Origin of the sequence: Paenibacillus glycanilyticus NBRC 16618, assembly GCF_004000805.1 — a bacterium.
In the GTDB taxonomy this organism is placed as follows: Bacteria; Bacillota; Bacilli; order Paenibacillales; family Paenibacillaceae; genus Pristimantibacillus; species Pristimantibacillus glycanilyticus.
Genome location: NZ_BILY01000002.1, coordinates 115343 through 230685 on the forward strand (window position 1 = coordinate 115343; position 115343 = coordinate 230685).

A 115343-nucleotide genomic window follows, 5' to 3' on the forward strand; every position below is an offset into this window, starting at 1 on the left:
CACCATGTTTATGATTCTGGTGCTGCTGATGCTTGGTTATTCGTCAAGCTCACCGCTTATTCACCGCATGGTGTCCGGCATCCGTTCCGTCATGTGCGCCAACAGCCATGTGCAGATCGCGTCCTCTGAAGTATGGGATACCGCCATGCTTGTTCATGCCCTGCGCAAGGCCGGAGTAAACCCTACCTCAACCGCGCTTGAGAACGCCGGTGCCTACCTCCGCCAAAGACAGCAGACCCAGCTTGGGGACTGGGCAATCCGTAATCCCGGCACGCCTGCCGGCGGCTGGGGCTTCTCCAACGTAAACACCCTTTATCCGGATGTGGACGATACCACCGCCGCCCTTCGCGCCATCGAGCCCTACAGCTCCCGTACGCCGGAGCTGCAAGCGGACTGGCAACGGGGCTTGAACTGGGTGCTCACCATGCGCAACGATAACGGCGGCTGGCCTGCGTTTGAGCGGCAGGGCTCGCGGCTGCCGATTGCTTTTTTTAATTTCGAAGGTGCCAAGGATATCGCGGTTGACCCTTCCACAGTCGACCTGACTTCGCGTACGCTGCAGTTTCTTGGGCAAGAGCTTGGCATGAACGCCGGCAACAGCTGGATTGAATCCACGCTGCGCTGGGTCCTGTCCCAGCAGGAAAGCAACGGCAGCTGGTACGGGCGCTGGGGCATCACTTATGTGCATGGTACAAGTGCCGCTATTCAAGGGCTGACGGCCGTAGGCATCGCGGAGGATCATCCGGCTATCAAGAAGGGAGTCGATTGGCTGCTTCAGGTCCAAAATGAAGACGGCGGCTGGGGCGAATCCTGTATCAGCGATAAAGTCCGGCGTTACGTTCCCTTAAACTTCAGCACGCCATCCCAGACGGCATGGGCGCTGGATGGGCTGACCGCTGCTTTGCCTAAGCCTACTCCCGCTCTGGAACGCGGCGTGGAAGCTCTCCTGCAGTCCCTTGACCGCCATGACTGGACGTATACGTATCCAACCGGCGGAGCGCTTCCCGGCAGCGTCTATGCCCATTATGCCAGCAACAACTATATTTGGCCGCTTCTTGCCCTCAGCAATATTTGGCTCAAGTACAGTTAATGTTTCTTGCATGAAGGCTCCCTTATCCGTAAGGGGGCCTTCGTTCTTGCTCTTGTCTCCTACGATAACGCATGAGCATCGGCTTCCGCAACCTCCACCTTCGGAGTTTCCATGCGTTGCAATATAAGACCAAGTCAAGGTAATCTAATGGATAGTGCATCTTGCTGGAGCTGATGCTTTACATGACTAGAAGGAGGTAGCATATGCCACAGCTTGTATTTCGCGGGGTACCCGCGGATCGGCTGACGACGGTTAGCCTGGCGCTGGCCGAAGATCTGGCCTCCATTTGCGAATGCGGCACGGATAATTTCACGATGGAATGCCTTCATGCGACGGCCGTCTTTGGCGGTCTTGCGGAAGGACAATCGTATCCGTTCGTTGAGGTAGGCTGGTTCGAGCGCGGACAAGCGGTCCGCGACCGGTTCGCCCAAGCCGTTACCGCGCATCTGGCCCTAATTGGCATCGCTGAAGTAGAGGTCGCTTTCCGTACGTACCGGGAAGACAGCTATTACATAAACGGCAAGCCGTGCAGCTAGGCCTTTTCAACAACAAAGGAGCCATTGGATCCATTCCGGATCCAATGGCTCCTTATTATGTTAAGACACGGCTTTATGGTCATTATCCGTTGCTTTGCTTTTGCAGGCTTTACAGATCCCGTGAAAATCAAGGCGATGGTCCAATACCTTGAATCCGAATTCCTTCGCAATCCGATTCTCCATCGGCAGCAGCCAGTCATCCATGATCTCCTCGACCGTACCGCATTCGGTACAAATCAGATGATGATGGTGATGCTCCTGATCGTTGCTCCGCAGATCGTAACGCGTTGCGCCGTCGCCGAAGTTTACTTTCTCGACGATGTGCAGCTCGCTCAGCAGCTCGAGGGAACGATAGACCGTTGCCAGACCGATATCCGGGTTGCTGCGCTTCAACAGCATGTAAACATCCTCCGCGCTCAAATGGTCCTTCTCGTTCTCCAGCAATACGCGAACGGTCGCTGCGCGCTGCGGTGTTAATTTGTAGCCTTTTGTTCTTAACTGACGGTTGATCGTTTCCATTTGTTCTTCGATCATGATAAAGCTCACCCGCCTTTCCTTGTGTTTCAATATCCGTTGTTGTACTTCAAGCTTATTTAGAATGATTATAATTTAGAATAATTATAATCTTAACATAGTTATCATTATTACACAATGACATCTAAAAATTCACAGTGACCATCGATTAATCAGCTCGATATCCGCAAATTTGCCTTCCGCGAACTCCTTGTCGCCAAAAATGCCGCTGATGCGATTGAACCCGGATTTCGTCCAGAAGCGAAGTCCTGCCCAATTGCGGAGAGAGACATTAACCCTGACTTCGGAATAACCAAGCAGACCAATCTCCAGCAGAAAATGCTTCATGACTTCCTGGCCGTAGCCTTGATTCTGGAAATCACCGCTGATGCACATCATGGCCAGATACAGCGAATCCGGATGAGGGTAGCTATGATACACGCTGAGGAAGCCAACGATTTCCTCCGTTGTTTTCAGCCTGATGGACTGAATCCGGAACCGCTCCTTCACGCCGCCTTCCGGCAGTATGCCTTCATGATAGGAAAGCTCGATATAATGAGGATCTTGCTCTTTCCCATCCCACAAGGCGACCGGCGCGCTTGCCGTATACAACTCCTGCACAAGACCAATTTCGGATGACTGCAAATCTTCACAACTAAAAGTCGGGGTACTCCAAGAGGAAGGGATAAGGTTCATATATGTATCACCCGTTATGTTTGTAATAATTACGCCGGTTCTACAGTTTCGACATAACTCGCCGCATTCCTTCTTTCCTCGCCCTTATTCTCCGGATACAGTCTTTACCATTCTCGTATAGCGGTGTCCGCTAATCAAAAGCTCGCCGTCTGCCCTGTAGCCCATTTTTTCATAAAGCAGCCTTGCCTGGCCATTGTATTCCTCAACGATTAACGAAACCAGAGAATAGCCTTGCTTCACAGCCTCCTGCTCGAAAGCAGCCATCAGCGCCTTGGCAATGCCTTGCTTGCGGAATGAAGAATGGACGGCAATGGAGTCCAGGTAAAACTCGCCAGGACGCGTTTCCGTCAGGATCGCGTAATCCGCGATACCGGTTACCCGCTTCACGCGCTCGATTAACGGCTGATCCAGTTGCTCCGCGCGATCCCCGGAATAGCATACCAATATACCCGCAATTACGCCGTCTCTTTTGTCTACGATCACATTCCGGTAGCTGACACGGTTCCCCTCTTCGATATAAAATTCGGCCAATATCCGCATCGCTTCCGCTTCATCCTCCACTCCCGCAAGGGAGCAGGCGATGTTGCCGATAGCTTCATGCAGCAGCGGCATTACTTGCTCCACGTCTTCCTTGCCTGCCGGTCCAATCATGATGTCTTCATTCCTCTCCAAATATTAATAATTTCGGTTTTAACGTACGAACACCCATTCTATCATGCTATAATCGACAACAGGTGATTATAGACAATGAACAATGCAACAAATTCCAACAATAAGATCTATTACAAACGCCCGTACGGCGTTGTTAATAAAAATTATACACCGGCCGCCCCTGCTTCCGCGGATACAAGCGAGCAGCTGGTCCCTCCTTCCGACAAGGACGCCTTCTATTTCCGCGCTTTGGAGAGCCAAGGGATTCGGTTGAACCAGAGGCAGATCTCTGCGGTGCGCCATATCGATGGCCCCATTCTGACACTGGCCGGCGCAGGCTCGGGCAAAACCTCCGTCCTCGTCTGCCGGACCGGATACATGCTGTCCGTCCGCGGCATCCCGCCCCAGCAGCTTCTGCTTATGACCTTCTCCAAAAAAGCAGCCGACGAAATGAAGCAACGAATCAGCCAGCTGCCGAATATCGGACAAGGAGCCGCAGCCAAGATTGAAGCCCGAACCTTCCATTCGTTTTGTCTTCTTATGCTGCGCAGGCGCGGCTACAAGCAAAATATTCTGGGCGAAGCCGGACGCAAGCAGATTTACTTCAAACGGCTGCTGCGCGAACGCAATTTGCATGAGACGTACCAGCCGGAGACGCTTATAACCCTGCTGTCGTCTTATAAAATGCAGATGATTGCCGTTCCGGACCTTCCCGAGAAAACGGAAGAGGACCGGCAGCTTAAGCTTATCTTTACCAGTTATGAAGAATGGAAACGCCAATTGGACTTAATCGATTACGATGACATGCTGCTCGAAGCGTACCAGCTGCTCAAGCAGGACGAGAACCTGCTCGCCATGCTGCAGAACCGGTTCCGCTATGTCATGATCGATGAATTCCAGGACACCAATACGATTCAGTACGAGATCATCAAGCTTCTCGTTCAGCCGCACCGGAATCTGATGGTGGTGGGCGATGACGATCAGACGATCTACTCCTTTAACGGAGCGCGCAACGATTATATCCTGAACTTCGAGAAGCAGTTCCCCGGCGCCAAAAACATTATTCTCGACGTCAATTACCGCTCCGGCTCCGGCATCGTTGGCCTAGGCAACGCCGTTATCCGCCATAATAAGCAGCGGCGCAGCAAAACCTTGCTGACGGCAAAGCCCCATGGCCTTCCGCCCGTGTATGCGAGACCCGGCAACAGCGACGACGAAGCGGATCTGATCGTGAATACGCTGCTTCAGCAGAAGGAGAAAAAAGGCCGCTCGTTCCGCGATTTTGCGATCCTATTCCGGACTGCCAGCAGCAGCCGGGCGATATTTGATCAACTGGTTATCCGCCAGGTCCCGTTTATCGACTACGGCAGCGGCGAATCGCTGTACGAGCAATGGGTCATTAAGCCGGTTATCGCCCATCTTCGCTTGTCCGTCGACCGCCGCAACTTTGACGCGATGGAAGCGATGCTTGCCACGATGTATGTCCGGCCGGATCAGGCGATGGCGTTTATATGGAATGAGGATAAGAAGCAGGCTAAGAAATGGCCGCTTATCCATCTAACCCGGTATCCTGAGATTAAGTCTTTCCATCAGGATAAAATAAAAGAACGGATCAAGCTGATCCGTTCCCTGGAGAAGCTGAAGCCGGAGGCGGCGATCCGCCGGCTTCGCATGGAATTCTACGATCAATTTATTGAAGCTAACAAAAACGGACCGGCCTTAACCGAGCATAAGGATTCCCTGAAGGAAATGCTGGACGAGCTGGAGGCTTCAGCCAAACGGTTTGACGGCATAACGGCTTTCCTTGCTTTTATCGACGAGATTGCGTCGAAACATGAAGAGATGAAACGGATGAAGCTGGACAGCAGCAATGCCGACGCGGTCAATTTTATGACCATTCACAAGTCCAAGGGGCTGGAGTTTCCGGTCGTCTTTGTGTGCGGCGTATCCGAAGGGATACTGCCGCATAGCTCGGCGATTACCGCGGAGAAGAACAGCGACCGAAGCGCTATTCAGGCTGGCGATAATGTCGGGGAAGCTGCGATGGAAGAGGAACGGCGGCTCGCCTATGTAGCCGTCACAAGGGCGGAAGAGGAGCTGTATATCAGCTCCCCCGCTTATTACCGCGGCAAGCCCGCGGCGGTATCGTCTTTCATTATTCATGCTTATAGTTAATGCTTCGGGGCTGCGATCTCAACCCGTAGCCGATCCCCTTCCTTCTGTACCGAAAGAGGCAACGCCGACAGCTTGACGAATACTTGGTCATTATATTGGAACAAGCGGCTTCCATGACTATAACGGGGGTCGCAAATGAGCAGGACAAGCGCCGATTCCGGGAAGGTGAACCGGTACTCCGTTTCGGACTGCTCGATATAAGGAATAAAGGCTTTTACCCGCAAATAGGATTCCCCTTGAAGCTCCAGCAGCGGATATTCGGTCTCATTAAAGGGATGAATCGACAAGGTCGTTGAGGTCACTTTGACCGGCGGGGTTCGTCTAAGTATTTTATGAATCTGCTCATTTTTGAGCGGCAGACCTAAGGCCAGATGGTACATTCCTTGCTGCAGCCTGACGAGCTCGGCTAGCGAGACAAGCACAAAACCGGCGGCGGCGAACATCCCGCCCTCTCCGATTTGTCCCGAAAAGGAAATCAGAAGACCGAATAATATAGCCGCATATCCCAAAATACGTTGTGCGATAAACATTCCATTCCTCCATCTTGTAACCATAAAAAAACGGGACCTGTCAGTTATGCTGCCAGGTCCCGTTTTCTCATGATGTCTATTATTCTGCCGGAGCTACAAACGTACGCTGCGCGAATTCCGCGTCCAGCATGTAGAAGGCGTTGCTGTCCTTATCAATGCGCTTCAGCTTCTGGATAATGTTATCGAACAATGCTTCTTCTTCAACCTGCTCATCGATGAACCATTTCAGGAAGTACATCGTTGCGTGCTCGCGGTCATTAAGCGCAAGATCCGCCAGGTTGTAGAAGCGCTTCGTATTTTGCTGTTCATGCGCGTAGCCATGCTGGAAGGCGTCAAGCATGGACTCGTATTCGTTCTTAGGCTCGCCAAGCGCGGAAAGCGTAGCGCGGCGTCCGCGGTCATTCAGGAATTTGTATATTTTCATACCATGGAAACGCTCTTCCTCAGCTTGGATAATGAAGAAGTTCGCGAATCCATCGAGACTTTCGCCGGAGCAATAGGCTGCCATTGCAAGATACACATGCGCCGAATAAAATTCAAAATTCATCTGCTCATTAAGCGCTTCCGCTAATTTATCATTCATCGCTTATGCACCTCTTTTTCGTGTTTGGTTTTATTCTAACATAAACAGAAAGGACGGCAAAAGCCGTCCCATGCAAAATTATCCAAAATATTTGGTTACCCGATCAATTTCTTCAATTCCTTATACAACTGGTCCGGGCTCGAAGCGCAGATGCTTCTGGATTTAATCATCGCAAAGCTCTCGCGTTTGCACGTTCTGCAGTTGCCAAGACAGTCCTTCTTCTTCATCTTTATGTCCGGATACTTGTTCTTCATCGCCTTGTAAACAGGCTTGGTTCCGTTCTTTAAATTCCGGGTGCAATATTTGATCTTCTTCATGCCGGCTCACCTCGCTGCGCAACGGTGTAATACTTTCCTCTATGAATGATAATAATTATCATTCCCGTTGTCAATAGCGAATTCGGCGGACTTATTTACTGTTCAAAATTTCGATCCCTTTGTGAAGCTGCGTATCCTCTTCCTTCAGCTTGTCGCTTAATAACTCGAGTATCCGGTAACCCGTCATGTCGTTAAACGTGCCGGTTGCCCCCAGCTTATTATCCTTCTGGAAGCGGCTTAACGCATCAGCGGTCTGCTCGTTAAACAAGCCGATATCTCCAACCGGCGCGTATCCGAGCTCCTGCAGCATCAGCTGGAGCGTCTTGACGTTGTCCCCGAAGCTTCCGGTCTTAAGCTCCGTTCCGAACGGAAGCTGGCTGAGGCTTGCGAAGGCCGGCAGAGCTACCGTTACATCCGGTGTTACGCCCTGCTTATGGATCCAGGTGCCCCCCGGCGTTTTCCATTGGGCTTCCGTCAGGCTAAGCACCGATTTGTCCTTGAACTGCTGGAAGGTCTGCACGATGCCTTTGCCGAAGGTTTTCTCCCCAACCACCGTTGCGCCCGCGGATTCCTTGAGCGCTGCCGTCAGCACCTCGCTGGCGCTTGCGGATTGACCGTTCACCAGGACAACGATCGGAATCGTCCATGGCTTCTCCTGCTTCGAGCGGTAAGTAACCGTATTCGTGTGATTTTTGTAGACAACCTCCAGAATGACTTTATCCTTAGGCACTAGCATATTCGCAATCTGGATCGTGGATTGCAGCAGGCCGCCCGGATTGGAACGAAGATCAAGCAGCAGCTTCTTCATCCCTTCCTTTTGCAGCTTCCCGATTTCGGTCTTGAACTCGTCATCCGTCTTCTCCCCGAACTTCGTGATCGTTACGTGCCCGATGCCGCCGCTGAGCATTTCCGACGTTACCGTATGTACCGCAATCGCTTCCCTAGTCAGCTCCACCTCGATCGGCTTCGCAACGTCTCCCCGTTGAAGGGACAGCTTCACCTTCGTACCGGCATCTCCTCGCAGAACGGTAATGACATCATCGTACTCTTTGCCTTTAATCGAGGTCCCGTTCACGCCAACGATCTCATCCCCCGCGTGAACGCCTTCGCGCTCTGCCGGCGCTCCTTCCGTCACGCTGGCCACGATAAACTTGCCGTCCGCTTCCTGAAGGGTAATGCCCACTCCGGAGAATTCTCCTTCGTAGCCTTGCGTATAAGCGCTGCCCTGCTCCTTGACCAAATATCTGGAGTAAGGATCGCCCAGCGAAGCAAGCATGCCTTGGGAGGCGCCGTTAATGAGATCCTCCGACTTCGCGCCGTTTAAGTATTTATCCATAATGGTGTTGTAGGACACCGTAAAATTACGGAACGCAGGCTCCTTCAGCATCGGATACCTCACTTCCATCCAGAGCCAGCCAAGAATAAATCCGATAATCGTAAATAGTAATGCGCCAATAACCGCAAACGTTATAATCCGCTGCTTCGCTGCCTCATTCGAGATTTCTTTCACTATGGGTCACTCCTGACTATGACTGATGTTCTGTATTCTAATGTAGCTTATTTGGGGTACGCTGAGCAAATGGGCGGGGTAATCCGTTGGGGTATAGGGTTGAAGCCGGCTATATTTTTCGCTACAATCAACCTAGCTTTTGTTGGACGAATAGAGACAGGAGAGAGAGACATGTACAAATTAATTGCAATCGATGTCGATGATACGCTTCTTAATGACGAGTTAATCGTGACCGAAGGCACGAAAAAGGCGATGGAGGAAGCCATTGCGTTAGGCGTAACCGTTACCCTGGCCACGGGACGGATGTATGCTTCGGCCAAAAAAATCGCGGATCAGATCCAGTTGAACGTTCCGATTATTACTTATCAGGGCTCGCTTGTGAAGACGCTCCTGGATGGGAAAGTGCTCTACGAGCGCTGCGTGCCGCAGGATGCGGCGAAGGAGCTGTACGCGATCACCGAGCAGCGAGGCCTCCATTTGCAGCTGTATGCGGACGATATTTTATACGTGAAGGAAGCCAACGAGAAAGCGGTCAACTATTCCACGCTGACGAATATCCCGTATGTCGTAGCCGAGGATTTCGAAGCTTTGCTCGACAAGCCTAACAATAAAATGCTTATCATCGATGATCCGGCCTATCTGGATCAGCTCGCCGAAGAGTTAAAGCCTATTATTGGCGACCGGGTCCATATTACGAAATCCAAGCCTCATTACCTCGAGTTTATGCACAAGGAAGGCACAAAAGGCCATGCGCTTCGGTTTATGGCCGAGCATTTGGGCTGCGGAGTCGAGCAGACCATCGCGATTGGCGATGCGTGGAATGACCACGAAATGATTGAAGCAGCCGGTCTTGGCGTCGCAATGGGCAACGCCACGCCTAAGCTAAAGGAAATCGCGGATTATATTACGCTGACGAATAACGAAGAAGGCGTTCGTCACGTCATTGAGAAATTCGTCCTGCAGCCAGCCGCCGAATAAAACAAAGAAAAACTCCACGGGGAAGCGGCGCTTCCACCATGGAGTTTTTTGTTGCGTTTTAAATTCCCGCAAGCACCTGATACCAGATGCCTTTTTTCGAATAGAGATTCTGACGGACTTCCTTCCAGCCGCCCAGATAGGAAATATCGAACAGCCCTTCCGGTACGACATACTTATCCTTAGACTCTTCGGCTACCTTATCATCGACCGAACGGAAGCCGTATTTGACGAACGTACGCTGCGCTTCCTCGCTTTGCAGATACGAGATAAACGCTTCGGCTACTTTGCGCGAACCGTGTTTATCGACGTTTTTATCCACGACGGCAGCCGGGTTCTCGATCAGGATCGTGTTCTTCGGAACAACGATGTCATACTTAACGCCATTCATTATGCGGCCAAGCAGTTCATTCTCGTAAGTAACGATAACATCGCCAACGCCGTATTCGAAAGCCGCCATGGAAGCGCGCCCGCTCTTATCGAGAGACTCCACGTTCTTATGAATCGACTCCAAATATTTTTTGGCAAAAGCCGGATCCTTTGTCCCCGTCTCTTCCTCCGACTTCTTGAGCCCTGCTCCGTAGATCGCGTTGATATCCCATTGCGCGCCGCCGGATGTCTTTGGATTCGGATAGAGAACCTTTACGCCTTTGCGGGTGAGATCATCCCAGTCCTTAATGCCTTTGGGGTTGCCTTCTCTGGTCCCGAGGACAACAATCGATCTCGTAATCAAGCCTTTATTCGGCTGCGACTTCCAATCATGCGTAATGAAGCCTGCGTCCGAGATTTTATCCAGATCGCCTTCCATCGCCAGAATCGCGACATCCGCCTCGAAGCCTCCGGCTATGGCGCGTGCCTGCGTCCCCGAAGCTTCATACGATTCCTGGAATACAACCTTCTGACCTGTCTTCTCTTTCCAATAGGCCTGGAATTGCGGCAAAATCTCGCTGAACGCATCCTTCACTACGGAGTAGGCACCGATGACAAGCGTTACATCACCGTCTTGTGCGGTAGACTCGGCGGGCTGCTTCGTCTCCTCCTTGCCGCAGCCTGCTGTTATAATCAGCAGTACGGCCAGGAGCAGTACGGCAATCCGCCGGCTTGCTCTTCGATTTATATTCATGTTCGTATACAACTCTTTCTACTAAGATGAGTACTTAGATATGAATCGGCATGGGGTCAACCTTCAGGCTGTTTTCCATAATCCAGCTGTCGTTATCGTTGAAGAGGTACGCGCGATGGACAAGCACGCTAACCTGCTCGCCAGGCTGCAGCACTTCCTTCTCCAGCGAACGGTACGTAATAAGCTTTACGTTGTCCACGAGCAGCTCGACCATCCACTCGCTGCCGCGGAAATGCAGGGCTTTCACCGTTGCGTTTACGGACGCGGACTGCAGGCGAATCTCGCCCGGCTTGCCAATCTCGATATATTCGGGACGGATGAGAGCTTTTGTTCCCGGGAAGGACAATGCGGCGTCAAAGCCTTTTAGGACTTTAACGTCCTCCACGATCGTCGATTCACCAATAAAGCTTGCGACAAACGGCGTTTGCGGATTTTTGTAAATTTCCCAAGGCGTGCCCTTCTGCTCCAGCTTGCCTTTGCCGATGATCATGATCTCGTCCGCGACTTCAATCGCTTCGTCCTGGTCATGGGTGACAAAGATGGAAGTGATGCCTACGCGCTCGATCATTTCTTTCAGCCAAGTCCGCAGCTCGGTACGAATTTTGGCGTCAATAGCGGCAAACGGCTCGTCAAGCAGCAGCAGCTGCGGCTCGGGAGCAAGGGCGCGGGCGAAAGCGACGCGCTGCCGTTGTCCGCCGGACAGCTGATGCACGTAACGGTGCTCGAAGCCCTTGAGACCCGTCAGCTCAACCAGCGTAGATACGCGCTCGCGGATTTGCTCTTTGGACTGCTTTTTTACCTTCAGCCCAAAAGCAATGTTGTCATATACGGTCATATGCTTGAACAAAGCATAGTTCTGGAATACGAAGCCGATTCCGCGCTCCTGCGGGGGCAGATCGTTAACCCGCTTTCCATGGAACAGAATATCCCCGGAAGTTGGCGTTTCAAGGCCAGCCAGCATACGAAGAATCGACGTTTTGCCGCCGCCGCTTGGACCAAGAAGCCCGATCAGATGACCTTTTTCAATCTCGAAGCTGACGTCCTGCACGGCGTGGAAATCGCCAAAGCTCTTGCTCAAGTTACGAACTTCAATATGCATGGCTTAATGCACTTCCTTTCGTTTTTTCGCCCATTCCATTAATAGGAGAAGGCCTACGGAGAATACGGCAAGCACAAGGGCTACGCCGTTTGCTTCTACAACGTTAAAATTCTCGACATCCTGATACACGAGCGTGGTAGCCGTCTGCGTCTTGTTCATAATATTGCCCGATACGACAAGCACCGCTCCAAACTCGCCTAGCGTTCTTGCCACCGTCAGTACAACGCCGTAAATAACGCCCCAGCGGATAGACGGCCAAGTCACCTTCCAGAATGTATACCACGAGTACGCGCCTAGAGTAGAGGCCGCTTCCTCCTGCTGGGCGCCAATCTCCTGAAGCACCGGCAGCACCTCGCGCACCATCAGCGGGAACGTCACGAACAGGGAAGCAAGAATCATCCCCGGCAGGGCGTAAACGACTTTAAAGCCTGTATCCTCGAAAAATGAACCGATTACGGTATTAGGACCTAATAAAAGAACAATCATCAAACCGCCGATAACGGGCGATACGGCAAACGGCAAATCCACGATGCTGTTGAGCAGCCGCTTCATGCGGGGTCCGATCCAATGGGCGCGAACCAGATAAAGCGCCAGCATAACGCCAAACACGGTGTTAATAGCCGTTACAACGACTACGATAATAGCCGTCATCTGCAAAGCATGAAGCGATTGCTTGCGGGTTAACCCTTCAACAAAGCCGCTCCAGCCGTCCGCCCACGAGCCCGTGAAGATCTCGATAAGCGGAATAATCAGCAATAAGGTAAAAACGATATAAGTAAGACCAATCCACGTTCGTCTAATTGTCATTTCCCCGGCCTCCTCGATTGAATCAGGTTGACCGTCCATAAAATGATAAACGAAAGCGTCAGCAGCAATACCGAAACCGCTGCAGCCCCTTGCGGATTGTCACTCTCAATTTCTCCAAAAATATAAACGGCGGCAATCAGCGTCTTGCCCGGGATATTGCCCGCTACCAGTACAACGGCCCCGAACTCCGCTAATGCTCTTGAGAAAGCCAGCATCGCACCGCTGATTACTCCCGGCAGCATGGAAGGATAGATGACGCTAAAAAAGGTACGGAATTTGCTTGCGCCCATCGTATAGGCGGCTTCTTCTTCCGATTTGTCGATCTCCTCGAGCAGCGGTTGAACCGCCCGGATCACAAACGGAAAAGTTACAAAGACCATGGCGATCACAATCGCCGGCTGATGGAATACAATCGTAAAGCCCATCTTCGAAGCCAGCTCGCCAACAAAGCTCCCTGGGCCAAGCAAAAGCAAAATCATAAGCCCGGTTACGGCTGTCGGAAGAGCAAACGGCAGGTCAACCAAGCTGTTCAAAATCCTTCTTCCAGGAAAACGGTAACGGATTAGTACCCATCCGATCATCGAACCCAGCAGCACGTTAATGACGGTTGCGATAAGCGCCAGCTTAATGGTCAGCAGCACGGCCTTCCATGCCAGGGGATCCGATATACTCTCCCAGAAGGGAACAAAACCTCTGGATACCGACTGCGTATAAATTCCGATAATGGGAAGTACAATTAAAACAATAAAGTAGAGCATAATCGCGCTCCGAAATCCGAAGCTCCACCACTTGCTGCGAAACATGACATTCATGCTGCTTATGACCTCCAAACCACCGGTTCGAACCGTAGGTGTTTGCTAAACCTTAATCAATAGTAAATACACAATTCCTATTAGATCACTTGGTATTCTAAATTTAGCAGAGAACAACTGGTCTAGTCAATCCCATATTTACATTTTATGCGTAATTGGACTGTCCATTTTTGCTGTAATAACATTCCTTAGAAAATAGCAAAAAGCCGCCTGCTGTCTTTTAGCCAAGACAACGGGCGGCTTTTCTTATTCGCCTTCGATATAATAAAGCTCTTCGCCTTCCGTAATGACGGCTTGTCCTTGCGTCAAATCGGTTATCCAAGCCACAAAAGCGTCGGCCTCCGATACGACGGGAAGGCATTTCACCGTAACGCGATCCGTAAATTCAGTGCCGCCAAGACGAGTGCCCCGGCCGTGGAGCTCATTCTCCACTTTGCCGTACCACATATAGTCCACGTCAACAAAAACTTCCCGGTGCAGCACCTTCACGATTTCGCCGGCTGCTTCGATGCCCGCTACCGCGCCGTCCGTATAAGCACGGACCAGACCGCCGGCACCAAGCATAATCCCGCCGAAATAACGGGTAACCACAACCGCAACGTTTTTTAAACCTTTATGCTTGATGACCTCAAGGATTGGCTTGCCGGCCGTCCCGCTAGGTTCACCGTCATCGGAGGCTTTCTGATGCTGATCGCGTTCCCCGACTACATAAGCCGAGCAGTTATGGGTGGCAGCCCGATGAAGCCGTTTGATCTCATCGATGAACGAAACGGCTTCCTCTTCCGTCTCCACCGGCTTTGCGTAGCCGATAAAACGGGACTTCTTGATAACGACCTCTTCGCTGCCCGGACCTCTAACCGTAGAATAACGCTCCAGCATTACAGACGAGCTTCGAGCTCAGCCTTTTCTTTCTCGTAGCCTGGTTTGCCAAGCAGCGCGAACATATTGCGTTTGTACGCCTCTACGCCCGGTTGGTCGAACGGATTCACGCCCGACAGGTAGCCGCTGATGCCGCAGGCTTTCTCGAAGAAGTAAACCATGTAACCAAACGTATAAGGCGTCATGTCGGCGATGTTCACGATAAAGTTAGGTACTTGTCCGTCCGTATGAGCCAGAAGCGTACCTTGGAATGCTTTTTTGTTAACGAAGTCCATCGTTTTGCCTGTCAGGAAGTTCAATCCGTCGAGGTCAGCAGGATCGTTGCCAATGGTGATGTGCTCGGCAACCTCGTTTACTTGGATAACCGTTTCAAAGATATTGCGATTGCCCTCTTGGATGAATTGGCCCATCGAGTGCAGGTCTGTCGAAAAATCGACGGATGCCGGATAGATGCCTTTGTAATCTTTGCCTTCGCTTTCGCCGAAGAGCTGCTTCCACCACTCGGATACAAAGTGCAGGTTAGGCTCGTAGTTCACGAGGATTTCCGTTACTTTGCCTTTGCGGTAGAGCGCGTTGCGCGCTGCAGCGTATTGATAAGCCTCGTTTTCCGCGAGGTTCGGGTTGCTGTATTCCTTCGATGCGTCTGCCGCGCCTTGCATCATGGCGTCGATGTCGACACCTGCAACGGCGATTGGCAGAAGTCCTACCGCTGTCAGAACGGAATAACGGCCGCCGACATCGTCAGGGATAACAAACGACTCGTAGCCTTCTTCGCTCGCCAGCTTCTTCAGGGCGCCTTTTGCTTGGTCCGTTGTTGCGTATATACGCTTGCGTGCTGCTTCTTTGCCGTATTTGCTCTCGAGAGCTTCGCGGAAGATACGGAACGCGATAGCCGGCTCGGTAGTTGTGCCGGATTTGGAGATCACGTTGATCGACCAATCGCGGCCATCCAGCAATTGAAGCAGATGCGTCACGTAAGTCGAGCTGATGTTGTTGCCCGCGAACAGAACTTGCGGAGTTTTGCGCTGTTCTTTTGTTTGCAGGTTGTAGAAGGAGTTCGAAAGCATTTCGATTGCTGCGCGCGCGCCAAGGTAAGAACCGCCGATGCCGATAACAACCAGCACTTCGGAATCGGATTTGATTTTCTCCGCGGATTGCTTGATGCGGGCGAATTCTTCTTTGTCATAATTGTTAGGCAGGTCAATCCAACCGAGGTAGTCGGAGCCTGCGCCAGTACCATTATGTAATTGTTCGTGGGCGATACGAACTTGTTCCGACAAATTGTCGATTTCATGTTGTCCAATAAAGCCAAGGGCTTTAGTGTAATCGAATTTTACCGTTTTACTCATGAAAGAAAGGCCTCCCTGATACTGTTTTTCAATTACCTGTCTTACTTAGCCTTTAGAATATCGGATTTAGATTTGAAAAACAAGCAACAAACCATGAAAAAGGTATGAAGATTATCTATAATGATTAGTAAAAGCTTTTATGGCTTGATGCATTATGGAGCTAACCAAGCGAGAACGGCCGCGTCTGCCTTCGACAGCCGGGCAAGTTTCATTCCGCTCGAATCTAAGCTATGATAGAAGATAAAAGTGATTAATACTTAGAACTTAAAGATACACTGGAGGGAACTGTACATGAAAAAAATCGGATTTATCGGTCTTGGCGTGATGGGTTACGGCATGGCTGCGAACCTGCTTCGCAGCGGCTTTGAGGTTAAAGTGTACAACCGGACAGCCGGCAAAGCCGGCGAGCTTATCGCTTGCGGGGCAAACGAAGCCGCAACACCGGCCGACGCTGTGCGCGAAGCCGAAATCGTGATCACGATGATCAGCAACGACGCGGCGATCCGCGAAGTTTATTATGGGGAAAACGGGATTTTTGACGCAGTCCGTCCGGGCACCATCCTGATTGACAGCAGCACGATTTCTCCATCCCTCGCTCTAGAGCTTACGGAAACAGCAGAGTCGAAAGGCGCATCTTTCCTTGATGCTCCGGTTACGGGCAGCAAGCCGGCGGCTGAAGGCGGCACGTTGACCTTTATGGTTGGCGGTCCCGAGAAGACCCTGAAAGAGGTCGAGACGGTTCTGACCGCTATGGGCCGCAAGGTGATCTACATGGGCGCTAACGGCAGCGGCGCAACCGCAAAGCTTGCGCATAACACCATCGTTGGCATCAATATGGCAGCCCTGGCTGAAGGCATGGCGATCGCGGCAAGCGGCGGCATCAATGGCAGCGCGTTCCTCGAGCTTGTCCAATCGGGCGGCGCAGCAAGCCGTACAGCCGAGCTGAAGGGCGAGAAAGTGCTTGCCAGCGATTATGATGTCCAATTCTCCCTCGCGCTTATGCTGAAGGATCTCCGCCTCTCCTCCGTGCTGTCGGATGGCCTGAAGGTGCCTACGCCAATGCTGGAAGCGGCAAAAAGCCTATTCCAAATCGGAGACTCCATGGGTCTCGGCGAGCTCGACATGAGCAGCGTGACGCAAGCCTACGAGCAATGGATCGGCCGTAAGATCGGCGATAAGCAGTAATAAAAAAGTGTAATTAATTATGGCCATGCAGTTCCTTGCATGGCCACTTTTTTAATCCCTTCTTGCCTTTGAAATGAACAGGTTAATGGCAAACGGAGCATTTTAATGATTCTGTAGAAGCAGTGTTTATGCTTGCGAAGCAGCTTTCTTGCAGAAAGCTTTCAAGCGTTCGCTTTTGTGAAGGGATTCCAACCATACCTCGTTGATTCAAAGGAATCCCTGAGCAATGGCGATCGGAAGAACATTGCACAGTTTGCTGTTTAACCTAAATACAAAGGGGCCGTCCCATTCGTCATATTTATGACGAATGGGACGGCCCCTTTTTCAACCAATGCTATTCGTAGATGTAAGAGCAGCAGTAGTCGGATACAGCCGCTACTTGAAGCTTGAACTTCGTGTTGGCCGGAACGGTGAACTCACCTTTGCCTTGAATGTGTACCCACTCTGTTTCGCCAGGGAGCAGCACCTTCAGGTCGCCAGCCAAAATTTCCATAATCTCAATGCAGTCCGTGCCGAACTCGTAGTCGCCAGGAAGCATAATGCCAAGCGTTTTTTTCGTGCCGTCCGCGAACAGAACAGCGCGGCTAGTTACTTTGCCGTCAAAGTAAACATTAGCTTCTTTGACAACCGTTACGTTTTCAAATTGCGACATTGAATGGTTAGCTCCTCTACGCCAAATAGCTTATTAAATTACAGTACCGATTTCACTTTGCTTACTACGTTCTCAACAGTGAAGCCGTACTCTTTGATTACGCGGTCGCCAGGTGCGGATGCGCCAAAGCGATCGATACCGATAACCACGCCTTTGTCGCCAACGAAACGATCCCAACCGAACGGATGAGCCATTTCGACAGCAACGCGAGCTTTAACTTCAGGCAGGATAACGGAATCTTTGTATGCTTGATCTTGTTTATCGAACAGATCCCAGCTTGGCATGCTGATTACGCGAACTTGGATGCCCTCTTCAGCGAGTGCTTTTTGAGCCGCAACAGCCAGTTGAACCTCGGATCCTGTAGCGATGATCTGAGCCTGTGCTGCACCGTTTGCAGCATCGGATACCACATACGCGCCACGCTTCAGGTTCTCGCGAACGCCTTCAACCGTACCTTCCAGTACAGGCAGGTTTTGACGAGTCAGAACAAGCGCTACCGGATTGCTTTGGTTCTCAACGGCATAAGCCCAAGCTGCGGAAGTTTCGTTTGCGTCAGCAGGACGAATAACCGTCAAGTCAGGAATGATGCGGATCGAAGCCAGCTGCTCGATTGGTTCATGCGTAGGACCGTCTTCGCCAACGGCGATCGAGTCATGCGTCAGAACATAAGTAACCGGTTGTTTCATGATAGCTGCCAGACGAATTGCCGGACGCAGGTAGTCGGTAAATACGAAGAACGTACCGCCGAATACTTTCATGCCGCCATGCAGGCTCATGCCGTTCATAGCTGCAGCCATACCGAACTCACGAACGCCGTAGTAGATGTTGCGGCCGTCGTAGCTGCCCGGTTTGAATTGTGCCAAGCCTTTCAGGTGAGTCATTGTCGAGCTCTCAAGGTCAGCGGAACCGCCAGCCAGAGCAGGTACGTTGTGAACAAGACCGTTCAGAGCGTTACCCGAAGCTACGCGAGTCGAGAGCGGCTTGTCTTCCGTCGTGTATTTAGGCAGGTCTTTATCCCAGCCTTCAGGCAATTGACCGGAAGTCGCCAGCTCGAATTGAGCTGCAAGCTCTGGGTATGCTTTTTTGTAAGCTTCAAACTGCTCGTTCCAAGCAGCGTTTGCTTTCTCGCCGTTCTGCTTCACTTCAGCAAAGTGAGCGCGAACTTCGTCCGGAACATGGAATTGATGCTCTTCGTTCCAGCCGTAGAATTGTTTAGTCAGCTTAGTCTCGTCAGCACCCAGCGGGGAACCGTGAGGACCCGCATGTCCGCCTTTGCCGCCTTTGTTAGGGCTGCCGTAGCCGATAACGGTTTTAACTTCGATCAAAGTCGGTTTGCCTGTTTCCGCTTGCGCTTCAGCGATTGCTTTAGTCAAAGCGTTCAGGTCGTTGCCGTCTTCAACGCGAAGAACTTGCCAGCCATAGCCTTCGAAACGTTTTTGAACGCTCTCGGAGTACGACAGGTCAAGCGCGCCGTCAAGGGAGATATCGTTCGAATCGTATAGAACAACCAATTTGCCAAGCTTCAGGTGGCCTGCGAAGGAAGCCGCTTCATGGGAGATGCCTTCCATCAAGTCGCCGTCGCCGCAAATGGAGTATGTGAAGTGGTTAACAACATCAAAGCCTTCTTTGTTGTAAGTAGCAGCCAGATGAGCTTCTGCCATCGCCATACCTACAGCCATAGCAACGCCTTGTCCAAGCGGACCGGTTGTTGCGTCAACGCCAGCCGTGTGGCCGAATTCCGGGTGACCCGGAGTCAGGGAGCCCCATTGACGGAAGTTTTGCAGCTCTTCCAGAGGAAGATCGTAACCGCTCAGGTGGAGCAGGCTGTAAAGCAGCATCGAACCGTGTCCTGCGGACAGAACGAAACGGTCGCGGTTAATCCAAGTCGGGTTCGACGGATTATGCGTCATGTTTTTCGCGAACAGTTGGTAGCCCATTGGAGCTGCGCCCATTGGCATGCCTGGGTGTCCGGATTTTGCTTTCTCGATGGAGTCGATTGCCAGCGTACGGATCGTGTCGATCGACAGCTGTTCAATCGATTTTTGTGTAACTGTCATTTCTTACTTCCTCCTAATTCCTGTTTAAAATTGCTCTGTCTCTCTCTATATATCTGGATATAGCGCGAGTTGTAGCGCAAAGGCTTTGAATATTGTACCATTCCGAAAACCCGTTTGCCATCCTTAAAATGGAGAAAGGCTAGAGCATTTATTGGATTAATTGAAAACGACCGTTTTGTTCTGATGCACAATAATTCGGTCTTCGGTATGCCATTTCACGGCACGCGCGAGAACAACCCGTTCGATTGTGCGCCCGATTCGTTTCAATTCCTCTACATTGTCGCGGTGGCTGACGCGCTGAACGTCTTGTTCGATAATCGGACCGCCGTCGAGTTCCTCCGTTACATAATGTGCCGTTGCGCCGATGATTTTAACACCACGATTATAAGCTTGCGCATAAGGCTTGCCGCCAACAAAGGCCGGAAGGAAGGAATGGTGGATATTGATAATGCGGTTCGGGAACTGCTCGATGAATTTCGGCGAGATGATCTGCATGTAACGGGCAAGAACAATCAGATCGGCCTTGTCCGCAACGATCTCCATCTGCTTGCGCTCCGCTTCCGCCTTGGTATCCGCAGTAACCGGAATATGGTGGTAAGGAATGCCGAACGACTCGACCATGTCCTTCATATCCGGGTGGTTGCTCACGACCATCGCAATATCCGCGTCCAGATCGCCCGCTTTCCACTGCCACAGAAGCTCCATCAGGCAATGGTCTTCCTTGGAAACAAAGATCGCAAGACGTTTCTTGCGGCTCGCGCGGAACGTATGCCATTTCATATCGAAGCGGTCCGCCACGCGGGCGAAATCTTCAACAAGAATCGGAAGCTCCTTGTCCATATCGTTCAAATCGAATTCAAAGCGGATAAAGAACATGCCGCCTTCCGGATCCATCGTGTATTGGTCCGATTGTACAATGTTCGCACCATGCTCGTACAAGAAATGCGAAACCGCCGCCACGATACCCGGTCTGTCCGGGCATGAGATCAGCATGCGCGCGCGTCCGCTGCGCGACTCAGTAGTAGATGAAGACATAAACGTTAAAACTTCCTTCCTTTTGCAATGGTTATCTTAAAGCATTGTTATACCGTTTTAAGCAATTGCTTTCCGGCAAACCATGCCGTAATCCGTTTGTTGATTTGTTCTTCGGTCAAATCGCCCGGAAGCGCGTCGCTTTCGGCCAGAAGATCGAACAGGCGCTCCATTGGCTCGCGCGGATCCGCTTTTTTCGCCTTGGCATCGTTCTTCAGAACGTCCCAGGTCGATAATACGAACTGGCGAGGATCAATTTCCTGCTTGCCATAGAAGTGATGCAGACGTTCTACATGGTCGAAGAACGACTCGCCAAAGCGCTCCATCGCATCGCCGCGGAGCAGCGCGATTTCCGCTTCGTACATCGGGAACTGCTTCTTGTCATCCTTGCCGATCCATGGCGTTTCCAAAATAAACGGACGGCCCGCCAGAGCTTCGTGATGAACGATTCTATGAATCGCCTCATGTCCAAGCCAGCCGGCACCTACGGGAGCATGTCGGTCTTTGCCCGCGCCTACCGGGTTTTTGCTGTCATTGACATGGACAACCGCAACGCGGTCAAGTCCAACGGTCTGGTCGAATTTTTGCAGCACGCCGTCCAGATCATTGATAAGATCGTAACCCGCATCGTGCATGTGGCAGGTATCCATGCATACCGTCAAACGGTCGTTATTCTGCACTTTATCGATAATTTGAGCAAGCTCATCGAAGCTGCGGCCGATCTCCGTACCTTTGCCGGCCATCGTCTCGAGAGCGATGTTAACGTTCGTATCTTTTGTGCCTTCCAATACTTCGTTCAAGCCTTCGGCAATGCGGGCGATGCCGTACTCGGCATCCTTGTCCGTATAGGCGCCCGGATGCAGAACGATATTGCGCACTCCGATATAATCGGTGCGGCGGATTTCCTCCTGAAGGAAGCGGACGGCAAGCTCAAAGGTGTCGTCCTTATAGGAGCCCAGGTTAATGATGTAAGGCGCATGCACGACAATCTCGTTGATGCCTGCCTGTTCCATCATTTGTTTGCCTTCTTCAATATATAAAGTTTCGATTGGCTTTCTCCGTGTATTCTGCGGTGCGCCGGTATAAATCATAAACGAGCTGGAACCGTAGGATACGGCTTCTTTGGCCGCGGTAAGCAGCCCCTTGTCCGAAAATGATACATGGGAACCGATTTTCAACATCTTTTAAACGCCCCTTTCGGTTGATCAACCCTTATTTTACAAGGAATGTCGAAATAAATCTAGGAATACGGTATAATTCTTCCTGAGGTGAAGGTACAGTATGAAATCAGCTCCCGATTGGTTTATGTTTTTCATCATTTTCTGGGCGGTCGTAATGGTCGGCGCTATGGCCATCGGCGGTTTCTTCATGTTCCGCAAGTTTTTGAAGGTGCTGCCTCAGCGAGACGGCAAGTCTAAGCTGGACTGGCAAAACTACTGGGTCGAACGGAGCCGCAGCATGTGGACCGACGAATCAAAAGGATTTCTGGACGAGCTTGTCTCTCCCGTTCCGTCCGCATTCCGAGATATCGCCAAGCATTCCATTGCCGCGAAAATCGGTCAGGTCGCCATTGACAACGGAGCTTCGGAAGTAACGCGGGATCACTGCATCGAAGGATACATACGCGCAACGCCTAAGCGTGACTATCGAAGCCTTGTTTCTTTCCTGGAACGCAAGGGAATCGACTACGATCCCTATCGGCATTTGCTCAATAAATAAACAAAAGAGCAACGGGCTGCTTCAGTACAGGGCAGCCCATTGTTTAATCCTTATGAATAGTGTTTACAAATCTATTGGAACCTTAAACCGATTATTTCGTTATAAAACATATAAACAGCTTGTACACGGCTGTTTGTATGTTCATTTTTCAGCTAATGCTTTCAGGAGGTGCTTCTATGACAACTATGAAAACGAAAAAGAAGAGCAGCTTAATCGCGGCAAGCGCCGTATTGCTCGCGGTGATGATGACCGCATCGGCATGCGGTTCGGACAAAGCCAATTCAAACGGCAATGAACAAGGCTCGTCGGTTGAACAACCGGCCAACGCTTCTCCGGAGAACACAAGCAATAATACAACTGACAATAATACGGGAAATAGCCAGTCCGAAGGGCAAAACAACGGAGTGGCGGATACGGGAACGGCTTCGCCGGATACGGATGCAAGCGCAGCGCCCGATGACAGCGCCGTTAAGACAAACGAAGGCGTCTTTGTCGGACAAGCCGACACAACCTCGGTTGAAATCGACCTGCACGATGGACCGATGGTGCTTCAATTTACGGACGATCTGACGGACAAGATTAACAGCATACCGCCGGACACAAAGGTACAGTTCGACTATACCGAAAAGGTCAGCGGCGATGTAACGCAATATTTCCTGAAGAAGCTCGAAGTCAAATCCTAATGAAGGACGGATGAACAATGCGCGTTGCGGTAACGGGAGGAACCGGCTTTGTTGGCCGGGCGCTGGTGAAGGCACTGCTTGAACGGGGCGATGAAGTTACTGTCGTATCCAGGAAAGGAACGGCTTCCGCTTCACCTCGGAATGCTAAGCTCCATCATATGACATGGGACGAGCTTGCCGCATCGCCTCAGCGGCTGGAGGGCACGGATATGATCGTAAATCTGGCCGGCGAAAGCATTAACCAGCGTTGGACCGAAGCTTCCAAGCAGCGTGTTCTTCAATCCCGGATAGTTGCCGCAGCGCGTATTGCCAAGCTTGTAACCGAACTGAATACCAAGCCGGAGGCCGTGATTAACGCCTCCGGCATTTCTGCATACGGCAACTCGTTAACGGCTACGTTTACGGAAGACAGTCCGATGAAGGTAACCGACTTTTTGTCCGGCGTTGTGGAGCAGTGGGAGAAAGCTGCTGATTCCATCCCCGTAAAAAGACTGGTTAAGCTGCGGGTAGGCGTCGTGCTTAACCGGACCGGCGGCGCGTTCCCCTTGATGAGTCTGCCTCACCGGCTATTCGCCGGGGGGCGGCTTGGAAGCGGTTCGCAATGGCTGTCGTGGATTCATCTGGAGGATCTGGTCCGGCTGATTTTGTTCTGCATGGATCACCGTGAAATTGAGGGGCCTGTAAATGCCTCGGCTCCCGAACCGGTTACGAACGACCGATTCGGACGCGCGTTAGGGAAGGCTTTTGGACGTCCGCATTGGCTGCCAACACCAGCCTTTCTGTTAAAGGCCGTACTCGGAGAAATGTCCTCCCTGCTTCTCGAAGGGCAACGCGCCTTGCCTCGCAAAGCCTTGGAAAACGGCTTTGCGTTCAAATACCCGACGATCGAAAGCGCAATGAAGGAAATAAGCCAAACATAAAATAAAAGCAGAACAAGCCGAAGACGAGAGGTTAACCTCTCGTCTTCAGTTCGTATTTGGGCCCGTTGCTGCCGGCCAGCTGAATAACATCCCCCGCGCTAAACGGATAGGACTTATACGGAATCATAACCTCGCCGTTCAACACGCTTCCGTTTCGCGATCCCAAATCCTTCGCGAGGTAAGCTCCGCCGTCCCGTGCAAGCTCCAGATGAAGCCTGGAAATGCCATGGGCTTCTTCCTCATAGCTAACCTGCTCTCCTAACCGGCCTATCGTAAACGTCTCATCCTGCCACTCGATCCAGGAACTGCCGCCTGCCCACTCCCGGTATAAGGCCTGACCTTTCGGTCCGGCAGGGTCCATGTCCTTCTCTGCCAGCAGTACCGTCGCTTCCGCCATTGCCGGTTGGCTGCGAAGATCAGCCGTATTGCCTGCATGGGGGTGGAGTTCCGCTTCCTTTCGAATCACCGGTACCATCTCTTCATGCTCAATATCCTCATACCGCGGCCACATGCCTAGCGGCCGGGATTCCGGAACAAAATCCTCTTCTCCATCTCCGTCCCCTTCCTTGGCAAGCAGTCCGGCCGGAAGCCTGCGCGACCAAACCATATAAAGAGCGGCTATTCCCATAAAGGTTAAGCCTAGACATATATAGAGGCTGCTTCGGGAATGCGAGGATAAATAAATATATTTCCATACGCAAGCAACGGCTATGGCCACAACAGCTGCCGTTACCCATAATTTTTTTCTTGCCGCATCGGAATCCTGATCCTCCATCTCCACAAGCGGAATGTCTTGAGCGGTTGGCGCAGATGCCGCTTTTGCCGCTGGCTTTAAACCAGCAGCTCGCGGCTTTGCTTCGCAACTTGCCTTTGGAACGATATCGTCTGCTTCACTGTCAGCTAAAGCAACTGCCGGAAAAACGACGGGAATACGCTCCGGAGCCTGCTTCGGGCCTGCTTGGATAAAAGCATCCCCAATTAATCCGAGAAGAACGGATCTTAGCTCGGATAGAGGCCATTTGCTGCCGTTAAGCGTCTGCAAGATACGTTGGAGGCCCACTCCGTCAATATCCCGAATATACGCGGTCCACCTGACTACAAGAGAAAGCAGATCCCCTGCGCCTGATCCGCTGTCACGCAATCCGTCCTTTAAAGGCAGATAAGCAACGCAAATATCGTTCAACTGTTCGCCTACAAACAAATATTGGTCATCAAGCAGACAGCCTTCGGGACGCAGCATATAATGCTTGCACTCCTCGAATGCTTCTACGACGCCAAGCAAAAGCGTATAAAATTGCTCCATCGAAAGCGGCTGGACCTGCAGGCGGTGCAGCAGCATTTTTCGCCCTGCCAGGGCATAACGGAAGGTGACGCACCCGTCGATCTCCAGCCATTCGACTGGCAAGAGATGCGGAATTTTGCCCGACTGCAGCATCTGCAGTTCAAGCTCATCCAATTCATCCCGCACAATGCCATCCTTCCGGTCGACAATCATTTCATGCCCTCGGTTCATGGAAAAATCTATTCTGAACGGCTGCCTCACGAATACTCCTCCTTTCGATTAACCCGATATCATCCATAAAGTTAAAGCTCCCGGGGCCACCGCCAGCATAAACGGAAAGGTCCGTCCATTTTTCGCCCATGCCAGCCACGAAGAAGCATTCGGCCGTCCTCCGAAACGAAGGGAAAAGAACGTATACATGCCCGACGTCATTTTTCTGGCAAACGGTCTATGGAAAACTAGCAGGACTAGTCCCACCAGCCCCGCGTACAAGATGGCGTACATCATAAGCTGGAGCACGGCCAATGCGCCAAGCCAAGCTCCCAGTGCAGCAAACAGCTTAACATCACCCGCGCCGATTCCTTTTGCCAAATGAAGAATCAGCAGCGGAACAAATCCTGCCGCCGCACCGTAGACGGCGATAAAAAGTCCGTGACCCCCACCGGCGAACAAGGCATAGACACATCCTCCTGCCAGAAAAGGAACCGTAAGCAGATTAGGAATAGTCATCGATTTCAAATCGGTATACAATGCGGCAAGCAAGAGCAGTCCTGCAGCCAAAAGCTGTATCGTCATGACGGAGAGTCCTCCTTCTTTGTTACGTTAAAATGCATCGACACCGTTTCTCCAGACGCCGAGGTTGCGGTTAATTCCCAGGTTCCCGGAGTCGTATTGCCGGACACCAGCCATGTCCATTGCACATAACCGTTTGCATCTGCCGTTGCGCTGCCAAGATGCTTTGCCGTGCTTGTGCCGCTTTTATAATTGACCGTAAGCGAGGCTGACGCACCCGGAGAGGTTAATGCTATAACGGTTGCTTTGTTCCCGGGATGCAGCGGAACCGGCTGAATGGAAACGATCTGGATAGGCGTTACGTCAGCAGCGGCGGTTTCTTCCTTCGCAGGCGCCGCATCGCTGACCCAAACCCGTTCGGATGCCTGCTCTCGCAATACGATCTTTCTGTTTAAGAACGGCAAAGATAAAGGAAACTCGTATTCCGCTTCAATCGTCAAATATGGCACCTGTTTTTCCTTCAGATCCGGCAAGGACAGATGGGATAGGCCCAAGCGCTCCTTTTCCAGCACCGCTTCATCCGCGAATTGCCGAAGCAGCGGCTCGACGGCGGTCCTCCCCAGCTCGGTAGTCGCCGCATCCGTGACCGGCTGCCAGTTTCCTTCAAGAGCCGCCGAAGCTAACGCGTCTGCGGGAGCCGGCAGCCACCCTGCCGCCTCCTTCGCTATTGCTCCTCCCCAATCGGGCAGCTTCAGACCGATAAAACCAAGATCGGGAATGGAAGAGGAAGCTTTTTGAAAGGTTAGGTCGGCTGGGCGAATATGCGTCGCGATCTGCCGGACCGTCTGGGACGCTGCAGATTGAAGGGCCATTTGCACGGCGCATAAGCGGATCATCGTAATGAACAGCAGCAGGATCATCAGGAGCAGCGGCATGACAAGCGCCGCCTCAAGCACCATGCTGCCGTTCTCGCCGCCCCCGGCTTTTCCACGCCGCCTAATAAGACCAGCCAATCGTTTGAACGGTTTCATACTTGCCGCCAACAACCTTTCCTTGCAAGGATCCAAAATGCTGGACGATGTCCATCACGCCCGGTAAAAACCACAGCCTGGCAGAGGCCTTTATTTCTCCCGTTAAAGCAGTCGGAACCTTGGACAAAGTAACCCCGTCGTTATGTTCAATAACGGCAATCATCCTGGCTAAAGCGGAAGGCCGGTTGGCTCCCCCGTGGACCAGCATGAACAACCGCAGGTAATCCGTGTAGGCAACATCCACGTTTATATATTTGGATAACGGAGCCGCTCCGCGTTCGGTAAAAGCGGCCATATCCTCCATTGTTTTTTCCAGGCCGTATGCAACCGAACATGACAAGATCAGGAGGGGATGGGCGGCGGCCCGGCAGGCAGACAACCCTTCCATCGTCCGGATCGCCATTCTAACTCCGATTAATTCGCCATAAGCGGCGGCCAAATTCGCCGTTGGACTATGAAACCCGTAAATGACATATTCCGCTTCCTGATTGCTGAATGCGACGGCATGGGCAAGCTCGTTCGTATCGCCGCTTGTAAGCAATGCCCTCAGATTTTGCGGCGCAAAGGAAGCAAAATGCGAAACCGTATATTCCGATAAATAGACGGAGTCTCTGGTTTGCTCCAGCATATCGGCAATGCCGCCAAACAAACCGCTCATGGCGGATGCCGCTTCCTCCGCCTCCTCATGCGCATCCTGCGCGAGGGCAAGCCCTTCCGCTTCGGCGCCGGCAGCTTCCTGATTGAATAAAAGATTGTTCTTATATCGCTTTTCGATATCCTGAATGACTTGAAGATGTTCCTCGCTCTGGGGAACCGATGTCATTCCGTGAAGCAAGCGGCGAGCTTGGGACCATAGCTCCCCTGCCTTTGCCTCTTGTGCCTGACGTTCTTTTTTCAGCTCCTTATCGGCCAGCTTCTGCTCCCGCTCGTCGAGACTTGAGCCTTTGCGTACGTAAGCCGCTTCATACTGCTCATAAGCAATCCGAAGATTAACGGCTCCCTCCTTGATCTGCTCGTTGGAGAGATTGGGAACGGCAAGGCCCGCTGTCAGATTGGCAATAAAGCCTCCTGCTTCCATTTGCAGCGAAGCAAACAACGTGGCCTGATCCGCAATCTCCCCGTTATATTCGGCAAACCAACCGTCAGGCAAAATAAGCTCATCCGCCAGCTTCCGGATCTCCTGCATATCGTTTTCCGGCGCGGTATCCATGACGGGACTATCGGTATCGACACCCGCGACATTTTTGCCATTTACGCGGTCATAACTGCTGTTAGAAGGAGCATTTGCCGTCTCCTGTTTGATGCTTTGCATGTCCGCGTTAACCTGCTTAGCCTCGTTGATAGCTTTGATCGCTTCCTGCTGCAGCTTATCATGCTGCTTCCTGGCCTTATTAAGCTCCTTGGACATACCGTCAGTCCAACCTCTCGCTTTTTCCGCATAAGCCTCGATTTGATCCGAATATTTCGGTTTCTTGCCTTGCTGAACCAGCTGTTGGTCGGTCATGACCCAATTCGCGTACTGGGCGTAATCGCCGGCAAGCCTAGCGGCATTCTCGGTGCCTGTGGCGAGCTCCAGCGCTTTTGTCGGAATAAGGTTCGCTATGCCGCCTACGGTTTCCGCGGCCTGGCGTTGCAGCTGCAAAGCTGCAGCCAGCTTTTCCTCCCGTTTGTCATACAGCTTCCGAAGCTCCTCCAGCATATTAACCGTAACGGTTGCTTCTTTCATTGCTCCGGAAAGCAGGGCAAACTTGGAGGCCAGCTCCAAGGCGAAATCGACCGGAGCTTTATATTTCATCTCTTCCAGTACCTGCCGGGAAAACACCTCGTGCCTTCCCAATACTTCCGCGTTATCGATATGCGCCGATTGGAGCTCAGCCTGTACCAGCTTAAAGGTTCCCTTCTGCCGGGAGGATGTTCCCAAATTCGCCTGAACCGTCTGTTCAAAAATGTCATTGCTGTCCGTCCCTCCCCGCCCAAACAGCCCATACCGTTCATACAGCCGATTATCGTAAGCGGAAAGAGCGGAACGGACGCCGGATCTGGCAGCATCCTCGGTAACCTTGTGCAATACCGCCATTCTTGCGTAATCGATGAGTACCGCGGAGAATAGAAGCAGACCCGACAATACAACCGCCGAAAATATCGTTATCGAACCGTAAGATGTCGATGGCTTATTCACGGCTTGCCTGCTTTCCCGCCGCCGCTGTATGCCGTCAGCGCTTTTCCAGCCTGCTGCTTCGACGTTCCGCTGCTGAATTTGGCGGTGTAATACCGCACTGTATCGACATCCCGGATAAACTGAACCGGATCAACGATGCTGGCCGCCGCAACCGTCTTGGGCTCGGACAGCCCGAGCGTAAGCTCAAGCGGAGCAAGCGACACCGGCTGCATCAGCTTTACCGATACTTCCCGCTTGAGCAGGCTGTTTGCGTAAGCGATATTCCCTTGAAACGGCAGCTCCGCATCGCCTGTAAGCCAAGCCGATGCTGAACGCAGCTTCGTGCCTGCAAGCTCCAGCTTATCCGTATCCCACGCCCCTGGCAGTTCCAAAGTTACATCCGTCTGGTCAGCCGTTATTCCAAACAACGAGCCAAGCATGAAATCCCCGCTGACCCGCCAGTACAAGCCGTCATACTGACCGGTTGTCAGCATCCCGTTACGGGCATTGCGGTGACTGTTATCCCAGCTGAACGAAGCCCGTTCCGCCGTTTCGGAAGCGGAATAATAGAGCACCGCTTTCTGATAGATATACATGCTGAATAAGAGAAACATAAGAATAAGCAGAAAGATAACCGGGAACACCAGCGCGGATTCCAGCGTAAAACTCCCTTCCGTTTGGCAAAGCCATTGCGGCAAGCTGCGTTTTCGGTTAGTTGGAGAAAATTTTGTCCGCTTCATCATCGGCTTTTCCCATTAACTTCTCTATTAACTGGATAATCCAATCTTTAAATAGAAGAGCAATAATAATAACAACCGCAATAATCAGAATCACTTCAAGCGTCCCTAGACCGCTTTCCGAGCGCCAGAAGGAACGAACGGCTTTACCTAACTTTTTCAACATAGTAAACATCCTCTCTATTCATTGATTTAAAGGTTCAAGACATGAGCAGCATCGCCGGAGCCGCAACAAATACCATTAACACGAGCAATATGCCCACTAGCGGAAAAACAAGCTTGGAGGAAGCCTCTTCCCCGCGGGAACGGGCAACCGCCTTGCGTTTCTCCCATAAGGAGTAAGAGATTTCCCTTAGTGCAAGGACAAATTGATCGCCGCCCCTGCGGTAATTAAGCAGCATGACCGTAGTAAAAATAGATACCTCCTGAACGGCGCAGCCCCGGTTGAACCGCTCAAGCGCCGTACTGAAGGACTCCCCGTTCCTTAAGGCGATAACCACTCTGTCCCACTCTTTATATAAAGGCTGCGCAGCCGGATCTTTCCCATCCAGGCAGCGGGAGAACGCCTGCAGTACCGGTTCCCCCGCGCCAACAAGCAGCATCAGCTTGCTAAGCGCTTCCGGCAGCTCGGAAACAATCGCCTGTTTTCTTCGTTCAACCAGCCGGCCTGCTTCCATAAAAGGCCTGACCGGAAGCAGCAAGCCTATCAGCACTCCAATCCCGATAAGCAGCGGCTCCTTCGCCAGCACGGCCAGAAGAGTGCAGCTGCACAACACGGCATAGCCGAAACCCGTAGTTTCCGCTATATGCTGTTTTGTCTGATTCAGCTGCCAATCCGTGCCCTTCAGGATAATCTGCTTCGAATGGTAGCTGCTGAGCGGAAGCTGCAGATGCTCGTAAAGCTTGCCGCGTTCCAGCAGCCGGTCAAAGGGTCTAACGAGCAATAATCCTTTCCAACCCGGTTGTCCCTTCTTCAGAAGCTGCGCCAATCCGTCCCTCCCTATGAGCAGTCCCCAAAACAGCAGCAAGAGCAGTACAAGAAAAGCCATTCCACGCCTCCTACACGCGTATTTGCATAATCCGATGGATCAGCCAGAAACAAAAGGACAATACGGCAAGGCCGATGGTCAGCAGGACATATCCCCCTCCCCCGTACAAGGGTTTCATGTAATCGGGGGCAAAAGCGCTCAGAAAACCGAGGAAGGCAAAAGGAACAGCCATCATAATCCGCGCTTCAAAACGCTTCTGCGCAAGCAATACGGAAATTTCCTGTTTGACTTCAAGCTTTTCGCCGATCGTCTGCGAGGTCCGTTTCATCACTTCAACCAGATCCCCTCCGGAGCGTTTGCATACCGCAAACACGTCGGCGAATTGCGTAATATCGTCCAGGTGGGCACGCTTTGCCAGGCTGCGCAGCGCCTGTTCTAGCGGTTCCGCGTTATCGAGGCGATACTTGATAATCTGGAATTCGAGCAGAAGTTCCGTATTCGGGTCCGGGTACAGCAGCTTGAGATCGTCAATCGTTGCCAAAAAAGCATTTTCCACCGATCGGCCGGCGGCCAGCGATGAGGCTAAGGAATACAAGGCCTCTTTGAATTGCAGCTGGAGCCTTTCCTTTCGCCGGGCAAGCAGGAAGGACTTGTACAGTCTTGGAGCAATCAGGCCTCCAGCGGCAAACAAACCGGATACGATAAAGGAATGGTAGATGAGGTAGACGGCAGCGAAAACAAGGACGAAGCCAACAGCCGCCGATCCCATAAACTGCTTATATGACAGCTGGTACTCGTTATAGTTCTGAAGCGGCTTAACATTGGTTGGCAGCTTTATGCGCCGGCCTCCAGCCTGAAATGACGAGTCCCAACCGCACCATTCCAGTATCGTCCGCACTTTTGCCGCTAGAGGCGCAGCTCGAATTACGGGCATATCGTTACCTCCTCCGCAAGCTTAATGCCGGCCATCCTCAGCTTATCGGTATGACAGAGCTTATAATCGGTGCGCTTAAGCGTGCCGATCACTCTCCCGCCTTCCTCGCCTTCCTCTTCAAATTGGAAAAGCGGCCGGACCTCAATCTCTCCATCCTCCATCCCGACGATCTCGCAAATTTCCGTCACGCGGCGGGAACGGTCCCTGAAGCGCGAAAGATGGATCACAATATCCAAAGCCGAAGCGATTTGCTTGCGGATGACCTGAACCGGCATTTCCGCCGCGCTCATCACCATCGTTTCCAGCCGGGACATCATATCCCTGGAACCGTTGCTATGACCGGTGGACATGCTGCCCGTATGGCCCGTGTTCATAGCCGCCAGCATATCCAAAGCCTCTCCGCCGCGTACCTCCCCAACAATAATGCGGTTAGGACGCATCCGAAGCGACGCCCGAATCAGATCGCGAATCGCAATCTCCCCTTTCCCTTCGGTATTGGCATTCCGCGTCTCAAGGGAAACAAGGTTAGGAACGCTCCGGATTTGCAATTCGGCGGAATCTTCAATCGTGACTAAGCGTTCGTCGCTGGGAATGTATTGGGACAATGCATTAAGAAAGGTTGTTTTTCCCGTCCCGGTACCGCCGCTAATAAAAATGTTGTATTGTGCCTTCGTAAGCTGCTGCAAAAAAAACGCCGCTTCCCCGGTTAAAGCTCCCTTTGCCACAAGCTCGTCCATCGTCAGCGGCTGTTCCGGAAATTTACGGATCGTCATCGCCGGTCCCCTAAGCGCAACGGGCGGCAATACGATATGGACGCGTGATCCATCCTTGAGACGGGCGTCTACAATCGGCGAAGATTCATTGACGACCCGGTTTACGCTTGCGACAATGGACTGAATCAAATCCTCCAGCCTCTCTCTGCTCTCGAAAGCTGCGGGCAGCAGACTAAGCCGGCCGCTTCGTTCGATAAAGATCTCCGAATGATGGTTGATCATAACTTCCGTTACCGTCGGGTCATCCATAAGCGGCTGCAAAATATCAAGCCCCCGGAACGAATGAAACAGGCGCCGAACGAGCGAAGCCAGCTCCGAAGCGGTTAAAGGGCGGCTGCTGCTCCAGGAAAATACGGTTTGCTCCACGATGGCGGTTAACTGTTCGTCCGTTACCGAGCCGGAGTAATCAAGCCGGTCCTTAATCCGGTTTTTTAACTCAAGAACCGCTTCATCCGTTAGCAATTGGCGCACCTCCTTCTTCCTTCGCCAGCTGCAGGTATAGCCTTTCCACTGCTGCCATATACGGAGGCGACGCAAGAACGGCGGCTGCCCCCCTGCCCATTGCGGCCGTATCAGGAAGGAACGCGCAAGCCGGCTTAAAAATGCTTCGTCTCGAATGCAGTTGGCCTTCACTGCGGTTGACGACTAGTTGCAGCCTTGGCTCCAGCAATCGGAAACGCTCCCCGAAACGCTGCACGCCGTACTGATAGGCCAGCTGGCTCTTCCGCTGAACAGCCGGATCCTCCGTTACCAGCCAGATCACTTCGTGGCTTAGCTCCAGTACGGACAAGTGCAGCTCATCCAGCCCTTCATCCAGATCGATAACAATCAGATCGTATTGTCCGTTTGCCGCGATCGCCCGTACTATGGCATCCGCATCCGAGGCTTGAAGCGTCAAACGGTCTTCCGGATTCGAACAAGGCAACAGATAATCCGCGCGCAAAAGCGCATGCCGCTTGCTGTGCCGCCCAAGCCACTCTCCAACCCTGTCGGGATGCGATTGGAGAATGTATAGCAGCTGGGACAAGCCCTCATCTCCATGTACCGCCCCGGACTCCAGCCACGTATCCACCGCATTCCAGCGCTCCAGGTTGAGATAAAATATTCGCTGACCTCTGCTCGCTGCCGTATGAATAAGCTGTCTGGCCAGCGTTGTTTTTCCTACTCCGCCGGATGCTGAATAAACGGCAATGACTTGAACGGATTGCTCTCTGGCAGCCGCCTTCGAAACAGGCGCCATTAAGGAAGCCATCCTCTGCAATAGACCCGGCAGCGCCTGATATTGAAGCAGTTCATGATAAAGCGGGAGCTGGCCCGGCGCAGCAACCAGCGCAGCAACCGGAACTCCCTCGGGCAATATCCCGGCAGCGGCCTCCAGCATATAAGGCTGTGCGGCAATTCCGTGTACCGGATAACCTGACTTCAGAAACTGTACGAACGCTTCCGCATGAGTGAAGGCCGTCAGCTGCCACATTTCGCCGAACGGGCTGTCTCGCACGTAATCGGCCAGTCTTCTTACATAATCCTGCTCCTTGACCGCAATCACTAATTGATGTCTCACCTGCCTGCTCCTGCCTTTCTTCTTCCGGCAAACGCAAAAAAGCACCGTAAAAGGCGCAGTTTAACTGCGGCCTTCTACGGTGCTTCCGTATGTGTGCCGATTCCATTTATTGCATAAATATTACCACTATATCCAAATGTCCGTCAACTAAAAATGTTTAAAAAGAGAGAAAAACATTTTCGGTAAAATAGATACAATTCGTATCAATTGTGCTATAATCAGAAACGTAATGTATCTCGTACATAGGGAGATACTTCAACATGGGAGAGGAGGTGACAGTATGAAAAAAGTATGGGAAGCACCAACTTTGGAAGTGCTCGACGTAAAAATGACTTTCGATGGTGATGTCGAGGTTAACTCGATTACAACATTCCATGGCAGCCACAGACAATAATTCTCTTCACCTCCTATAACGAAAAACCCGTTACCGGCGAGCTGGGAACGGGTTTTTTACATTTCACTCCGTTAAGCCCATAACCAAAAAAAGCCAACGCTTAAGCGTTGGCCTCGGTCTGATAGCTTAACAGCTTCCTGAAAGTTCCTCTAGTCTCCATCGACAGCTGCATATAGCCCCCTTGCTGAACGATTTCGCCGTTATCCAGCACGATGACCTGATCCGCGTGCCGGATGGTAGACAGCCTGTGGGCAATAACGATGATGGTCATCTTCCCTCTCAGCCGGTCCAGCGCTTCCTTGATTTGAACCTCGTTTTCGCTGTCGAGCGCGCTGGTCGCCTCATCCAATACGAGGATGGAAGGCTTCCTCAGAATCGCCCGTGCAAGCACAATCCGCTGCCGTTCTCCGCCGGACAAACGAACACCGCGATCTCCGATAACGGTATCAAGACCTTCAGGAAGCTTGCGGACGAATTCATCGGAGGATGAGAACCGGAGCGCCTCCCAAATCTGATCCTCGGTGGCATCCGGAACAACAAGCTGCAGGTTCTCGCGCAATGTGCCATGGAACAGGAAAGGCTCCTGTGCGACGTAACCGATAGAATGCCGGTATGCCAATAACTTTCCCTTCGTCAGAGGCTTGCCGTCTACAAGCACTTCTCCCGCTTCCGGCTCGATTAATCCCATAAGCATGTCTACGAAAGTGCTTTTGCCTGCTCCGGATTTCCCAACGATCGCGGTCATTTGATTAACCGGTATGGAAACATCAACGTTGCGCAAAGCAAGCCGAGAGGAAGACTTATCGTAGCGATAGCTAACGTTCGCGCAAGTAATGCCGTCTTTTAACCGAAGAGGCTCTATCGTGCCCGCTTCCTGCAGCAGAATCGACTCCCGTGCGTTCCGGCTCTCCTTCTGCAGCTCGGTCAGCACCTGCATGGCGGGAAGCTGCGACATCATCCGCTCCAGACTCGACTGGATTGTAATAAACCTCGGCCACAAACGGGTAAAAATGAGGACAACCAGCAAAAGCTGCTCGGGTACAACCTTCAGAAGCTTAATCGAAACGTAAGCAAACACGGCAATCAGAACAACGGACGAAGCCCGGTATAGAAACTGGGAATTGGCATACACCCGGTATGCTCTTACGTAGTTTGCCTCGATTTTTCCGCACAGCTCCATAAACTTGCGGATATGCGAGTACTCCAGCAGATTGCTCTTCAAGTCTTTAATGCCGTTGAAATGATCGCTCAAGCCCGCAAAATAACTCTGAAACAGCTTGGTGGATTCCTTTCCCAGCTTGGCGGATTTCCGCACAAACTTCCGTGAAACAAGAGACAACAGCAGCCCGCTGGCAATAATAATCGAAGTAAGAGTCGGAGACAGCCACATCGCAAAGCCAACCTGGATCAAGGTAAAGGCAGCCGCCGACACTAGCGACAGCAGCATGCTGATGCCGTTGCTTACCCGGTTAAGCTCGGTCGACAGAACCTGATTGAAATCGGAGTTTCGGCGGTTTAAGAAGAATTCCCACTTGGCCTTCAATAAGGATTCGTGCGTCTCGATTCTTAACTTTTTAATGTAACGCTGTTCAATCCGTATGCCTAATATCATTTGATTCCGCTGCAGCAGCGCCTGCCCTCCTACGAGCAGTACATACAGAAGAAGAATGATTGGCAGATTAAGCGGAATGCGGGATTGCTGCAGCTTCTCCATCGCGGCTGAGATAAAGGGAATCGCGCCTACGTCCATATCAAACGCGCCAATCAAGCTAAGCAGCGGAATGATCAGGAAGATGCCGATTCCCTCAAGGCAACTGACAAGCAGCATTAACAAGAGATGGAGATACAATCTGTTGCCGGAGGAAGCGTACAGCTTTCGGACTAAAAGAAGCATCTCTTTCACGAAGAAGCCTCCTCTTTAGGCGCCTGCCGCTTCACTTGTCTCCAAAACCATAAGAATGGACGAAGGGGAAAGTATAAAAAGTGCAGCGACCGCGGCAAAGGCAGAACGCTCCTATCTTTCGAGCTTGGATACAGCTTGTTGGTCAAATATAGCATCTTCTGCCGGGGACTCATTGTTGCCAGCAAATAACGGTTGAAGAGCACCGCAATGTCTTTGCGCTCCGGCTTTGGATACAGGATCAGTTCCTCCCGGATAAAAGGAAGAACCATCCGTGCAAGCCGCAATGCCTTTGGTTCATGCGTCATCGCATGAGCTTCCTCAGGAAGCAGGGTTCCAAGCAGCTGCGTAGCCAGCAAGAACGCCTCCCCTCCAAGCATTCGGTTACCGCTCTCGCCGAACAACTGGTTTGTTCGGTTCCAGTTGAGGAATTGGTTCATCATCCGGTCTATATCCAACAGCCATTTCAGGGATGACCAGCCATGCCGCGTTCCATGCAGAATCAGGTACACCAGCAAGTCTTCATTGCCCAGCGTAAATACCGATTTGTGCAGGGGACCCGCCTGGCGGCGCGCCCACAGCTCTTCAAAGGAAGGTTCGATCACGGTATCCGGATTGAGGCTCCAATGCAGCTCCACTTCAATATTTTTCTCCCGGTGGATGTAGGAGACATGATGCGTTTTTCGTTCGGTATTATTTAATACCTCTTCCTCTTCATACTGCTCCGCCAGAACGTAACCGGCTGACAGCAATTGCTGCACGCTGGCGTCCCAATCCTGCTTGGCGACCAGAATGTCCAGGTCGCCGGAGGTACGTCCGGATACATCGCCGTACAGCATGGCGGCAAGCACGGGGCCTTTCAGAAACAAAGACCTTACTCCCCGTTCTTCAAGCAGCCCGTTCACGCGTTCCATCTCCCCGCGCAGCTGCAGCATCATCATCGTATTGCGCGTATACAGGGCTCGCAGTCTAGCCATAACGAAATCCGGCGTCCACCGCTGCTTGGCATTAAGTTGAACAAGCATGGGATAAAGGATCGGGTAAGTCTCGTGATAAACGGCAAACCGGAGAAATAACGGCCAATCCAGTTCATGGGATAGCAGTACAGCCTCTTCCGCTTCCAATTTATTGTCACTGCGCAGCAATCGCAGCAAAAAACGCAGTTCGTTTGAAAAAGAGCTAATATCCAGCACCCAAGGTTGGCTCATCACTATTCTCCCCTTGCTTGTTTATCACCTCAGCACTTTGCCAAAAATGCCAACGACGGTGTAACGATCCATAATTTCCGCACCGGTCACCACATGCGGCCCCGTCCGGAGCCAGGCATGCGCGCTCATGGTTCCTTTTTCATTTTTCATCGTTCCAAGATACAAGGTGCTCTCGATCCGGCGCTTCTCCAGCATGTTCATGCAGGCAATGGCCATCACGAGACATTTGCTCTCCCACAAGGTATAGCGGCTCATAATCCGCACGGCCCGGGCAATGTTACGGATAAGCTCCGTTTCCTCCCCGGAATCCGTATAGGAAGTCTCTTTCATCGCGACGCCAAGCTTCGGAGCCGTTCTCGCAAAAGGAACCGCCTTCATAATGCGGGCCTTGCCCAGGTTCACGAAGGCCTCCAGAAGCAGCAGCTTAAACGCTCTGTCGGAAGCCAGAAATTTTCGCAGCCGTCCCATCTGACCGTCACGCTCCCGCGTTGACAATTAGCCCCTGCTCCGCCAGCTGCTTCAGGAAAGAAGCCACTTGATTCACGCAAACTTCTCTCTCAATCTCGTACTCGAGGCAAAGCCGGTCTACAATCTCTTCCAGCGTCGTCGGCGCCGCAAGCAGCTCCCAGATCTCTCCGCCCGAATGTCCCAGATTGAAATATTTGCCGCTCTGAATGCTCATCATCACTTTCTCGCCGCCCATATCGCTTACAAGAAAGCCTTCCGCCTGAACGATACGTTCATGTATCAGCACACTGGATTGACTCATAGTGAAATCATCTCTCTTTCTCTCACGGTATGTAGAATTTGACTAACCAGCTCCGGCGCCGTATATCCGGCAGACGGCCGCTTTAATTGATAGAACGGAATAGCCAGCGCCACTTTGGTTCCGAAGGTAAACAGCCATTGCTCCAGCTTCATTTCCTTTAACACGCGGTCTAGAAACGAATGATAACGGAACAGCTGCACCCGCTGCAGCGGCGTTAACGGATGAATCCGAACTTGAGGGACATCCGCTTTCTCCAGCTCGAATATGCCGGCGAGCGGAATCGGTTCTTTGTGGAACAGGTCCGTAACAGGAACCGCGTATTTATCGTAGTCTTGAAGGATCGACCGGTAATCCGACGCTTCGCGCTGGAAATATTCCAGACTTTGACGCCAAAGCTTTTGCTGCGGATAACCGGGATAAGCCGTCAGCTCGTTCGTCTTCTCGTTCATCGCTACCGCAACAATGTCATCGCTTAACAGCTTGTAGCCCGCTTCCATAAAAGCGGCTCCCAGCGTAGATTTTCCCGCGCCGCAATCGCCAAGAATGGCGTAAGCTTTGCCGTCAATCACCACACCGCCTGCGTGCATCGGCACAATGCCTCTTCGGACGAGCAGCACGCTGCAGCATGCGCCAACAATATATAGACGGAATTGCCGTGGATCCACGTCTTTTAGGGGCATCACTTCGATGAGGTTACTTAACACGCGGTAATAGGCTACGCCAGGCACATAGATCAGAACCTGCTCCTCATCCGCCCAATTAAGTCTATCCGGCTCCCAATTCGCAACATAGCCGCTTAAATCGGCGTAAGTGATCCAAGCATCAGGCTCAGACCCGTCATCCGCTCCGATAAGCAACTCCGGCAATTCGATTTCGCTTGCGAGCCGTAATCCGTAGGCTGTATACATTCGCTTGTTGTGCTCCATATTGGATCTCACCTACCCTCTTGTTTGATACTAATTGTATCAATGTAGACCTGATAAATCAACAAAATGTAGCAAAATAGGGCGTGCTAAGAACTTGCATGCGCGCCTGCTTCTACGCCGTAATGCTGGAGGCTGCTGCCTAAAGGATCAATCGCGCTTTGCAGGCTGGATAACAGCCGTTCAATAAAGTAACGCTCGTTAAAGGATTCGGCATGCTTACGGATTAACCCGGGATCCCACTCTTTGGTCTCAAATTCGCACAATGCTTCCATTAATGATTCCGTCGTCTGTTCCTTGAAAAACATGCCGTTTAAGCCGGCTTTGATCGTATCAAGCGCGCCGCCTGCCTGGAAGGCGACAACCGGCCTCCCGCATGCATTCGCCTCCAGTGGGGTGATCCCGAAATCCTCCAGCCCAGGAAACAATAAAGCACGGCAATGCTGCATATAGCCGGTTACCTCTTCATCGCTCCGTCTACCAAGAAACTGTACGTTTGAACTTGAAAGGCTCTCGAGCCGCTTCCGGTCATCCCCGTCTCCGACAATCAGCAGTTTGAGTCCCAGACGCGTGCAGGCTTCAACCGCGATATCGATTTTTTTGTACGAGACGAGTCTGGAGACAACAAGGAAATAATCTTTGGGTCCATCCTCGCTCAGGGAGAAACGGTCAACCTCAACCGGGGGATAAATGACGGCGGAATCAAGTCCGTAAAACTTCGAGATCCGTCCTTTTACCACGCTCGAATTGGCGATCAGTCGGTCCACCTGCTTCGAATTCGCCTTATCCCACAGCCGAAGCGGATAAGTAAGCCACTTGGCAACCGCACGGCGCGTCTTCGATACATTCACGTTCTCGATATAACCGTCAAAGTTCCAGGCAAACCGCATAGGCGAGTGGCAGTAGCATAAATGCACGGCGTTGCCGGGCTTTCGTATGCCTTTCGCATAAGCGCTGCTGGAGCTCACGATGATATCGTATCCCTTGAGATCGATAGACCTGACCGCAAATGGATACAGCCAGAAATACAGCTTGAAGTCCCGTAGAATATTCGGGATACGCTGCATCCAGGTTGTTCGGATATCCGCCGTGCGCAGCTCGGGAAGCAGTTTCTCGCGATCTACGATCGTCGTATAAATCGGAGCGTCCGGAAACAACTTGTGCATAACGCCGACAACCCGCTCCGCTCCCCCCATTTGATTCAAATAGTCGTGTACAATGGCAATCCGGTAATTCATTTCGCCACCCCCTTAGTCTGCTGAAGCCCTTTATTTCTTCCCGTTTTCTCCCCTACCATTTGAGCGTATACGCGTTCCGTCTTGGCAGCGGCCTGATCAATAGAAAAATGTCCACTGACCCGTTCAACGCTATTTATGCTGATCTGCTTGCGCAGCCTGTCGTTGTTCAGCAAGGATCGGACCGAATCCGCAAGCTGGGGAATATTTCCGGTCTCGTATAGCAAGCCGCTTCTTCCGTGCTCGATAATCTCGCCTACTCCTCCGCCGCTTGTCGCAATGACCGGCGTTCCCTGCGCCATTGCCTCAATAATAACCCTCCCAAACGGCTCATTCTCGGAGCATAAGAGCAGCAGATCCGCTGCGCAGCATAGCTGATCCACATCGTTCCGAAAGCCTGTAAACCGGATATACTTGGTGACGCTTAATTCATCCGCCAGACGCTTTAGCTTTTTGAGATAAAGCATGTTCTCCTCTCGGAACTTTGGCTCCCCGACAATCCATAAATAATTCTCCTCTCCCTGTTGAATTAAGAATTGCAGCGCCCGGATCGCATCCTCCTGCCGCTTCCACGGCGTAATTTGCCCGATTATAACCATAACCCTGCCCCCTGCAGGCGTGTCTAATTGCCGCCTAAGCTCTATTCGGTATCGCTTTTTCTCCAGCTCGGAGTAATGGCTGAGAACGGCCCCGTTATGAATCAGATGCACTGGCCCCGAAGAGCTGCCCAATCCCACACTGACAGGCTCGGAAATCGCAATAAACGCTTGAGCCGCTCTCGCGGCGTACATCCGGATTAATTTGCCGACAAGACCTTTCGGCGGGTTGTCGTGAAGATGCCAGACAACCGGGATCCGGTGACGCCAGTAGAATAGAGAGGCCATCATCCCCGCGCGAAGCGAGTTTGCATGGATAACCTCCGCCCTGCCTGCCATTGCCGCATCCGACAACTGTTTTCCGGCCCTTATCATTCCTATAATCCCGGCTGCCAGCCGAAAAGGATTGCGGGATAATCTGGCGTTATAGCTTGGCAAGGCCATCACGGCCAGCCCCGCCTTCCGAGCACGCTCCAGCAGCTCGCCTTCCGGAGCCATAACCGTTACCTCAGCCCGCTGATAATGCGCGGCAGTCACAAGCAGATTCATTTCCGCCCCGCTTACGGAGCTGGTATGGTTATAATAGGCGATTCTCATCCAAACGCGCCTCCCCTTCTCCGTTTCTCCTGCGCCTCCTTGAATACGTCCGTAACCGCAGAAGTCACGGTACTCCAGGTATAATGCTTCAGCACATGGTTCCGGCAGTCTTCCCGCGTCGGTAAAAAGATCTTCCCTCCCAAGGCGTCAATCAGCTTGCCGCCGATAGCTTCCGTTGTTCCTTCCTCGAAAAGGAGCTCGGGGGAAAATTTGCTTAGGATTTCTTTGGTGCCTCCATAAGGCGTCCCGAATACCGGAGTTCCGCATGCCAAAGACTCAATCGTGACAAGGCCGAAGCCCTCGAGCGTAATCGTGGGGACAATGCTGTAATCCGCTGCCTGATACCATTCGACAAGCTCTTCATTGGATACTCTGCCAAGCATCTTTACATGGGCAGACAAATCCAGCTTCTCAATCTGCCTCTCGTATTCGCTCCGCATCGGACCGTCCCCCGCGATAAACAGAAGTACTTCGGGATGACTGTCCGCAACCAATCTCATTGCCTCGATCAGACGGTCTATTCCCATACGACGTACAATTCTGCGCGCGCAGAAAAGAAGTCTTTGATCCGCCTTGATTCCAAGCCTTTTCCTCAGGTTCTCCCGATCCGAATGCGGCTTGAACCGTTCATGCTCCACGGCACCCGGTATAATATGTATTTTCCGGCGGTCTACGCCGTAATGATCCGTTAAGATATCGCGGAAATATTCGCTTAGCACGATAAAGCTGTCCGAACGGCGGTATGTGACCTGCTCGACCTGCTTCTTCATCAAATACCGCACCTCCCGGAATAGAGCGGAGCGGCCGCCTTCCTCAATTTTGGATTCCATCGCCCAAGGCCCGTGAAAATGGGTCACGATCGGAATATGCTCCGGCAGCGCCTGTCGGGATATCATCGATGCGTAAAGCGCGAAATGCGGATTAAACACGTCGGGGCGGAAGGACTCCAGCGCCTTCAGCGTATGCTTTCGCACCGATCTTATCCGGGCCAGCAGGCCGCCTTCTCCATGATTAACCGTGTTGGCTACGTTGAGGCTAGTCTCCAGCTTCATGCCCGGATCCGCGACTACCAAACCAAGCTCTGCATGACCGTGCTCCCGGAGAGCCTGGTTATAATCCACAAAATAACGGTTCAGCCCCCCGGGCTGCAATTCGTTCCATCCTAATCCGGTCGTCAGAACTTTCATCGGTATCACTCTTTTCTGTCATCCTTATTTATCCGCTAATCGCCTCGCTGCTTTCCTTATGTCTCCTGCCCCTGTTCCTCAGCATCTCTTTCATCCATATCCAGTCTTCCTTGTTATAGAAGAAAGAGGACCACTTCAGCTTCATCTCATAGGAATACAGGAACAAGATAAGCAAGAAGTTAATGAATGCGGATAGAAGCAAGGAGTAAGCTGCCCCGATAATGCCCATGTGAGGAGTAAATATATTAATAAACAGAGCATTCATAAATAGGGACAGCACCTTCAGAAGCGTCGCTCTTCCGGGTTTGTCCGTCGCCATGTAACCTTGTGACAGCGTCCAGGTTGCGCTTGCGACAGCCGTGCTCAGGACAAGCACCCGAAACACCGGGATTGCCCCTTCGTAGGAGTGACCGTACAGAATGAGCAAAGCGTAAGGAGCAAGAAGAATAACCGCGGCAACAAAAACCAGCGTAATAACCATACTGATTCGGTACACTTTAAGCGTCAGCCGGATCGCTTCCTCCCGCTGCAGTCCGGACGCCTGCGGGAACAGGACGGATACGACAGAGGATTGGATGACGTCCAGCATTTTCGCCAGACTGAGTGCGACCAGGTAAATCCCCAGACTAGCCGGGGAAAGCAGGCCTACAACCAGCACCTGATCGATATAATACGATAACGTGCCCGCCAGATCCGTACCGTAAGAGCGGATCCCGTATTGGACAAGCTGTTTGGATGAGGCAATAATATCCTTCTGTTTAATCGAATAGATACGGAGCAGCCTGATCATGGTCCACAGCGTTATCGGCAGTGTCGGAGCAAGATAAGCAGCCGAAGAATAAAAGGAATTGACCTGTCCGGAGACAACCATGAGACCTAGCAGGACAAGCGTAATAATATTAGGCAGATAGCGGATCCGGTTGTACAGCCGGTATTCCTCTCTCGCCTGAAGAACGGCATTGTTAATAACGCCAAGAAGGCTAAAAGGAATCAGGATCAACGCCCAGCAAGCAAACTCGACTTTTCCCGGGGAATAACCCTTCATCCATTCGGGAAGAAAAAATAGCCCGCCTATCATCGAGAAAATTCCGAGAGTAAAGCACATCCACAGAGAAGCGACGTATAAGGAGCCCTGTTGGCTGCCCTTTTGCTTCATGTAATACACGATCGAAGAAGGAAGTCCAAGCGTCACGACATAGGACAACAGCTGCGGCCACATAATCATGGCAGCCTGCTCTCCGCGTCCTTCCGGTCCCAGGTATCTGGCTACAATAATACCCGTCAGCATGTTAAGGACGAGAATAAACACATTGGAGGCAAAAATTTGCGCCATGTAGCCGAAGCTATCTTTTCGTTTCAGTACATTAAATAGGGCCATATGCGGCTTCCTTTCACGGTTCTACAAGAGGCACAGACTTGCGGACGACTGCTTCCTCCAGTAATCGTATGTATTGCTCGGCCATCTTCGACCAGGAGTGCCTAAGAGCGGCATTTCTGGCATCGGCGCCCATCCGCTTTAACCGCTCACGGTCAGTCGCCAGGCTCCGAATAGCGTCCGTCAAGGCTTCCGTATTGTCCGGATCATCGATACCTATGGCAAATTTATCGGTAAACAGCTCGGATGCCCCGCAGATGCGGCTTGCAATAACCGGCGTGCCGGCCGCCATCGCTTCCAGCAGGACAAGAGCAAAGGGCTCGTAACGGGAAGGATAAACAAACATATCCGAAACCGACATCCAATCGGCCATGTTGGTCCGGTAGCCGAGGAACCGCACCCTGCCGGTTATTCCAAGCTCGGCAGCCATTTTCGGATACGGGCTTCCCGTCGTATCGCCAACGACAAGCAAATGGACATCCTGAACGTGGCTTAGAGCCTTCATAACGGTATCGAGGTTTTTGCGCGAAGACTTTATGTCGCCGGCAAACAAGGCATAGAGCTTATCTTCGTCAAGCTGAAGGTCTGCGCGTGTTGCCCGATTCGGATGGAATTCCTGCAGATCAACGCCGTTCCTTATAACCGCAATCCGCTCCCCGCCAACACCCGCATCCTGGATCAACTCTTGCCGGACCCGATCCGACACGGCAACAACAACGGAAGTCCGCTTCATTGCATTTTGCTCCAAATAACGGTTCAACCCCGTATAAATCCATTGATACAAGGAAGAAAAGCTTTTGCGTTCCCGGTAAGGATGATAGCGTGATGCCAGCCATGCGCTATGAACGAAATGAATGCAATTGATATCCGATTTCGCGTAAGTCACAAAACCATTCACAACAACGAGATCGAGCTGCCTCTTTCTCAATAACAGTTCGAACGTCGTACGGACGGCGAACAACTGATTGCGGAGCAGCTCGGTAGGCAGTCGGCCTGCGGACACCTTTCTCCATTCCACCTTCGGATGCTTTGCGAGGTCCTCCGACAGCTCGGAAGCGATAATCATAACTTCGTGTCCCTGTCTTAGGGCTTCAAGAATAACCTCGTAATTCACCCGGCCTTGTCCATCGCCTTTTTTCACCTTATGGGTGACGAAGCAGATTTTCATACTTCTCCTTCTCCCCCCTCAAGAAAATCATGGATACGAGAAACCATAAGCATGCCCCGCCACTTCCCGGCAGGAAATTGTTGCTCATAAGCAGTACTGCGGCTCCTGCCATCGAAGCAAAGGCGAGATGATAATATTGACTCGATTGCTTCTCTCTTTTTAAAGCAAGAATGGAGAGATAGATCAGGAAACCGAGAAATGCCAGCCCTCCCGGCAAGCCAAACGTATAAAAGATGTTCAGAAAACCATTATCGAACACCTGCATTGCGTTTTCGTTCAGCTTTGCGCTAAGCCCCGTACTGCCAAGGCCATTGCCCATCGGATTAACCGATATCGAGTCCAAAATGAATGTCGAGAATGCAAGACGGTCGTTATAGGAGACATCCTCATTCAAATTGCCGAAAGTATCGAATCGGTTCGTAATCGTCTCCGCGCCGGGCAATCCAGGCAAAATGAATTGATAACATAAGAACAGCACGACAAGGATTGTGAGCAGCTTGAATTTATGGGTAGACTTGGCTTGCAGGAAATAGACGAGGATCATCGCCGCAAGCGCGATCCAGCTGCTGCGAACAAGCGTGAGCAGAAACCCGAAAGCGACGATAACCATTCCGATTAATCCTAATGCCCGCCATTTTTTGTTCATGGTCATAACTGCAAGAGCAAATCCGAAAAACACGCCTGCCGGGCCCGGAGAGTTAAGCGTCGAGAACACCCTTACCTTAAGCGGCTCCGGCTTTCCGATCGACAGCATCTCCGAATGAATCATCCAGAACTTATCCCAGGGCGGGATAAGGAAATATTGATAGATGCCGTATAAAGCCACAAGGACGGCAATATAAGCAAAGCCTTTGAGCAGCCAATCCCTGGTCTGGCTTTGGAAAGGGCTGACATTCACGTAAGCTATTATGAGGAGCGGAGTGGCATAGTTGATTAGGTCGAAGCTGGCGGCAATTCCGCCGTATTGAATGATGCCGATCAAAAATCCGTAAAGCAGAACAGAGAGGGCGATCGTTTCGATTCGGAGCACCGTTTTCGACAGCTTCCTGAAGTTTTTGACAATTGGGATCAGCATAACGAGGCTTACAAACAAGGGGGCAGTAGATAAGATCGGTGTTTCACTGTAAGCTCCAAAGCTCCAATCGAGCAGACGCCTCAGTTCGGGATAGATCGCCCATACCGCAAGCAGATAGGGCAGGTATAGGACCGGCTTAACCTGCTGGATAAACCATCCAATCAAAGTGAGAGCCATAACAATCGAAAGCTGCCACAAGCCCGCATAATAATCATGGACGGCGGCCAGATAGCCAATAATCAGCACCATTAGCAATACGGCTATTATACTGATGCCCTTGAGCAGAATGTTTCGGGTAGTATCTAAGAGTTTGACCACATTTTCCACGTTTTCCAACCATCCCATCTGCCCGTGTATGTCGTGCGCAATTTCCGAAAAGCGGAAATGCCTTCACGCGGAACCATTCGAATCATTTGCAACAATCCGGGAGATGGGCTGCTTCCAACGAGCATACTGTAGAGTAGATAGACTGCTCTTCGGAATGCGCCCGAATGCTTCAGGATGATATAGGTTTCATTATGCGCCATATTGATACATGCGGTTTCGTTAAAAGCATTCCGCTTGTCCTCATCGAATCTTTCAGCCGGGTAATGGTTTACGCATACGCTTGGATCGTAAAGGACGTGCCAGCCTCCCTGCTTCACGCGCAGGCATATGCCGATTTCCAGGTGAACCTGGGCGCCGCCGCCTTTGAGCCGATCGTCAAATTCGATGGATCGGATTGCCTCCTTACGGAAGCTCATATTAGCCCCCTTCAAAATATCAACCTCTCTGGCCTTCCCGATTCCGATATGATGATTGCCGGACATCCTCCCGAACCAATACAGCTTTCCGACATCCTCCGAATGACCGTATTCCAGCTTGCCGGAATGATAGACCCAGTCCTTTCCTCCAAGAGCCCCAAGCCTGGGATCCATGCTGTAATGCTTTTCGATACGTTCCAGCCAATCCGGGTAAGCAACCGTATCGTCATCCGTCATGACAATGATGTCCCCGGAGGCTTGCCCGAAACCTTCGTTTAATGCCGCCACCGCTCCCGGCTTATGTACAATGGCCTGCCTCAGCAGCCCCGAAGGATAACCGGAGAGGAATTCAATCGTTTCCCGATCCGAATCCCTGGCGACAACAATGATCTCATCCGGCAGCCTCTGCTGGTTGAATAATCCTTCCAAGCCGTTTTTCAAGCTATTTACGCGCTTATAGGACGGGATGACGACACTGATCTTCATGAGTCATTCACTTATCCTTCCCGAGAGAATTTGTTACTCGCTTGTTACTTGGAGGTTCCGTAATATTTCACGAATGCGATATCTTGCCGTTTCATCTGGTTAAATACCGCTCCTATAATTCGGGACTGCACAAAATCCAGCTTTTCCTTCGCCTTGCGGACATACGCCTTCTTCACCTTCCCGGCATGGATAACAAGAAGAACGCCGTCGCAATAAGAGCTCATAATCAGACTGTCCGTTACGGGAAGGACAGGCGGGGTATCAAACAGAATCAGATCGTATCGTTCCCTAAGTTCCTCAAGAATGACCTTCATCCGGTGGGATCCCAGCAGCTCGGCGGGATTGGGAGGCGTTGGTCCGGAGGTGATGATATCCAGATTGTCGATTCCGCCATCCTTGATAACCTCTTGCAGGGAGCTTTCCGAGGTCAGCAGATTGGTAAGGCCTTGCCTGTTCGTCTGCGCAAAGATCCGGTGAATGGTCGGTTTGCGAAGATCTGTATCAATGAGCAGTACCCGCTTTCCTTCCATCGCGTAGGCAACCGCCAGATTTGAAATCACGGTCGATTTCCCTTCACCCGATTGCGCTGAGGCTGCCATCAGCAATTGAATCGGCGCATCTACCGAAGAGTATTGAATATTGGTTCTAAGCGTCCGGTAAGCCTCCGCTACCGGCGAGCTTGGATTAAGCAGGACAACTAGCCGGTTGTCACTGGTTGATCGACGCATAGACATTATCACCACCCGCTTCCTTGCGAATTAAGACTTGCTCTCCGCGCCGTCCGCGCAGATCTTCCTTCTTCATCTTGCCCATTGCCGCGAGAAGCGGAATGCCGAGCACCTCTTTCAATTCCTCTTCGTTCTTCAAGGTGTCGTCCAGGAAATGAAGAATCAAGACAAGCGCAACGGAAGCAAGCAGAGACAACACGAAAGCGACGAGAATGCTGGTTACGAGGTTGATGTTAACCGGATAATGAGGCCGGGTATCCTTTACTTTCGCTTCATTAAGAATCGTGATGTTGTCCACATTCATAATTTTCGGAATTTCTTCCTTGAACACCAGCGAGATCGCGTTTACGGTCTCCGCCGCGCTCTCATAAGAAGTTGCCTGATAGGTCAGGTTAAGCACCTGGGAGTTCTCGTAAGAGTAAACTTGAAGAATTTTGGACATTTCGTATGAGGAATCTGTGAGGTTAGGGTTTTTCTCCACTACTTTATCGAGTATGGCAGCGGAGCTGATAATCTCTTTGTAGGAATCCATCAGCATCAGGTTGCTCTGAAGCAATCCGACATCCGGATATCCCTGCTGATACGCACCCGAGGATTGATTGACGATCAGTTTAGCCGTGGCTTCATAGATCGGTGTCGTATAAAAGGAGCTTTTTATCCCCGAAATCACGCTGGCAAGCAGAACGAGTATAAGGATAAGCCACCACTTTTTTAGCACAATTCTAAAGTATTGTTTAATCTCCACTTTGCACCTCCGCCAAGGCTTCTTGATACATTATGTATATAACTTTATGATACAATTAGTAGCATGTCAAGCTTATTCTACATGAAAAAGCCAGTTATCCCGGTATAAGCAGAATAACTGGCTTTCACCATTTTCAAGAGTTTCGGACTCTGTTAAGGCAACAATGTCACTTGCAATTTACCGTTTACAAGCTCGATACGTCCTCTTGCCCCCGTCGATTTATCGGTTAGAATAAAGGCATCTCCACTCTCGATTGCGGCTTTCGCGTAGGCATGATTGTAAGGGGAGTACGCTGCGTTGTAATCGTATGCGACCATCACGGCTGCGATATATGTCGGCGCGCTTGGGGAAAGGTCAAAGAACGATGCCGAGTAGGCGTTGGCGTTAGGCGCGTATTGCTCATTGCAGGTGATCTTCGTCCATTGGTTAACCGTCACGTCGAAGGTGAAATCATACAGCGTCATCGAGCTGCCGAATTCCAGCCGGCTGCGGCAGCTCGCTTGCGGAGAGAGGATAAAATATTCAAAGGCAATGTAACGGTTTGTATCAACGGAAAGCGGGATAGGGTTAAACGGGATCGCGACATACGGACTGTTGCCGTTTGGCGTTATTTTCAATACTGCCGAGATGCCTTTTTCCACGTAAGTTTTCATCTCCGCGGAGAAAGGTACGGGCAGCGTGGCCAAGTTGGTCACCAAGGATAACGCGGCCCCCGTTGTCGTCCAGCTCTTCAGCAGCTCCGGATTTTGGATGAGGTTGCCGTGTCCAAGCGGGTTGTTGGCTTTGGCGCGGATCGATTGCCCGACAAGCAGCGGTGTTGAGTATTGAAGCGACGTATCGATATACCGCTCCGCAATAACGCAATATTCCGGCTGCAGCCCTGTCAGAATGACATCATCGCCTAAATATTCGATATAAGCCGTTCCCAGTTGGCCGGGCGCTCCCGACAGCATTGCCGTCCCTTCAATGTCATTGAAATCGCAATTCGCGACCGTGCCGAAGTAGACCGCATAGCTTTGCTTCGTATTGCGCGCTTTCAAAGCATCCGGGAGTGCAAACTCCGTAGCCGACGAATTTAGCGTAGACCAGGACATCCCGAAGCCCGAGATCGATAAGCCTACCGACAACGAGGCTGGGAGCAGCTTGATTGCCGCTTCGCCGACATATTCGAACCGAACCGAATCCAAAGTACCGTAAATTCCGTTTACGACATCAGGTACGGAAGGGGAATCGATTACCTGGTAAATGCCATAAGGCGAGTAACCCATGTGAACGCGTTGGAACGTAACCGCCATTCCTCCGTAATGCCCCGCATGCTCTTTGACGCCAAGCATCAGACCGCAGAATGCACCCGACACCATGCCGCCCTGAACGAAATAATCCTCGCTGTTCCGCATGCAATACATGCCGATCAGCCCATTCCAGGAGCAGTCGTAAGTTGTCACATGGCCATCGGTACTGTTGAGCAACAGGCCCACCTTTACCTGGCGGGTCGCAACGCAGCGGAAAATAGGTCTTGCTCCGCCCGCAACTTCGATCGCTACCGTTCCTGCGGCAAACATCGTATATTGGTTTTGCTCGTACATGCTTTTATTTATCCAAGCTGCGAGATTAGCGGTATTGTACGCTATCGGACCATAGATGCCGAAGTCTTCGAAATTCGCGTCGATTCCCGCGTTCTCTATACGGATACATGGAAGCAGATCGGTCTTCGTATCAATCGGATCCCAGAGCAGAAGCGAGCCGGATTGGCCGTCGTCCAAAAAGGTCGCCGCTCCGTACATCCCACGGGAGTTATTCGTAATCGTCTGCCGAATCCGGTATTTGCCGACCGGCATAAAGATCCGATACTTTTTATTGCATAGCGCCATCGCGGCTTGGAAAGCCGCCGTATCGTCCGTAACCCCGTCGCCTGCCGCACCAAACCATGTCGGATAAATATCGCCTACCTTTGGCGTACCCGCAATGAATCCTCCGGCCGAAATATCGAAGATCCAATCGTAAAGACTCGCTGCGATGGTTCCGTTTACAGTAATCGTAATCGCTTTTGCAGGCTTCAGCCGGGCACCGCGGGCGAACTCCAGTCGTTTGTTCGCGGGGATTGTGATACTCTTTTCAATCAGATATACGCCGGGCGGAATAAAAATCGCTGTTGTTGCCGTGTCGTTGACCGCTGCGAGGAGAGCATTGTAGCTGCCGGCAGCACCGCTGGCATCAGCCCCCTTCCAGCGAATGTCTAATCCTATCGCACCAAGCTCGTTGTCCAGTGCAGCAAAATTTGCGTTTAATTCGGATGGTTTGACCGTCTCGGAAGTTCCCCAGCTGTTCATGCCCATGTTGCTTGTTTTGCCTGTCGCCATACATCCTCCTCCTTTCTTCTCCTCCTTTCATATATGCAGCCAATCTAGCAACGGCAACCGCGAATAGCCCTCTTCGATAGATTAGATTTATTTAATAGAAAAGCGCATTGCTCTCCTAATGGAGAAGAATGCGCCTATTCGTTATTCTTGCATGTTTTCTACATATTCGTACAATGCTCTTCGACTTCTTCCCAGGTATTATACAGCTCGACGAGCCGGCTGTCTTCATCCCCGTTGCCAGACTGCACGATGATAATTTCAAGCTCGGACACCGCCCGGATACTGTGCAGCGTCTTCATCGGAATATGAAGCACGTTGCCCGCCTTTACCCGCATATAATTGCCGTTCTGGATGAACTCGCCTTCGCCCTTTACGATTGTCCATACCTCTTCCCGGTTAATATGCAGCTGATAACTGATGTTGCGACCCTGCAGGATGCCTACCCGCTTTGTCACGACCAAACGGCCGTCATCGTAACGCTGATCATCCAGAATACGCGCCCATCCCCAGCTCCGCTCCTCGAACATCGGTCCCTGATTATAATTAATGAAGTCCTTCACCCGCGGGCTCGCGCTTTTGTCCGCCACGAGAATGCCGTCCGGGCTCACGGCCACTACTACATTGGATAAACCCAGTATCGAGACGGGGATATCAATCTCGTTAATCAGATGCGTGTTAACGCTATCCTCGCTGATCATACCCTTGCCGATGAGACGGTTGCCCATCTCTTCCGTTAACGTATTCCAGGTGCCAAGATCCTTCCAATACCCTTCATACGGACGGACAACGATATGCTCTGTCCGCTCAACCACTTCATAGTCAAAGCTGACCTTCGGCAGGGTATGGTACTGCCTGACCAGCTCTTTATAATGAAGCGGCAGCCCCTTCTGCTCGAGTATCCCGATCAGAAAGCCAAGCTTAAACGCAAATACGCCGCAATTCCATAGCGCATCATATTGCTCAATCAGCCGACCCGCCCGTTCTTCCGACGGCTTCTCTTCGAATCGGTTCACCTGCCGGTAACCGGAATCATTCTGTCTGCCGGAGGCAGAGGGTACGATATAACCGTATTTGGAGGAAGGATAGGTTGGTTTTACGCCAATCAAGGCGAGATTAGCTCCGGAGTCATTTAGGACAACCTCCAGCTGCTTAACCTCGTCAAAGAAGCGGCCTTCCACGAAAGGATCAACCGGAAGAATCGCAATCACTTCGTCCAGTCCGGCTTCTTGCTCCGAATAGAGATAAGCAGCCGTTAAGGCAATCGCCGCAAACGTATCTCTTCGTTCCGGCTCGATAATCAGCGGCACATGACGGCCGATCTGATTATGCATCATTTCCATCTGGGATTTTCCGGTAGCAATAAAGCTGCTATCCCCCAGACCCCGCTCCGTAATTTGTCCCCATACCCGCTGTACCATCGATACGAGTTGATGCCTTTCATCCTCGAGCACCTTCAGAAACTGCTTGGAACGGGCATCATTGGAAAGCGGCCACAGCCTTTTTCCAGATCCGCCCGATAACAGGACAAGCTTCATGCCAATCTCCCTCCGTTTCGCTGATGCGTCTAGTAAGCGTTTTTGGAACCAAACATGACCCTTACCGTCAGCAGCATCAACTTCAGATCAAACAGAAATCCCCGCTCCTCGATATATTTCAGGTCAAGTTCGACCATTTCCTTAAAGCTGAGCTCATTGCGGCCGCTTACCTGCCATAAACCTGTGCAACCAGGCAATACCTTGAGACGGAGCTTATCGTAGCTTGTATACTCATGAACTTCACGGGGCAGTGCAGGTCGTGGACCTACCAGCGACATATCTCCGCGGATGACGTTCCACAGCTGAGGAAGCTCGTCGATGCTTGTTTTACGGATAAATTTGCCGACCTTTGTAATCCGGGGATCTTCCTTCATCTTGAACATAGCACCTTCAATTTCGTTCTGGCTGAGCAAGCTCTCCAGCATCTCCTCTGCATTAGCTACCATGGAGCGAAATTTGAACATTCTGAAAGTCTGCTCGTTACGGCCAACCCGTGTTTGATAGAAGAAGACCGAGCCTTTTGGGCTCTCAAGCTTAATTAAAAAAGCAACAAGAAGAAATAACGGGGAAAGCAGAAGCAAACCCAAACTAGCGGCAATGAGGTCAAATCCGCGCTTGACCATTAAGTAAATACGAAGAGGCCGACGCTCGTAGGCTGTATATATGGTCGCTGCATCAATGACTGCTTCGAGATCATTTTGCTGAGGAGTCGGAGCCATCAACATTCACCTCTAATTAATCTTATTGGACTGCTCCCGCAGCATCATTTCTTCCATAGCAGCGAGCAGGGGAATACGGAGTTCTTCGTTTCTGAGGGCAAAATCAATCGTAGTCGTAATAAATCCTAGCTTCTCGCCCACGTCATACCGGGTTCCTTCAAAATCGTACGCATACACGCCTTGCAGCTCGTTCAGCTTCTGAATCGCGTCGGTTAGCTGGATTTCTCCTCCGGCGCCTTCTTCCTGGTTTTTCAGGCAGTCGAATATTTCCGGTGTAAGGATATAACGCCCCATAATCGCAAGATTGGAAGGCGCCTGTCCTATAGCTGGCTTCTCCACAAAGCGTTTGACCTGATACAGCCGGTCGAGGCTTTCGATAGGATCAACGATGCCATACCGGTGTGTCTGGTCATCACGGACCGTCTGAACCCCTATGACGGAGCGGTCTGTCCGTTCGTATTGTTCAATCAATTGCTTTACGCAAGGCACGCGGGACTGCACGATGTCATCCCCAAGCAGGACGGCAAACGGCTCATCCCCGATAAAATTGCGAGCGCACCATACCGCATGACCTAACCCCCGCGCCTCTTTCTGGCGGATATAATGGATATCCACGTTGGAGGAGCGCCGAACCTCATCCAGCAGATCGTACTTGCCTTTGCTGAACAAGTTATGCTCCAGTTCAAAAGCATGATCGAAATGATCCTCGATCGCTCTCTTTCCTTTGCCCGTTACGATAATAATGTCTTCAATACCGGATGCTATTGCTTCCTCCACAATGTACTGGATCGTAGGTTTATCGACGATGGGCAGCATTTCTTTCGGCATCGCTTTGGTCGCCGGAAGGAACCGGGTTCCGAGCCCGGCAGCAGGAATAATTGCCTTTTTCACCTTGTTCATTACACTCTCACCCTCACCTATCCAATATAGTATCTCTATAAAATACAAGCCCTGACTTATAGGTCTAGGGCTGCCAAACCAAATCCTATATTCGATTAGTTCTTATTGGTTAAGCGTCGCGTACGTTGCATCATTGCGTTCTTTTTTCATCTTGACTGTCGGCTTGTTCTTTAGCCCCATGTCCTGTTTATTAATCTTGTTGATCAGCGCAAGAACCGGCAAATCAAGAGTTTGCAGCATTTCCGCTTCGTTCTTGATCGTGTCGTCAAGATAGTCGAGCAGGAAGATGATGCCGACTGCCAGCATGCAAGAGACGATAAAGCTGATCAGCATATTCAGGATTGGGCTGTTGTTGATGGGGCTGGGAATATCCTTGTCATCCGCTTTATCGAGAATGGTCACGTTATCGACCTGCATGATATGAGGGATTTGATCCTTGAAGATTTCCGATACCGTATTCACGATCTGGGCGGCCTGCTTGTATGAAGCTCCGGTATACATGATGTCCATCACCTGTGATTCATCGGCCGATTCTACCTTTACCTTCTGCGATAATTGATCCGCGGTAATGCCCAGGTTCTGGTTTTGCTCGACAACTTTTTCCATGATGTAGGCTGACTCAACAATTTTTTTATAGGAATTGATAAGCATGACATTGGACTGCAGCAGACCAAGATTCAGTGCTTCCACGCCGGCTTGCTGGGGAGATTGATTGACAATAAGAGTAGCCTTGGCTTGATAAATCGGGGTTGTAAAGAAGTAGCTTTTAACACCGGTAGCAACGACAGCAACGATAACGATGGCGGCAATCAGCCACCATTTTTTCACTAAGATCTGAGCATACTGCTTAAGTTCCACTCGCTTCCCTCCTGCAGCCTTGTAGGACTTTAGATACAATTTGTATCAACATTTGTATATTTACTTTAAGATACAAAACGTATCATGTCAATAGCTTTTTCAACGGTTTTCATATTTTTGCGACATATCGTTGCAGCGAAGCGTTCCGGCAAAAAGAAAACCCCCATGCAAACGGTTACCCGTTTGATGAGGGTTAGTGAACGGTTTTATTCTTTACAAATTCGGCTTCCTGCCGTCCCAATCGCTAAGGAATTTCGCAATGCCGGCATCCGTAAGCGGATGCTTCCAAAGTGAAGGAAGCAGCGCTCCTGGAATCGTTGCGATATGGGCTCCGGCCAACGCAGCCTGCTCGACGTGCCCGATATGGCGGATGCTTGCCGCGATGATCTCCGTATGCATCCCGTAGTTATGAAGGATCGTCCGGAGATCCCGAATTAGCCCTATGCCATCCGTACCAATGTCATCCAGACGGCCGACAAAAGGACTAATGTAGGTTGCGCCTGCTTTGGCAGCCATCAGACCTTGCGCAGCCGTAAAAATCAGCGTTACATTGGTCTTAATGCCTTTTTCCGACAAAGCGCGGGTTGCATACAGACCGTCCTCGGTCATAGGCAGCTTAACGACGATATTGGGGGCCCAATCCGCGATGTCAAAAGCCTCCATCAGCATTTCTTCCGAAGTCGTACCGATTACTTCCGCACTGATGGGACCGTGAATAAAACCTGCGATTTCCTGGATAACTTCCTTGAATTCACGGCCTTCCTTCGCGATCAGGGACGGATTCGTCGTTACCCCGTCAACGAGACCAAGCCTTGCAATTCTTCTAATCTCCTCGACATTAGCCGTATCCAGGAAAAACTTCATAGCTGTCCGCCAAAAAACATCTCTATCTCGCGTTCCGCACTCTCAACGGAATCGGAGCCGTGAACGATATTGCTCTCTACGCTTAATGCGTAATCGCCGCGAATCGTGCCGGCATCCGCATCCGTAGGATTCGTGCGGCCGATCAGGGTACGGGCGTTTTTTACGGCACCGGGGCCTTCCCAGACCATGGCGAAAGAAGGACCGGAAGTAATGAACTCGACGAGTTCGCCAAAGAAAGGCTTCGCCGCGTGCTCGCTGTAATGGCGCTCTGCCAGGGGCGTATCGATCTCGATCAATTTCGCCTGTATGAGCTTAAAGCCTTTGTGCTCGAATCTTGCTACTATGCTGCCGATTAATCCACGCTTCACGCCATCGGGCTTCACCATGACAAAGGTTCGTTCCATTTCCATTCCTTCTTTCATTCCTAGTTTTATTTGCGCAATAGAGGTTTGTTCGGTAAATAATGAAGCGACTTCACATACCGTACGGTACGCGTCTGTGCCCGCATGACCATGGAATGCGTCTCCGCGCGCTGCTCCGGCATATAGCGCACTCCGCCCAGGAACTCACCGGGCGTTACGCCGGTTGCCGCGAAAATAACATCCCCGGTCCCTACCATATCGTTGATATTTAATATTTTGCGAGGATCCGCCAGTCCCATAGAGACGCAGCGTTCATACTGCTCCTCGCTTTCGGGAATCAACCTGCCTTGAATTTCGCCGCCTAAGCACTTGAGCGCAGCCGCCGCAAGGACGCCTTCGGGAGCGCCGCCCGAACCAACATAGAGATCGATGCCCGCTTCCGGAAAAGAAGGCGCTAGCGCTCCCGCGACATCCCCGTCCGATAAAAACTTGATCCGAACGCCCGCTTCCCTTAAGTCGCGGGTTATGTCCGCATGGCGCTCACGGTCCAGTATCATCACGGTCAAGTCCGTGATTGGCTTATCCAGCGCAAGCGCCGCCTTCTCCAGCGTTATGCGGATCGGGTCCTTCAGAGACAGCTTGCCGGCAAGCTCCGGTCCAACCGCAAGCTTTTCCATATACATGTCAGGCGCGTGAAGGAGCTGGCCTTTGCCTGCAACAGCCAATACGGCCATTGCGTTATTGAGTCCCCGAGCAACGATCTCCGTCCCTTCGAGCGGATCAACGGCAACATCAACCTCGGGTCCCTGCATGCTGCCGACTTGCTCACCAATGTAAAGCATCGGCGCTTCATCCATTTCGCCTTCGCCTATAACAACCGTACCACGAATTGATACAGTATCAAACATGCTCCGCATCGCTTCGGTTGCTGCGCCGTCGGCGCTGTTCTTATCTCCCCGGCCCATCCAAGGGGAAGCGGCAAGCGCCGCAAGCTCCGTGACTCGAACTAGCTCTAAAGACAATTCGCGTTCTAACATTTTTGGGCATCCTCTCATACGTATTGCCATTTTTATGCGATAAATACGTTGGCGGCGTTTTTTTGTGCAAGATTTTCTAGGGGTACTTAAGATAATTGCTCGATAATAAGTCCCGCAGTCTCTTCAATCGCTCGATTCGTAACGTCTATTACCGGGCATTGGAATGCCTGCATCACGCTGGATGCGTAAGCGAGTTCCTCCATAATCCGCTCCATGGAAGCGTACTGCGCGGACTCCGGAAGACCAAGCGTCTTAAGACGCTCAGTCCGGATATGCAGCAGATGCTCCGGCTGCATCGTAAGCCCAACAATTAACCGGCCCGGTGCCGGCGTAAGCTCGGCAGGTGGTCTGACCTCAGGCATTAGCGGCAGATTCGCCGTCTTGATTCCTTTATGGGATAAAAAAATACTGAGCGGAGTCTTGGACGTACGTGATACGCCAATAAGAACCACTTGAGCCTGCATCAGGCCACGGGCATCCTTGCCGTCGTCGTATTTCACCGCAAATTCAATCGCTTCCATCCGGCGGTAATAATCGTCGTCGATGGAATGGAGAAGCCCGGGCTTGCGCTTTGGCGAGCTGCCAAAGGTATCCACGAAGGCCTGCATCATGGGGCCCATAACATCAACCGCCCGTACTCCCCAGCGGAACGATTCTTCCTTCATTAGCTCGCGAAGCTCCGGCTGAACAAGCGTATAGCTGATAAAGCCGCCCGAACGGGCTGCTTCGGCAACGATCTGGATAACTTCCTCTTCGGTCTTTACATGGCCGAATCGTTTAATTTTGACATGATCGGATGCGAACTGCCGCAAGGTCGCTTTCGCGACGGCTTCCGCGGTCTCCCCTACCGCATCTGAACAAACATAGATAATTTGCTCTGACATAAGCTCCTAATCCCCCAGTTCCGCTGCTGTTGCAATATCCGACATCAGCCGGATAATGTTCGATTTCGATACCCATCCGCTAATTTCCGGTCCGCCCTCGCCCGAAATAATAACCGGCAGGCAGTCCACTTGATGGAGCATCATCTTTCGAATCGCATCCGAAACGGATTCTTCGGGAACAAGCGTGACGATATTCGGAAAACGCGTCATAACCATGCTTACCGGGATAGCACCTGCGCCTGGATTTCCGAGCGTGATCTTCAACAGATCCTTGGGAGTTACAATACCCGCGAGATTCTTGTCCTCGTTCACGATCAGAAGCGTATTGGCGTTCTCCGTGAACAAGGTAATAACCGCATCCTGGACGGATAACGTCTCCGGAATATTGACCGGAACGCCCTGGATCTCGTGAACCTTAATATTGTCAAAGCGCTGGCGCGCTGCCGTATCGTCGGTCGAACGGTAGGCTTCGCCGAGAAAATAACCAACCTTCGGCTTCGCGTCAAGCAGGTTCAGCATCACAAGCAGCGACAGGTCCGAGCGCAGCGTCGGGCGGCTGACGCCCATATACTCCGCAAGCTGCTCGCCCGTAATCGGCGCATGCTTTTTAACGAGCTCAAGCAATTCTAGCTGGCGATTCGATAGCTGGATAACGGTTCACCCTCTCACCTTTTTATTACACACATTTACCTATATAACCATCATTAATCGGATTTAATATATCACATATATATATATTACACAATATATGTTCTATCGCATCCGAATTGTGCTCTATTTATGCTGTGCATATAGCCAGTGGGACAAGCGCCTGACACCATCCATCATAATGTTATCTTTAGCAGGCTTTTTGGCTACTAATTCACTCCGTACAGCACCCAATCTCAACTCCAGTCCCCTCCCACCCTCTTACGCTCCTATCAACCGCCCGCAAGTCGGGTTTTTCCTCTTATTCACTCTCCCCACGCCCTCTCTGCTCTCATTAACTGCCCGCAAGTCGGTTTCTTCCTCTTATTTACCTTCCTCCTGCCCTCTCAGCTCACATCAACTACCCGCAAGTCGGGTTTTTCCTCTTATTTAACTTTCCCACGTCCTCTCTGCTCCGACCAACTACCCGCAAGTCGGGTTTTTCCTCTTGTTCACTCTCCCTACGCCCTCTCACTATCACAGCTCTTGAATAGTACGTCCAAATAATGGTAGACTAAAACCAAATCTAACTTCCGGTCGTGAAGAACACGCCGCTTCCTTGACGCATAGCGTCTAGGAAAGCGGCGTGTTTTATTTTGAAAGGAGCTAGCAACTATATCATTCGAATCTGTTCATCAAAAGTGGTATGAGATGCATCTAAAAAAGCTCAAGGGAAAGGCACAAGAGAGGCTAAAGCAAGGACACGCTCATGCCGAAAGATTGTTCTTAAAAAACGTATGGTTTCCTGCTTTTCGTAACTTTGAGAACTTGCATCCGGAGTACGAGGTTGCTGACTTTCGTGATGGTACCAGGTATCTTGACTTTGCTTACCTCAAATACCCGCTTAAATTAAATATAGAGATTGATGGGTTTGGACCTCATTCATCTCAAGCTAGCCGTAACCATTTCTCCGATGATCGCATCCGGCAAAATCATTTGGTTATTGACGGCTGGAGGATTCTACGTTTCTCCTATGACGATATCTGCGACAGGCCACGGATGTGCGAACAAGTGGTGCAGCAGTTTATGAGCACTTGGTTAGACCGGCATTACCTGGAACGTTCATCAGATGAAATCATCCGGCACGAAGTATTGAGACTGGCTCTGCGTACTGAAAGACCACTTCGCGCTCGCCAGGTAAGTACTTACCTTACCGTTCACATTGAAACGGCACGCTCCATTTTAAGAGAGATGGCAAAGCTCAACCTGCTGCTTCCTTGCGGCGAAGGAAAACAGCGCGTTCATTCTTACGTCGTAAACAAGGAAAACCTGGACGATCGAATCATTCACTAAAAGAGCGAGAACTGCTCTTGGAAGATAAAAAAAGCGCATCATCCCAAGGATGATGCGCTTTCCCCAATATCTATTCCGTCAATTCCAGGAACAAGTCGATATCTTTCGTTGTAAGCTCAACCGCTTCGCGCCAGAAATCGGCCTCTTCGAGGTTGACGCCAAGATGCTTCTTCGCCAAGTCCTCCACCGTCATGCGGCCGGTATCGCGCAGAAGCTGCACGTAACGCTCCGCGAATGCCGGCCCTTCCTGCAGCGCTCGCGCATAGATTCCGGCGCTGAACAGGTAGCCAAACGTGTACGGGAAGTTGTAGAACGGTACGCTGGTAATATAGAAGTGAAGCTTGGATGCCCAGAAATGCGGGTGCAGCTCGCCTAACGCTCCGCTGAACGCTTCGCGCTGCGCCTCTTCCATCAGGCTGTTCAGCTTCTCGACCGGTACGATACCTTGCTTGCGCTCCTCATAGAAACGCGTCTCGAATAATACCCGGGCATGAATGTTCATAAAGAAGGCAACCGCGTTCTGGATTTTGTCCTCCAGGAGGCCCAGCTTTTCTTCGCGATCAATAGCAGACTTCATGGCCGAATCCGATACGATCAGCTCGGCAAACGTCGAGGCCGTCTCCGCCACATTCATCGCGTATTCCTGGGACAGCGCCGGCAAATCGTCCATGACATATTGGTGGTACGCATGTCCAAGCTCATGGGCAAGCGTCGAAACGTTATCCGCAGTACCCGAGTAAGTCATGAAAATCCGCGTCTGACGGCTCTTAGGGAAAGAGGTACAGAAACCGCCAGGGCGCTTACCCGCACGGTCTTCCGCTTCGATCCAAGCGTCCCGGAAGGCCACTTCCGAGAAATCCGCCATATCCGGGCTAAACTTGCGGAACTGCTCCACGATAAATTTCGCGCCTTCGTCAAAGCTTATTGTTCGCGCAGAAGAACCAAGCGGCGCGCTGACATCATGCCAATCCAGCTTCTCAAGACCCAGCAGCTTCGCCTTCCGTTCCAGATAACGGACCAGCTTCGGCTTGCCTTCGTTGATCGCCGACCACATCGCGTTGAAGGTATCTTCGGACATCCGGTTAATTTGCAGCGGCTCCTTCAGCACCGAGTCCCAGCCGCGTTTGCCGTACAGCTTCAGCCTGAAGCCAGCGAGACGGTTAAGCGCATCCGCACAGAGCTCCGCCGCATCGCCCCACTCGCGTTCCCATTCGGCAAAAGCACGGATACGGACCGAACGATTGCCGTCCGACAACCGGTTAAACATTTGTCCGGCAGAGAGAATCTTCTCTTCCCCGTTCTCGCCGATATCCGTAAACTTCGCACGGGATACAATCAGATCGTACAGAGCCCCCCAGCCGTGATAGCCGTCAACCGCCAGATCGCCGGCAAGCGCTTCAAGCTCAGGCGCAAGCTTTTCCTTCGCCAGCTCGCGGCGTTCGGATAAGCTGAATGCAACCTCACCAAGCGATCCGTCGCTAACGATACCGGCCCATTCCTCATCGCCAATCTGGCGAAGCTCATTATCGTAACGCGTTAATGCTCCAAGCAGCTTCGCGCTGATCGTTTTTACGCGGTCGCTTAGGCCGCTCGCCGCGGAGTCTTTCATATTTTGTGCCTGCAGGCATTCAACGAACGATTCCGATTGACGCAGACGGATCAGCACGGACTGCAGAATAGCCGTCGTGTCTTCAATCTTTTTCTTGGTCTCCAGGGAACTGTCGGACAGCAGCCGGTCCAGCTCGGCCACATCCTTCTCGATGCCGGCCAATTCACTGGCGAAAGCGGCCGAACCCGAGCCTCCTTCATAAAACGTCTCCAAATCCCATTTCATTGGATAATTGCTAGTCGCCATTCAACCGTTCCTCTCCTTCGTCGTTCGTATTGGCCTTCCTTATGTAAGCCTTCAATAGAAAAAACCGCCACAAAAAGATCGACAAATAAATTTGCGCAATCTTGCTTCAGCGGTGTATAACTTAATTATATCCAGATTGGAGGAATAACACCATGTCACAACCCTTGCAAATTTCACCCGAAACCGCAATCAAGTTGTCCAAGCAGCTTGGCGTGCCGCTCGAGCATTTAATGCATATGCCTAAACATATATTACTGCAGAAGCTCACCGAACTAGCAAAAGCGGAAGCAGAGGCGGGTAAGCCGTCTGAATCCGCTCCCGGTACGGAGGAGTCGTCCTCATGATTCCGTTCGAGAGGACTTGGCCCTATGACATTGTGATGAAGGACGTTTACGTTCCCAGCTGCCCCTTCTGCAGCAGCGAGAACGTACTCATCCCTCTTCGCGTGCGGGAAATCGAGGACATTCAGCACGGGAAGAAAAAGCTGCTAGTCTTCCCGTGCTGCCATAACAAAGTTACGGTCCTCGATATGGATCAAGACTATATGCTGACGGATCAGCGGCTCCGCAAGCTGAGCCATTAATGCAGGACAAGCCAATTATGCCGTCGTTTGCACGGGAGACTCAGTATCTCCCGTCGCAGCGGCCGGCGATACCGGCTGCCCTTGCTCCATCTGTTCCCGAATAAGCTGCCACTGCTCGCGGCTCCGGCGGATCATCGCCTCATCCATAATGCGTTTGTCGCTGACAATGCGCGAGAACCATTTTACCGCTTCCGACAGCTCGCCCGTTCGCCGGTTGAGTTCTCCGATGATGTACATCAGCTTCGCATTGTTTAATTGCGAGCCTTCTTCCTCGTAGACCTTGATATATGCCTGGAGAGCGAACCGCATGAATCGCAGCTCCTCCTGCTGATTTCCCTCGTAACGGTATAACCATGCAATATGATGCAAAATACCCGCTATAACTCTTGGCTTTTCCTCAACCGCCTGCGCCGACAATAAGGCCAGCTTGTACACCTTCATCGCCTGCGCCGCATCGCGTTCGCCGCCGTAATCGTAAGGAGTCCAGCGTGAGCCGATCTGCTCCAAATAATTTTTGCGCTGCCGCTCGGTAAGCCTTTGCGTACCATTCTCCGTTGTTGCAAATCCGCAAGTCGGACAGACCCGGACCACGTAAAACTCCGGATTTGCTTCCGCCCGGTAATAACCGCAAAAATCAGAATCGATAGCCACCGCTTTTTTAAAGCTTGGGCGAACCCGTGATGTCGTAAAGATGGTCTCACAGCAAATGCAATTCATCTTTGTCTGATAGAGCGGCTCCATGCCCATCCATCTCCTATTCAGGTGTGTTCACAAAATGGTTGGCCGGACCTGACAGTCTCTCAATAATGTACGCTTGAAGCTCTTCATCGAGCCCGGAAGCCTCCTGCAGTGCCCGCTTCATGCAATCAAGCCAGGCTTCCGCATGCTTCGGCGTAATCGGAAAAGGCATATGCCGCGCCCGCATCATTGGATGGCCGTATTCATCGGAAAACAGCGTAGGTCCTCCAAAAAACTGAGTCAAAAACATAATCTGCTTCTCCATAACGGGGATGATGTTTTCCGGAAATAGTGGACCAAGCAGCTCATGCGCCTGCACCTTAGGGTAAAAAGACTCAACGATTCGTCTTAAAGTCTCAGCTCCACCAATCGCTTCATAAAGGCTTATATTCCTATTCATCGTCAATTTCATCTCCATCGTGTAGGTATTTAGTATTATAACATAAAAAAAACCCCGCATCGTCACCAATGCGGGATTATTATTGATTAGCTGCAACGATTAACCTTCGTAGTCCTCTTCTCCCGGTGCTGTCAGTGATTCTCGGATGACATACACAAACGCACAGACCAGAATGCCAGCGATTATACTCATTATCATCACTCCAAGCCTTCAAAGGTAACTCCATTGTAACATAAAAAAACGGACCGTCCAGCCCTTTTTGCAAGCGTTTTCTTAGAATTATGAAAAAAATTTTCTATAGCTAAAACCAGCCTGTAGTGATGGATGTCCTCCTTTCTTCATATACCTCATGTAGGGGTTGTACATTTTGCTTTTCCGCATGTCCCAAAGTCCAAAGGAGGACGCATCCATGCTCCGAACGCTTACCCGGCCGGCCTCGATAACCGGCCTTATCGCTTTGCTCATCGTCCTGCTGATGGCCGTGTTCCCCTCCCAAACTCTCGAGTCGGCGCTGCGGGGATTATCGATATGGTGGCAGGTCTTATTCCCGGCCCTTTTCCCTTTCTTCGTCATTTCCGAGCTGCTGCTCGGCTTCGGGATTGTCCATTTCTTCGGCAAGCTGCTCGATCCGCTAATGAGGCCGTTATTCCGCCTGCCAGGCATCGGAAGCTTCGTCGTTACGATGGGGTATGTATCCGGCTATCCGGTTGGGGCAAGGCTTACCGCCCAACTATGGGAGCAAGGCCTTGTCAAACGCGCCGAAGGCGAGCGGCTTGTCGCTTTTACGACAACTTCGGATCCGATCTTTCTGATTGGTGCGGTGTCGGTCGGTTTTTTCCATAATGCCGCACTCGCTCCCGTGCTTGCAGCCGCCCACTATGGCGGAGCTTTTATTATCGGACTTTTCATGCGGTTCCATGACCGCCACGAGCCGGTTACCGAATCTCTAAGGCGAACGCCTTCACGCCGGAGCTCCCGGCTGGTTGAAGCAACCAAAGCGATGCATGAAGCCAGGCTTATGGATGGCCGAAGCCTCGGCAAGCTGCTGCAGGACAGCATTCAATCCGCGCTGCGCCTCATGATGGTTGTAGGCGGGCTTGTCGTTTTTTTCTCCGTCGTGATGGAGCTGCTCACTCATGCGGGCATCGTTGAGGCATTGGCCGAAGGGCTGCGGTTATTATTCGGCGCCGTTGGGCTTCCTGCAAAGCTTGCCGACGCCGTCGTGTTTGGCTTATTCGAGGTCACCCTTGGCGCGCGGGCTGCGGGGGAAGCAGGTACCGGGCTGATGCATCAGGCCGCTATAGCCGCTTGGATTTTGTCCTGGGGAGGGCTTTCCGTGCATGCCCAGGTGCTCAGCCTGCTAAGCCGTACCGACCTGCGATACATGCCGCTTATGTTGGCCCGCCTTGCTCATGCTTTTATCTCCGTTGCTCTCGTTTATCTGCTGTGGGGATGGCTCGCACCTTAAACTTTTGTATCGGCGTTGAATTTGAAGCCATATTCCTATATCATCATAGTATCTTTGCAATAGGCCGGAAGGGGTTTAAATTTCTTGAAATACGCAGTCATCGATCGTGGCGATCAATTATCGAAATCATTGGCGGAGCGATTCCATCAACTGGCGGCAGAACGCGGACTCACGCGTCATGACGACATGCCGGACATCATTGTGTCCATCGGCGGAGACGGAACGCTGCTCCAGGCTTTCCACAAATATACCGACCGGGTAACCGATGTATCCTTTGTTGGTATTCATACGGGCCATCTGGGCTTTTACGCCGACTGGAAAGCAGATGAATTAGAGACGCTTGTCACCTTGATGGCGGAAGAAACGCCCCATCTCGTCCGTTATCCGCTTGCGGAAATCGCGGTGGAAACCGATGAGCAGAACTATTATTACCTGGCATTAAACGAATTTACGTTAAAAGGCGTTGACGCTACCCTTGTCGTACAGCTTAGCGTTAACGATGAGTCTTTCGAAATGTTCCGGGGCGACGGGATTGTCATCTCCACTCCGTCAGGGAGCACCGCTTATAACAAGAGCGTTGGCGGCGCTATCGTGCACCCGTCCATTGAATCGCTGCAGATAGCAGAGATCGCATCGATTAACAATCGCGTGTACCGGACGCTTGGATCGTCGTTCCTGCTGCCGCAGCATCATCATTGCGATATTATCTCGAAAAAGGAACAACGTCTGCTGCTTACGATCGATCATCTCAGCCTTCAACGGACCGATATCCGCTCCATCCGCTGCAGCGTCTCTACCCGCAAAGTCAGCTTTGCAAGGTACCGTCCGTTCCCGTTCTGGAACCGCGTCCGCGATGCGTTTGTTGATATGTGAGAAAACCTCTATCGAAGCCCTTCGAAGATGATCGACCGCGTTTAGAGGCAGGTTTTATCGCCAAAACAGAATTTCAGTTTTCACCTTTCGTGGAACTTGTAAATTCTATAGTGGTGAGAAAATCTCAATATAAAAAAGGGCTGTCCACTGGTCTCGATGACCTGCGGACAGCCCTTTCGTTATGTTTATGGACGGCTGCTTTGCTCTTTGTTGCTGTTGTTATCCCTGTTGTTATCTCGGTTGTTATCTCGGTTGTTATCTCGGTTGTTATCTCTGTTGTTATCTCGGTTGTTAACTTTGTTGCTCTCCCTGTTTCTGTCCCGCTCTCCGCGTTCTCCCCGCTCTCGCTTAGGGCCGGACGGAGAATGAACCACTGCTTGCTCGGATGCTGCGGCGACATCCTTGTTCGCAGCCGGTCTAATCGGCTTCTTGCCGTTAGAACGATAGCTTCTGCGGTGCTGATCTTTCCCGCTGCGCTGCTGATGATGCTGGCCATGCTGTCGGGATGGCTGCTGCTGTTGCTGCTGGGAATCCTCAGCGTGACGTCCGGCGCCTCTGCCCGCAGCCGCGCTTTCCCTTGCGGCTGCCGCGGCACCAGCCAGTACGGCATCCGCAAGCGAGGAAGCGCCAACCTCCTGCTCGTCCTCGGCATCAGTCTTGTCCTGCTCGTAAGTATCCTGTTTCGAAGAAGCTTCCTGCTCATCTCCCGCCTCTTCATCCGGGGATTTTGCAGCCGTACCGGTCTTCTCCAGAACGAAATACGGGCAGCCGAAATTGCAGTATTCGTTAATATAATCGGACATTCCGGAGTACGCGCTGTCCTTCGTTGCCTTCATATGATTATCGCGGAAAAAGCCCTTCAGGCGCAGCTGGCTGTAACCCCAGTCGCCAATAATAAAATCGTAGCGTTCCAAAACTTCGCTGTAACGATCCTTGAACGCATCCGCGTTCCAGCCGTTACGATTTTCATGAATTAGTTCATATATTTTGCCGCCAATTTGGATCAATTCCGTTTCCCCTCTTTCGAATTCCCCAATAGAAGCTATACGTTGCTAAGCTCGCGTTCCTCTGCTTCGGCAGCCGAATCCGTCTGCTCATGGGCATGATAGGAGCTCCGTACCAGCGGCCCCGACTCGACATGGCGGAATCCGCGTTTGTAGCCCTCTTCCTTCAAGCTTTTGAATTCATCCGGGTGCACGTAACGTTCAATCGGCATGTGATTAGGCGTAGGCTGCAAATATTGACCCAGCGTCAAAATGTTGCAGTCTACCGCTCGAAGATCATCCATTGCCTGCAATACTTCTTCGTAAGTCTCGCCAACGCCAAGCATAATGCTGGATTTCGTCGGAATCTTCGGATTCATTTCCTTCGCGCGTCTTAGAAGCTCCAGGGATCTTCTGTATTTCGCTTTCGCGCGCACGCGGTTCGACATCCGCTCAACGGTCTCGATGTTATGGTTCAAAATGTCCGGCTTCGCATCCATAACGATCTTCAGCGACTCCTCGTTACCCATAAAATCGGGAATAAGCACTTCTACTCGAGTGAATGGCATCCGCTCGCGAATAGCCTTGATCGTACCGGCAAAAATCGAAGCGCCGCCATCAGCCAAATCATCGCGGGCAACGGATGTTACTACGCAGTGGCGAAGTCCCATTTGCTCCGCTGCTTCCGCTACGCGTTCCGGCTCTTGCAGATCAAGCTCCGTAGGAAGGCCTGTCTTCACGGCACAGAAGCGGCAGGCGCGCGTACAAATATCCCCCAAAATCATAAAGGTTGCCGTACGATTGGACCAACACTCGTAAATATTCGGGCAACGCGCTTCCTCGCAGACGGTATGCAGCGTTTTGGTGCGCATCATGTCTTTGATTTCGGTGTAGTTGCCTTCGGTTGTAAGCTTTATTTTAAGCCAGTCCGGCTTTTTCAATTTTTCTTTGTTTGATTTCATCTGGAATTCCCTGCTTTCACTTTCAATTGGACAGTCGAATCTCACCGTTTATTATAGCATAGTTCGGATAAAATCCAATGATTTGCAAAACATAACGAATATTGCTTCGAGCTTTCGAAAGGGTGGAACGATTGAAACAGACTTTTTCTATTGCCTTGGCTGCCGTTGTCGCTTCCATGCTAATATCCGGGCATACAGGCTATGCAAATCCGAATCAAAAAAACGCGAACTCAAATGCCGGTAACGCTAAACCTGCTCAAACCCAATCTTCGGAAGGAGAGGTTGATTCCTTAACCAGCAGACAGCAGCTTTACGACAGGCTAAGCACCGTTACCGGCATTCCTTGGTACCGTATCGCTGCCGTTGACCAATACGAGCGAACGTTGTCCAAAGCCCGGCCAAAAGCCCGCCCTCAGCTGGGCAATATCGTTGGCATCTACATCGACGAGGAGCAATGGGCCGGCCCGCTTAATCCGGATTCGTCCGATAACGTACCGGCTTCGATTCAGTGGTTCAACGGCATTGGCCGCGACGGAGACGGGGACGGCCTTGCCGACCGCAACAACGATCTCGACCTGCTCTATTCCGTAGCGAACAGACTGCTTCAGTATGGCGGGTCTACGGAAGACGATTTCTCCATTGGCGTATGGGAATATTACCATAATAGCAGGGCTGTGCAGCGTATTCAGCAGTTTTCCAATATTTACGCTACCTTCGGACGTCTGGACTTGTATGAGCATGCGTTCCCCGTCCCGGTCGGAACCAATTATTCGTACCGCAGCACTTGGGGCAATGCCCGCGGCTGGGGAGGACGGCGGACTCACGAAGGAACCGACATTTTCGCCAATCACGGCATTCCCGTCCGCAGCACCTGCTATGGCGTCGTGGAGATAAAAGGCTGGAATCCTTACGGAGGCTGGCGGATCGGAATCCGGGATTTGAACAACTACTATCACTATTACGCCCATTTGTCCGGATTCGATAAGACCATTGGCATCGGTACGATTGTAAAACCGGGCCAAACGATCGGCTGGGTCGGCAGCTCCGGATACGGCAAGCCCGGAACGCAAGGCAAATTCCCGCCGCATCTGCATTACGGAGTCTATCGCGACCGCGGGCTTATCGAATGGGCATTTGATCCTTATCCGCTCTTGCGACGGTGGGAACAGGATGAGCGGAACCGGTTAAAAGCAGCAAACCGATAAAAGGGGCAATCCCGAAGGCCGATTCGACCGGACCTTTTGGGATGCCCCTTTCTTTTTATCCGCCGCCTCCCGCATTGGCTGCATTCGCGTTGCCTGCGTTAGTAGCCGAATTGTTGCCGCTGCTTGTAGGCAGCGGAGATTCGCCCGAATCCAGCTGCTCCTTCAGCATGCTTCCGTCCGACTGCTGGGTAACTCCTTGGCCCTTCGACAAGGGCAGCGAGATATTCGGAGCATTTGGCGCGGATTCGCCAACCGCCTTGCCTTCATTATCGTAATAATACATGGGCACGTCGCCAACAACGAGCAGATACGAGATCGGAATTTCCGTCTCCACGATTTGCGGATCCGTCTCGAACGGCACGATAATGGCAACCTCGGATACGATATGAATGTACACCTCGATGAGAATCATATTGATGCCGGCATTCGTCTGGCGCGTGTTCAGGTCCACCTTCACGGCTCCCACCGGCTCGAACTTGACCGGAATTCTTGGACCGTACGTCGAGATCAGCGCACTGCCAAGCGCGTTGCCGACCGGGATATGCTCGGGAATCTCCTTCAGCTCATCAAGCGTTGCCTGTACCGTCTTGATCGTCTCCGACCGGATCTTCGTATGCTCGGCATAGTTCAGCATAAAGCCGGATACTTTGCCGTCGCTGTTCATTTTCCAATCGATAAGCTTCTCGAAATCGGCATTGCTGACAACCTCATCCGTCGTGGCCTTATTAATCGCCTGCGTAGCAACCTGCTTGATCCGCAGCTGGGCAACCTTCATAAGAGGCGGACGCAGATGCTTTTCGATATAAACAAGGGATTGAAGGGTTCCAAAAAGAAGAATAAGCACAGTGACGATAATCCATAGCTTGGTGCGCCGTTTGCCGGATTTCAGCCTCGTTCCTCCGCCTCCGCTTCCTACCGAGCTGATGCTCATCGTTTTGATGCCTTTTCCGGGCGGTCTGACCGGACGTTTGCGCGGCTGCCACATTCCGCCCCAGTTACCCGCTGGCTTTGGCTTTCGCGGTGACCGCCATTTGCTTGATCCCCATGGCTTTGGCGCGCTGCCCGAAGCGGAAATTTTGCTGCCCCAGCTGACCCGCTTCACCTTCGCAAAAGGGCGGTTAGACCATAGCTGCTGCCGGCTCAGGCCAAGTGACCGAAGCATCCAACCCCTTCGTCCCCATTTCGTCACTTCCATCGCCTCCTAAAAAGAATTGCCACACAATTGGCCATGTTTAGGCCAGTTGTGGTAATTCTTACTTCGTAAGCATCAACCAAAGAATTGCCACTCAATTGGCCATGTTTAGGCCAGTTGTGGTAATTCTTACTTCGTAAGCATCGACCAAAGAATTGCCACACTAATGGCCATGTTTAGGCCAGTTGTGGTAATTCTTGCTTCGTAAGCCCGTACCTTTACATGCTTATGCGGGGCAAGGACAAAAAAGACGACCTCCCGTTAGGGCGGCCGTCCGGCAGCTTCTGTTAGATTTTAATCCCAGTACCCTTTGTGTACGGCCACAACCTCTTCCTCAAGCTCGGGGAAGGGCCCAATCACTTCAATCGGCTTCTGGCCTTTGGAGAAAATATCCCGGCAAGGAAGATTAAACGTCGGATTCTGCTCGTGATCGCCCGTCAGCTTCAGCAGTGCTTCCTCCGTCGCGGCGTAGACCACTTTTCCGACATTGCCCCAATAGATAGCACCCGAGCACATCGCGCATGGCTCAAAGGTGGTGTAGAGGGTGTAGTTCCACAGGTCATGATGCTCGTATTGATGGGAGGCTTTCTCCATCAGCGCGGTTTCGGCATGGCCGGTGCACCGTCTTTCCGTAAGCTCGACGTTCTCCTGCTCCAGCACAATCTCGCCCTGCTCGTTCACAAGGATCGCGCCAAACGGCGTATTGCCGTTCTCTCTCGACCTGCGGGACACCTCTATGCAATATTTCAAATAATACGTATGATCCTGCCTCATGCTCTCTCGCTCCCTTCGTTTCCCTTATCTTAGGTCAGAGCTGCGCGAGGAGTAAACGAGCCGGGGGTAACTTTGTGGCGGTGACTAATCCGGGGCATGCCTCTTTAGTTCCCGCGCACAGTCGGGATAGCCGCTTCGTATGCGGCAGACGCTTGTGCTATAATAGCCGAAGCACATTTTGGATAGATGATGGAGGATGTTATGTTAACTTTTGACGAAAAGCTGGCTATTATTGAATCGTTCCCGGAGCTGACGCGCAGTGATGTTTCTTTGGGGCGCGTGAACTTCCAATTCGAGAACAGCTTATATGACCGGAAAAATGTCGTGTACCACCTGCACCCGAACGGTAACGGCTTCGTGTATGCCGGGCTGCTGCGCAATTTCAGCCAGGATGAAAAGGGCATGATCAATATCCGCGACTACAACGAGCTGCAGCTTCGTTCGCTGCTCCGCCAATCGATTGATTCGCTTTCCGTACGCGAGGAAGAGCCCGCTCCCAAGCCGTCCCGCAACCGCAAGAAGAAAGACCAGCTATGGACCAACGAGGACAATCAAAGCTTGACCGTAAAATGGGAAGACGATATGTGGTACGTCTACTCCGGTCTTAATCTGGAGATGGCGTTTGAAGCGTATGGCGAAGTAGAGGAATACATGAAAGAAGAAGGGTTCCGTCGGGAGCAGAATTAAGTGAAGGATGGCGGAATGGTGCCGGATTACATGGTGCTTGTGCTGTGAGGGCCCGTCACCGGAAATGTATCTCCTTCACTCCTCCTACTCCGACAGTGGGGGTAAGCAGAAACAAGGCAGCCCAATGATCTGGGCTGCCTTGTTTTAGTTCTAAGAGAAAAGCCCATTATCCACCTCCAGTAGGCTAATAGGGTAAATAAAACGGTTTTTCAGTATTACAGACCGCCGTCCGGATTCATAAGGTGGCTAAAGAAATGGTTTTGGTTATATATTCCAATTACTTCTTTACTGGATTATGATTAGATCAACTACTGGATAGTCACCGTTCCATTACGAAATGGAGGAGCTTCTATGTTCCAGCTTGTTGGCGTGATCTTTATTGTTTTGGGAATTCTCAATCTGTTGTATCCGAGGGCGGGCTGGTACATGCAATACGGCTGGCGGTTCAAGAATGCAGAGCCTAGCGATGCCGCCCTCGTTATGGGCAGAATCTCGGGCATCATTGGTATCGTTATTGGAATTTACCTCTCTACGAGCTTTTTCTCTATTCTTTAAAAACCAAAGGGCAGCCAAATACTGGCTGCCCTTTGTGGTTTATTTAAAAATAAAATTGTAGGACGGAATAGAGGAAATGGATCTCCTGGAGGAGTGAAACGTTCGCCTTTGCTCGAGCTTTGCAACGCCTAGAACCTTGTTCAGGCAAAGTGAGAGCAACAGCGGCCGGAAGGAGATCCATTTGCGTCATGACGGAGCTGCAACAACTCTCCCTGCAATTCACGGAGCCCTCTTAGGCAACTGCCGGACATACTGGTCCGAGAGACTCATCAGCTTCATGATGTAGTCGTAGTCGCTCTTGTACTTCGAGAAGTCCTGAATCGGCTCCATCGTTTTCAGCGAATAGGCTGTGCCGTCGTCAAAGCCTTTGCCCGGAACGAACAGAATATCGTTGTTGAAAAACGATCCTGTCGGCAGATAATACCGCATGCCAAATACGTTATGGTTGATGTTCAGCAGGTCATGCCCGAATGGAACGACGCCTTCGTCCCCCGGCTTCACGCCCAGCAGATTCGCGAGCGTTGGCATAATATCAAGCTGCCCGCCCGGCTGGTCTACGACATGGCCGCTGCTCTGACCCGGAACATGGATGATCAAAGGGATGTTGAACCGGCTGAGCCGGTCATCGTAATGAATGCCCAGCTGCTGGCTGATCTCCGCCGCGCTGGCTTTCTCCGGCTGCAGGCCAAAGTGGTCGCCATACGCAACAAGCACGGTATCGTCCCACATGCCGTTCGCCTTCAGGCGGTCAATCAGCGTGCCAAGCGCATAGTCCGTGTAGTGAACGGCCTGCAAATAATTGCCGAGCTGCGTTCCCTCCATGGAAGCCGGCAGGGTCAAATCCGTCCGGTCCTTCGGCACCTCGAACGGGAAGTGGCTGGAGACGGTCACCATCTGCGCGTAAAACGGCTTCTTCTGCTCATGCAGCGCCTGCAGCTTGTCTACGGCAACCCGGTACAGCTCCTCATCCGATGCGCCAAACGCATTAAAGTGATCATTCGTATAAAACGGTTTGTCATAATAATGGTTAAAACCAAGCGCCGGATACAGCTTATTCCGGTCCCAGAACGTCACATCGTTTACGTGAAACGTGTTGGCCTCATACCCTTTGCTCTCCAGCATGCGCGGCATACTTGGCAGCTCGCGGTTGCCGTAACCCGTCGACATGGCAATCTCGCCCGTCGGATAAATCGAGGTGTTCGACATAAACTCCGCATCCGAGGTGTTGCCCTGGCCAATCTGCTGATAGATATGAGGGAAATAATAGCTCTCGTCGGCCAGCTTGTTCAGCACGGGCGTCAGCTCCGTTCCGCCAACGGACAGATGAAGCGGGAAGTTCTGAAAAGCTTCCATCTGCACAACAATCACATTTTTCCCCTGTGCGGTTCCGAATTGAATAGCCGGCTTCCCTGGTTGATCCTGATAAGAATAAGAAGACATCAGCTCGTTAATATCCACCTTGGTCTGTTCGATATCGCCGCTGCTCGCCATCGCCTTCTCGCTCTGGTTATTCCAGGCCGCAGCCGCCTGATATCCGATAAAGCCCAGCCCTTCGGCTTGCTCCAGTTCATTCGGAATATCGCTCCCGGCATAAACCAGACTTCCGGATACTGCGATACAGATCAGAAGTCCTCCAATGACGAGACGAAGCTGGCCGATTCTTTTTCGTCCCGGTACCCGGGTTCCTCGGATCAAACGAACGATATACAAGATTGCTAGAATCGCAAGGTCCAGAAAATAAATATAATAAATACTCTTAATTAGCGATTCGACGCTGTCTTGAATTTGATTGACTTGGTCAAGCGCCTTGAGCGCCGTGTACGTAGGCACGGAGCCGTAATAACCGAAGTAGACGGTTGACGCGAAAAGCAGGACGGACACGATCAAATTCACCGCCCAATAGGCGATCCCTCTCCATCTTGCGGCGGTAACTAGCTCCACGATAAGGAGCAGTCCCAGCCAGGCCGCCGCATCCGCCAGCAGGCCGTTCCACTGCAGCTCTCCGAACAGGAACACCCGGAACAGGACGGATTTCACAAGCAGCAGAAGCCATATTCCGATCATCGGCGACCGCCGGTAATCATCTTTGTAGAACGATATCAATGTACTCACTCTCCCATGCGAAAAAAAGAAAAGAAGCCGTCAAATGACGGCCGCTTCGTTTATCTACTTATTCTATTTATAGTAACCGATTTACTAGTAAGAGAAAAGGGCACGTGGTTGCATGTTCCATGTTAATTACTAGATAGCTATCCAGTCCCTATCCTTACACAGCTGTCGTGATATTCTCGGCAGGGCTCTTCGACTGACGTTTGAAGTACAGGAAGGTAAGGCCCAGGAACACGACGGCAAATGCGCCAAGGACAAGCATCTGCTCGCGCATCAGGGCATAATCGCCGCTTGCGATAATCGTCTTGAAGCCGGTAATCGCATGAGTCATCGGCAGCCAAGGGTTCAGCTTCTGCATCCAATCCGGCAGCAGTTCAAGCGGGAAGGTGCCCGCGCTTGAGGTCAGCTGGAAGATCATCAGCAGAACGACCAGGAAGCGTCCCGGATTATCCAGCCAAGTAACAAGCGCTTGAATAATAAACGTATACGCCAGGCTTGTAAGAATGGTAAAGAATACAAAGAACGGTACGCTTGTTACGTCAATCTTCAATCCGTACAGGAGTACGGCATCCGCAATCAAAGATTGCAAAAGGCTTATGCTTACATACGTCAAGGTGCGGCTCATGAAACGGCCCATCGGCGATGCACCCAAGGTGTACGAATCGCGCACCGAGAATACCGTCGTATAAACAAGCGCGCCCATAAACAACGCCAGCGACAAGAAGTATGGAGCAATACCAAGTCCATAACGGTCAAGCTTATGGTCCGTGTTTTCTTTTACGACAACCGGCTCCGCAAACATGTTTACGATATTGTCGCCATCTTTGATGCTGCCGGTCTCGGCAGCGGCATCATTCAGCTTCGTAGCCAGCTCGCCCGAGCCGTTCACGAGCTGCGCCGAGCCGTCCTTCAGCTGTCCTGCGCCTTGATCCAGCTGCTTCGAGCCGTCGGCAATGCCTTCTACGCCACCGGACAGCTTGCCAAGTCCATCCTTCAGCTGGGCAGCGCCGCTGTTTGCGGCTTTTGCGCCCGCAGCAAGCTGCTCTGCACCGGTTCCCGCTTCCTTCAGCTTCCCGCCAAAGGTCGCAAGGCCGGCCGTCAGTTTTTCCTGGCCCCGGCTAAGCGAATTGGCGCCAGCATATAATTGCTCTTGTCCTTGCGCCAGCTTGCTGCTGCCAGCTAGAAGCTGCTCTTGTCCTTCCTTCAGCTGGGCGCTTCCGGCTGCGACCTGCTTGCTTGCCGCTAGCAGCTGCTTTAGCGCCTCATTATCCTGCAGCTCCGGCGATCCAGCCATAAGCTGCTCGAGTCCTTTTGCAACCTGGTCCGCACCGTCAGCTACCTGACCGCTGGCCGCGGAAGAAGCGGTTAATCCTTGCTTCAGCGCAGCCGCGCCGTCTTTCGAAGCCTTTAATCCGTCCGCCAGCTGGGCTACGCCAGCTTTGGACTGCGAAGCTCCGTCTTCGAGCTGCTGCTCGGCCGCGGACAATTGCCCCAGGCCGCCGGCTAAGCCCGATGCGCCGGACGACAGTTGGCTGGTACCTTGACTTAAGCTTGTTGCGCCATCGTACAGCTTGGATACGCCGCCGCTCAGCTCGGAAGTACCGCTGGCCAGCTTATTGAGATTTTCCTTCAGCGTAGTTATGCCGTCCTCCAGCTTGCCCGCTCCGTCCTTCAATTCGGTTGCGCCTTCTCCCGCTTTGCCCAGACCGTCGGAGATGGTACCCACCTGTTCGAACATGCTGCGGGTATACGCTTCGGTAATTTGCGTGTTAAGCTTCGATCGCAATTCCTTCATGGCGCTGTTGCCGATCTGACCGGCCACGAAGTTATATTGGCTGTTCGGCTCGAAAATCAGCTCCGCCTGAACCGGATTTTCCTGCGTTAAGGTTGCCGCATTTTCCGAGAAATTGCCAGGCACGGTGATGGTCATGTAATAATCGTTATGCTCCATGCCATCCTTCGCCTGCTCTTCATTTACGAAATCCCATTTGAAATTATCGCTTTTCTTCAATTCCTCAACGAAGTCTTTCCCGACATTCATCGTCTTCCCTTCATAAGTCGCCCCTTTATCGAGGTTCACAACGGCTACGGGAAGTTTGCTCGTCTGGCCGTAAGGGTCCATCGAGCCGTCAATCAATATGCTGCTGTACAGCATCGGAAGCAAGGCGACGCCAATAAAAGAAAGCAGCAGCATTCTTTTGGTCGCCAAAGTCTTCATGTCCTTGAGAAAAACTTGAATCGGCCTCATGTTCACACATCCTTCTTTCGGTTGAATAACTGACTAAATTCGTATTTTGGTCATTTTGGACCAAAAAAACAGCCCTTTACAGGCTGGAATTTTCTAAGATCGGGATTCCTTCATAATGCCTTTGGTAATAAGCATTGCGATGTTCTCCTTAATCTGCTCTTTGGTAAGCGGCTCGCTATGCGACTTGTTCCATTCCGTTGCAAGACCCAGATACAAGCGGAAGATCATATAGGATGTGATTGTCGTATCGCATTCCCTGACTTCGCCTTTCTCAATCGCAAGGTCCAGCTTCTGCTTCAGAAACTCAAGCCCAAATAGCTCCATTCGCCGGATCCCCTCCAGCGCCTGGACAGTGCCGATGTCCCTAACCTCCTGAGCCAGCTTCACGAACAGCTCATGATCCGAACGGAATTCGAGGATAGAATCAAGCAGGCTGAACACACTATGAATAAATGAACGATCACGGCCTTCCATATCGAAACCGCAGTTCATCGCTTCCTTCAATTCGATCTCGGCCTTGTTCAGAATCGCTTCGAACAGCTCTTCCTTCGTCTTGAAAAAAGTATAGATCGTGCCTTTGCCTACGCTTGCGATCTTGGACACCAGATCCATTGTGGTCGCTTTATAGCCAAATTGCGCAAACGACTGCGTCGCTGCCTTCAATATTAACGCTTTGCGGTCAATGGACATGAGCCAATCTCCTCTCCCTCTCCGGACATGAATCTTCGTAAAATGACCAAAATTCAATTCCGGTCAATCAGTCATATTCCATTTATAACATATTCGATGTTGCAAGATCAAGTGCAACTTTTCTTCTCTTCCTTGCGTACAATCAACGATACTTATTATCCATATCGTGGAAGCATCGGAGGAGCAAGGAATGAGCAACGGCTTTGGATCACCCATGGGATTTGATCTAATGATCACTATTATTCCCATCGTTATCGTCATCGGATTCGTTATCGTCATCGGTACCGTCATTTACCGCGGCGCTAAGTATGTGCAAAATGCGACCTCTCCCAAAGAGTCGACTTTCGCTAAAGTCGTATCCAAACGAATGGACGTGAGGCAGAGCTCCCATAACCATGATGGCCACGTCAGTCATTCGTCCCATACTTATTATTACATTACTTTAGAATTTGTTAACGGCGAGCGCCAGGAGTTCCTCGATGTAAAAAACCTGTACGGCCTTGTTGTAGAAGGCGATACCGGTTATGCCGCCACGCAAGGCGAGTGGATCGTTGCTTTCGAGCGCAATAGCGGAGCAAGCTTGTAAACATAAAAAAAAAGGCTCATGCCAGACTTCTGACAGAGCCCCCCACACGAAGAACAGGCGCGGCACTGCAGCGCACAACGGGACTGTCTGGCTGCCGGAGCATTTGACCAAGCACCTCGACCGCTGCGGTGCATAGCGCTTTTTTATTGACCGCCATCGTCGTTAACGGAGGATTCGTCTCCGCGGACATGGCAAGCCCGTCAAACCCGATAACCGATACATCGCCGGGTACCTGAATGTCCCGCTTTTCCAGCTCTTTCATGAGCAATAGAGCAATCCGGTCATTCCCGCAGAACACAGCCGTCGGGTATTCTCCCTCCCCGAACCGGTCGCAATAAGCCGACAGTTCCTCTTGCGTCCGGCCAAAGCCCTCCGACTCCAGCAGGCATAAGGAAAAGTCTGGCGGCAGGTTATTTTCCAACATGGCCTTCGTATAACCAAACCACCGTTCCTCATGACTGGTCGTCAAGTTGACCGGCGCTATGCAGCCGATCCGCTTGTGACCCGCTTTTATTAAAGAATTAACCGCATGGCTTGCCCCTTCAATATTAGCCGAAGTCACGGCCGACGCCTCAATATCCCGGTAATAGGAATCAAACAGCAGCATCGGTTTTGTAAGGGTCTGCTGCACTTTCAAGATATAATCCTTCTCTAATATGCCAAAAGCGATAATCCCCTGATAGTCGATATGCTGAACCAGCTCGGGGAGGATACGCTCCTCTTCCTGGGCAATGCTGATGCGTACAATTACCGCGCTATAGCCTTCCTCCTGCAGCCGGCTGTCCAGTCCCCAGATCAAATCGTGATAAAACAAAAAATGCTCGTTATCCTCATGGCTCAAAATCCGTTCCGGTACCAGCACGAGGACAGGCGCGCTAACGGAGGATTGGCCGTCGTTCAGCGGATAACCAACCTCTTGCGCGGTCTGAATAATTTGACGCCTCAGCTCTTCCCCGATTCCCTTCTTATTAGATAGCGCCAAGGAAACCGCATTGCGGGATATGCCCAGCTTATCGGCGATCGTTTGCATGGATATTTTTTTTGGTCGCGGCATTCTTCAACTTCCTCTGTTCCTATGTTATAATCAATTTACTTTACAGATGTTTATATTGTCAAGTTTAGTAAAGTTGTAATCGATGACTTGGAGGGATCAAGATTGGCGAATCAACCGATTTTCCTGGAACCTGTATTTCAAGAAAGAATTTGGGGCGGCAAGCAATTAAGAGAGCAATTCCATTACGATATTCCGTCTGACCGTACCGGGGAATGCTGGGCGGTCTCCGCTCACCCTAACGGTCAAAGCGTTGTTCATAACGGTCCTTACAAAGGGCTTAAGCTTGGCGAGCTGTGGGAGCAAGAGCCGCAGCTGTTCGGCTCCAAGGCGGCTAAATTCCCGCTGCTGACCAAAATCCTCGATGCATCGGATGACCTGTCCGTACAGGTGCATCCGGATGATGCCTATGCGCAGGTGAACGAGAACGGCGAGCTTGGCAAGACCGAGTGCTGGTACATTCTGGGCTGCGAGCCCGGGGCTGAAATTATTTACGGCCATTCCGCGGCTACCAAAGAGCAATTCAAGCAAATGGTTGACGCAGGCGAGTGGAATCAGCTTCTGACGAAGGTAACCGTGAAGCCGGGCGATTTCTTCTATGTTCCTAGCGGCACTCTCCACGCGCTTGGCAAAGGCATTCAAGTACTGGAAACGCAGCAAAGCTCGGATACCACTTACCGGATCTACGATTATGATCGGAAAGACGATAAAGGCGCGACACGCGAGCTTCATCTGGACAAAGGCATTGAAGTCACTACCGTGCCTCATGTGGATGCGGAGACATCCTTCTCCACGGAAACCGTTGGCGGTACCGAGGTAACTACCTTTGTATCCAACAGCTTTTTTACGGTTCAAAAATGGAATACGAGCAGCGAATCGGCATTCCAGGAGCCTGCTAAATTTACGATCTGCAGCGTCCTCGACGGAACTGGCGAGCTGGAGAATTCCACAGGCAGCTACCCGCTGAAAAAAGGCGATCATTTCATTATTCCGCTGGGCTTCGGAAGCTTTACGCTTCGCGGCCAGCTTGAGCTTATTATTTCGCACGAATAACAGAGTAGTGCAGCTTACGAAGCAAGATTTACCACTAACGGTCAATACTCTTTTAAGGAGGCAACGAACTTGCGTATTGGAGCAATTGAAGCAGGCGGAACAAAGTTTGTATGCGGGATTGGCAACGAACACGGTGAAATCGAAGAACGGATCAGCTTGCCGACCGAGCATCCGGATTCCACGCTGCGCGAGGTCCTGAACTACTTCCGCGATAAGCAGGTTGAAGCTATCGGTATCGGCACTTTTGGACCGATCGATATTGATCCTGCCAGCCCTACCTATGGGTTTGTTACGACAACCCCTAAACCAGGCTGGTCCGGCTATGATTTCCTCGGCACGATGAAGCGCGAGCTTCCCGTTCCTTACGGCTGGGACACGGACGTAAACGCGGCGGCATTTGGCGAAGCCAAATGGGGCGCGGCAAAAGGTCTTAACAGCGCGCTTTATTACACGGTAGGTACCGGTATTGGCGTTGGCGTTTACACGGAAGGCAAGCTTGTACATGGCCTGCTGCATCCGGAAGGCGGCCATGTGCTTACCCGCAGACACCCGGAGGATACGTTTGCCGGCTTCTGCCCTTACCATGGCGACTGCCTGGAGGGCATGGCGGCAGGTCCCGCTATCGGACAACGCTGGGGCGTGAAGGCTGACGCGCTGACGAAGGACCATCCTGCATGGCAGATGGAAGCTTTCTATCTCGGCCAAGCCATCTCCAGCGCGATTCTGCTGCTGTCTCCGAAGAAGGTTATTCTTGGCGGCGGCGTTATGCATCAGGAGCAGCTGTTCCCGCTGATCCGCGCGGAAGTACAGAAGAACCTGAACGGCTACGCTTCGCACGAAGCGCTGCGTGAAGGCATTAATTCGTATATCGTGCCGCCTGGACTTGGCGACAACGCCGGTCTATGCGGATCGATCGCGCTTGGAATCGACGCGCTCGAGCGCCAGCAATAATGGAAGAAGGCCTTACCGGATTTAGACCGGTAAGGCCTTTTCTTCATTTCATGGACGATATAACATCGCCTAAGTCCTCTGGTTTAACATGACTCAGCCATCTCCTGTGCCCAAGAGTCACCATGTACTGCATTCCGTCTTTTTGAAGCTGGGATTCATAACTTCCCTTCGCTTTCATTGGCTTAGGCCAATCCAGAATTGGCATTCCTGGCCGAACCGGCTCCGCCTGAATAAGAAGAAACCGATCATTCGCATCATCTTCGTATTGCAATGCAATCCTCCGGCCTATGATCTCACCCTGCACCTTATGTACCTCGAAAGGAAACTGCCCAGGTACCATGACATGACGGTCGAACTGATTCCTGTATTTCCTTACGGCTTTATTTTCATTAACAAGCGGATTGGCTCCATCGTATAGGGCATCAAGCCGGATAATTCGATCCTGTTTTATCGTTAACTCCCAAATAAATGCAATACGTTTGCTCTTAAACGCTTCATCCTGGAAATATCCGATAAGGATGCGATGGTCCTTTTTTCTCGCTGGAAGACCTTCCACCTGAATGATCGGACTATCTTCTCTAATTTCCGGCATTTTCACGCCATTGGCGAGATAACTCTGCGCCAGATCGTACTTATGTCTCAATAGCGCATTAATCATCTGATGAACGGCTTCTTGCTTCGGCCTAGCATCCGCCCCATTCCCAGGAAAAAGGAGCAGCATAGCCACAATGAAGGACATTATCCATTTCATATTCCTAGCCTCCCTGGTTAACTTCCCCAGTAAGGCCGTTGTCTATTATTCCATCCGGAAAACAATCTCCACGCCCGTCGGCTTTCTTTTTAACGGCCTCTCGTATTCACGGAATGCAAAGGTGATACCGGCAAGATCGTCCGGCAGCGCGGGAGAAACAACAAAGCCATAAGCGGAGTTGCCCCCGGTGCTTGTTCCTTGTTCGATATAGCAATGATAGCCTTCGCCTAGCTCCAGCTCGATATAAGTATGCGTGCGCATGGCCTCATTGTTACGCTCCCGGTAGTCCCCATGTATGCTCAAGTTTACGACGCTTGCGTTCTCGTATTGTCTTATACCGGACAACGTATAGACTTTGTCTCCGCTCTCTACGCACCGGAGAACGTGCAGATGCTTGCGAAAGCCCGCTGGCTCAACCAGCGGCAGATAAACTTCTTCATTCAATAACAGGCTAAATAAGGACTTTAACAAATCCGGGTACAGGCGATACCGGTCAGCCCAGCACTCAATGCTCTTGAAGGGCGGAAACCCCGGGTTGTGATTCGAAATCTCTCTTCGTTCTTCCAGCAAAGCGCAGAGCTGTTCGTCAATCTTGAATAAACGGGCATCGTAGTGGTCCGTCGGCCGTTCCATCGGTATTCTTCTCATCCTAATCCCTCGCCTCTTCTATGAACTGAGCTTGCCCAAATCTCCGGTTATAAGCATATAAATTCCCCAGCCTAGTACGATTACGGCTCCGAACCTGCTGAAAAAGATATAGTTATCGCTTGGACCCGAATTGCCGTCCACGGCCCAGCCATGCTTCATATGCCAACTCAAAGAAGGGAACAGCCATCCCATAACTCCTGCAATAATGAAAATAAGCGAAATGAAAACTACCACGTTATCATCTCCATTTGTCCATTTGCCGAGCGCAATAAGACCTTCTCCGATCGTTGACATGACGGGGAAGGCCTGAATAATTCTCAATATAGACGACTATACGCAAATTGAAAATACCCTATTTTTGTTATTTATATTAATAATTTAAGCATTTTCCGATAGAGATAAAGTTCCGAGACGCGGAATGCCGAAATGAAGCGAATAGGACATCCTCATTCTGTAAAAAGTAAATTTATGAGAAAATCTAGACTTTTACGAATGATTCATTCAAAACCAGAACCAACCAATAAGAATAGCAATCAGCGGGAGGAGGCGCCTCAACATCCGCTCTTCTCAAGCTTGGAGCAGAACAAACAACAGCTTGAAGAGGTTTATTCAAAGTGCTCCGATTTCATTATTCGATCCTTCCCGGTCGGGGACAGCAACCAGGTTGTTATTTATTACATCGACGGATTGGCCAATGCCTCCCGAATCGAGCAGACGATCGTTGAGCCGCTTATGGGATTTAACGGAGAGACGATTTCAATCGGCTACTTGGCTCAGCATCTGATCACCTCCGCTTCATCCAAGCTAGTCGTTACTTTCGATGAGGCTATAAAACATTTGTCCATCGGGGAGCCTCTGCTGCTGCTCAATGATGAAGCTCAAGCTATTACGTTTGGCCTCAGCAACTGGCAAACCCGGTCGATTGAAGAGCCCACAGCGGAATCCGTCATAAGAGGACCCCGGGAAGGCTTTACGGAGACATTACGCGTCAATACATCCCTTATTCGCCGGATCATTAAAAGTCCCTTGCTCAAAATGGACTCCCTTTGCATCGGCGAATATACGCAAACCAACATTATCGTTACTTATATCGAAGGTTTGGCAGCAGCCGAGCTGATAAGCGAAGTCAAGGAGCGCCTCGGACGCATACGGATCGACGGGATTCTCGAAAGCGGTTATATCGAAGAATTAATCGAAGACAGCCCGCTCTCGCCATTCCCGCAAATCTTAAGCACAGAGAGACCGGACGTTGTCAGCGCCAACCTGCTTGAAGGCCGGGTTGCGATACTGACGGAAGGAACGCCTTTCGCCTTAATCGCGCCGATCACTTTCTTTTCGCTCATGCAGTCCGCCGAGGATTATTACCAGCGGTTTCTGTTCAGCACGGCCATCAGGTGGCTGCGTTATTTTTTCGCTGCGATCTCCCTACTGCTGCCTTCTTTTTACGTCGCCCTGCTCACTTTCCATCAGGAAATGGTGCCTGGTTCGTTGTTAATCAGTATGGCAACCTCGCGCGAAGCCGTGCCCTTTCCCGCGCTCGTTGAAGCGTTGCTGATGGAGATCACGTTCGAAGCCTTGCGCGAAGCCGGGGTAAGATTGCCTAAGCAAATAGGTGCGGCTGTCAGTATCGTCGGGGCGCTTGTTATCGGGCAGGCGGCCGTTCAAGCCGGACTCGTATCTGCGCCAATGGTTATCATTGTTGCGATTACGGGCATTTCATCCTTTATGATTCCGCGTTACATCACCGGACTGCCCATACGGCTGCTGCGGTTTCCATTTATTCTGTTAGCGGGCTCGCTTGGCCTTCTCGGCATCATGTCGGGTCTTATCGCGCTTGTCTTGCATTTATGCAGTCTGAAATCATTTCACGTTCCTTATTTATCCTCCGTGGTGAAGAGCGATCTAAAGGATATTTTCATCCGTTCGCCAATTTGGATGATGGACGCAAGGCCAGATCTGGTCACTGAGACGAATAAATACCGGCAAGCGCAGGGCCAAATGCCGAAGCCCTCACAGGGCTCAAATGACGAATGAAGGGAATGGGATTCGAGATGGATAACGGAAAAATCACTTCTTTTCAAGTCTCTCTTCTAATGTACTCGGTTATATTGGCAACGGGTTTTATAACCATCCCCGCTATTTCTGCCCATTACGCCATGAACGACTTCTGGCTGGCACCTGTCCTTGCCATATTAGCAGGCGGAAGCGTGCTTGCCATCTCGATTAAACTGCATCAACTGTACCCGAATAAAAATCTGATTCAATACAGTGAGCGCATTATCGGCAAAGTGCCCGGAAAAATTCTGGGGATTATCTATTTCCAATTTTTCGTATTTACCTGCGGCATTGTCTCCAGGGAATATGCCGAATTTGTTACAGGCAATTTCTTATTCAAAACGCCTATGTTCTGCCTGGTGATCTTAATGGTTTTGCTTGCTGCGTTTGCTGTACGGGGCGGGGTTGAACTAATCGTCAGAAGCACGTTACTGTTAACTCCGCTTTTTATTTTGCCGTTATTTTTCTTGCTGTTGCTATTGCCGGATTTCGATGTCAGCAATATTCTGCCGTTTATGAGCCATGGATTTATTCCGGTGATTAAAGGCTCGCTAGCCCCGGTTTCGTGGTATTCCGAATTTTTGATTATCGCCTACTTCTTGCCCAGCGTGATCGATCAGAACAAAACGGTTAAATACAGCTTTCTTTCACTCTTGGCTGTCTCTGCCAGTTTAACGTATGTTTGCCTTGTTGCATTGTTCGTGCTTGGTCCCGATACAGCCAATAAGGTATATCCCGTATTAACGGCTTTCCGTTATATTTCCCGCGCTGATTTTTTCGAGAATCTGGAGGCTTTGCTTTTAGCCATGTGGGTGGTTGGCAATTTCATAAAAATCGCGGCTGTTTATTACGCTGCAGTTTTGTCTTTCACCTCCTGCTTTAACCTGAAGGATTACAAGCCCTTTGTATTCCCAATCGGCATTCTGATTGTTATTCACTGCTTCTGGGATATCCCAAGCTTCTTCAAAATGGCCGGATTTCTCGCCACGGTAGGCTCGTTTCACTTGTCCACCTTTATGCTTGTGGTCCCTTTCCTGCTGTTTATTATTGCTTTGTGCAGAAAACAATGGAGCAAGCTTGTCTCATGAGAAGGTTAATGCTCGTAATCATGATCAGCGCTTTCGTGCTGTCGCTTACCGGATGTTGGGACCGAACCGAGCTGAACGATCTTGCGCTGATCTCGGCAACCGCCTTTGACAAAGGAAATAATAATAAAATATTGGCCACCGTGCAGGTCATTATTCCTCAGAACCAGGGGAGCGGTCAGCAAACAGCTGCAATCGGCGGCGGCGGCCCCCGGGCTATTACACGTTCCGCTGAAGGAAGCAATATAGAAGACGCCTTGTCCAAGCTTCAACGCAAAATGCCAAGAAGGCTGTTCTGGGGACAATGCAAAATATTTATATTCGGCGAGGAAATCGCGAGAATCGGTATCCGCGAGGAATTTGATTATCTCGTCCGGCATCCTCAGCCCCGGGAACGGGCTTATTTGATGGTCAGCAAAGGGAAGGCAAGCGAAGCTCTCAACCTCATTCCGCCGATTGAACGCACTTCGTCAGAGGCATTGCGCGAAATCTCCAATTTGCGCACCGGCCTGCTTGTTACTATGGAGCAAATGAGCATGGATCTAAAAGGGGATTCGGAGTCCAATGCCCTTCCGATGGTCTATATCCTGCCGCCATCCAAGCTGGCCGACAAACCCGTTCAGACAATCCCTTATATGAAAGGCGCAGCCGTTCTGAAGAAGGGCAAGCTGTCGGGCGAGCTTACAGAAAAACTGCTGCGGGGGGCTCTTCTGATTGATAACGTTGCCGCGGATTACAGCATTACGTTTGATGTCGGAGGGAAGCAGGTTTCCCTGCATCCTGTGAAAACGAAGGTGCGCTTGACTCCTCATATTGAAGGGAATAACTGGTCGATGACCATTAAAGTTCAATCCGAGGGAAGCATTGTTCAGAACAATTCAAGGATGAATCCCATGAAGCCGGAAGATTTGAAGGAGATGAATCTGGCGTTCCGTAACGATATCCATCGTCGGATCGAAGCTGCCGTCGTTTATCTGCAGCAACTAAAAGCGGATACCATCCACTTCGCCACGGTTTACCACAAGAAATATCCGAAAGAGTGGGAGCGGGTAAAGGAGCAGTGGGATGAGCAGTTCGCTAAAATAAAGGTGACAATCGAGGTAAAAACCGATATTAAGAAACCGGGATTAATTAATACGCCCGGCGGAATGCCATACGAAGAGGTGCAATAAAAATGAGGCTGCAGTTTATTGTATTTATCGCCTTTAGCATTTCCCTGATCCTATGGCTGGAGTGGCCGAAGTTAAAAAAATGGGGCGTCAAGGAAAAAGCCGTGTTCTTCTCCCTCCTGGCGGTTATCTGCATCTTCATGTTTGTCGATGTTCCCGATACGCCGGGTACTCCTACACTGGACGAATTTCTATTCAAACCGCTCAAAAGGTTTGTTCAGCCGTAAGGCGCGCCATGCAAAAAGGCCAATGAAACAAGGCTTCATTGGCCTTTCATTTCTATTTCTCTGATCTGCGCTCGGTCATCTCGTTCAGATCGGAAGTTAGCTTATCCAACTGCAGGAAGCTCTCGACAATCTCAACAATCCGGCTGTCCTGCGTCGTCATGCTAGCCGACATTTCCTGGATCGCCGCCATATTCTGCTCTGTGGAGCCGGCAATCGATACGATCTGCCCGGTAATCCTCGCATATTGCTCCTGAAGCTGCTCCGCCGAATAGTCGACCTCTCCCGAGTGACTCTCCAGCTTATTGGCGTCAGATGCCAACGCCCGCATCACATCCGCTACCTTGCGGGCTGCCGCCGTACTTCCTGCAACGGACTGCTGCCCTTCAAGCACCTGCTCTGCCGCCAGGATCGTCTTCGTACGGATGCTCTCCAAAATGTGCTCGATCTGCTCCGTTGATTGCTGCGATGTCTCCGCAAGCTTGCGGATTTCATGGGAGACAACGGCAAAGCCTTTGCCGTGCTCGCCTGCGCGCGCGGCTTCGATTGCCGCGTTCAAAGCCAGCAGGTTCGTCTGCGTGGAAATATGCTTAATGGTCGCCACAATCTCGCTGATGCTCGTATTCTGTTCGCCAAGCTCATTCATAAGCTGCACGGAGGAATCGATCGTCTCGTTCACCCGCTTCATCTCGTGCTCAAGATCGGTGGTTCCTTCGCTACCGGCTTTGGTTAAGAGCGCGGAGCTTGCCGACAGCCCCTTCATCTCCGTAGAACGATCCGCAAGCGAGGCCACGGAAGCTTCGATATGGCGGATCGCTTCGCTGATATCATTCATGCTGGACGTTTGAGCTTCCATGCTCGACGTAATTTCCGAGAAGGCCGAGGTTACTTCCTTGGAAATCGAACCGGCCGTTGTCATATTGGCTTTCAAGTTCGTGCTGAACGAATTCAGCTGTCCCGCCGAGGAAGAGACCTGTCCGACAAGCTCAAGCGACCGTTTGTTTTCCAGCATTGCCTGCTCGCCTTGCTCAATAATATTATGCTGCAGCCGCTCGCTGAATTTGGTCGATACGTATAGCGGAACCGCCACCATAAAGAAATACATAAACATCGTGGTTGGAGCGTTATTGCCGAAAATCTCGGTCTTGTCGGGACTTACGTAGCAATAAACCGTCAGAAGGACGCCCATTAATCCGGAATAGCCAATCGCCTTGGAATTGCCGTAAAGCGTCATGATGGCAAGATTGACATACACAAGAAAATAAGTCGTAATGATCGGTCCGGTTAACAATAACAGCAGCGTAAGCACGGTAACAATCGTTGAAATGAAATACATAATATAGTTCGTTAACCAGCGTTTATAGACCAGAATCGTCGTTCCGCCGCAAGTAAGCGTACCTACGATAGCAAGGACGATAATCGAATCCATCCCGGCTCCGGTCAGAAAATCAACGGCTACGCCGAGCAACAGCATGACCCATATAATATTCACGAGCAGCTTGTTTCTCCGGTGCAGGGTCTCCCTATAATCCATTTTTTCTCCACCTTTTTTACCATAATATAGGCAATAATTCCGATCATACCATAAACCGATATTTTTCGACATCATCTTTAATAGACATGAGCCCGATAATCTTGTACTCTATTGTGACACGGTTAGCTATGTGGAGGTGCTTAACATTGGCGAAAGATATTCGTTCCCGAATTGAGATTGATCAAATCAACTGTGAAAAAGAACTAACCCTTGCGTTAATCGGAGGCAAATGGAAGCTTATCATCCTCTGGCATCTGGGCATTGACGGCACAAAACGGTTCAGCGAGCTGCAAAAGCTCATTCCCCATATCACGCAAAAGATACTGACGAACCAGCTTCGCGAGCTGGAGGAGGATCAGCTTGTCGAACGGACCGTCTATCCGGTTGTTCCGCCGAAGGTCGAATATAAGCTGACCCCGCATGGAGAAAGCCTCGTGCCGATCCTGAAGCTGATGTACAACTGGGGCAAGCATTATGGCGAAGAGGTACTGGGCAGAACCTCGGATTCGAAGCCGGTCTCCCTTCAAGTTGCAGAAATTTAAACCTGCATATTTCGCAATAAAAACGGCAGACTCCGCATGGAGTCTGCTTTTTTGCGCTTCATAGTTTCCTGCAGGATACGGACTTACTTGAAAGTGCGTACTTCCATTACATTCGGTATCCCCCTAATATGAACCTCATCGGTTTCAACACCCAAAATTAAAGGAGAGATTCAACCTATGGAATTGCAATTGGCACTTGACTTGGTAAACATCCCGGAGGCAAAGGAAGTCGTAAAAGAGGTTGCCCCTTATATCGATATCGTTGAGATTGGCACCCCCGTTGTCATTAACGAAGGGCTCCGCGCCGTTAAAGAAATCAAAGACGAATTCCCGTCGCTTAAAGTACTCGCCGATCTGAAAATTATGGATGCCGGCGGTTACGAAGTCATGAAGGCTTCCGAAGCTGGCGCCGACATCATCACCGTTCTTGGCGTATCCGACGATTCCACGATTAAAGGCGCGGTTGATGAAGCCCGCAAACAGAACAAAAAGATTATGGTCGACATGATCAACGTAAAAGACATTGCCGCGCGCGCAGCGGAAATCGATAACCTTGGCGTTGATTATATCTGCGTTCATTCCGGTTACGATCATCAGGCAGACGGCAAAAACTCGTTCGAGGATCTGGCTACGATTAAACGCGTCGTGAAGCAGGCAAAAACAGCGATCGCAGGCGGCATCAAGCTTCAAACCCTGCCCGAAGTGATCAGTGCCCAGCCGGATCTGGTTATCGTAGGCGGCGGCATTACCGGCGCCGAGGACAAGCAGGCGGTTGCCGCTCAAATGCAGCAGCTGATCAAAGGGTAATAGCCAATGAGTACGCTGAGCGCAGCCTCCTCCATTCTTCAAGAGCTGGAACGCACGCTTGAGGCCGTTAAGCCTGGCGAGATTGAGGCTTTAACGCACCGGATAACGGAAGCAGACAAGATTTTCGTTGCCGGAGCCGGACGTTCCGGACTGATGATGCGTGCATTTGCCATGCGCCTAATGCATATGGGCTTCCGCGCTTACGTCGTAGGCGAGACCGTTACGCCGGGCATTGCGGAAGGGGATCTGCTGCTGATCGGCTCGGGCTCCGGCGAGACCAAAACGCTGGCAACCATGGCCGCCAAAGCCCAAAGCATCGGCGCAGCCGTTGGCGTGGTGACCATTGTTCCGGAATCAACTTTAGGCGCTGCAGCCTCCACCCGGGTAACGATCCCGGCTGTGACCAAGGACAGCATCTCCGGAGCCTCAAGCCAGCCGATGGGCACCTTGTTCGAGCAAAGCCTTCTGCTTCTGCTGGATACAATCGTCTTGAATCTGATGCAGCAGCAGGAGCTGCAAGGTACGGCCATGTACGGAAATCACGCGAATCTGGAATAGCAGCCGCGCCGCGGCCAAGAGCACGGTATCCACTCCCACCTATCGGGAGTACGGATGCCGTGTTTTTCGTTTGCCTCGGTTATCCTATACTTTTTACTGAAAACGCTTTAATTTGTATGGTTCCTCCTGTGCTAAGATGGGGCTGTACACCACGAAATGGAGGTTTTTACTACTATGACAGCTTTGGAAAAAGGGGCTTATTATACCGGTGAATACCGGAATTTGTTCAAGGAACTCGGCTATTCCGAGACAGCGATACAAGCAAAGCTGGAGCAGGCTTGGAATGATCTGCTGCATGGCGATCCGGATATCCGGATTTATTACCCGATGGGAGAAGACAAGGGCTACTTCCTCGATACCGGCAATGTGGATGTAAGGTCCGAGGGCATGTCTTACGGCATGATGATGGCCGTTCAGATGAACGACAAGGAAATTTTCGACCGGCTGTGGAACTTCTCCGTCACTTATATGCAGCATTCGGAAGGGCGTTACAAGGATTATTTCGCATGGCATTGCAAGACGGACGGTACCCGTCTGTCTCAAGGTCCTGCGCCGGATGGCGAGGAGTTTTTCGCCATGGCGCTATTCTTTGCCGCACACCGCTGGGGCGACGGTCCGGAGCCGTATAATTACGCGGAGCAGGCAAGACGGATATTGCGGGCCTGCATCCACCAGGGCGAAGACGGCAATGGCGGCAGTCCGATGTGGGAACCGGCAAACAAGCTGATCAAGTTTGTACCGGAGTCGCCATTTAGCGATCCATCCTACCATCTCCCCCATTTCTACGAATTATTTGCCCTATGGGCCGATGAAGAAGACAGGCTGTTCTGGCGGGAAGCGGCTTCCGCAAGCCGGGCTTACCTGCATGCGGCCTGCCATCCTGAGACAGGATTGTCGCCGGAGTACGCCAACTACGACGGAACGCCGGCTGAGGTGCAGCGGCATGGCGACTTCCGTCATTTCTACAGCGATGCTTACCGGGTAGCGGCCAATATCGGTCTAGACTGGGCATGGTTCCGCCAGGACCCGTGGCAGGTCGGACAGTCGAACCGGATCCAGCGGTTTTTCCGCCCGGTCGACGTTGCGGCTTACCGCCGCTATACGATTGACGGCAAACCATTCGACGAGCCTGCGCTGCATCCTATCGGATTGCTCGCCACCAATGCCATGGCTTCGCTTGCAGCGGATGGCCAGGATGCCGGTTACTTTGTTCAGCTGTTCTGGAACACCCCTCTCCGCAAGGGCGAGCGCCGTTATTACGATAACTGCCTCTATTTCTTCAGCCTGCTGGCATTAAGCGGCAGCTACCGGATTTACGCCTAGCCCTGAACGGAAATGACGATCTATGCTACAATGGACAGATCGTCGACTAGACTACTAGAGACATAGCATGTGCCCCTTGGCACTGCTATGTCTTTTTTTATGGGGTGAATTCCGTTGAAAGATTACGGCCATGAATTTGCAGACATCATTTATTACACGCCTAACGAATTTGAGAAGCTTGGAGGGCTTTGGCCGCTTCGTACGGGCCACAATATCGCCAAGGCGAATTACAGCGTTGGACCAAGGGTGATTGAATGCTTCTCCTTTCATTTTGTGCTTAACGGCTCGGTTACGCTGTCCAGTATGGGCGAGACCGTCACCCTGCCGAAGGGCAGCATGTTCTGCCTGTTCCCCGATGTGAAGCACAGCTACTGGATTACGCAATATGACTCCGCGTCTCCGCTGAAGCTGCATTGGTTAGCCTTTACCGGCTCCCAAGCGGAGATGCTCGTCCGAAGGATCGGAGTGTCCGAACAAAAGCCGTATTTGCGCAACAGGCTCACGGCTGAGCTTGCCAATCAGTTGCAGGCATGCATGGAACGAATGAAAAACTGGCGGAAGGACGGCGATTTGCAGCTGCAGATGATGCTGTACCAGCTGTTCGAAATGCTGTCGCGTCCGATTCCCGAAGCGAGCGAGGAGAAAGATTGGCTGAAAGCCTGCTTGCAATACATGCAGACGCATTATGCGGAAGGCATAAGCGTAACGGACCTGGCGGAGTGGTCCGGCATGCATCGCTCGCATCTGTCCAGCAGATTCAAACAAAGCTTCGGCATGAGTCCCCGCGAATATCTGATCAAGCTGCGGATGGAACGGGCAGTCGAGATGCTGCAAAGCCGGACTCTATCAATTACCGATATCTCGCTTTCACTTGGTTATACGGACCTTTATACCTTCTCGAGAGCCTTCTGCACGTACACCGGCATGTCGCCGTCGAACTACCGCAGCAATCTGCTCTCATCTAACAAAATGCCAAATTGATCACAACGAAATGTTATTTCTATTTCATACGGCTTACTTTATGCTAAATTCAGCTCACAAAACCAACTATATGACTTTGAATACTATGTTTTAAAGGAGAATGCTGTAATGATGATTAAACAACGGAGTACCATTACCGCGTCCGCGATGCTTGCCCTTTCTTTGACGCTAGCCGGGTGCAGCTCAAGCCAAGACGCGGATAACAAAAACAGCTCAAAGGAAGCATCCTCAAGCGAAGTCAGCCAAACCGGCTTTCCAATCGTGCAGGAGCCGATCAAGCTGAAAATGTTCTCGCGTATTGCCCCCGTCAACGGCCCGTTCAAGGACATGCCCGTGTTCCAGGACTATGCCAAGCAAAGCAACATTGATGTAGAGTTTACCGAAGTGCCTACGGATGGCTTCCAGGAGAAAAAGAATTTGCTGTTCGCATCCAATGAGCTGCCCGACGCCCTGTTCCGTTCCTCTCTTACCTCGCTGGAAGCGATCCGCTACGGAACGGCCGGCCAATTAATTCCGCTGGAAAATCTGATCAATGATTACGCTCCGAATTTCAAAAAGCTGATGGAGCAATATCCGGAGATTGGATCTGCGATTACAACGCCTGAAGGCCATATTTATGCCCTGCCTACGGTTGTTACGGTAGGAGCTGCACGGACGGACAAGAAATGGATTAATCAAGCCTGGCTGAAAAAGCTGAACTTGCAGGAGCCTCAAACGACGAAGGATTTGTATAATGTGCTGGTTGCCTTCCGGGACAAAGATCCGAACGGCAACGGAAAGCAGGATGAAATCCCGTTGACGGCCCGCGCCAGCGCCGGGGTTGGTCTAGGCCTGCCGATTATTCCGATGATGAGCGGTTCGTTCGGCCTTGATACGCAGCTTGGTTATAACATCAATCTGGTCGATGGCAAGGTGGAAATATGGATGGGCAATGACCGCAACAAGGAGCTGCTGCAATATTTGAACAAGCTCTACAGCGAGAAGCTGCTCGACCCGGAAGTGTTCTCCCAGACGGAAGCCCAATATATCGCCAAGCAGGGATCGGGCAACGTTGGCTTCTTCTTCGATCAGACCAATAATTCGTTCCTGCCGATTCAAGACCAGTATACCGGTATCGCGCCGCTTGAAGGTCCGCATGGCGACCGCTTGCAAAGCCAAGGCGCTCCGGTTCCCCGCGACTTAGGCTCGTTCGCCATTACATCCGTGAACAAGCATCCGGAAGCAACCATGCGCTGGATCGATTATTTTTACAGCGAAGAAGGCTCCACCCTGCTCCGGTTCGGCCGGGAAGGCGAGAACTATGAGCTGAAAGACGGCATTCCGTATTATACGGAGCAATTTTTGAATACCGGAAACCAAGGCAAAATTACGCCTTACGCGGGAGGCGGCGCACCTCATCTCATCAGCGAGAATGTAGCCTCCTTTATTAATCCGCCTCAAGTTCAAGAGGCCCAAAAGAAGCTTGATCCTTACATGCCCGAGGTTCGTTATGCCGCTCCGATGTTCGACGAGGAGACCGCGAAGAAAGTGGATGTGCTCCGCAACGACCTTGATAAATACTACGACGAGCAAAGCACCAAGTTTATTACCGGCGCGCTTAGCTTCGATAAGTGGGATGACTTCCAAGCTACGCTTAAGAAGCTGAAGATCGACGAGCTGCAGAAGCTGTACCAGGATGCCTACGATAAAGTGAAACAATAAGCTGAAAAGGAGGTCGCACATGAGACCGGCCGAGGCCAATCATCCGACCACCAGTCCGCGGAGCCGCTCCATGCGCGGCTCCCGGCTGTTTAAAAAGATAGCAAGACGCTACGATTTATATTTGATGCTCTTGCTTCCTATTGCCTGGTATCTTCTGTTCCAATACGGTCCGTTGTACGGGCTCCAAATCGCGTTTAAGGACTTTAATCCGGCCAAAGGAATCGTAGGCAGCAAATGGGTCGGGTTCGAGCATTTCACCCGCTTCTTTGATTCGTATTATTTCTGGAGGCTGCTGTGGAATACCATCTCCATCAATTTATTTTCGCTGCTGATTGCCTTTCCGATTCCGATCGTTCTGGCTCTCATTATTCAAGAGCTTCCGAGCAGGGGCTTTAGCAAATGGCTGCAAAATATTACGTACCTTCCCCATTTTATTTCCATTGTCGTAATCGTTGGGATGCTGCAGCTGTTCCTCTCTCCCAAAAGCGGCCCCGTCAACGGGCTAATCGAGGCGTTTGGCGGTACGCCCATCCGGTTCCTCGAGGAGGCGGCATGGTTCAAGCCGATTTTTATCAGCTCGAACATCTGGCAGAACATGGGCTGGCAGTCGATTATGTACATCGCGGCCCTCATTGGCATTAATCCTCAGCTGTACGAGGCGGCCAAGATGGACGGGGCTTCCCGGCTGCGGCGGATCTGGCACATCTCCCTGCCCGGCATCGTGCCGGTTATCGTCATCCTGCTTATTCTGGATATCGGCCACTTTATGAATATCGGGTTCGAGAAGGTGCTTCTTATGCAGAACAGCATGAATATCGAGGCCAGCGATGTCATCTCAACCTTTGTCTATACGACGGGCATTCTGAAAGGCGAATACAGCTATACCGCCGCGATTGGACTGTTTAACGCGGTCATTAATCTGGCGCTCCTGCTCCTCGTGAACCGGTTCGCCCGCAAACTGTCCGAGACAAGCTTATGGTAAGGAGGGAAACCCGTGATCAACCGCTCGGGAGTATCGAGTGAACGGCTGTTTAACGCGGTTGTGTACGCACTTGCCGCAATTATTATTCTTCTTGTGCTGTATCCTCTGCTTTTTGTCGTCAGCGCTTCCGTCAGCGATCCGGCTAGGGTGCTCGACGGCGGGGTGTGGTTACTGCCAAAGGGCTTAACGCTAGAGGCCTATACGAATATTTTCCATAATAACGAGGTTTGGATCGGTTACCGGAATACCATCGTTTACACCGCTTCTGGAACGGTCATAAACATCATAATGACGACCTTGGCCGCCTATCCGCTGTCGAGGCCCGATCTTCCCGGACGGAAAATGCTGATGCTGCTTATTACGCTTACGATGTTTTTCAGCGGCGGGCTTATTCCGACTTACCTGCTGGTGAAGGATCTCGGGATGGTGGATACGATCTGGTCGCTTGTTGTTCCGGGCGCCATATCGACGTACAACCTGATCGTCATGAGAACTTACTTCCAATCCAGCATTCCGTGGGAGATCCAGGAGGCGGGCCATATCGACGGCTGCTCGAACTGGCGGCTGCTGGTGAACATCATTTTGCCGCTGTCGAAGCCGATTCTGGCCGTCATGGTATTGTTCTATGCGGTAGGCCATTGGAATTCGTTCTTTAACGCGCTTATCTATATGCGCGACGAGTCGCATTATCCGCTGCAGCTCGTCTTGCGCGAAATCCTGATGATCAGCCAATCGGCGGCCGTGGATGGTAATGTGGGACTCGAGGACAAAATTCTGCTTGCCGAAAGCATCAAGTATGCGATTATTATCGTCTCCAGCCTGCCGGTATGGATCATGTATCCGTTTGTGCAGCGGCATTTCGTTACGGGAGTTATGATTGGCTCCATAAAAGGATGAGAAAAGCCCTGACCGGCTTGATCGGTCAGGGCTTTTTGGCTTTGTGGCTTATTCGCTGTCCGCCCAGGAATGCCGCGGCTTCCAGCCGAGCACCCTCTCGGCTTCCTTGTTGCTGACGATTGCCGTCCGGTCCGGGAACGGATCGCGCAGATCCTTTACATCCGGATAGAACTGTTCGATTAACTCCGCGGTTGGCCGGTCGCTCAGCGTATCGCTGCTTGTAATGTTGAGGCAGACTGCGCCTCTGTCTTCGACCTTAAGCGAAGCGATGCAGGCGCTGACGGCGTCCCGGATGTCGATGTAGCTCCAGAAAATATTTTTGAACGCCTCCGGCTTGCTAATGGCAAGATGCTTGTAATCCTCCGGCTTCGTAATCATGGAGAAGCGGAGCGAGATCACCTGCATCCCGTTACGGCGGTCGAACATCGCGGCCGTCAGCTCGTTTACGATCTTCGATAGGCCATAGCATTCCTGCGGCTGCTGCGGATGCTCCTCGTCCACCGGAAGATAATCCGGCGAGAACGGGGTGGGCGCCCAAGCAAAACCGTACGAGGATTCGCTGGAGCCAACAACAACCTTGCGAATGTTGAGCAGCGAAGCTGCTTCGAGAATATTGTAGCCGGACACCACATTATTAGAAAAAATATACGGATAAGGGTAACCAAGCGGAGCCGGAATGGCAGCCAAGTGTATGACCGCATCGGCCCCATGGAGCGCGGAGACGACTTGTCCGAAATCGTTCAGGTCCACTTTAATCTGGCGGCACCTCAGCTCGTTGGAACGCTGCGTATCCAAGGAAACCACGCTATAGCCCTCCTGCTGAAGCTCCTTGATCAGAGCCGACCCCAGCTTGCCGCTGCCGCCTGTTACTGCAATTGTTTTCATATGGATAACACTCCTATTAATGAAGAAATTATGGGCGTACCAGCGTGCCGTCCGCCTTGCGGTCCAGCTGATAAGGATTGAAATACACCGATTTGCTCCAGCCTTCTCCGAGCAGCTGCTGCGCCTTCAGCTCATCCAGCTCGATGCCGAGACCCGGTTTTTGCGACGGATACAGATAGCCGCCTTTCCGCTTGATATGTCCCTCGAAGGCATCCTTCTCCTCCGGCTTGAAATGGTTCACTTCCTGAATGCCAAAGTTCCAGATCGCCATATCGAGGTGGACGGCCGCCGCCTGATTGACGGGATCGTTCTCCCCGCCCTCCTGCCAAGCGGTACGTACGCCAAACGCTTCGGCTAAAGCGGCGATTTTGCGGCAGGCGCTAATACCTCCCGCCTTGGATACTCGAACGCGGATAAAGTCGATCAGCTGCTCCTTGATCAGCTGCGTCCACTCCTGCGGGTTCACGAACAGCTCGCCAACGGCCTGAGGAGTTGCGCATTGCTGCCGCAAGTGACGGTACCAGCCGATCTGCTCCGGCGCGATGGCATCCTCGAGGAAGAACAAGCTGTATGGTTCTACCCGCTTCGCAAGCTGAATCGCGTTTACCGGCGTCAAATGCTCATGCACGTCATGGGTGAACTGGACGCCCATTCCGAATTCATTCCGCAGCTGTTCGAACATATGCGGGATCGCATGCAAGTATGACTGCTCGTCAAATACCGGACCGCTCCCCCATGCCTGCTGCGGAATATTCGCCTTATCCCGGTCAATAAAGCCGCCTCCGCCGTAGCCGCCCATCTGTACGCGGATGACGGTATAGCCTTCTTCCATAAACCGGTGCACATCCTCTTTCAGCTCGGCAAGATCCTTGCCGCCGGCATGACCGTAACATGGAACCGCAGCGCGGCAGGCTCCGCCAAGCAGCTGGTAGACGGGAAGCCCAGCTTCCTTGCCTTTTATATCCCACAGCGCCATGTCGATGCCGCCGATTGCGGTATGCAGCAATGCGCCGTTTCTCCAATACCCGCTCATATACATCGTCTGCCACAAATCTTCTATATTGGCGGCATCCTTGCCGATTAATAGAGGGGCAAGCAATTGCTCGATAATTTGCACGACCGCTTCCGGATTATAGACATCGGATGCGGAGCCAAGCCCGTACAGCCCATCCTGGTCGGTAATTACTTTGACGATGGTCCAGGTCCCGTTTTTGCGGGTGCGAATACATTTGATTCCCGTTATTTTTGCCATTCGATTACCCTCCTCTTGTCGTGCTCCCTCCCATTCTAGTCCGCTTTGGGCGTGCTCTAAATGAGACATCTTTAAACTTTCTGTCGCATTCTTAGCCTCTTTCGCTTGAGCTATGTCTAGGCGCCGGTTCTTGCGCTAGATTAGATATAGCCATGCTAGATGAAGTAACAGGAGGAATGGAAAATGGTTAACGCCAATGCGGCTTTGTACAAAAGGGCGGATGCTCCTATTGAGCAGCGCTTGGAGGATTTATTGGGGAGGATGACGTTGAAAGAGAAGGTCCGCCAGCTGGATCAATATTTTGGCGCTTCGTTTATGAGCGCTACTCATCCGCATATGATTACCGTTATGGCCGACGATGCGGTCGTGAACTGGGACAAAGTAAAAGAAGTGGTTGGCAAGGACGGCATTGGCTGTCTGCATGACTTATACGGCACAGCCGAGGCGAATAATCAGCTGCAGCGTTATGCGGTGGAAGAAACGCGGCTGGGCATTCCGATCCTGTTTAGCGAAGAGGCGCTTCACGGCCTGCTGCGGCCGGGCTTTACGGTATATCCGCACGCGATCACCATGGCTTCCACCTGGAACCCGGAGATTGTGAGAGAGATTGGCCGGCAGATCGCGGCCGAATCGCGCAGCGTCGGCATTCACGAGACGTTTGGACCGGTGCTGGATCTGGCCCGCGAGCCGCGCTGGGGACGCGTGGAAGAGACGTTTGGCGAGGATACGCATCTGGCGAGCCGCATGGCGGTGGCGATGATCAAAGGACTTCAAGGCGATGACCTGTCTGCGAATACCAGCATCATTGCGGAGCCCAAGCATTTTGCCGTACACGGTATTCCGGAATCCGGACTGAACCACTCTCCCGCCTCAATCGGCCTTAACGATATGCATGCCTACCACCTTCCGGTCTTTGAAGCGGCTTTCGTGGAGGCTGGCGCGGTTAATGCGATGTGCTCCTATAATTCGATCGACGGCGTTCCTTGCTCCGCGGACTACAGCCTGCTGACGGAAGTGCTTCGAGGACAGTGGAACATGCCTGGTTTTGTCCGTTCCGATCTCGGAGCTATCGCCCGCCTGCAGCATGCCCATTTTACGGCTGATTCGGAGAAGGAAGCGATCCGCCAGGCGCTTGTTGCCGGTACGGATATGCAATATTATGACTATCCGCATGAGCTTTACCAGCAGTCCATAATGGAAATGGTAGAGCGCGGAGAGCTGGATTCGGCGGTTGTGGATCAAGCCGTCTCCCGCGTGCTCAAGGTAAAGTTTATGCTAGGCCTGTTCGAGAACCCTTATGCCGATCCGGAGCTTTCCAAGCGGGTAATCCGCCGTTCCGAGCATGGACGGACGGCGCTTCAGACGGCGCGGGAAGGCATTGTTTTGCTGAAAAATGAGGCTGAAGCTCTTCCGCTCAGCAAAACTTTGAGCAGCATTGCGGTTATTGGACCTAGCGCAGCCGAAGCCCGGCTGGGCGACTACACCCCTTATATCGAGGGCTTTAAGCCGGTAACTCTGCTAGAGGGCATTCAACGAGCCGTGTCTTCCGGGACAAAAGTGCTGTATGCCAAGGGTACGGGCATTCTGGCCGATGAGCTGGAAGCCATTCCGGCGGACTGCCTCCATGACGGCAGCGGCAATCCGGGACTCGTTGGCGAATACTTCAACAATCCGGAGCTGGTAGGCGAGCCTGTGCTGAGCAAGCTGGATCGGAACATTAACTTCAACTGGGTAATTACGAAGCCGGATCAAAGCATTAACACGATGGGCTTCTCCGTCCGGTGGACAGGCAAGCTTGTTCCGAAGCATAGCTTCAGCGGTTATATCGGCACGATCAGTCAGGACAGCATGCGCTTCTGGCTGGACGGCGAGCTTGTCGTAGACGGCTGGGGCAAGGACAAGAGCGCCAAACGCAGCGTGGCGATCGCGCTGGAAGCCGGTCGCGAATACGATATCCGCGTAGAATATTGCAAGGATACCAACGGCGTCGAAATCGTGCTCGGGTGGAATCATAATACGATTGGGATTCAAGATGCGGTAGCTGTCGCGGCTCAAGCCGATGTTGCGGTTATCGCGCTTGGCGATTCCGAGCGCACCTGCGGGGAAGGCATTGACCGGAACAGCCTGGAGCTGCCGGGCGACCAGCTTAAGCTTTTGAAGGCCGTATATGAGACGGGCACTCCCGTTATTCTGGTTCTCCAGAATGGACGTCCACTGACATTGGAATGGGAATCGGAGCATATTCCGGCTATTATCGAAGCCTGGTATCCGGGCGAGCAAGGCGGCAACGCCATTGCTGAAGTGCTGTTTGGCGATTACAACCCGGCTGGCCGTCTGCCAATCTCCTTCCCGCGGACAATCGGCCAAATTCCGGTCTATTATAACCGGCGCCGCGGCGGGCAAAAGCATTATGTCGGCGGCAATAACGAGCCGCTTTATACTTTTGGCCACGGCCTGAGCTACACTACCTTCCGCTATGATAATCTCCGCTTGGAATCGGAGAAGATTGGTGTAGAGGATAGCATGGCCGTAACGTTCGACGTGACCAATACAGGAGACCGCGCCGGCGACGAGGTCGTTCAGCTCTATGTGAGCGACGTGTTCAGCTCCGTCGCGCGTCCGGAGAAAGAGCTGCGGCATTTCAAGCGGATCCGCCTGCAAGCGGGAGAAACCGCAGCCGTCACGTTCACGCTGACCCCGCGCGACCTCCGCGTCCTCGGCCGAGACCTGCAGTGGACCGTCGAGCCCGGCACCTTCCGCGCCTTAATCGGCCCAAGCTCCAGTAACATCGCCCTGGTGGGCGAGTTTGAGGTGAACTAAGCCGTTCGCGTGCTGTAAGCCTCTATTGCAGGTTACAGTAGACAGTTAGCTCAAGTGCACCGGTTGGCGGGCGTTGATAAAGGAGATTGGCAATCCTTTAAAACACAAAAACAAAAGGGTTGCCCCGGTGTAGGGGCAACCCTTTCTTGTTATCTCTTCAGCGGATCGTAACCCGCTGCCTGATAGATCATTTCGCTTAAGGATACGACCTTGAGGGCGAACTCGCCCGGAACAAGTACTTCGTGGCGGCCAAGGATGGCGTCGATGAAGCTTTTGTCCTGGTTCGTGGTTTGCTCCGGAAGCTCCGGTACGAATGGCTCCTCGTTCAAACGGCGAAGCGTAATTTTTCCGTTGTCGTAGTAGATGCCGCCGTTGTCCCCGCAGAACGCAAACGTCTCGTTCCAGCCTGGCGCATAACCGGCGAAGTTGAGGCCCGCAAGAGCCCCTTCCGCAAAGCGGATGGAAGTGAAGCTGTCGATCTCAACCGGCGCTCCATGGTTCTGAAGCTGGGATTTCACTTCAACCGGAGTCATTCCGGTCGTCCAGAGCAGCACGTCGATAATATGGCTGCCGGAATCCATCAGGAATCCGCCGCCGGAGAGCGAAGGAACCTGCCTCCACGTGCCTTCCGTAAGCTGATACCACTCTTGGCTAAGTGAAGCGGTTACAGAAGTCAACCTCCCGATCTCTCCGCTTGCAATGGCATCCCGAATGTACAGAAATTCCGGCTGAAAATGCCGTTGGTACGACACCTGCATCACTTTCCCCGACTCTTCCGCCTTCTGAATAAGCTGCTCCGCTTCCTTCGACGAGCAAGTCATCGGCTTCTCGATAAGCACATGCAGCCCTCTATCCAGCGCATCGTAAGCTTGTCTGAAATGAAGCGTATGCGGCGAGCAAATCACAACCGCATCCAGCTCCCCCTGCTCAAGCATATCCTCATAAGCGGAGAACTGCCGGGCATCCTGCAAACCAAATCTTTCAGCAAAAGCAATGCGATTGCCTTCGCTGGTATCCGATAGCGCGGTAATCTGAATCTCCGGGAGCTCCAGCAGCTGCTTGGCATGCCAGCCGGCAATACCTCCCGTTCCAATAAACCCGATCCGAATGTTGCTCATTCCATCTAGCCTCCCAACATGAATAGCCATTCCAGTATCTGCATTTCGATAAGGCATTACTTGTCTAGCTTATTGGTGCAAAGGCATGTTTAGTACGCTAATAATACGCCAAAAAGGAGCCGGATTCCTGCTCGGAATCCGGCTCCCCTCATCCTAAATTATTTATTGTAGATCCGGTAGAACAATACGGCTGCTTCCGCCCGCGTCAACCGGCCTTTTGGCTCCAGCAGTCCGTCATGACCCTGCAAGAGACCCGCCTTCACAAGCGCGCTTATGCTGCTCTTCGCGTAAGCCGAAATATCATCGGCATCCGCAAACCCCGCAAGCACATCCTCGGAGCCGGCTGGAAGACCGGCTTTCGCAACAGTAAGAGCACGCTCGATAAACGTTGCCGCTTCTTCTCTCGTAATCGGAGCTTCCGGATTAAACCGGTTGCCGCCGGCACCGTTCGTAATACCAAGAGCCTTGGCTGTGCCTACCGCATTGGCATAATAACGATTCGAGCTCACGTCAGCAAAGCTGCCCGGAGTGTCCGTTGAAAATCCAAACGTATCGACGAGAAGCTTCACGAAATCGGCCCGCTTAATCGATGCGCCAGGAGCGTAAGACGTATCGGATACGCCGTTAATGATTCCCTTCGCCGCAAGCACCTCGATTGCTTCTTTCGCCCATGCGTAGCCGTTCAGATCGCTGAACGATTTTTGCACGAAAGCAACCGCATACTGACTGAAGTGCTTTGTCGTAAATACGATGCTTCCGGCAGCTTCCTTATACTGTCCGCTAGGTACCGGGAACGGCTTGCCGCTTCCGTCGATGTACCAGACGGTCAACTTTTTGGCATCGGCTTTCTCGGCAGCCGAAGGGGTATACGGAAGGGATACCGTCACCGGCGACTGGCTGTTATGCCAGTCAATCGTTTGACCGGCAGACTGGATCGACAAATCCACAACCGGACGGTCGCCAAGCTTCTTCTTCAGCTCTTCGCTCCAACCGCTGGTATTCGCGCTGCCAATGCTGATGGTTACCGTCTGACCAAGCTTACCCGCATCCGGCTTCAGCATATCGCTCGAGAGCAGTATAGTCCCTGTCGGGGTTACCAGTTCGATTTGCTTATCCGGCGATTGCTGGTTCACGTAGCTTGAAGGAAGCTCCAAGGAGTAGCCATTAGCTCCAGCTACGCTAGGAAGCACCACGGTAACCTTCTTCTTGCCGTCCTGGCCAGCCGCTGCTTTCGAGAACGCTTGATCCAGCAACGCAGCGGTCAGCGAAAGTTTTGCATGTTTCGAACCGGCATCAAGCGTTCCCTTGCCTTCCACCTGAACCGCGCCATTCGCGCCAACCGTCACCTTCGGCTGATCCGTTTGCCCAGCACCGGATCCCGAGCCGGAACCCGGCCCGTTACCCGGATTGGTTGTTCCGCCAAGCGCCGACAATCTTGCCGACAGTCCGGATTTTACCGTTCCTTGCGGAAGCAGGCTGACAAAGTTGGTTGCCGCGTCAATGCTTGTTACATCCTTATGCTGCTCAGCCGCTGCTACCGCTGCTTCCGCCGATTGCTCGAGCAGACTTTCGTAATCCGAGCTGAGCAGGTACAAATCGCCAAATTGCGTAGCGTCCTTGCTTGTTCCAATCCCCTGGTTATATTCGATAAAGCCCGAACGGCCGGCGCCGTCATGTTCATTGAGCAAAATCGTCAGACCAAGCGGATCCTCCTGCGAGAACGTATAACCTGCGCCATGCAAGGCGGAGAGCGGAATGGTAATGTCATAGACCGTCTGATGAGTCGCCTCATCCCGCGTAATAACCGCATCCGCATCGTTAAATGCTCCGCCAGCTACACCTGCCGGCGCGCGCCATCTCCACTTGGAGACCGTGCCGCTGTTCGTAAGGGCAAAACCAAGCTCGTTTACGTTTTGGCTGGCGGAGCCGTCTTTTCTCGATAAATCAATGCCAAGCTGCAAGCTGTCGCCCTGCCAAATATCGCCGTTCGTCCAGGTCTGGTAATGCGTATTGTCCGTTGCGCGGACCGTCACATAGAGATTATCGTTATCCCAATGTACATTCGCCTGCGCGCTCAGGTCGTCCTTGCCGCCCCAAATGCCGCCTAGACTCGAGTAATTGGTGGAGCTTGAAATATCGATAGTAGGCTGAACCTGGCTGTTGTCGTCCTTGCGCGTCGCAAACGACTGAGCGGTCTTCACCTGCGTCACATAGGAATAGCCATTATCCAGCGTTACTTTGTACTTCAGAGTGTCCGCGGGCAAATAAGGAAGCTTAACGAGTACGCTCTCTCCAAGCGCGATACCGTTGAAACGAACAGGCACAAATTTGTCCTTGTAGCTATCCGGCGCAATAACTTCAATTTTGCCGGCAAGCGGATCGGATTCGGTCATATTGGTCAGCTTCAGGGCAAAATTCGCGTTAGCCGGGTTGCTCTCGTCGAACTCTCCCTTCACTAGATCAAGCGCAACCGGAACCAGGTTCGAGCCCGTCACCTTTGTTCCCGCTTCATTAATGAGCTGCAAACCGCCTTTAAACAGGTTGTTTGCGATAATCAGCTTTTCAATGTCAGGACCGGCATATACATGATTCGTGTTTGGCTGCTGGAAGTAGGAATCGTAAAGCGTAATGTCGCCGCCAAGTGCGTTAATGCCGCGCTGTCCAACTCTCGTAAAGTTGCTTTGCTGAATGCGGACATCTCCTCCGAAAATATCAAAGGAACGTGTCGTATCTCCCCACATCGAAGAGTTGAAGAATACGGCCTTGGAATCAAAATCCTCGCCAACAACCACGTATACTTTGTCCGAGGAGCTCATCGACACCAGCTCGGTATTAATCAGCTTCAGACCCGCTTCTCCCGCCGCATCAAGCACGGCGCCCTTCTTGCTGCCGTCCGTACCGTGGCCGATGACAACCGCTTCAGGTCCAACCCCGTTCTGCTCTTCAAAATGAATCCCGTATTTCGAACCGTATACGAACGTATTAAAGATCGTCTCGTTCTTCACGTCGCCAATCCGGAACGCATCCAGATTTTCCTTCTGGTAGCTCCATACCGCATCAAAGTCCTGATCCGTGGAAGGATGGTTAGGGAAATTGTTGCGCCCGTAATAATGCGGGTTGAACTGAACGTTGCGCATCAAACCGCCGTCAGCGCCGCCGCCGAGGAAAATGCCTTCCATCAGAGGAGAACCGGCAACGTAATCAATGTAATGACCGCTCGTATCGTAAGTGCCAAAATCAACTCCCTTGTAAGGGTTGATAAGAGTTGTATCAATCAGATAAACGCCGCTGCCTTTGCCTTGAACGGTCCAAGCGTAAGGCTTCACGTTCGTCCAACTCTGCTGGTCGTAATAAACGGATAAGCCTCGGAGGCCCGCATCCTGTTCAAGCGAGATAAACGCAGCGCCGTCAGCGTTGTTTTCCCCGTAATTGGTGAAAATCGCCGTACCGCCGCCAATCGTATGATGCGGAACATCCCATGAACCGCGCAGCTCTACGCCGCTAGGAACCGTAAGCGGATTATTGACGCGGTAAATACCCGCCGGCAAATAAACCGTACCGCCGCCTGCCGCATCGGCATCGTCAAGCGCCTGTTGAATTTTCGCGGATACATCCGTCTCGCCGGTGCTGTCCGCCTCGTAAGGGGCGGCCGTAATATCAAACAAGCTGTTGTTGGCCGGTTTCGGACGGTTCACCAGATCAAGCGCCGCAACGGTTGGCTGCTGCTCCAGCACGTATTTCGCATCCTGATGAACGTTAACCTCTGCCGCATCGCTGTTATCGGTTACCGCCAGACTGCCGTTATGTCCGGAGTTCACCGAGTTAACCGTCGCTACGCTGTCTTCCAAGAGCACATGCTTGGCAGTCTTGGAGAAAGCCGACTGACCTAGAATAAGCGAACCGCCCTTCGCGGCAATCGCGTAACCGCCGTTCTGATCATCCCAGTTCTCGAACGTGCTGTTCTCGAACGACAATACGCCGCTGCCTTCATTCACAACCGCATGATGAGGCGTACCGCCAAACGTCACTTGGTTGAATTGAACGATGGAGTGGAAGCCTTCGGTTGCATAGACCGCTTTCGGGTCAACGCCTGCGTTGGCTTTAAAGCTGCTGTCCGAGATTAAAAGTCCAAAATCGTTCACGCCTTCAACCTTCAGCGCCACGTTGCTGTCATGAACATTGATTTTGTAGAGCTGGGCGTTAGCCGTCTCCAGGCTGCCCGTTCTTGTCGTAATCCGCATGCCGTTCTTGAAATCGGCCAGATCAATATCGGACATATACTCCCAGTCCGAGCGGCCCATGACAATCCCTTCGGTGTTACCGGTCGTATAGGCTTTCAGCTCCGCCTGCTGCGGCGAGCCTGCCAAGCCGGAGCCCGCCCAATAGGAGGATGCCAGACGGATATGCTCCAGTCTTCCGATATCGGTCGTGAAGTCGAGGAAAATGCCTGTTTTCAGCACTGTACCGTACAGATTCCGTACGTAATGCAATTCGTTCCAGCTAGGACCAATCTTGATGCCGTTGTAAGAATTGACAAACGTCACATTCTTGACCGTCATGCTGTCGCCCGATAACTGCTCGAACGTCCAAGGATAAGCAACCGGGGCATTCAGCGACTGCTCCGGATACCAGACGGACAAGTTCGTCACGCCGCTCACCGGCGCCAGCTGCAGGAAGCTTGGACCGTTCTCGATGCCTTTATCGGCATAGACAGCCAGGATCGTTCCTTTTACTTCGCCGCCGGCTGAATCGGGACTAATCCAATCGCCTCGCAGCGTTACTCCTGTCGGAACGATCAGATGACTAGTCAGCTTATACGTGCCCGCCGGCGCAAAAACAACGCCGCCCCCGCGGTTGCCTGCTGCGGCAAGCGCGTCCTGGAACGCTTTGGTATCATCCTTCACGCCGTCGCCGGCCGCGCCGAAGTCCTTCACGCTCATATCGGCGATGACAACGTCATCCGTCGGATAAACCGTGTCGTACACCTTTGTCTCCGTCGAAACATTTTGCTGCGGCTGGGTTTTTACCGATACCGAAGCGATATAGAGATCCGGATTGGCGCCAATCGCCCCCGGCCCGGATACGTGAAGGCGGAAGTCGCCGCCGTTCGTGCCGTTTGCGAACTTGGCATCGCCAAGCTTAAACGTATGTTTTTTCCATGTATTCGTGTTCGTATAAGTAAATTCAGGAGCATCCTTAAAGGCTGCCGACTGCGCATCGTACTGCAGCTTCATGCTGCCGCTGCCGCTGTCGTAATACTCGACCGTTACGAAAACATCCTGGTCCTCGTTGTCGAACAAATAACTGTCCGAAACGTCAAAGTAGAAATAAAGAATATTGGCGCCATGGTCGGTTGGGCTGATCGTCTGGTTCGTTTTCCAGTACGTCTTGCCGCCGATCTCGCCAGTCAAAAGATTGTCCGCGGCGCCATCGCCAGGATGGGCTGTAATGCCATGCGATACCGGGTTTGCGCCAAGCGTAATGCTTGCTTCCGGAGTAGCCGTTTCCTTAAGAGTCTTTTTGACCGTTACGCTTGCTAGCTTCAGGTCCGGATTCTGTTCGCCGTTAATCCCGCCGCCTTCAATGGCGATTCGGAAGTCGGAGCCGTTCGTGCGGTTGGCGAATTTGGCATCGCTTAAATTAAAGGTGTAGTCCTTCCATGTCTTTGTGTCCGTGTACGTAAACTTCGCGCTGTCCTTGAACGCAGCCGACTGCGCATCGTATTGCAGCAGGAAGCTTCCGTTTCCTTCATCGAAGTAGCTGAGGGTTACGTCCACATCGTAATCCGCGCTGTCGAATAAATAATCGTCGCTTACGTTCATATACAGATAAGTGGTACCTTCTGCTTTATTCGTCTGCCAGTAGGGAGTACCTGCTTCCGTTCCCGTTAGAAGCCCGTCGCCGTTATCGCCGGCTCTGCCGGAGATCCCGCTTTCCACAGGGGTCTCACCTAGCGTAACCGACGCTGTATCGGAAGCATCGTCCGCGGCATAAGCACTCGGCAGTCCCATAAAACCAACGGAAGAAAAAATCATCAGCATGACAAGCATTTTCGCCATTCCGGCACGTGCTTTTGTCCAATTTCGGTTCGTAATCACAATCAAACCTCCAGTTTGCAGATGTATTTGCGAGTTGTATCCGCTTACAATCCCAAGAAAAAGAGAAGCCCCCCATAGGTGTCATCAGGCCGGCTTCTCTTGTTTGTCTGTGCGATATGTTAGTTGATTGCTGCTGGATTACTTCTTGTTGGCAAGAAATGCGTCGATCTGTTTTTGAGTCTCCGTGATGATGGTATCCAGACCGTTTTTCTTCTGAGCTTCGATGTAGTCGTTAACCGCTTTGTCAACATCCTTCACTACGCCGAATTCGATTGGCCGGCTCAACTCGTCGCTTGCCGCATCGCGTTTCGCCACTTCGTTCTTCATCGTGTCTTCCGCAAGGAACAGACCGTCGATTGGCGAGTTGACGTTGTTAGGCTCGCTTGCGAACTTCGCTTCGTTCTCCCAGAAGCCCGGTCCGTAAGTCATTGTTGGACGCATGAATTGCGGCTTCCAGAACGCCCATTGGCCGCCCCACTCCATGTAGTTGCTTGTTGTTGTATCCATGCCTTCCGGATATTCGGCCGTGTCGCCGTTCAGGACATAGGTTTTACCTTCGATACCGTATTGCACAAGGTCATACAAGGTTTTGTCCGTCTCGATCATGTCGAGGAAGCGGAGCACGCGGTCGGCGTTTTTGGAGTTGCGGTTAATTGCCACAACGTTAGCCAGCGCGGTACGGTTAATGAACTTTTTGTCCGGATAGAACTCGGAAGCCGTCAGCTTGTAGGACGGATCGGAGAAGCCAGGGTTCGCTTCCACCCATTCGTGGGAAGTTACGGTTACAAGCTTCTTGCCGTTTCTCCACTCGGCTGCTTCATCCGTTTTGTCGATCATCGCATCGCGGTTAATCAGGTTTTCGTCATACCATACTTTCGCCAGCTTGGATGCCTCCAGATAGAAAGGCTGCTGCTCGACCGGTTGGACTTTTACGGCCGGATCATTCAGATAGAAGCCAAGACCGTGGAAGTTCAGGTCAACCCACTCGTCGCGAATCATGTAGATGGACAGCGGAGTTGTGCGGTTGATTCTTTCGTTCGGGTAAGCTTCCTTCATCTGGCGGAGCAATTTGTCCATATCCTCGATGGTTTTGACGGAGCCTTCCGGAATATCCAGACCCGCTTTCTCCGTCAGGTCGGAGCGCCAAGCGACAAACTTGCGTTCATTCATCTTCATCGTCCATGGCAGGCCCACGATGTTGCCGTTAACGGTAGCCGCGCCAAGCGTACCTTGCTCCTGGTATTTCTTGTACAGGTTAGGCGCATATTCCGGCAGCAGATCGTTCAGCGTCATGTATGAGCCTTTTGCCGCCATTTGCTTGTAGGACAGCCAGTCGCCGTCAAAGTTCATATCCCATTTGTCGCCGGAAGCGGCCATAACGAGCATTTTATCCTTGAAGTCGCCAAACGGAATAAAGTTGATATCGAATTTAACGTTAAGTCCTTTTTCTTTCACGTACTCGCTGACTTTGGACCATACTTCGTCCGTAGCCGCTTTTTTATCGCCGCCGAAGTAGAACTTCAGCGTCACTTCTTTTTCCGGCTCCGTGCTTTCGGCTGCCGTGCTTTCTTTAGGAGTGTTCCCGCCGCTGCTGCTATTGCTTGGCGTGTTGCCGTTGCCGTTATTGGAGCTGCTGCATGCCGACAGCATTAAGCTGAGCGACATCGTAGTAGCGAGAGCTAACGACATAATGCGGACCTTCTTCTTCATCCTGACCTCTCCCTTATGCTTGTGATTTATATACTACACGGCGTTAGCCGATATAGTCATCCTTTTACTGCGCCTACCATAAGTCCCTTGACGAAATAACGCTGCAGGAACGGATACAGGAAAACGATTGGGCCGATCGTAACGACCGTAAGCGCCATCTTGATGGATTCCGACGGAATTTGCGCCGATATGCGCTGCATCGCCGAAGCGTTGCTCGAGCTCTTAAGAAACTCAACGTTGGATACCAATGTTCTTAGCAGCAGCTGCAGGGGCTGAAGCTCCTGCTTGTCGACGAACATGAGGCCGAGGAACCAGTCGTTCCAGTAGCTCAGGGCGACGAACAATCCAACGGTTGCCAGTACGGGCAGCGACAGCGGCATGATCAGGCGGTAGAAAATTTTGAATTCCCCCGCTCCGTCCATTTTCGCCGACTCGTTAATCTCCTCGGGAATCGAATTCATGAAGTTGCGGATCAGGAACATATTAAACGCGTTGGCGAGCATCGGTAGAATCAGTGCCCAGAGCGAGTCTTTCAGATTCAGATAATGAACGCAGATGATATACCAAGGTACCAGACCGCCGTTGAACAGCATCGTAATAATGACGTAGACGGATAAAATATTCCGGTACTTGAAGGAACGTCTTGCCATTACGTAAGCGCCCATGCTGGTAACGAATACGGACAGGATCGTTCCGGCTACCGTGACGAGAATACTGATGCCGTAAGCATCGATAATCCGGTTGGAGCCGAGGAGCAGGATCCGGTAGGAGTCAAACGTAACGTGCTTCGGCCATATCGTGTAGCCGTAATTGATAATGTCGTTCTCCGTGCTTAGCGAGCCGGATATAACCATGATGAACGGGAATAGGCAGGACAAGCTGAACAAAGAAATGACGAGAACGATGATGGACTGAGAGATTGAGAATCTTTTGGCTGGCATATCTTGTTTCCTCCGTTCTAGAAGATGGCCGAATCTTTATCGATTTTGCGTGCCGCGTAGTTGCTCGCGATAACCAGGACAAACGCGATCATGGACTGCAGGAAGCCTGCCGCGGATGCCATGCCGATGTCGCCGGATTTACGCAAGCTGCGGTACACGAACGTATCGATAACGTCTGTCGTCGGGAACAGCAGGGACGCGTCGCCAACCATCGCGTAAAACATGCCGAAGTCCGCATTCATAATTCTTCCCACGGCGAGCAGCGTTAGTATGATTATCGTTGGACGCAGCATGGGAAGACTGATGTAACGGATCTGCTGCCATCTTGTCGCTCCGTCGATGGAAGCCGCCTCATAATAAGAGTTATCCACGGAAGTCAGTGCGGCCAGGTAGATGATCGTACCGTAACCCGTTGCCTTCCACCTGATGGCGATGGTGAGAATGATCGGCCATAGTCCAGCCTCGCTGTAGAAGTCGATTGGCTTGAGGCCAATGGTTGTAAGGAAGTGATTTACCGCGCCGCTCTCGAAGTCGAGCAGGTTGTAGGCGAATACGCCAACGACGATCCAGGAGATAAAGAACGGCAGGAACGTCAGGGACTGCGATACCCGTTTGAAATATTTGTTCCTGACCTCGTTCAGCAGAAGCGCGAATCCGACTTCGAAAATGAGGCCAACGGTGATAAACAGCGCATTCAGCAGAATCGTGTTTCTCACGGCCCGGAACGCGGTGTCCGAGGAGAACAGGTAATCAAAGTTATCGAATAGCGGATCCATCCAGTCGCTGCCGAAGATGCCTTTGGTAAAGTCGAAATCTTTGAAGGCGATTACAAGTCCGGCCAGCGGCAGGTAGTTGAACAAAAATAGGAGTACCGCTACAGGGAGGAACATAAGCAGTAAGGTGCGATTTTTAAACAATTCCCGAATGACTCCATTTTTCATAGCGTTTTCCCTTCTCTCTTGTGATAGTTTTATTGTAGATTTGAGGGAAATCGAAAACCATGAGTGGATCTTATCCTTTCTAGTTTGGGATTAAACAGGATTAAACAAAGCTGACCTTAGGACGGTTTTTTCGCTGAAAGAGAGGGTAATAGCCAATCTAGGGGAGTAGGGTATGCCCCTTCGGCCGGCTGTTGTCTGCAGGAAATCTCGATTATACCGCTTATACAGCGGAAATTTCCCGCAGACAAAGGCGGACGCTTGCGCTCCTCAGGGGCATACCCTACCTCCTTATCTGGCCTATTACTTCCTTTCAAAAGCAAAAAGCCGTCCGAAAGGACGGCTTTGTTTGTTGGGGGTGGGGCCGAGGTGCTGCAACTAATTACATAGTTGCACACAAATAATTTTTCAAAAGTATGCCAAAAACAGCCGGTCGCAAATAACCGGCTGTTGGTTCATTTTCACATATGTCCCGCTGCGGATGTTACCGGTACTTTGCCTGTCGTTGCTTTCACTTGCGACCAGTTGATCGTCAAGTAGCGCCATCCGTTGGCAACCGCCGAAAGCACGATGAGCAGGCATAGCGCGGACCAAGCGCCGGTTTGCCCCCAATCTAGCACTCTGGTTAACAGAATCGTTAGCGGGATGAATAACAGCCAGTTCAAGATAAGTGCCGTCCGGGACAAAAACGTGGTGTCCCCTATGCCTCGAAGTCCGCCGCCGAAAATAATGTTTGCCCCTGTGAACAGTTGGACGCAAGCGGTTAGATGGATAAGCGAAATCGCCGTTTCGTACACTTCCCTCTCCGAGGTATACAGCTTGGCGATCGGCAAGGCGAACAGGAAGAAGACGACCGAGATCAACGCCATAAAGATAAGGCCTAGATAAACCGTCACAATCCCGAATCTTCGGGCAGTAGCGCCATTGCCCTTCCCCACTTCCTGGCCAATCCCGATCGTAGCCGCAGCGCCGAAGCCATTCGAAGGCATAAACCCGAAGGACAAGATGTTAAGCGCAATCTCATTGGCGGCAATAGCGGTTGTGCCAAGCCTTGTAATACATGCGGTAAACACAAGCATTCCAACGCTGTTGGACAGTTCCGTAATGCCTAGCTTAACGCTCTCGAACAACAATAGGCGCACCTGTTGAACCTCGATGCGTACCCAGCTTCGCGTTGCGTACATGCCGCTCATGAAACCGTAATAGACCAACAATCCAAGCAGGAAGGTCACCGCTTCGGCAGCCACCATGCTCCAAGCCGCTCCTTGAAGCCCAAGCTCCGGAAAACCGAACTTTCCATAGGCAAGGACATATGTTAAGGTGACGACTAATGCGCTATTAATGAGCGATAGGGTCATTGGCGTACGCGTATCCCCGACGGCCCGCATATAAGCAAAAAATACTGTATTAAACATCGTAAAGATCAGCGCAATCATTCTCACCAGCAAATAAGGAGAGCCTAGGGTAAGGATGGTCTCATTCGAGCCCATAAGATAGAGAATGCCGTAAGGAAGCAGGAAGCTGCCTATGAGCAGGGTCACTCCCTGTACGGCCGTAATTAAAAGTGCAATCTGCATCCGTTGGTTTCCCTGCCGGATATTGCCGGAGCCATAGTTCTGGGCAACAAGAAAGTTAATCGCTCCTTGCACGCCGGAGAATAAGGCCCATAGATTATAAATGATAATGTTCGTAATACCGACAACCGCAATGGATGCCGCTCCCAGATTTCCGACGATCATAAGCACCAGCAATCCGGTAAAGGTCATGGAGGAAAATGTGGCGATAGACGGAATCGCTAATGTTAGGATTCGTTTGACCAACTGCAAGACTGCACCTCTTCATATGGAATTCGATTCTGCCCGGTCTTTACTATAGGCAAAGCAAAACCTGTTTTCATTATAGGAGGGAGTCCCCCCGCTGAAAAGAAGTGATATGAAGATCAGTTACTATCCTTGGGTATAGTTGTGCGGAGAACAAACAAAAGCCATCCATTTAAAATGGATGGCTTCATTTCTTTATTTAGCCGTCTGCTGCTTCCACTGCTCGCGAAGCTGCAGCGTCTTCTTATTCCAGCTTGTCGTCTCCGGGATCAAATGCTCGATATCGTAACCGTTGAACACGATCTCGTTGATCATGTTGACCCAGTTGTATTCGGAGAAACCCGTGATCGTTGCTCCCGGAAGGACAAGGCCGTTGTCTTTGGTCATCTTGACCGCTTCGATATTGCGGCCCTGCCAGATCGGAGCTTCGTCGATATAATCGGTCAGCTCCGGATCTATAACGGATGCATTGGCGCCCTCGTCGATCTTCCACTTCTGCGCTTCCAGCTCGAACTGGAAGCTGATCCATTTGTAAGCTTCATCCTTATGCTCCGATCCGCTGAGCAGAGCAAGCGGTCCGTAAATGTGGAAAGAATATTGATTCAGCTTCCCGCGCGGAAACGGAAGGATATCCCAGTTAAACTTTGCATCCTTCTTCAATCGCGGCAAAAGCCAGTCGCCTCCGACTTCAAAGGCCGTCTTGCCATTCATGAAATTGCGCGCGACATCATGCTGCTCCTTGGCCTTGGACCACGAGAGCATGGAGCCGTCTTCCGTCACAAAGCCGCTCAGCCAGCGCACATCATCCAGGACGGCCGGCGTG

General features: G+C 51.7%; 108 protein-coding genes (2 of these 108 running past the window's edge). 33 read left to right on the plus strand and 75 right to left on the minus strand.

What is annotated here, in order from left to right; translation table 11 throughout:
* Positions 1-1090, plus strand: the 3' portion of a protein-coding gene (locus PGL01S_RS01775) for a squalene/oxidosqualene cyclase (RefSeq protein ID WP_244935481.1). The gene continues 776 nt to the left of window position 1, outside the view; only the last 1090 of its 1866 coding nucleotides appear in the window; the start codon falls outside the window, past its left edge; it ends in the stop codon at positions 1088-1090.
* 203 nt (positions 1091-1293) lie between these two features.
* Entirely contained in the window at positions 1294-1626 is a 333-nt protein-coding gene (locus PGL01S_RS01780; RefSeq protein ID WP_127490844.1) for a DUF1904 family protein, read from the plus strand.
* 60 nt (positions 1627-1686) lie between these two features.
* Here PGL01S_RS01780 and fur read toward each other — a convergent pair whose 3' ends face one another.
* From fur to PGL01S_RS01795, 3 genes are all read right to left on the minus strand, one after another.
* Positions 1687-2157 (minus strand): ferric iron uptake transcriptional regulator, encoded by a 471-nt coding sequence (gene fur, locus PGL01S_RS01785; RefSeq protein ID WP_041614036.1) that lies wholly within the window; start codon positions 2155-2157, stop codon positions 1687-1689.
* A 135-nt stretch (positions 2158-2292) separates the two neighbouring features.
* Positions 2293-2784, minus strand: coding sequence for a GNAT family N-acetyltransferase (locus PGL01S_RS01790; RefSeq protein ID WP_244935482.1), 492 nt, complete (start codon positions 2782-2784; stop codon positions 2293-2295).
* A gap of 135 nt (positions 2785-2919) precedes the next feature.
* A complete protein-coding gene (locus PGL01S_RS01795; RefSeq protein WP_127490845.1) occupies positions 2920-3486 on the minus strand; it encodes a GNAT family N-acetyltransferase in 567 nt (188 codons plus the stop codon).
* A gap of 96 nt (positions 3487-3582) precedes the next feature.
* Between PGL01S_RS01795 and PGL01S_RS01800 the strand changes: the two genes are divergently transcribed.
* The gene (locus PGL01S_RS01800; RefSeq protein ID WP_127490846.1) at positions 3583-5661 is read left to right on the plus strand and encodes an ATP-dependent helicase; all 2079 of its coding nucleotides are present in this window, start codon (positions 3583-3585) and stop codon (positions 5659-5661) included.
* On the opposite strand, the gene PGL01S_RS01805 is transcribed toward PGL01S_RS01800, so the two are convergent.
* From PGL01S_RS01805 to PGL01S_RS01820, 4 genes are all read right to left on the minus strand, one after another.
* The gene (locus PGL01S_RS01805; protein WP_127490847.1) at positions 5658-6191 is read right to left on the minus strand and encodes a hypothetical protein; all 534 of its coding nucleotides are present in this window, start codon (positions 6189-6191) and stop codon (positions 5658-5660) included. The two genes, PGL01S_RS01800 and PGL01S_RS01805, sit on opposite strands and share 4 nt — an antisense overlap.
* Positions 6192-6270: 79 nt before the next feature.
* Positions 6271-6774, minus strand: coding sequence for a ferritin (locus tag PGL01S_RS01810; RefSeq protein WP_127490848.1), 504 nt, complete (start codon positions 6772-6774; stop codon positions 6271-6273).
* A 95-nt stretch (positions 6775-6869) separates the two neighbouring features.
* Positions 6870-7091, minus strand: a complete 222-nt coding sequence (locus PGL01S_RS01815; RefSeq protein WP_015842888.1) for a DUF1450 domain-containing protein — start codon at positions 7089-7091, stop codon at positions 6870-6872.
* Between the two features lie 91 nt (positions 7092-7182).
* Complete coding sequence (locus PGL01S_RS01820) at positions 7183-8601, minus strand: S41 family peptidase (RefSeq protein ID WP_127490849.1); 1419 nt, start codon at positions 8599-8601, stop codon at positions 7183-7185.
* A gap of 171 nt (positions 8602-8772) precedes the next feature.
* Here PGL01S_RS01820 and PGL01S_RS01825 point away from each other — a divergent pair, with 171 nt between their 5' ends.
* Positions 8773-9579 carry a Cof-type HAD-IIB family hydrolase gene (locus PGL01S_RS01825; RefSeq protein ID WP_127490850.1) on the plus strand — a complete coding sequence of 269 codons (807 nt, stop codon included), beginning with the start codon at positions 8773-8775 and terminating at the stop codon, positions 9577-9579.
* A gap of 58 nt (positions 9580-9637) precedes the next feature.
* Here the strand turns inward: PGL01S_RS01825 and PGL01S_RS01830 are convergent, their stop codons facing one another.
* The 6 genes from PGL01S_RS01830 to PGL01S_RS01855 form a co-directional block, all read right to left on the minus strand.
* On the minus strand, positions 9638-10699 hold the full coding sequence (locus PGL01S_RS01830; RefSeq protein ID WP_127490851.1) for a sulfate ABC transporter substrate-binding protein: 1062 nt from the start codon (positions 10697-10699) through the stop codon (positions 9638-9640).
* Positions 10700-10733: 34 nt separating this feature from the next.
* Positions 10734-11798 (minus strand): sulfate/molybdate ABC transporter ATP-binding protein, encoded by a 1065-nt coding sequence (locus PGL01S_RS01835; protein ID WP_127490852.1) that lies wholly within the window; start codon positions 11796-11798, stop codon positions 10734-10736.
* A 3-nt stretch (positions 11799-11801) separates the two neighbouring features.
* On the minus strand, positions 11802-12599 hold the full coding sequence (locus PGL01S_RS01840; protein WP_127491085.1) for a sulfate ABC transporter permease subunit: 798 nt from the start codon (positions 12597-12599) through the stop codon (positions 11802-11804).
* A 2-nt stretch (positions 12600-12601) separates the two neighbouring features.
* Complete coding sequence (cysT, locus tag PGL01S_RS01845; protein ID WP_015842882.1) at positions 12602-13417, minus strand: sulfate ABC transporter permease subunit CysT; 816 nt, start codon at positions 13415-13417, stop codon at positions 12602-12604.
* Positions 13418-13663: 246 nt separating this feature from the next.
* A complete protein-coding gene (locus PGL01S_RS01850) occupies positions 13664-14296 on the minus strand; it encodes a YigZ family protein (protein ID WP_127490853.1) in 633 nt (210 codons plus the stop codon).
* On the minus strand, positions 14296-15645 hold the full coding sequence (locus tag PGL01S_RS01855; protein ID WP_127490854.1) for a glucose-6-phosphate isomerase: 1350 nt from the start codon (positions 15643-15645) through the stop codon (positions 14296-14298). Before PGL01S_RS01855 ends, PGL01S_RS01850 begins: the two co-directional genes overlap by 1 nt.
* Before the next feature lie 270 nt (positions 15646-15915).
* Between PGL01S_RS01855 and PGL01S_RS01860 the strand changes: the two genes are divergently transcribed.
* Positions 15916-16830 (plus strand): NAD(P)-dependent oxidoreductase, encoded by a 915-nt coding sequence (locus PGL01S_RS01860; RefSeq protein ID WP_373312756.1) that lies wholly within the window; start codon positions 15916-15918, stop codon positions 16828-16830.
* A 334-nt stretch (positions 16831-17164) separates the two neighbouring features.
* Here PGL01S_RS01860 and ppnP read toward each other — a convergent pair whose 3' ends face one another.
* From ppnP to PGL01S_RS01880, 4 genes are all read right to left on the minus strand, one after another.
* Positions 17165-17482 (minus strand): pyrimidine/purine nucleoside phosphorylase, encoded by a 318-nt coding sequence (gene ppnP, locus PGL01S_RS01865; protein ID WP_015842878.1) that lies wholly within the window; start codon positions 17480-17482, stop codon positions 17165-17167.
* Positions 17483-17520: 38 nt separating this feature from the next.
* Entirely contained in the window at positions 17521-19539 is a 2019-nt protein-coding gene (gene tkt / locus PGL01S_RS01870; protein WP_127490856.1) for a transketolase, read from the minus strand.
* A 156-nt stretch (positions 19540-19695) separates the two neighbouring features.
* Positions 19696-20574, minus strand: coding sequence for a formyltetrahydrofolate deformylase (gene purU, locus PGL01S_RS01875; protein ID WP_127490857.1), 879 nt, complete (start codon positions 20572-20574; stop codon positions 19696-19698).
* A 47-nt stretch (positions 20575-20621) separates the two neighbouring features.
* Positions 20622-21752 (minus strand): deoxyribonuclease IV, encoded by a 1131-nt coding sequence (locus PGL01S_RS01880; protein ID WP_127490858.1) that lies wholly within the window; start codon positions 21750-21752, stop codon positions 20622-20624.
* Positions 21753-21852: 100 nt separating this feature from the next.
* On the opposite strand from PGL01S_RS01880, the gene PGL01S_RS01885 reads away from it, so the two are divergent.
* The 3 genes from PGL01S_RS01885 (at position 21853) to PGL01S_RS01895 (ending at position 23893) form a co-directional block, all read left to right on the plus strand.
* Positions 21853-22290 (plus strand): DUF2621 domain-containing protein, encoded by a 438-nt coding sequence (locus PGL01S_RS01885; protein WP_015842874.1) that lies wholly within the window; start codon positions 21853-21855, stop codon positions 22288-22290.
* Positions 22291-22466: 176 nt separating this feature from the next.
* The gene (locus PGL01S_RS01890; protein ID WP_127490859.1) at positions 22467-22973 is read left to right on the plus strand and encodes a LytA/YqiH family protein; all 507 of its coding nucleotides are present in this window, start codon (positions 22467-22469) and stop codon (positions 22971-22973) included.
* Positions 22974-22990: 17 nt separating this feature from the next.
* Positions 22991-23893, plus strand: coding sequence for a TIGR01777 family oxidoreductase (locus tag PGL01S_RS01895; RefSeq protein WP_127490860.1), 903 nt, complete (start codon positions 22991-22993; stop codon positions 23891-23893).
* Between the two features lie 31 nt (positions 23894-23924).
* On the opposite strand, the gene PGL01S_RS01900 is transcribed toward PGL01S_RS01895, so the two are convergent.
* From PGL01S_RS01900 to PGL01S_RS01945, 10 genes are read right to left on the minus strand one after another with little or no spacing between them, the layout of a single operon-like run.
* Positions 23925-25436 carry a DUF6382 domain-containing protein gene (locus tag PGL01S_RS01900; protein ID WP_127490861.1) on the minus strand — a complete coding sequence of 504 codons (1512 nt, stop codon included), beginning with the start codon at positions 25434-25436 and terminating at the stop codon, positions 23925-23927.
* 18 nt (positions 25437-25454) lie between these two features.
* Positions 25455-25970 (minus strand): A24 family peptidase, encoded by a 516-nt coding sequence (locus PGL01S_RS01905; protein WP_127490862.1) that lies wholly within the window; start codon positions 25968-25970, stop codon positions 25455-25457.
* Entirely contained in the window at positions 25967-26938 is a 972-nt protein-coding gene (locus tag PGL01S_RS01910) for a TadE/TadG family type IV pilus assembly protein (RefSeq protein ID WP_127490863.1), read from the minus strand. Before PGL01S_RS01910 ends, PGL01S_RS01905 begins: the two co-directional genes overlap by 4 nt.
* Complete coding sequence (locus PGL01S_RS01915; protein ID WP_127490864.1) at positions 26904-29117, minus strand: hypothetical protein; 2214 nt, start codon at positions 29115-29117, stop codon at positions 26904-26906. The genes PGL01S_RS01910 and PGL01S_RS01915 overlap by 35 nt, the downstream gene beginning before the upstream one ends.
* Positions 29114-29839 (minus strand): TadE/TadG family type IV pilus assembly protein, encoded by a 726-nt coding sequence (locus PGL01S_RS01920; RefSeq protein ID WP_127490865.1) that lies wholly within the window; start codon positions 29837-29839, stop codon positions 29114-29116. Before PGL01S_RS01920 ends, PGL01S_RS01915 begins: the two co-directional genes overlap by 4 nt.
* Entirely contained in the window at positions 29808-29999 is a 192-nt protein-coding gene (locus PGL01S_RS01925) for a Flp1 family type IVb pilin (RefSeq protein WP_127490866.1), read from the minus strand. The genes PGL01S_RS01920 and PGL01S_RS01925 overlap by 32 nt, the downstream gene beginning before the upstream one ends.
* Positions 30000-30033: 34 nt before the next feature.
* Complete coding sequence (locus tag PGL01S_RS01930; RefSeq protein WP_127490867.1) at positions 30034-30882, minus strand: type II secretion system F family protein; 849 nt, start codon at positions 30880-30882, stop codon at positions 30034-30036.
* Positions 30883-30892: 10 nt separating this feature from the next.
* On the minus strand, positions 30893-31756 hold the full coding sequence (locus tag PGL01S_RS01935) for a type II secretion system F family protein (protein ID WP_127490868.1): 864 nt from the start codon (positions 31754-31756) through the stop codon (positions 30893-30895).
* A complete protein-coding gene (locus PGL01S_RS01940; protein ID WP_127490869.1) occupies positions 31747-33000 on the minus strand; it encodes a TadA family conjugal transfer-associated ATPase in 1254 nt (417 codons plus the stop codon). Before PGL01S_RS01940 ends, PGL01S_RS01935 begins: the two co-directional genes overlap by 10 nt.
* A complete protein-coding gene (locus tag PGL01S_RS01945) occupies positions 32978-34090 on the minus strand; it encodes a P-loop NTPase family protein (protein WP_127490870.1) in 1113 nt (370 codons plus the stop codon). The genes PGL01S_RS01940 and PGL01S_RS01945 overlap by 23 nt, the downstream gene beginning before the upstream one ends.
* 280 nt (positions 34091-34370) lie before the next feature.
* Here PGL01S_RS01945 and PGL01S_RS01950 point away from each other — a divergent pair, with 280 nt between their 5' ends.
* Positions 34371-34484, plus strand: coding sequence for a paeninodin family lasso peptide (locus PGL01S_RS01950; RefSeq protein ID WP_164775344.1), 114 nt, complete (start codon positions 34371-34373; stop codon positions 34482-34484).
* Between the two features lie 100 nt (positions 34485-34584).
* Here PGL01S_RS01950 and PGL01S_RS01955 read toward each other — a convergent pair whose 3' ends face one another.
* The 24 genes from PGL01S_RS01955 to PGL01S_RS02070 all read right to left on the minus strand — a co-directional run bounded on the left by PGL01S_RS01955 (position 34585) and on the right by PGL01S_RS02070 (position 59362).
* Positions 34585-36387 (minus strand): ABC transporter ATP-binding protein, encoded by a 1803-nt coding sequence (locus tag PGL01S_RS01955; RefSeq protein WP_127490872.1) that lies wholly within the window; start codon positions 36385-36387, stop codon positions 34585-34587.
* Complete coding sequence (locus PGL01S_RS01960) at positions 36384-37592, minus strand: nucleotidyltransferase domain-containing protein (RefSeq protein WP_127490873.1); 1209 nt, start codon at positions 37590-37592, stop codon at positions 36384-36386. Before PGL01S_RS01960 ends, PGL01S_RS01955 begins: the two co-directional genes overlap by 4 nt.
* A 24-nt stretch (positions 37593-37616) precedes the next feature.
* Positions 37617-38060, minus strand: a complete 444-nt coding sequence (locus tag PGL01S_RS01965; protein WP_127490874.1) for a lasso peptide biosynthesis B2 protein — start codon at positions 38058-38060, stop codon at positions 37617-37619.
* Between the two features lie 7 nt (positions 38061-38067).
* Positions 38068-38361, minus strand: coding sequence for a lasso peptide biosynthesis PqqD family chaperone (locus PGL01S_RS01970; RefSeq protein ID WP_127490875.1), 294 nt, complete (start codon positions 38359-38361; stop codon positions 38068-38070).
* Entirely contained in the window at positions 38358-39287 is a 930-nt protein-coding gene (locus PGL01S_RS01975) for a phosphoenolpyruvate carboxykinase (ATP) (protein ID WP_127490876.1), read from the minus strand. Before PGL01S_RS01975 ends, PGL01S_RS01970 begins: the two co-directional genes overlap by 4 nt.
* Positions 39288-39373: 86 nt before the next feature.
* Positions 39374-40522, minus strand: coding sequence for a glycosyltransferase (locus PGL01S_RS01980; protein WP_127490877.1), 1149 nt, complete (start codon positions 40520-40522; stop codon positions 39374-39376).
* Positions 40519-41712, minus strand: a complete 1194-nt coding sequence (locus tag PGL01S_RS01985; RefSeq protein WP_127490878.1) for a glycosyltransferase family 4 protein — start codon at positions 41710-41712, stop codon at positions 40519-40521. The genes PGL01S_RS01980 and PGL01S_RS01985 overlap by 4 nt, the downstream gene beginning before the upstream one ends.
* Positions 41709-42899, minus strand: a complete 1191-nt coding sequence (locus tag PGL01S_RS01990; RefSeq protein WP_127490879.1) for a glycosyltransferase family 4 protein — start codon at positions 42897-42899, stop codon at positions 41709-41711. The genes PGL01S_RS01985 and PGL01S_RS01990 overlap by 4 nt, the downstream gene beginning before the upstream one ends.
* Positions 42900-42927: 28 nt before the next feature.
* On the minus strand, positions 42928-44277 hold the full coding sequence (locus PGL01S_RS01995; RefSeq protein WP_127490880.1) for an oligosaccharide flippase family protein: 1350 nt from the start codon (positions 44275-44277) through the stop codon (positions 42928-42930).
* 13 nt (positions 44278-44290) lie between these two features.
* A complete protein-coding gene (locus PGL01S_RS02000) occupies positions 44291-45442 on the minus strand; it encodes a glycosyltransferase family 4 protein (RefSeq protein ID WP_127490881.1) in 1152 nt (383 codons plus the stop codon).
* Positions 45417-46844, minus strand: coding sequence for an O-antigen ligase family protein (locus tag PGL01S_RS02005; protein WP_164775345.1), 1428 nt, complete (start codon positions 46842-46844; stop codon positions 45417-45419). The genes PGL01S_RS02000 and PGL01S_RS02005 overlap by 26 nt, the downstream gene beginning before the upstream one ends.
* Positions 46820-47746, minus strand: coding sequence for a glycosyltransferase family 2 protein (locus PGL01S_RS02010; RefSeq protein WP_127490883.1), 927 nt, complete (start codon positions 47744-47746; stop codon positions 46820-46822). The genes PGL01S_RS02005 and PGL01S_RS02010 overlap by 25 nt, the downstream gene beginning before the upstream one ends.
* A gap of 44 nt (positions 47747-47790) precedes the next feature.
* Positions 47791-48480: a CpsD/CapB family tyrosine-protein kinase gene (locus PGL01S_RS02015; protein WP_127490884.1), complete on the minus strand. Its 690-nt coding sequence runs from the start codon at positions 48478-48480 to the stop codon at positions 47791-47793.
* Entirely contained in the window at positions 48455-49219 is a 765-nt protein-coding gene (locus PGL01S_RS02020; RefSeq protein ID WP_164775346.1) for a YveK family protein, read from the minus strand. Before PGL01S_RS02020 ends, PGL01S_RS02015 begins: the two co-directional genes overlap by 26 nt.
* A gap of 152 nt (positions 49220-49371) precedes the next feature.
* A complete protein-coding gene (locus tag PGL01S_RS02025) occupies positions 49372-51579 on the minus strand; it encodes a glycosyl hydrolase family 28-related protein (protein WP_244935483.1) in 2208 nt (735 codons plus the stop codon).
* Between the two features lie 158 nt (positions 51580-51737).
* Positions 51738-53114 carry a sugar phosphate nucleotidyltransferase gene (locus tag PGL01S_RS02030; protein WP_127490886.1) on the minus strand — a complete coding sequence of 459 codons (1377 nt, stop codon included), beginning with the start codon at positions 53112-53114 and terminating at the stop codon, positions 51738-51740.
* 29 nt (positions 53115-53143) lie between these two features.
* Positions 53144-53833: a sugar transferase gene (locus tag PGL01S_RS02035; protein WP_127490887.1), complete on the minus strand. Its 690-nt coding sequence runs from the start codon at positions 53831-53833 to the stop codon at positions 53144-53146.
* Positions 53834-53845: 12 nt separating this feature from the next.
* Positions 53846-54733 (minus strand): UTP--glucose-1-phosphate uridylyltransferase GalU, encoded by an 888-nt coding sequence (gene galU / locus PGL01S_RS02040; RefSeq protein ID WP_127490888.1) that lies wholly within the window; start codon positions 54731-54733, stop codon positions 53846-53848.
* A gap of 102 nt (positions 54734-54835) precedes the next feature.
* The gene (locus PGL01S_RS02045) at positions 54836-55591 is read right to left on the minus strand and encodes a YveK family protein (protein WP_127490889.1); all 756 of its coding nucleotides are present in this window, start codon (positions 55589-55591) and stop codon (positions 54836-54838) included.
* Positions 55592-55804: 213 nt separating this feature from the next.
* A complete protein-coding gene (gene fsa / locus PGL01S_RS02050; protein WP_127490890.1) occupies positions 55805-56455 on the minus strand; it encodes a fructose-6-phosphate aldolase in 651 nt (216 codons plus the stop codon).
* Entirely contained in the window at positions 56452-56859 is a 408-nt protein-coding gene (gene ndk, locus PGL01S_RS02055; protein WP_127490891.1) for a nucleoside-diphosphate kinase, read from the minus strand. The genes fsa and ndk overlap by 4 nt, the downstream gene beginning before the upstream one ends.
* A gap of 26 nt (positions 56860-56885) precedes the next feature.
* Positions 56886-57854 (minus strand): class II fructose-bisphosphatase, encoded by a 969-nt coding sequence (glpX, locus tag PGL01S_RS02060; protein WP_127490892.1) that lies wholly within the window; start codon positions 57852-57854, stop codon positions 56886-56888.
* A gap of 86 nt (positions 57855-57940) precedes the next feature.
* The gene (locus tag PGL01S_RS02065) at positions 57941-58738 is read right to left on the minus strand and encodes a pyruvate, water dikinase regulatory protein (RefSeq protein ID WP_127490893.1); all 798 of its coding nucleotides are present in this window, start codon (positions 58736-58738) and stop codon (positions 57941-57943) included.
* Between the two features lie 6 nt (positions 58739-58744).
* Positions 58745-59362 carry a CBS domain-containing protein gene (locus PGL01S_RS02070; RefSeq protein WP_127490894.1) on the minus strand — a complete coding sequence of 206 codons (618 nt, stop codon included), beginning with the start codon at positions 59360-59362 and terminating at the stop codon, positions 58745-58747.
* Between the two features lie 714 nt (positions 59363-60076).
* On the opposite strand from PGL01S_RS02070, the gene PGL01S_RS02075 reads away from it, so the two are divergent.
* Positions 60077-60718, plus strand: coding sequence for a putative endonuclease domain-containing protein (locus PGL01S_RS02075; RefSeq protein WP_127490895.1), 642 nt, complete (start codon positions 60077-60079; stop codon positions 60716-60718).
* Positions 60719-60788: 70 nt separating this feature from the next.
* Here PGL01S_RS02075 and PGL01S_RS02080 read toward each other — a convergent pair whose 3' ends face one another.
* The gene (locus tag PGL01S_RS02080; protein WP_127490896.1) at positions 60789-62573 is read right to left on the minus strand and encodes a M3 family oligoendopeptidase; all 1785 of its coding nucleotides are present in this window, start codon (positions 62571-62573) and stop codon (positions 60789-60791) included.
* Between the two features lie 152 nt (positions 62574-62725).
* Between PGL01S_RS02080 and PGL01S_RS02085 the strand changes: the two genes are divergently transcribed.
* Complete coding sequence (locus PGL01S_RS02085) at positions 62726-62917, plus strand: YycC family protein (protein WP_015842834.1); 192 nt, start codon at positions 62726-62728, stop codon at positions 62915-62917.
* Positions 62914-63156, plus strand: a complete 243-nt coding sequence (locus PGL01S_RS02090; protein WP_127490897.1) for a hypothetical protein — start codon at positions 62914-62916, stop codon at positions 63154-63156. The genes PGL01S_RS02085 and PGL01S_RS02090 overlap by 4 nt, the downstream gene beginning before the upstream one ends.
* Before the next feature lie 15 nt (positions 63157-63171).
* Here the strand turns inward: PGL01S_RS02090 and PGL01S_RS02095 are convergent, their stop codons facing one another.
* Positions 63172-63897, minus strand: a complete 726-nt coding sequence (locus PGL01S_RS02095) for a DUF2225 domain-containing protein (RefSeq protein WP_127490898.1) — start codon at positions 63895-63897, stop codon at positions 63172-63174.
* Positions 63898-63910: 13 nt separating this feature from the next.
* A complete protein-coding gene (locus tag PGL01S_RS02100) occupies positions 63911-64294 on the minus strand; it encodes a globin domain-containing protein (protein ID WP_041613309.1) in 384 nt (127 codons plus the stop codon).
* A 409-nt stretch (positions 64295-64703) separates the two neighbouring features.
* On the opposite strand from PGL01S_RS02100, the gene spoVV reads away from it, so the two are divergent.
* Complete coding sequence (gene spoVV / locus PGL01S_RS02105; RefSeq protein WP_127490899.1) at positions 64704-65762, plus strand: dipicolinic acid transporter SpoVV; 1059 nt, start codon at positions 64704-64706, stop codon at positions 65760-65762.
* A gap of 84 nt (positions 65763-65846) precedes the next feature.
* The gene (locus tag PGL01S_RS02110; RefSeq protein ID WP_127490900.1) at positions 65847-66635 is read left to right on the plus strand and encodes an NAD kinase; all 789 of its coding nucleotides are present in this window, start codon (positions 65847-65849) and stop codon (positions 66633-66635) included.
* Between the two features lie 185 nt (positions 66636-66820).
* Here the strand turns inward: PGL01S_RS02110 and PGL01S_RS31055 are convergent, their stop codons facing one another.
* Together PGL01S_RS31055 and lipA are read right to left on the minus strand one after the other, a co-directional pair.
* Complete coding sequence (locus PGL01S_RS31055) at positions 66821-67642, minus strand: YutD family protein (protein WP_127490901.1); 822 nt, start codon at positions 67640-67642, stop codon at positions 66821-66823.
* A 35-nt stretch (positions 67643-67677) separates the two neighbouring features.
* Positions 67678-68580 carry a lipoyl synthase gene (lipA, locus tag PGL01S_RS02120; RefSeq protein WP_127490902.1) on the minus strand — a complete coding sequence of 301 codons (903 nt, stop codon included), beginning with the start codon at positions 68578-68580 and terminating at the stop codon, positions 67678-67680.
* Positions 68581-68756: 176 nt separating this feature from the next.
* Here lipA and PGL01S_RS02125 point away from each other — a divergent pair, with 176 nt between their 5' ends.
* Positions 68757-69785, plus strand: a complete 1029-nt coding sequence (locus PGL01S_RS02125; protein ID WP_373864145.1) for a M23 family metallopeptidase — start codon at positions 68757-68759, stop codon at positions 69783-69785.
* A 55-nt stretch (positions 69786-69840) separates the two neighbouring features.
* On the opposite strand, the gene yunB is transcribed toward PGL01S_RS02125, so the two are convergent.
* Positions 69841-70974, minus strand: coding sequence for a sporulation protein YunB (gene yunB / locus PGL01S_RS02130; protein ID WP_244935484.1), 1134 nt, complete (start codon positions 70972-70974; stop codon positions 69841-69843).
* A gap of 297 nt (positions 70975-71271) precedes the next feature.
* Positions 71272-71751: a nucleoside deaminase gene (locus PGL01S_RS02135; RefSeq protein ID WP_127490904.1), complete on the minus strand. Its 480-nt coding sequence runs from the start codon at positions 71749-71751 to the stop codon at positions 71272-71274.
* 201 nt (positions 71752-71952) lie between these two features.
* Here PGL01S_RS02135 and PGL01S_RS02140 point away from each other — a divergent pair, with 201 nt between their 5' ends.
* Both PGL01S_RS02140 and PGL01S_RS02145 read left to right on the plus strand, forming a co-directional pair.
* Entirely contained in the window at positions 71953-72438 is a 486-nt protein-coding gene (locus tag PGL01S_RS02140) for a hypothetical protein (RefSeq protein WP_127490905.1), read from the plus strand.
* Positions 72439-72789: 351 nt separating this feature from the next.
* The gene (locus tag PGL01S_RS02145) at positions 72790-72993 is read left to right on the plus strand and encodes a DUF6199 family natural product biosynthesis protein (protein WP_127490906.1); all 204 of its coding nucleotides are present in this window, start codon (positions 72790-72792) and stop codon (positions 72991-72993) included.
* A 219-nt stretch (positions 72994-73212) separates the two neighbouring features.
* Here PGL01S_RS02145 and PGL01S_RS02150 read toward each other — a convergent pair whose 3' ends face one another.
* From PGL01S_RS02150 to PGL01S_RS02160, 3 genes are all read right to left on the minus strand, one after another.
* The gene (locus PGL01S_RS02150; protein WP_127491091.1) at positions 73213-75057 is read right to left on the minus strand and encodes an LTA synthase family protein; all 1845 of its coding nucleotides are present in this window, start codon (positions 75055-75057) and stop codon (positions 73213-73215) included.
* A gap of 202 nt (positions 75058-75259) precedes the next feature.
* Positions 75260-77350 carry a YhgE/Pip domain-containing protein gene (locus tag PGL01S_RS02155; RefSeq protein ID WP_127490907.1) on the minus strand — a complete coding sequence of 697 codons (2091 nt, stop codon included), beginning with the start codon at positions 77348-77350 and terminating at the stop codon, positions 75260-75262.
* A gap of 93 nt (positions 77351-77443) precedes the next feature.
* Entirely contained in the window at positions 77444-78040 is a 597-nt protein-coding gene (locus tag PGL01S_RS02160) for a TetR/AcrR family transcriptional regulator (protein WP_127490908.1), read from the minus strand.
* Positions 78041-78230: 190 nt separating this feature from the next.
* Between PGL01S_RS02160 and PGL01S_RS02165 the strand changes: the two genes are divergently transcribed.
* The gene (locus PGL01S_RS02165; protein ID WP_127490909.1) at positions 78231-78626 is read left to right on the plus strand and encodes a DUF2500 domain-containing protein; all 396 of its coding nucleotides are present in this window, start codon (positions 78231-78233) and stop codon (positions 78624-78626) included.
* A gap of 16 nt (positions 78627-78642) precedes the next feature.
* Here PGL01S_RS02165 and PGL01S_RS02170 read toward each other — a convergent pair whose 3' ends face one another.
* A complete protein-coding gene (locus PGL01S_RS02170; RefSeq protein ID WP_127490911.1) occupies positions 78643-79680 on the minus strand; it encodes a substrate-binding domain-containing protein in 1038 nt (345 codons plus the stop codon).
* A gap of 102 nt (positions 79681-79782) precedes the next feature.
* On the opposite strand from PGL01S_RS02170, the gene manA reads away from it, so the two are divergent.
* Together manA and PGL01S_RS02180 are read left to right on the plus strand one after the other, a co-directional pair.
* A complete protein-coding gene (gene manA, locus PGL01S_RS02175; RefSeq protein WP_127490913.1) occupies positions 79783-80730 on the plus strand; it encodes a mannose-6-phosphate isomerase, class I in 948 nt (315 codons plus the stop codon).
* Positions 80731-80799: 69 nt separating this feature from the next.
* Positions 80800-81681 (plus strand): ROK family protein, encoded by an 882-nt coding sequence (locus tag PGL01S_RS02180; RefSeq protein ID WP_127490915.1) that lies wholly within the window; start codon positions 80800-80802, stop codon positions 81679-81681.
* A 43-nt stretch (positions 81682-81724) separates the two neighbouring features.
* On the opposite strand, the gene PGL01S_RS02185 is transcribed toward PGL01S_RS02180, so the two are convergent.
* The 3 genes from PGL01S_RS02185 to PGL01S_RS02195 are packed head-to-tail and all read right to left on the minus strand — an operon-like array spanning position 81725 to position 83314.
* Positions 81725-82432, minus strand: coding sequence for a hypothetical protein (locus PGL01S_RS02185; RefSeq protein WP_127490917.1), 708 nt, complete (start codon positions 82430-82432; stop codon positions 81725-81727).
* Between the two features lie 45 nt (positions 82433-82477).
* Entirely contained in the window at positions 82478-83080 is a 603-nt protein-coding gene (locus PGL01S_RS02190) for a hypothetical protein (protein WP_127490919.1), read from the minus strand.
* An 18-nt stretch (positions 83081-83098) separates the two neighbouring features.
* Positions 83099-83314 carry a DUF6199 family natural product biosynthesis protein gene (locus PGL01S_RS02195; protein ID WP_127490921.1) on the minus strand — a complete coding sequence of 72 codons (216 nt, stop codon included), beginning with the start codon at positions 83312-83314 and terminating at the stop codon, positions 83099-83101.
* Positions 83315-83572: 258 nt separating this feature from the next.
* On the opposite strand from PGL01S_RS02195, the gene PGL01S_RS02200 reads away from it, so the two are divergent.
* From PGL01S_RS02200 to PGL01S_RS02215, 4 genes are read left to right on the plus strand one after another with little or no spacing between them, the layout of a single operon-like run.
* Positions 83573-85114, plus strand: coding sequence for a spore germination protein (locus tag PGL01S_RS02200; RefSeq protein ID WP_244935485.1), 1542 nt, complete (start codon positions 83573-83575; stop codon positions 85112-85114).
* Positions 85111-86223, plus strand: coding sequence for a GerAB/ArcD/ProY family transporter (locus PGL01S_RS02205; protein WP_127490925.1), 1113 nt, complete (start codon positions 85111-85113; stop codon positions 86221-86223). The genes PGL01S_RS02200 and PGL01S_RS02205 overlap by 4 nt, the downstream gene beginning before the upstream one ends.
* Positions 86220-87392 carry a Ger(x)C family spore germination protein gene (locus PGL01S_RS02210; protein ID WP_244935486.1) on the plus strand — a complete coding sequence of 391 codons (1173 nt, stop codon included), beginning with the start codon at positions 86220-86222 and terminating at the stop codon, positions 87390-87392. The genes PGL01S_RS02205 and PGL01S_RS02210 overlap by 4 nt, the downstream gene beginning before the upstream one ends.
* A 2-nt stretch (positions 87393-87394) precedes the next feature.
* Positions 87395-87616, plus strand: coding sequence for a hypothetical protein (locus PGL01S_RS02215; RefSeq protein ID WP_127490929.1), 222 nt, complete (start codon positions 87395-87397; stop codon positions 87614-87616).
* Positions 87617-87668: 52 nt separating this feature from the next.
* Here the strand turns inward: PGL01S_RS02215 and PGL01S_RS02220 are convergent, their stop codons facing one another.
* Entirely contained in the window at positions 87669-89147 is a 1479-nt protein-coding gene (locus PGL01S_RS02220) for a methyl-accepting chemotaxis protein (protein ID WP_127490931.1), read from the minus strand.
* Between the two features lie 128 nt (positions 89148-89275).
* Between PGL01S_RS02220 and PGL01S_RS02225 the strand changes: the two genes are divergently transcribed.
* The 8 genes from PGL01S_RS02225 to PGL01S_RS02260 all read left to right on the plus strand — a co-directional run bounded on the left by PGL01S_RS02225 (position 89276) and on the right by PGL01S_RS02260 (position 96938).
* Positions 89276-89689 carry a winged helix-turn-helix transcriptional regulator gene (locus PGL01S_RS02225; protein ID WP_164775347.1) on the plus strand — a complete coding sequence of 138 codons (414 nt, stop codon included), beginning with the start codon at positions 89276-89278 and terminating at the stop codon, positions 89687-89689.
* A gap of 177 nt (positions 89690-89866) precedes the next feature.
* A complete protein-coding gene (gene hxlA, locus PGL01S_RS02230) occupies positions 89867-90496 on the plus strand; it encodes a 3-hexulose-6-phosphate synthase (RefSeq protein ID WP_127490935.1) in 630 nt (209 codons plus the stop codon).
* Between the two features lie 6 nt (positions 90497-90502).
* A complete protein-coding gene (gene hxlB, locus PGL01S_RS02235) occupies positions 90503-91054 on the plus strand; it encodes a 6-phospho-3-hexuloisomerase (RefSeq protein ID WP_127490937.1) in 552 nt (183 codons plus the stop codon).
* Positions 91055-91228: 174 nt separating this feature from the next.
* The gene (locus PGL01S_RS02240; protein WP_174806513.1) at positions 91229-92377 is read left to right on the plus strand and encodes a family 8 glycosyl hydrolase; all 1149 of its coding nucleotides are present in this window, start codon (positions 91229-91231) and stop codon (positions 92375-92377) included.
* A 114-nt stretch (positions 92378-92491) separates the two neighbouring features.
* On the plus strand, positions 92492-93358 hold the full coding sequence (locus PGL01S_RS02245) for an AraC family transcriptional regulator (RefSeq protein ID WP_127490941.1): 867 nt from the start codon (positions 92492-92494) through the stop codon (positions 93356-93358).
* Between the two features lie 111 nt (positions 93359-93469).
* The gene (locus PGL01S_RS02250; RefSeq protein ID WP_127491094.1) at positions 93470-95059 is read left to right on the plus strand and encodes an extracellular solute-binding protein; all 1590 of its coding nucleotides are present in this window, start codon (positions 93470-93472) and stop codon (positions 95057-95059) included.
* A gap of 19 nt (positions 95060-95078) precedes the next feature.
* Positions 95079-96041, plus strand: a complete 963-nt coding sequence (locus tag PGL01S_RS02255) for an ABC transporter permease (protein WP_127490943.1) — start codon at positions 95079-95081, stop codon at positions 96039-96041.
* 12 nt (positions 96042-96053) lie between these two features.
* The gene (locus PGL01S_RS02260; RefSeq protein WP_127490945.1) at positions 96054-96938 is read left to right on the plus strand and encodes a carbohydrate ABC transporter permease; all 885 of its coding nucleotides are present in this window, start codon (positions 96054-96056) and stop codon (positions 96936-96938) included.
* Between the two features lie 48 nt (positions 96939-96986).
* Here PGL01S_RS02260 and PGL01S_RS02265 read toward each other — a convergent pair whose 3' ends face one another.
* Positions 96987-97823, minus strand: a complete 837-nt coding sequence (locus PGL01S_RS02265; RefSeq protein ID WP_127490947.1) for an NAD-dependent epimerase/dehydratase family protein — start codon at positions 97821-97823, stop codon at positions 96987-96989.
* 28 nt (positions 97824-97851) lie between these two features.
* Positions 97852-99075: an enolase C-terminal domain-like protein gene (locus tag PGL01S_RS02270; protein ID WP_127490948.1), complete on the minus strand. Its 1224-nt coding sequence runs from the start codon at positions 99073-99075 to the stop codon at positions 97852-97854.
* A 183-nt stretch (positions 99076-99258) separates the two neighbouring features.
* On the opposite strand from PGL01S_RS02270, the gene PGL01S_RS02275 reads away from it, so the two are divergent.
* Positions 99259-101895: a glycoside hydrolase family 3 protein gene (locus tag PGL01S_RS02275; RefSeq protein WP_127490950.1), complete on the plus strand. Its 2637-nt coding sequence runs from the start codon at positions 99259-99261 to the stop codon at positions 101893-101895.
* 149 nt (positions 101896-102044) lie between these two features.
* On the opposite strand, the gene PGL01S_RS02280 is transcribed toward PGL01S_RS02275, so the two are convergent.
* The 7 genes from PGL01S_RS02280 to PGL01S_RS02310 all read right to left on the minus strand — a co-directional run.
* Positions 102045-103013, minus strand: coding sequence for a Gfo/Idh/MocA family protein (locus PGL01S_RS02280; RefSeq protein WP_127490952.1), 969 nt, complete (start codon positions 103011-103013; stop codon positions 102045-102047).
* A 158-nt stretch (positions 103014-103171) separates the two neighbouring features.
* Positions 103172-109111 carry an S-layer homology domain-containing protein gene (locus PGL01S_RS02285; RefSeq protein WP_127490954.1) on the minus strand — a complete coding sequence of 1980 codons (5940 nt, stop codon included), beginning with the start codon at positions 109109-109111 and terminating at the stop codon, positions 103172-103174.
* Positions 109112-109249: 138 nt separating this feature from the next.
* A complete protein-coding gene (locus tag PGL01S_RS02290; RefSeq protein ID WP_127490956.1) occupies positions 109250-110821 on the minus strand; it encodes an extracellular solute-binding protein in 1572 nt (523 codons plus the stop codon).
* 56 nt (positions 110822-110877) lie between these two features.
* Positions 110878-111762, minus strand: coding sequence for a carbohydrate ABC transporter permease (locus tag PGL01S_RS02295; RefSeq protein ID WP_127490958.1), 885 nt, complete (start codon positions 111760-111762; stop codon positions 110878-110880).
* Between the two features lie 17 nt (positions 111763-111779).
* The gene (locus PGL01S_RS02300) at positions 111780-112703 is read right to left on the minus strand and encodes an ABC transporter permease (RefSeq protein WP_127490960.1); all 924 of its coding nucleotides are present in this window, start codon (positions 112701-112703) and stop codon (positions 111780-111782) included.
* A gap of 458 nt (positions 112704-113161) precedes the next feature.
* The gene (locus PGL01S_RS02305; RefSeq protein WP_127490962.1) at positions 113162-114526 is read right to left on the minus strand and encodes an MATE family efflux transporter; all 1365 of its coding nucleotides are present in this window, start codon (positions 114524-114526) and stop codon (positions 113162-113164) included.
* Positions 114527-114715: 189 nt separating this feature from the next.
* A protein-coding gene (locus PGL01S_RS02310) for an ABC transporter substrate-binding protein (RefSeq protein ID WP_127490964.1) crosses the window boundary here: on the minus strand, positions 114716-115343 show its 3' end. It continues 698 nt past the right edge of the window; 628 of the gene's 1326 nt are visible here — the last part of the coding sequence; its start codon lies beyond the right edge, outside the window; the stop codon is at positions 114716-114718.

Bases quoted from the DNA above. Each gene is read 5' to 3' on its own strand.
- PGL01S_RS01780 (WP_127490844.1), top strand. From the start codon at position 1,294: ATGCCACAGCTTGTATTTCGCGGGGTACCCGCGGATCGGCTGACGACG.
- PGL01S_RS01795 (WP_127490845.1), bottom strand. From the start codon at position 3,486: ATGATTGGACCGGCAGGCAAGGAAGACGTGGAGCAAGTAATGCCGCTG.
- PGL01S_RS01800 (WP_127490846.1), top strand. From the start codon at position 3,583: ATGAACAATGCAACAAATTCCAACAATAAGATCTATTACAAACGCCCG.
- PGL01S_RS01805 (WP_127490847.1), bottom strand. From the start codon at position 6,191: ATGTTTATCGCACAACGTATTTTGGGATATGCGGCTATATTATTCGGT.
- PGL01S_RS01810 (WP_127490848.1), bottom strand. From the start codon at position 6,774: ATGAATGATAAATTAGCGGAAGCGCTTAATGAGCAGATGAATTTTGAA.
- PGL01S_RS01815 (WP_015842888.1), bottom strand. From the start codon at position 7,091: ATGAAGAAGATCAAATATTGCACCCGGAATTTAAAGAACGGAACCAAG.
- PGL01S_RS01825 (WP_127490850.1), top strand. From the start codon at position 8,773: ATGTACAAATTAATTGCAATCGATGTCGATGATACGCTTCTTAATGAC.
- PGL01S_RS01830 (WP_127490851.1), bottom strand. From the start codon at position 10,699: ATGAATATAAATCGAAGAGCAAGCCGGCGGATTGCCGTACTGCTCCTG.
- PGL01S_RS01835 (WP_127490852.1), bottom strand. From the start codon at position 11,798: ATGCATATTGAAGTTCGTAACTTGAGCAAGAGCTTTGGCGATTTCCAC.
- cysT (WP_015842882.1), bottom strand. From the start codon at position 13,417: ATGAATGTCATGTTTCGCAGCAAGTGGTGGAGCTTCGGATTTCGGAGC.
- PGL01S_RS01850 (WP_127490853.1), bottom strand. From the start codon at position 14,296: ATGCTGGAGCGTTATTCTACGGTTAGAGGTCCGGGCAGCGAAGAGGTC.
- PGL01S_RS01855 (WP_127490854.1), bottom strand. From the start codon at position 15,645: ATGAGTAAAACGGTAAAATTCGATTACACTAAAGCCCTTGGCTTTATT.
- ppnP (WP_015842878.1), bottom strand. From the start codon at position 17,482: ATGTCGCAATTTGAAAACGTAACGGTTGTCAAAGAAGCTAATGTTTAC.
- tkt (WP_127490856.1), bottom strand. From the start codon at position 19,539: ATGACAGTTACACAAAAATCGATTGAACAGCTGTCGATCGACACGATC.
- purU (WP_127490857.1), bottom strand. From the start codon at position 20,574: ATGTCTTCATCTACTACTGAGTCGCGCAGCGGACGCGCGCGCATGCTG.
- PGL01S_RS01880 (WP_127490858.1), bottom strand. From the start codon at position 21,752: ATGTTGAAAATCGGTTCCCATGTATCATTTTCGGACAAGGGGCTGCTT.
- PGL01S_RS01885 (WP_015842874.1), top strand. From the start codon at position 21,853: ATGAAATCAGCTCCCGATTGGTTTATGTTTTTCATCATTTTCTGGGCG.
- PGL01S_RS01890 (WP_127490859.1), top strand. From the start codon at position 22,467: ATGACAACTATGAAAACGAAAAAGAAGAGCAGCTTAATCGCGGCAAGC.
- PGL01S_RS01895 (WP_127490860.1), top strand. From the start codon at position 22,991: ATGCGCGTTGCGGTAACGGGAGGAACCGGCTTTGTTGGCCGGGCGCTG.
- PGL01S_RS01905 (WP_127490862.1), bottom strand. From the start codon at position 25,970: ATGACGATACAGCTTTTGGCTGCAGGACTGCTCTTGCTTGCCGCATTG.
- PGL01S_RS01910 (WP_127490863.1), bottom strand. From the start codon at position 26,938: ATGAAACCGTTCAAACGATTGGCTGGTCTTATTAGGCGGCGTGGAAAA.
- PGL01S_RS01920 (WP_127490865.1), bottom strand. From the start codon at position 29,839: ATGATGAAGCGGACAAAATTTTCTCCAACTAACCGAAAACGCAGCTTG.
- PGL01S_RS01925 (WP_127490866.1), bottom strand. From the start codon at position 29,999: ATGTTGAAAAAGTTAGGTAAAGCCGTTCGTTCCTTCTGGCGCTCGGAA.
- PGL01S_RS01930 (WP_127490867.1), bottom strand. From the start codon at position 30,882: ATGGCTTTTCTTGTACTGCTCTTGCTGCTGTTTTGGGGACTGCTCATA.
- PGL01S_RS01935 (WP_127490868.1), bottom strand. From the start codon at position 31,756: ATGCCCGTAATTCGAGCTGCGCCTCTAGCGGCAAAAGTGCGGACGATA.
- PGL01S_RS01950 (WP_164775344.1), top strand. From the start codon at position 34,371: ATGAAAAAAGTATGGGAAGCACCAACTTTGGAAGTGCTCGACGTAAAA.
- PGL01S_RS01960 (WP_127490873.1), bottom strand. From the start codon at position 37,592: ATGAGCCAACCTTGGGTGCTGGATATTAGCTCTTTTTCAAACGAACTG.
- PGL01S_RS01965 (WP_127490874.1), bottom strand. From the start codon at position 38,060: ATGGGACGGCTGCGAAAATTTCTGGCTTCCGACAGAGCGTTTAAGCTG.
- PGL01S_RS01970 (WP_127490875.1), bottom strand. From the start codon at position 38,361: ATGAGTCAATCCAGTGTGCTGATACATGAACGTATCGTTCAGGCGGAA.
- PGL01S_RS01975 (WP_127490876.1), bottom strand. From the start codon at position 39,287: ATGGAGCACAACAAGCGAATGTATACAGCCTACGGATTACGGCTCGCA.
- PGL01S_RS01980 (WP_127490877.1), bottom strand. From the start codon at position 40,522: ATGAATTACCGGATTGCCATTGTACACGACTATTTGAATCAAATGGGG.
- PGL01S_RS01985 (WP_127490878.1), bottom strand. From the start codon at position 41,712: ATGAGAATCGCCTATTATAACCATACCAGCTCCGTAAGCGGGGCGGAA.
- PGL01S_RS01990 (WP_127490879.1), bottom strand. From the start codon at position 42,899: ATGAAAGTTCTGACGACCGGATTAGGATGGAACGAATTGCAGCCCGGG.
- PGL01S_RS01995 (WP_127490880.1), bottom strand. From the start codon at position 44,277: ATGGCCCTATTTAATGTACTGAAACGAAAAGATAGCTTCGGCTACATG.
- PGL01S_RS02000 (WP_127490881.1), bottom strand. From the start codon at position 45,442: ATGAAAATCTGCTTCGTCACCCATAAGGTGAAAAAAGGCGATGGACAA.
- PGL01S_RS02010 (WP_127490883.1), bottom strand. From the start codon at position 47,746: ATGAAGATCAGTGTCGTCATCCCGTCCTATAAGCGCGTAAATAGCTTG.
- PGL01S_RS02015 (WP_127490884.1), bottom strand. From the start codon at position 48,480: ATGTCTATGCGTCGATCAACCAGTGACAACCGGCTAGTTGTCCTGCTT.
- PGL01S_RS02025 (WP_244935483.1), bottom strand. From the start codon at position 51,579: ATGGCGACAGGCAAAACAAGCAACATGGGCATGAACAGCTGGGGAACT.
- PGL01S_RS02030 (WP_127490886.1), bottom strand. From the start codon at position 53,114: ATGAAGCTTGTCCTGTTATCGGGCGGATCTGGAAAAAGGCTGTGGCCG.
- PGL01S_RS02035 (WP_127490887.1), bottom strand. From the start codon at position 53,833: ATGGCTCCGACTCCTCAGCAAAATGATCTCGAAGCAGTCATTGATGCA.
- galU (WP_127490888.1), bottom strand. From the start codon at position 54,733: ATGAACAAGGTGAAAAAGGCAATTATTCCTGCTGCCGGGCTCGGAACC.
- fsa (WP_127490890.1), bottom strand. From the start codon at position 56,455: ATGAAGTTTTTCCTGGATACGGCTAATGTCGAGGAGATTAGAAGAATT.
- ndk (WP_127490891.1), bottom strand. From the start codon at position 56,859: ATGGAACGAACCTTTGTCATGGTGAAGCCCGATGGCGTGAAGCGTGGA.
- glpX (WP_127490892.1), bottom strand. From the start codon at position 57,854: ATGTTAGAACGCGAATTGTCTTTAGAGCTAGTTCGAGTCACGGAGCTT.
- PGL01S_RS02065 (WP_127490893.1), bottom strand. From the start codon at position 58,738: ATGTCAGAGCAAATTATCTATGTTTGTTCAGATGCGGTAGGGGAGACC.
- PGL01S_RS02075 (WP_127490895.1), top strand. From the start codon at position 60,077: ATGCATCTAAAAAAGCTCAAGGGAAAGGCACAAGAGAGGCTAAAGCAA.
- PGL01S_RS02080 (WP_127490896.1), bottom strand. From the start codon at position 62,573: ATGGCGACTAGCAATTATCCAATGAAATGGGATTTGGAGACGTTTTAT.
- PGL01S_RS02085 (WP_015842834.1), top strand. From the start codon at position 62,726: ATGTCACAACCCTTGCAAATTTCACCCGAAACCGCAATCAAGTTGTCC.
- PGL01S_RS02090 (WP_127490897.1), top strand. From the start codon at position 62,914: ATGATTCCGTTCGAGAGGACTTGGCCCTATGACATTGTGATGAAGGAC.
- PGL01S_RS02095 (WP_127490898.1), bottom strand. From the start codon at position 63,897: ATGGAGCCGCTCTATCAGACAAAGATGAATTGCATTTGCTGTGAGACC.
- PGL01S_RS02100 (WP_041613309.1), bottom strand. From the start codon at position 64,294: ATGAATAGGAATATAAGCCTTTATGAAGCGATTGGTGGAGCTGAGACT.
- spoVV (WP_127490899.1), top strand. From the start codon at position 64,704: ATGCTCCGAACGCTTACCCGGCCGGCCTCGATAACCGGCCTTATCGCT.
- lipA (WP_127490902.1), bottom strand. From the start codon at position 68,580: ATGAAATCAAACAAAGAAAAATTGAAAAAGCCGGACTGGCTTAAAATA.
- PGL01S_RS02125 (WP_373864145.1), top strand. From the start codon at position 68,757: ATGCTAATATCCGGGCATACAGGCTATGCAAATCCGAATCAAAAAAAC.
- PGL01S_RS02135 (WP_127490904.1), bottom strand. From the start codon at position 71,751: ATGAGGCAGGATCATACGTATTATTTGAAATATTGCATAGAGGTGTCC.
- PGL01S_RS02140 (WP_127490905.1), top strand. From the start codon at position 71,953: ATGTTAACTTTTGACGAAAAGCTGGCTATTATTGAATCGTTCCCGGAG.
- PGL01S_RS02145 (WP_127490906.1), top strand. From the start codon at position 72,790: ATGTTCCAGCTTGTTGGCGTGATCTTTATTGTTTTGGGAATTCTCAAT.
- PGL01S_RS02150 (WP_127491091.1), bottom strand. From the start codon at position 75,057: ATGATCGGAATATGGCTTCTGCTGCTTGTGAAATCCGTCCTGTTCCGG.
- PGL01S_RS02155 (WP_127490907.1), bottom strand. From the start codon at position 77,350: ATGAGGCCGATTCAAGTTTTTCTCAAGGACATGAAGACTTTGGCGACC.
- PGL01S_RS02160 (WP_127490908.1), bottom strand. From the start codon at position 78,040: ATGTCCATTGACCGCAAAGCGTTAATATTGAAGGCAGCGACGCAGTCG.
- PGL01S_RS02165 (WP_127490909.1), top strand. From the start codon at position 78,231: ATGAGCAACGGCTTTGGATCACCCATGGGATTTGATCTAATGATCACT.
- PGL01S_RS02170 (WP_127490911.1), bottom strand. From the start codon at position 79,680: ATGCCGCGACCAAAAAAAATATCCATGCAAACGATCGCCGATAAGCTG.
- PGL01S_RS02185 (WP_127490917.1), bottom strand. From the start codon at position 82,432: ATGAAATGGATAATGTCCTTCATTGTGGCTATGCTGCTCCTTTTTCCT.
- PGL01S_RS02190 (WP_127490919.1), bottom strand. From the start codon at position 83,080: ATGAGAAGAATACCGATGGAACGGCCGACGGACCACTACGATGCCCGT.
- PGL01S_RS02200 (WP_244935485.1), top strand. From the start codon at position 83,573: ATGATTCATTCAAAACCAGAACCAACCAATAAGAATAGCAATCAGCGG.
- PGL01S_RS02205 (WP_127490925.1), top strand. From the start codon at position 85,111: ATGAAGGGAATGGGATTCGAGATGGATAACGGAAAAATCACTTCTTTT.
- PGL01S_RS02210 (WP_244935486.1), top strand. From the start codon at position 86,220: ATGAGAAGGTTAATGCTCGTAATCATGATCAGCGCTTTCGTGCTGTCG.
- PGL01S_RS02215 (WP_127490929.1), top strand. From the start codon at position 87,395: ATGAGGCTGCAGTTTATTGTATTTATCGCCTTTAGCATTTCCCTGATC.
- PGL01S_RS02220 (WP_127490931.1), bottom strand. From the start codon at position 89,147: ATGGATTATAGGGAGACCCTGCACCGGAGAAACAAGCTGCTCGTGAAT.
- PGL01S_RS02225 (WP_164775347.1), top strand. From the start codon at position 89,276: ATGTGGAGGTGCTTAACATTGGCGAAAGATATTCGTTCCCGAATTGAG.
- hxlA (WP_127490935.1), top strand. From the start codon at position 89,867: ATGGAATTGCAATTGGCACTTGACTTGGTAAACATCCCGGAGGCAAAG.
- hxlB (WP_127490937.1), top strand. From the start codon at position 90,503: ATGAGTACGCTGAGCGCAGCCTCCTCCATTCTTCAAGAGCTGGAACGC.
- PGL01S_RS02240 (WP_174806513.1), top strand. From the start codon at position 91,229: ATGACAGCTTTGGAAAAAGGGGCTTATTATACCGGTGAATACCGGAAT.
- PGL01S_RS02250 (WP_127491094.1), top strand. From the start codon at position 93,470: ATGATTAAACAACGGAGTACCATTACCGCGTCCGCGATGCTTGCCCTT.
- PGL01S_RS02255 (WP_127490943.1), top strand. From the start codon at position 95,079: ATGAGACCGGCCGAGGCCAATCATCCGACCACCAGTCCGCGGAGCCGC.
- PGL01S_RS02265 (WP_127490947.1), bottom strand. From the start codon at position 97,823: ATGAAAACAATTGCAGTAACAGGCGGCAGCGGCAAGCTGGGGTCGGCT.
- PGL01S_RS02270 (WP_127490948.1), bottom strand. From the start codon at position 99,075: ATGGCAAAAATAACGGGAATCAAATGTATTCGCACCCGCAAAAACGGG.
- PGL01S_RS02275 (WP_127490950.1), top strand. From the start codon at position 99,259: ATGGTTAACGCCAATGCGGCTTTGTACAAAAGGGCGGATGCTCCTATT.
- PGL01S_RS02280 (WP_127490952.1), bottom strand. From the start codon at position 103,013: ATGAGCAACATTCGGATCGGGTTTATTGGAACGGGAGGTATTGCCGGC.
- PGL01S_RS02290 (WP_127490956.1), bottom strand. From the start codon at position 110,821: ATGAAGAAGAAGGTCCGCATTATGTCGTTAGCTCTCGCTACTACGATG.
- PGL01S_RS02295 (WP_127490958.1), bottom strand. From the start codon at position 111,762: ATGCCAGCCAAAAGATTCTCAATCTCTCAGTCCATCATCGTTCTCGTC.
- PGL01S_RS02300 (WP_127490960.1), bottom strand. From the start codon at position 112,703: ATGAAAAATGGAGTCATTCGGGAATTGTTTAAAAATCGCACCTTACTG.